At 62.5% G+C, this 100,852-nt stretch carries 103 protein-coding genes and 1 pseudogene (1 of these 104 running past the window's edge); 52 read left to right on the top strand and 52 right to left on the bottom strand.

The window, feature by feature from the left end; all coding sequences use genetic code 11:
- Positions 1–154: 154 nt before the first annotated feature.
- From B7Y43_RS04875 to B7Y43_RS04845, 7 genes and pseudogenes are all read right to left on the bottom strand, one after another.
- Entirely contained in the window at positions 155–1,666 is a 1,512-nt protein-coding gene (locus B7Y43_RS04875) for a DUF1570 domain-containing protein (protein ID WP_374130493.1), read from the bottom strand.
- A gap of 163 nt (positions 1,667–1,829) precedes the next feature.
- Positions 1,830–2,267 carry a DUF3429 domain-containing protein gene (locus B7Y43_RS04870; protein WP_374130492.1) on the bottom strand — a complete coding sequence of 146 codons (438 nt, stop codon included), beginning with the start codon at positions 2,265–2,267 and terminating at the stop codon, positions 1,830–1,832.
- 4 nt (positions 2,268–2,271) lie between these two features.
- On the bottom strand, positions 2,272–2,952 hold the full coding sequence (locus B7Y43_RS04865; RefSeq protein ID WP_374130491.1) for a class I SAM-dependent methyltransferase: 681 nt from the start codon (positions 2,950–2,952) through the stop codon (positions 2,272–2,274).
- A gap of 8 nt (positions 2,953–2,960) precedes the next feature.
- A pseudogene (locus B7Y43_RS04860) lies at positions 2,961–4,077 on the bottom strand (DUF3419 family protein).
- Between the two features lie 265 nt (positions 4,078–4,342).
- On the bottom strand, positions 4,343–4,897 hold the full coding sequence (locus B7Y43_RS04855; protein WP_374130490.1) for a fasciclin domain-containing protein: 555 nt from the start codon (positions 4,895–4,897) through the stop codon (positions 4,343–4,345).
- A gap of 147 nt (positions 4,898–5,044) precedes the next feature.
- On the bottom strand, positions 5,045–5,770 hold the full coding sequence (locus B7Y43_RS04850) for an anti-sigma factor domain-containing protein (protein WP_374130489.1): 726 nt from the start codon (positions 5,768–5,770) through the stop codon (positions 5,045–5,047).
- The gene (locus B7Y43_RS04845; protein ID WP_374130488.1) at positions 5,760–6,332 is read right to left on the bottom strand and encodes a sigma-70 family RNA polymerase sigma factor; all 573 of its coding nucleotides are present in this window, start codon (positions 6,330–6,332) and stop codon (positions 5,760–5,762) included. The genes B7Y43_RS04850 and B7Y43_RS04845 overlap by 11 nt, the downstream gene beginning before the upstream one ends.
- A gap of 177 nt (positions 6,333–6,509) precedes the next feature.
- On the opposite strand from B7Y43_RS04845, the gene rpiB reads away from it, so the two are divergent.
- Genes rpiB through B7Y43_RS04820 form a run of 5 tightly spaced genes read left to right on the top strand, consistent with a single transcriptional unit; the run spans position 6,510 to position 9,647 of the window.
- A complete protein-coding gene (gene rpiB, locus B7Y43_RS04840) occupies positions 6,510–6,962 on the top strand; it encodes an RpiB/LacA/LacB family sugar-phosphate isomerase (RefSeq protein ID WP_374130487.1) in 453 nt (150 codons plus the stop codon).
- Positions 6,959–8,290 (top strand): serine hydroxymethyltransferase, encoded by a 1,332-nt coding sequence (glyA, locus tag B7Y43_RS04835; RefSeq protein WP_374130486.1) that lies wholly within the window; start codon positions 6,959–6,961, stop codon positions 8,288–8,290. The genes rpiB and glyA overlap by 4 nt, the downstream gene beginning before the upstream one ends.
- A 2-nt stretch (positions 8,291–8,292) precedes the next feature.
- Complete coding sequence (locus tag B7Y43_RS04830; RefSeq protein ID WP_374130485.1) at positions 8,293–8,445, top strand: hypothetical protein; 153 nt, start codon at positions 8,293–8,295, stop codon at positions 8,443–8,445.
- The gene (gene nrdR, locus B7Y43_RS04825) at positions 8,446–8,907 is read left to right on the top strand and encodes a transcriptional regulator NrdR (RefSeq protein WP_374130484.1); all 462 of its coding nucleotides are present in this window, start codon (positions 8,446–8,448) and stop codon (positions 8,905–8,907) included.
- Complete coding sequence (locus tag B7Y43_RS04820) at positions 8,904–9,647, top strand: RNA methyltransferase (protein ID WP_374130483.1); 744 nt, start codon at positions 8,904–8,906, stop codon at positions 9,645–9,647. Before nrdR ends, B7Y43_RS04820 begins: the two co-directional genes overlap by 4 nt.
- 17 nt (positions 9,648–9,664) lie before the next feature.
- Here the strand turns inward: B7Y43_RS04820 and B7Y43_RS04815 are convergent, their stop codons facing one another.
- Entirely contained in the window at positions 9,665–9,970 is a 306-nt protein-coding gene (locus tag B7Y43_RS04815) for a chorismate mutase (protein WP_374130482.1), read from the bottom strand.
- 237 nt (positions 9,971–10,207) lie between these two features.
- Between B7Y43_RS04815 and rpsD the strand changes: the two genes are divergently transcribed.
- Positions 10,208–10,822, top strand: a complete 615-nt coding sequence (rpsD, locus tag B7Y43_RS04810) for a 30S ribosomal protein S4 (protein ID WP_374130481.1) — start codon at positions 10,208–10,210, stop codon at positions 10,820–10,822.
- A 188-nt stretch (positions 10,823–11,010) separates the two neighbouring features.
- Here the strand turns inward: rpsD and B7Y43_RS04805 are convergent, their stop codons facing one another.
- The gene (locus tag B7Y43_RS04805) at positions 11,011–13,008 is read right to left on the bottom strand and encodes a S9 family peptidase (RefSeq protein WP_374130480.1); all 1,998 of its coding nucleotides are present in this window, start codon (positions 13,006–13,008) and stop codon (positions 11,011–11,013) included.
- A 136-nt stretch (positions 13,009–13,144) separates the two neighbouring features.
- On the opposite strand from B7Y43_RS04805, the gene B7Y43_RS04800 reads away from it, so the two are divergent.
- The 3 genes from B7Y43_RS04800 to aguB all read left to right on the top strand — a co-directional run bounded on the left by B7Y43_RS04800 (position 13,145) and on the right by aguB (position 16,770).
- Positions 13,145–14,788, top strand: a complete 1,644-nt coding sequence (locus B7Y43_RS04800) for a M28 family metallopeptidase (RefSeq protein WP_374130479.1) — start codon at positions 13,145–13,147, stop codon at positions 14,786–14,788.
- Between the two features lie 12 nt (positions 14,789–14,800).
- Positions 14,801–15,769: an agmatine deiminase family protein gene (locus B7Y43_RS04795; protein WP_374130478.1), complete on the top strand. Its 969-nt coding sequence runs from the start codon at positions 14,801–14,803 to the stop codon at positions 15,767–15,769.
- Positions 15,770–15,909: 140 nt separating this feature from the next.
- Entirely contained in the window at positions 15,910–16,770 is an 861-nt protein-coding gene (gene aguB, locus B7Y43_RS04790; protein WP_374130477.1) for an N-carbamoylputrescine amidase, read from the top strand.
- 42 nt (positions 16,771–16,812) lie between these two features.
- On the opposite strand, the gene B7Y43_RS04785 is transcribed toward aguB, so the two are convergent.
- From B7Y43_RS04785 to lgt, 5 genes are all read right to left on the bottom strand, one after another.
- Entirely contained in the window at positions 16,813–18,138 is a 1,326-nt protein-coding gene (locus B7Y43_RS04785; RefSeq protein ID WP_374130476.1) for a cystathionine gamma-synthase family protein, read from the bottom strand.
- A gap of 81 nt (positions 18,139–18,219) precedes the next feature.
- Complete coding sequence (gene pgeF / locus B7Y43_RS04780) at positions 18,220–18,996, bottom strand: polyphenol oxidase family protein (RefSeq protein WP_374130475.1); 777 nt, start codon at positions 18,994–18,996, stop codon at positions 18,220–18,222.
- Positions 18,993–19,520 carry a GNAT family N-acetyltransferase gene (locus B7Y43_RS04775; RefSeq protein ID WP_374130474.1) on the bottom strand — a complete coding sequence of 176 codons (528 nt, stop codon included), beginning with the start codon at positions 19,518–19,520 and terminating at the stop codon, positions 18,993–18,995. Before B7Y43_RS04775 ends, pgeF begins: the two co-directional genes overlap by 4 nt.
- A complete protein-coding gene (locus B7Y43_RS04770) occupies positions 19,517–20,548 on the bottom strand; it encodes a class I SAM-dependent methyltransferase (RefSeq protein ID WP_374130473.1) in 1,032 nt (343 codons plus the stop codon). Before B7Y43_RS04770 ends, B7Y43_RS04775 begins: the two co-directional genes overlap by 4 nt.
- Position 20,549: 1 nt before the next feature.
- On the bottom strand, positions 20,550–21,410 hold the full coding sequence (gene lgt, locus B7Y43_RS04765; RefSeq protein WP_374130472.1) for a prolipoprotein diacylglyceryl transferase: 861 nt from the start codon (positions 21,408–21,410) through the stop codon (positions 20,550–20,552).
- A gap of 65 nt (positions 21,411–21,475) precedes the next feature.
- On the opposite strand from lgt, the gene B7Y43_RS04760 reads away from it, so the two are divergent.
- From B7Y43_RS04760 to phbB, 4 genes are read left to right on the top strand one after another with little or no spacing between them, the layout of a single operon-like run.
- Positions 21,476–23,188, top strand: a complete 1,713-nt coding sequence (locus tag B7Y43_RS04760) for a class I adenylate-forming enzyme family protein (RefSeq protein ID WP_374130471.1) — start codon at positions 21,476–21,478, stop codon at positions 23,186–23,188.
- A gap of 37 nt (positions 23,189–23,225) precedes the next feature.
- Positions 23,226–25,463: a molybdopterin cofactor-binding domain-containing protein gene (locus tag B7Y43_RS04755; protein ID WP_374130470.1), complete on the top strand. Its 2,238-nt coding sequence runs from the start codon at positions 23,226–23,228 to the stop codon at positions 25,461–25,463.
- A complete protein-coding gene (hemH, locus tag B7Y43_RS04750; RefSeq protein WP_374130469.1) occupies positions 25,460–26,461 on the top strand; it encodes a ferrochelatase in 1,002 nt (333 codons plus the stop codon). The genes B7Y43_RS04755 and hemH overlap by 4 nt, the downstream gene beginning before the upstream one ends.
- Positions 26,462–26,498: 37 nt before the next feature.
- A complete protein-coding gene (phbB, locus tag B7Y43_RS04745; RefSeq protein ID WP_374130468.1) occupies positions 26,499–27,221 on the top strand; it encodes an acetoacetyl-CoA reductase in 723 nt (240 codons plus the stop codon).
- Between the two features lie 311 nt (positions 27,222–27,532).
- Here the strand turns inward: phbB and B7Y43_RS04740 are convergent, their stop codons facing one another.
- Positions 27,533–27,979, bottom strand: a complete 447-nt coding sequence (locus tag B7Y43_RS04740) for a glycine zipper 2TM domain-containing protein (protein ID WP_374130467.1) — start codon at positions 27,977–27,979, stop codon at positions 27,533–27,535.
- Positions 27,980–28,139: 160 nt separating this feature from the next.
- Between B7Y43_RS04740 and B7Y43_RS04735 the strand changes: the two genes are divergently transcribed.
- Entirely contained in the window at positions 28,140–29,183 is a 1,044-nt protein-coding gene (locus B7Y43_RS04735; protein ID WP_374130466.1) for an esterase-like activity of phytase family protein, read from the top strand.
- On the opposite strand, the gene rpmB is transcribed toward B7Y43_RS04735, so the two are convergent.
- Positions 29,184–29,483 (bottom strand): bL28 family ribosomal protein, encoded by a 300-nt coding sequence (gene rpmB, locus B7Y43_RS04730; protein WP_374130501.1) that lies wholly within the window; start codon positions 29,481–29,483, stop codon positions 29,184–29,186.
- 154 nt (positions 29,484–29,637) lie between these two features.
- Between rpmB and B7Y43_RS04725 the strand changes: the two genes are divergently transcribed.
- The 6 genes from B7Y43_RS04725 (at position 29,638) to B7Y43_RS04700 (ending at position 34,340) form a co-directional block, all read left to right on the top strand.
- Positions 29,638–29,916, top strand: coding sequence for a hypothetical protein (locus B7Y43_RS04725; protein ID WP_374130465.1), 279 nt, complete (start codon positions 29,638–29,640; stop codon positions 29,914–29,916).
- 85 nt (positions 29,917–30,001) lie between these two features.
- On the top strand, positions 30,002–30,451 hold the full coding sequence (locus B7Y43_RS04720) for a nucleoside deaminase (RefSeq protein WP_374130464.1): 450 nt from the start codon (positions 30,002–30,004) through the stop codon (positions 30,449–30,451).
- Positions 30,452–30,522: 71 nt separating this feature from the next.
- On the top strand, positions 30,523–31,836 hold the full coding sequence (locus B7Y43_RS04715; protein WP_374130463.1) for a hemolysin family protein: 1,314 nt from the start codon (positions 30,523–30,525) through the stop codon (positions 31,834–31,836).
- Between the two features lie 589 nt (positions 31,837–32,425).
- Positions 32,426–33,001, top strand: a complete 576-nt coding sequence (locus B7Y43_RS04710) for a hypothetical protein (RefSeq protein ID WP_374130462.1) — start codon at positions 32,426–32,428, stop codon at positions 32,999–33,001.
- Complete coding sequence (locus B7Y43_RS04705) at positions 32,998–33,423, top strand: hypothetical protein (protein WP_374130461.1); 426 nt, start codon at positions 32,998–33,000, stop codon at positions 33,421–33,423. Before B7Y43_RS04710 ends, B7Y43_RS04705 begins: the two co-directional genes overlap by 4 nt.
- Entirely contained in the window at positions 33,420–34,340 is a 921-nt protein-coding gene (locus B7Y43_RS04700; protein WP_374130460.1) for a sterol desaturase family protein, read from the top strand. Before B7Y43_RS04705 ends, B7Y43_RS04700 begins: the two co-directional genes overlap by 4 nt.
- Before the next feature lie 456 nt (positions 34,341–34,796).
- Here B7Y43_RS04700 and B7Y43_RS04695 read toward each other — a convergent pair whose 3' ends face one another.
- Positions 34,797–35,363 carry a hypothetical protein gene (locus B7Y43_RS04695; RefSeq protein ID WP_374130459.1) on the bottom strand — a complete coding sequence of 189 codons (567 nt, stop codon included), beginning with the start codon at positions 35,361–35,363 and terminating at the stop codon, positions 34,797–34,799.
- 78 nt (positions 35,364–35,441) lie between these two features.
- Positions 35,442–36,707 carry a phosphoribosylamine--glycine ligase gene (gene purD, locus B7Y43_RS04690; protein WP_374130500.1) on the bottom strand — a complete coding sequence of 422 codons (1,266 nt, stop codon included), beginning with the start codon at positions 36,705–36,707 and terminating at the stop codon, positions 35,442–35,444.
- Between purD and xseA the strand changes: the two genes are divergently transcribed.
- Genes xseA through B7Y43_RS04675 form a run of 3 tightly spaced genes read left to right on the top strand, consistent with a single transcriptional unit; the run spans position 36,706 to position 39,318 of the window.
- Positions 36,706–38,094, top strand: a complete 1,389-nt coding sequence (xseA, locus tag B7Y43_RS04685) for an exodeoxyribonuclease VII large subunit (protein WP_374130458.1) — start codon at positions 36,706–36,708, stop codon at positions 38,092–38,094. The two genes, purD and xseA, sit on opposite strands and share 2 nt — an antisense overlap.
- A 55-nt stretch (positions 38,095–38,149) precedes the next feature.
- The gene (locus B7Y43_RS04680) at positions 38,150–38,350 is read left to right on the top strand and encodes a DUF2093 domain-containing protein (RefSeq protein ID WP_374130457.1); all 201 of its coding nucleotides are present in this window, start codon (positions 38,150–38,152) and stop codon (positions 38,348–38,350) included.
- Positions 38,347–39,318 carry a M23 family metallopeptidase gene (locus tag B7Y43_RS04675; RefSeq protein ID WP_374130456.1) on the top strand — a complete coding sequence of 324 codons (972 nt, stop codon included), beginning with the start codon at positions 38,347–38,349 and terminating at the stop codon, positions 39,316–39,318. Before B7Y43_RS04680 ends, B7Y43_RS04675 begins: the two co-directional genes overlap by 4 nt.
- A gap of 32 nt (positions 39,319–39,350) precedes the next feature.
- On the opposite strand, the gene B7Y43_RS04670 is transcribed toward B7Y43_RS04675, so the two are convergent.
- Positions 39,351–39,890, bottom strand: coding sequence for a hypothetical protein (locus tag B7Y43_RS04670; protein ID WP_374130455.1), 540 nt, complete (start codon positions 39,888–39,890; stop codon positions 39,351–39,353).
- Between the two features lie 260 nt (positions 39,891–40,150).
- On the opposite strand from B7Y43_RS04670, the gene B7Y43_RS04665 reads away from it, so the two are divergent.
- The gene (locus tag B7Y43_RS04665; protein ID WP_374130454.1) at positions 40,151–43,087 is read left to right on the top strand and encodes a TonB-dependent receptor domain-containing protein; all 2,937 of its coding nucleotides are present in this window, start codon (positions 40,151–40,153) and stop codon (positions 43,085–43,087) included.
- Between the two features lie 255 nt (positions 43,088–43,342).
- Here B7Y43_RS04665 and B7Y43_RS04660 read toward each other — a convergent pair whose 3' ends face one another.
- The 4 genes from B7Y43_RS04660 to clpB form a co-directional block, all read right to left on the bottom strand.
- Entirely contained in the window at positions 43,343–44,230 is an 888-nt protein-coding gene (locus tag B7Y43_RS04660; RefSeq protein WP_374130453.1) for a methyltransferase domain-containing protein, read from the bottom strand.
- The gene (locus tag B7Y43_RS04655; RefSeq protein ID WP_374130452.1) at positions 44,227–45,996 is read right to left on the bottom strand and encodes a putative 2OG-Fe(II) oxygenase; all 1,770 of its coding nucleotides are present in this window, start codon (positions 45,994–45,996) and stop codon (positions 44,227–44,229) included. Before B7Y43_RS04655 ends, B7Y43_RS04660 begins: the two co-directional genes overlap by 4 nt.
- Positions 45,997–46,117: 121 nt before the next feature.
- Entirely contained in the window at positions 46,118–46,876 is a 759-nt protein-coding gene (locus tag B7Y43_RS04650) for a 2OG-Fe(II) oxygenase family protein (protein ID WP_374130451.1), read from the bottom strand.
- 76 nt (positions 46,877–46,952) lie between these two features.
- The gene (gene clpB / locus B7Y43_RS04645) at positions 46,953–49,532 is read right to left on the bottom strand and encodes an ATP-dependent Clp protease ATP-binding subunit (protein WP_374130450.1); all 2,580 of its coding nucleotides are present in this window, start codon (positions 49,530–49,532) and stop codon (positions 46,953–46,955) included.
- 187 nt (positions 49,533–49,719) lie between these two features.
- On the opposite strand from clpB, the gene B7Y43_RS04640 reads away from it, so the two are divergent.
- The 3 genes from B7Y43_RS04640 (at position 49,720) to B7Y43_RS04630 (ending at position 55,124) form a co-directional block, all read left to right on the top strand.
- Positions 49,720–51,876 carry a penicillin acylase family protein gene (locus B7Y43_RS04640; protein ID WP_374130449.1) on the top strand — a complete coding sequence of 719 codons (2,157 nt, stop codon included), beginning with the start codon at positions 49,720–49,722 and terminating at the stop codon, positions 51,874–51,876.
- 90 nt (positions 51,877–51,966) lie between these two features.
- Positions 51,967–54,798, top strand: a complete 2,832-nt coding sequence (locus tag B7Y43_RS04635) for a pitrilysin family protein (RefSeq protein ID WP_374130448.1) — start codon at positions 51,967–51,969, stop codon at positions 54,796–54,798.
- Positions 54,799–54,824: 26 nt separating this feature from the next.
- Positions 54,825–55,124 (top strand): hypothetical protein, encoded by a 300-nt coding sequence (locus tag B7Y43_RS04630; protein ID WP_374130447.1) that lies wholly within the window; start codon positions 54,825–54,827, stop codon positions 55,122–55,124.
- Positions 55,125–55,198: 74 nt separating this feature from the next.
- Here the strand turns inward: B7Y43_RS04630 and B7Y43_RS04625 are convergent, their stop codons facing one another.
- The 6 genes from B7Y43_RS04625 to B7Y43_RS04600 form a co-directional block, all read right to left on the bottom strand.
- Entirely contained in the window at positions 55,199–56,266 is a 1,068-nt protein-coding gene (locus tag B7Y43_RS04625; protein ID WP_374130446.1) for a 5-(carboxyamino)imidazole ribonucleotide synthase, read from the bottom strand.
- The gene (gene purE / locus B7Y43_RS04620) at positions 56,263–56,742 is read right to left on the bottom strand and encodes an AIR carboxylase family protein (RefSeq protein WP_374130445.1); all 480 of its coding nucleotides are present in this window, start codon (positions 56,740–56,742) and stop codon (positions 56,263–56,265) included. Before purE ends, B7Y43_RS04625 begins: the two co-directional genes overlap by 4 nt.
- 55 nt (positions 56,743–56,797) lie before the next feature.
- The gene (locus tag B7Y43_RS04615; protein WP_374130444.1) at positions 56,798–58,330 is read right to left on the bottom strand and encodes a S10 family peptidase; all 1,533 of its coding nucleotides are present in this window, start codon (positions 58,328–58,330) and stop codon (positions 56,798–56,800) included.
- Positions 58,331–58,399: 69 nt separating this feature from the next.
- A complete protein-coding gene (gene gpmA / locus B7Y43_RS04610; RefSeq protein ID WP_374130443.1) occupies positions 58,400–59,086 on the bottom strand; it encodes a 2,3-diphosphoglycerate-dependent phosphoglycerate mutase in 687 nt (228 codons plus the stop codon).
- Between the two features lie 34 nt (positions 59,087–59,120).
- Positions 59,121–60,242 (bottom strand): M14-type cytosolic carboxypeptidase, encoded by a 1,122-nt coding sequence (locus B7Y43_RS04605; RefSeq protein ID WP_374130442.1) that lies wholly within the window; start codon positions 60,240–60,242, stop codon positions 59,121–59,123.
- Positions 60,239–60,880, bottom strand: coding sequence for a DUF4136 domain-containing protein (locus B7Y43_RS04600; protein ID WP_374130441.1), 642 nt, complete (start codon positions 60,878–60,880; stop codon positions 60,239–60,241). The genes B7Y43_RS04605 and B7Y43_RS04600 overlap by 4 nt, the downstream gene beginning before the upstream one ends.
- A gap of 161 nt (positions 60,881–61,041) precedes the next feature.
- Between B7Y43_RS04600 and ykgO the strand changes: the two genes are divergently transcribed.
- The 4 genes from ykgO (at position 61,042) to B7Y43_RS04580 (ending at position 62,650) form a co-directional block, all read left to right on the top strand.
- Positions 61,042–61,167 carry a type B 50S ribosomal protein L36 gene (ykgO, locus tag B7Y43_RS04595; RefSeq protein WP_004210176.1) on the top strand — a complete coding sequence of 42 codons (126 nt, stop codon included), beginning with the start codon at positions 61,042–61,044 and terminating at the stop codon, positions 61,165–61,167.
- Positions 61,168–61,276: 109 nt separating this feature from the next.
- Entirely contained in the window at positions 61,277–61,909 is a 633-nt protein-coding gene (locus tag B7Y43_RS04590; protein WP_374130499.1) for an HAD-IA family hydrolase, read from the top strand.
- A 25-nt stretch (positions 61,910–61,934) separates the two neighbouring features.
- Positions 61,935–62,252 carry a type II toxin-antitoxin system Phd/YefM family antitoxin gene (locus tag B7Y43_RS04585; RefSeq protein ID WP_374130440.1) on the top strand — a complete coding sequence of 106 codons (318 nt, stop codon included), beginning with the start codon at positions 61,935–61,937 and terminating at the stop codon, positions 62,250–62,252.
- Positions 62,252–62,650, top strand: a complete 399-nt coding sequence (locus B7Y43_RS04580) for a type II toxin-antitoxin system VapC family toxin (protein ID WP_374130439.1) — start codon at positions 62,252–62,254, stop codon at positions 62,648–62,650. Before B7Y43_RS04585 ends, B7Y43_RS04580 begins: the two co-directional genes overlap by 1 nt.
- A gap of 90 nt (positions 62,651–62,740) precedes the next feature.
- Here the strand turns inward: B7Y43_RS04580 and B7Y43_RS04575 are convergent, their stop codons facing one another.
- The 5 genes from B7Y43_RS04575 to pyk all read right to left on the bottom strand — a co-directional run bounded on the left by B7Y43_RS04575 (position 62,741) and on the right by pyk (position 68,449).
- Entirely contained in the window at positions 62,741–63,991 is a 1,251-nt protein-coding gene (locus B7Y43_RS04575; protein ID WP_374130438.1) for a HupE/UreJ family protein, read from the bottom strand.
- Positions 63,991–65,355 carry a tetratricopeptide repeat protein gene (locus B7Y43_RS04570; protein WP_374130437.1) on the bottom strand — a complete coding sequence of 455 codons (1,365 nt, stop codon included), beginning with the start codon at positions 65,353–65,355 and terminating at the stop codon, positions 63,991–63,993. The genes B7Y43_RS04575 and B7Y43_RS04570 overlap by 1 nt, the downstream gene beginning before the upstream one ends.
- Before the next feature lie 76 nt (positions 65,356–65,431).
- A complete protein-coding gene (locus tag B7Y43_RS04565) occupies positions 65,432–66,145 on the bottom strand; it encodes a DUF4331 family protein (RefSeq protein WP_374130436.1) in 714 nt (237 codons plus the stop codon).
- Complete coding sequence (locus B7Y43_RS04560) at positions 66,145–66,819, bottom strand: DUF4331 family protein (protein WP_374130435.1); 675 nt, start codon at positions 66,817–66,819, stop codon at positions 66,145–66,147. The genes B7Y43_RS04565 and B7Y43_RS04560 overlap by 1 nt, the downstream gene beginning before the upstream one ends.
- Before the next feature lie 172 nt (positions 66,820–66,991).
- Complete coding sequence (gene pyk, locus B7Y43_RS04555; RefSeq protein WP_374130434.1) at positions 66,992–68,449, bottom strand: pyruvate kinase; 1,458 nt, start codon at positions 68,447–68,449, stop codon at positions 66,992–66,994.
- Between the two features lie 72 nt (positions 68,450–68,521).
- On the opposite strand from pyk, the gene B7Y43_RS04550 reads away from it, so the two are divergent.
- The 9 genes from B7Y43_RS04550 to ruvB all read left to right on the top strand — a co-directional run bounded on the left by B7Y43_RS04550 (position 68,522) and on the right by ruvB (position 74,306).
- Positions 68,522–68,830, top strand: coding sequence for a DUF1244 domain-containing protein (locus tag B7Y43_RS04550; protein ID WP_374130433.1), 309 nt, complete (start codon positions 68,522–68,524; stop codon positions 68,828–68,830).
- 59 nt (positions 68,831–68,889) lie between these two features.
- A complete protein-coding gene (locus tag B7Y43_RS04545) occupies positions 68,890–70,236 on the top strand; it encodes an amidohydrolase family protein (RefSeq protein ID WP_374130432.1) in 1,347 nt (448 codons plus the stop codon).
- Positions 70,237–70,330: 94 nt separating this feature from the next.
- Positions 70,331–70,570 (top strand): DUF2312 domain-containing protein, encoded by a 240-nt coding sequence (locus tag B7Y43_RS04540; protein ID WP_374130431.1) that lies wholly within the window; start codon positions 70,331–70,333, stop codon positions 70,568–70,570.
- Between the two features lie 39 nt (positions 70,571–70,609).
- Complete coding sequence (locus B7Y43_RS04535; protein ID WP_374130430.1) at positions 70,610–71,353, top strand: YebC/PmpR family DNA-binding transcriptional regulator; 744 nt, start codon at positions 70,610–70,612, stop codon at positions 71,351–71,353.
- Between the two features lie 328 nt (positions 71,354–71,681).
- The gene (gene ruvC, locus B7Y43_RS04530; RefSeq protein WP_374130429.1) at positions 71,682–72,167 is read left to right on the top strand and encodes a crossover junction endodeoxyribonuclease RuvC; all 486 of its coding nucleotides are present in this window, start codon (positions 71,682–71,684) and stop codon (positions 72,165–72,167) included.
- A gap of 9 nt (positions 72,168–72,176) precedes the next feature.
- The gene (gene ruvA / locus B7Y43_RS04525; RefSeq protein ID WP_374130428.1) at positions 72,177–72,770 is read left to right on the top strand and encodes a Holliday junction ATP-dependent DNA helicase RuvA; all 594 of its coding nucleotides are present in this window, start codon (positions 72,177–72,179) and stop codon (positions 72,768–72,770) included.
- Between the two features lie 11 nt (positions 72,771–72,781).
- Positions 72,782–73,006 (top strand): DUF5397 family protein, encoded by a 225-nt coding sequence (locus B7Y43_RS04520; protein WP_374130427.1) that lies wholly within the window; start codon positions 72,782–72,784, stop codon positions 73,004–73,006.
- Positions 73,006–73,284 carry a virulence factor gene (locus B7Y43_RS04515; RefSeq protein ID WP_374130426.1) on the top strand — a complete coding sequence of 93 codons (279 nt, stop codon included), beginning with the start codon at positions 73,006–73,008 and terminating at the stop codon, positions 73,282–73,284. The genes B7Y43_RS04520 and B7Y43_RS04515 overlap by 1 nt, the downstream gene beginning before the upstream one ends.
- The gene (ruvB, locus tag B7Y43_RS04510) at positions 73,281–74,306 is read left to right on the top strand and encodes a Holliday junction branch migration DNA helicase RuvB (protein WP_374130425.1); all 1,026 of its coding nucleotides are present in this window, start codon (positions 73,281–73,283) and stop codon (positions 74,304–74,306) included. Before B7Y43_RS04515 ends, ruvB begins: the two co-directional genes overlap by 4 nt.
- Here the strand turns inward: ruvB and B7Y43_RS04505 are convergent.
- Genes B7Y43_RS04505 through B7Y43_RS04485 form a run of 5 tightly spaced genes read right to left on the bottom strand, consistent with a single transcriptional unit; the run spans position 74,297 to position 77,451 of the window.
- On the bottom strand, positions 74,297–75,745 hold the full coding sequence (locus B7Y43_RS04505) for a hypothetical protein (RefSeq protein WP_374130424.1): 1,449 nt from the start codon (positions 75,743–75,745) through the stop codon (positions 74,297–74,299). The two genes, ruvB and B7Y43_RS04505, sit on opposite strands and share 10 nt — an antisense overlap.
- The gene (locus B7Y43_RS04500) at positions 75,742–76,491 is read right to left on the bottom strand and encodes an ABC transporter ATP-binding protein (RefSeq protein ID WP_374130423.1); all 750 of its coding nucleotides are present in this window, start codon (positions 76,489–76,491) and stop codon (positions 75,742–75,744) included. Before B7Y43_RS04500 ends, B7Y43_RS04505 begins: the two co-directional genes overlap by 4 nt.
- 48 nt (positions 76,492–76,539) lie before the next feature.
- Positions 76,540–76,761 carry a hypothetical protein gene (locus B7Y43_RS04495; RefSeq protein WP_374130422.1) on the bottom strand — a complete coding sequence of 74 codons (222 nt, stop codon included), beginning with the start codon at positions 76,759–76,761 and terminating at the stop codon, positions 76,540–76,542.
- A gap of 17 nt (positions 76,762–76,778) precedes the next feature.
- Complete coding sequence (locus tag B7Y43_RS04490; RefSeq protein ID WP_374130421.1) at positions 76,779–76,991, bottom strand: helix-turn-helix transcriptional regulator; 213 nt, start codon at positions 76,989–76,991, stop codon at positions 76,779–76,781.
- Positions 76,984–77,451 (bottom strand): hypothetical protein, encoded by a 468-nt coding sequence (locus B7Y43_RS04485; protein WP_374130420.1) that lies wholly within the window; start codon positions 77,449–77,451, stop codon positions 76,984–76,986. The genes B7Y43_RS04490 and B7Y43_RS04485 overlap by 8 nt, the downstream gene beginning before the upstream one ends.
- A 100-nt stretch (positions 77,452–77,551) precedes the next feature.
- Between B7Y43_RS04485 and B7Y43_RS04480 the strand changes: the two genes are divergently transcribed.
- The 10 genes from B7Y43_RS04480 to B7Y43_RS04435 all read left to right on the top strand — a co-directional run bounded on the left by B7Y43_RS04480 (position 77,552) and on the right by B7Y43_RS04435 (position 84,648).
- A complete protein-coding gene (locus B7Y43_RS04480; RefSeq protein ID WP_374130419.1) occupies positions 77,552–78,037 on the top strand; it encodes a YbgC/FadM family acyl-CoA thioesterase in 486 nt (161 codons plus the stop codon).
- A gap of 18 nt (positions 78,038–78,055) precedes the next feature.
- Entirely contained in the window at positions 78,056–78,763 is a 708-nt protein-coding gene (gene tolQ / locus B7Y43_RS04475; RefSeq protein ID WP_374130418.1) for a protein TolQ, read from the top strand.
- Positions 78,763–79,200: an ExbD/TolR family protein gene (tolR, locus tag B7Y43_RS04470; RefSeq protein WP_374130417.1), complete on the top strand. Its 438-nt coding sequence runs from the start codon at positions 78,763–78,765 to the stop codon at positions 79,198–79,200. The genes tolQ and tolR overlap by 1 nt, the downstream gene beginning before the upstream one ends.
- A 42-nt stretch (positions 79,201–79,242) precedes the next feature.
- On the top strand, positions 79,243–80,127 hold the full coding sequence (locus tag B7Y43_RS04465; RefSeq protein ID WP_374130416.1) for a cell envelope biogenesis protein TolA: 885 nt from the start codon (positions 79,243–79,245) through the stop codon (positions 80,125–80,127).
- A gap of 16 nt (positions 80,128–80,143) precedes the next feature.
- The gene (gene tolB, locus B7Y43_RS04460; RefSeq protein ID WP_374130498.1) at positions 80,144–81,532 is read left to right on the top strand and encodes a Tol-Pal system beta propeller repeat protein TolB; all 1,389 of its coding nucleotides are present in this window, start codon (positions 80,144–80,146) and stop codon (positions 81,530–81,532) included.
- An 84-nt stretch (positions 81,533–81,616) separates the two neighbouring features.
- Positions 81,617–82,123 carry an OmpA family protein gene (gene pal, locus B7Y43_RS04455; protein ID WP_374130415.1) on the top strand — a complete coding sequence of 169 codons (507 nt, stop codon included), beginning with the start codon at positions 81,617–81,619 and terminating at the stop codon, positions 82,121–82,123.
- A gap of 131 nt (positions 82,124–82,254) precedes the next feature.
- Entirely contained in the window at positions 82,255–83,154 is a 900-nt protein-coding gene (locus B7Y43_RS04450) for an SPFH domain-containing protein (protein ID WP_374130497.1), read from the top strand.
- A gap of 11 nt (positions 83,155–83,165) precedes the next feature.
- On the top strand, positions 83,166–83,378 hold the full coding sequence (locus B7Y43_RS04445) for a toxin-antitoxin system HicB family antitoxin (RefSeq protein WP_374130414.1): 213 nt from the start codon (positions 83,166–83,168) through the stop codon (positions 83,376–83,378).
- On the top strand, positions 83,371–83,661 hold the full coding sequence (locus tag B7Y43_RS04440; protein ID WP_374130413.1) for a hypothetical protein: 291 nt from the start codon (positions 83,371–83,373) through the stop codon (positions 83,659–83,661). Before B7Y43_RS04445 ends, B7Y43_RS04440 begins: the two co-directional genes overlap by 8 nt.
- An 18-nt stretch (positions 83,662–83,679) precedes the next feature.
- Positions 83,680–84,648 (top strand): alpha/beta hydrolase, encoded by a 969-nt coding sequence (locus B7Y43_RS04435; RefSeq protein WP_374130412.1) that lies wholly within the window; start codon positions 83,680–83,682, stop codon positions 84,646–84,648.
- 144 nt (positions 84,649–84,792) lie between these two features.
- Here the strand turns inward: B7Y43_RS04435 and B7Y43_RS04430 are convergent, their stop codons facing one another.
- The 3 genes from B7Y43_RS04430 to B7Y43_RS04420 are packed head-to-tail and all read right to left on the bottom strand — an operon-like array spanning position 84,793 to position 87,782.
- On the bottom strand, positions 84,793–85,641 hold the full coding sequence (locus tag B7Y43_RS04430; protein ID WP_374130411.1) for a S1/P1 nuclease: 849 nt from the start codon (positions 85,639–85,641) through the stop codon (positions 84,793–84,795).
- Between the two features lie 38 nt (positions 85,642–85,679).
- Positions 85,680–86,609, bottom strand: coding sequence for an isoaspartyl peptidase/L-asparaginase family protein (locus B7Y43_RS04425; RefSeq protein ID WP_374130410.1), 930 nt, complete (start codon positions 86,607–86,609; stop codon positions 85,680–85,682).
- A gap of 15 nt (positions 86,610–86,624) precedes the next feature.
- Positions 86,625–87,782, bottom strand: coding sequence for an acyltransferase family protein (locus B7Y43_RS04420; protein WP_374130409.1), 1,158 nt, complete (start codon positions 87,780–87,782; stop codon positions 86,625–86,627).
- Between the two features lie 117 nt (positions 87,783–87,899).
- Here B7Y43_RS04420 and ispG point away from each other — a divergent pair, with 117 nt between their 5' ends.
- Together ispG and B7Y43_RS04410 are read left to right on the top strand one after the other, a co-directional pair.
- A complete protein-coding gene (gene ispG / locus B7Y43_RS04415) occupies positions 87,900–89,027 on the top strand; it encodes a flavodoxin/ferredoxin-dependent (E)-4-hydroxy-3-methylbut-2-enyl-diphosphate synthase (RefSeq protein WP_374130408.1) in 1,128 nt (375 codons plus the stop codon).
- Between the two features lie 21 nt (positions 89,028–89,048).
- A complete protein-coding gene (locus B7Y43_RS04410; RefSeq protein WP_374130407.1) occupies positions 89,049–89,969 on the top strand; it encodes a hypothetical protein in 921 nt (306 codons plus the stop codon).
- Positions 89,970–90,084: 115 nt separating this feature from the next.
- On the opposite strand, the gene B7Y43_RS04405 is transcribed toward B7Y43_RS04410, so the two are convergent.
- The 10 genes from B7Y43_RS04405 to B7Y43_RS04360 form a co-directional block, all read right to left on the bottom strand.
- Entirely contained in the window at positions 90,085–91,920 is a 1,836-nt protein-coding gene (locus tag B7Y43_RS04405) for an amidohydrolase family protein (RefSeq protein WP_374130406.1), read from the bottom strand.
- A 298-nt stretch (positions 91,921–92,218) separates the two neighbouring features.
- Entirely contained in the window at positions 92,219–92,824 is a 606-nt protein-coding gene (locus tag B7Y43_RS04400; protein ID WP_374130405.1) for a response regulator transcription factor, read from the bottom strand.
- Entirely contained in the window at positions 92,821–93,879 is a 1,059-nt protein-coding gene (locus B7Y43_RS04395) for a sensor histidine kinase (RefSeq protein ID WP_374130404.1), read from the bottom strand. The genes B7Y43_RS04400 and B7Y43_RS04395 overlap by 4 nt, the downstream gene beginning before the upstream one ends.
- Positions 93,880–93,911: 32 nt before the next feature.
- Positions 93,912–94,664, bottom strand: a complete 753-nt coding sequence (locus tag B7Y43_RS04390; protein ID WP_374130403.1) for an ABC transporter permease — start codon at positions 94,662–94,664, stop codon at positions 93,912–93,914.
- Positions 94,661–95,566, bottom strand: coding sequence for an ABC transporter ATP-binding protein (locus tag B7Y43_RS04385; protein WP_374130402.1), 906 nt, complete (start codon positions 95,564–95,566; stop codon positions 94,661–94,663). The genes B7Y43_RS04390 and B7Y43_RS04385 overlap by 4 nt, the downstream gene beginning before the upstream one ends.
- Before the next feature lie 375 nt (positions 95,567–95,941).
- Positions 95,942–96,439 (bottom strand): PIN domain-containing protein, encoded by a 498-nt coding sequence (locus tag B7Y43_RS04380; RefSeq protein ID WP_374130401.1) that lies wholly within the window; start codon positions 96,437–96,439, stop codon positions 95,942–95,944.
- A gap of 3 nt (positions 96,440–96,442) precedes the next feature.
- Positions 96,443–98,950 (bottom strand): N-6 DNA methylase, encoded by a 2,508-nt coding sequence (locus B7Y43_RS04375; protein WP_374130400.1) that lies wholly within the window; start codon positions 98,948–98,950, stop codon positions 96,443–96,445.
- The gene (locus B7Y43_RS04370) at positions 98,947–99,468 is read right to left on the bottom strand and encodes a hypothetical protein (RefSeq protein ID WP_374130399.1); all 522 of its coding nucleotides are present in this window, start codon (positions 99,466–99,468) and stop codon (positions 98,947–98,949) included. The genes B7Y43_RS04375 and B7Y43_RS04370 overlap by 4 nt, the downstream gene beginning before the upstream one ends.
- Before the next feature lie 428 nt (positions 99,469–99,896).
- A complete protein-coding gene (locus B7Y43_RS04365) occupies positions 99,897–100,154 on the bottom strand; it encodes a hypothetical protein (protein ID WP_374130398.1) in 258 nt (85 codons plus the stop codon).
- 214 nt (positions 100,155–100,368) lie between these two features.
- On the bottom strand, positions 100,369–100,852 hold the 3' portion of the coding sequence (locus B7Y43_RS04360; protein ID WP_374130496.1) for a uracil-DNA glycosylase. Its footprint extends 176 nt past the window's final position; the window shows 484 of its 660 coding nt (coding positions 177–660); its start codon lies beyond the right edge, outside the window — the gene reads right to left on this strand; its stop codon occupies positions 100,369–100,371.

The following is a 100,852-nucleotide window of genomic DNA, read 5'->3' as shown; positions in this document are numbered from 1 at the left end:
GGCGCATCGGCAAACTGCTCGACCGCTTCCCTCCCGACGAATGTGCCAACTACATCAGGGGTGCCGGATATGCCTCAATCTAAATCAGAACGACTCTAGGCGACAATGCCGAGCAGGCGGGGGGCGAACAGGGCGACTTGGCAGCGCTGTAACGCTATTGCTTGGCTGGCGGGGTGTCTGCCTTTGGGGGCTTGGCGGCGGCAAGGACCGCTTCGACCGTAGCCCCTGAATCGAGCAGCTTCAGCATGGCTGATGCGCGGTTTTCCCGCCCGCCATGCGGATTCGAGGCGACCGGCGCCAGCGCCTGCCGGGCACCAATGCGATCGCCCTGCATGAGCAACTGAACCCCCACATTGAATCGCAGCCCGGTATCCTGCGGCACCAGGTCCATCGCCCGGACCAGCCCGTCGATAGCGCTGGCATTGGGCCTCTCGCCCGCGCGGGCATAGGATTCGTGATAGAGCACGAACGGCAGCGCGAAATTCGGATCGATGGCGTTGGCTTTCAAAAACCAGCGCCGCGCTTCGCGCCACACCGCTGGATCAGTCGATTTCGCCACCGCCGCCCGCCGCAACGCCACCCGCCCCTTGTAGATCAGGGCCATCATGTTCTTGGGGTCAGCCGCCAGCGCGCGATCGGCAGCAGCCAACGCGGCATCGTCATTACTGGCATCATATTCGATTTCGGCGAGCGCGCGCTGCACCCAGCTGTTGGTCGGATAGGCATTGGCAACGGGGCGCGCCTTGGCGGCGAGTAACGCTGCGGTCTTGGCATCGACCCCCACTGCCGACTGGATACGGAACGGCATCATCGCCGCCTGCCCAGCATCAAGCGGGCGAATCGTAACTTCTCCGATCGGCAATTTACCCGGCGGGATGGCCGCACCCATCAGGTAGCTGCGGCTGCGATAGGCGTTCAGTTCGCGGTCGAGCTTATCCAGATCGCCAAAAACCTTGCGGGCCGCGTCCAGGCTGGGGGTGCCACTGTTGACGAGCTTGATATAGTCACCGAGCTGACCGGGCCGGGTTTTGCCGAGCATCAGATAATGGGTCAGCAACCAGCCTCGCGCATATTTCTGCGCAACCTGTTCTTCGTCGAAAACCTGGGTGTCACTCGTCAACAATGTTTCGGCGGCGATCGGATTGCTGACCTGCAGCGAATAGGTGCGCGCATTATTGGGGAGGCCGATGGCGACCGTTCCGTCGGCCTTGATTGCCGTCGTCGAAAAAAACTCAGCCAGCCCTTCTGTCACCCAACTCGGATAATAATTGGTGCTGTTGCTCAGCGTTACATGATGCGCATATTCATGGAACAGGACGAGCCTGTTGTTGAACTCCTTGACTTCGGACGATGTGTTGCGCGGCGTAACGATGATCGATCCGGACGCTGACGGCCGGTAAAATCCAGCCACATTCTCTGATCGCGCGAGTGTCTCCACCACATCTTCGTTACTGACGACGAAGATGGTGACGCGATTGGCGCTATCGATCTCGTCTTGCGGGTTGGGGAACAAGAAACGCATGGCGCTGTCGAAACGCTCAAGGTCGCTGGCGAATGCAGTCAGCGCTTTTGGAGACATGTCAGCATAAATCACAAAGCGCTTGTGGCTCGCCTCAAGCCATTCCGCCTGCGCGCTTGCCGCTGGCAACGCAATCGCCGCGATCATTACCGCCCACCTACGCAAAACCCTGGTCATTATTGCCCCCGAATCAACAAACAAACGACGCTAAGGCAATTTGATTGTTGATGAAATGACTTATCTTGGCCGAAAGCACCTGCGCGCAGCGATCCATTGACGGCGATGGTTGTGATGGCCGGGGTCGATCGGCCTAGGCCAGACCGATCGCCAGCGTGATGCCGCCAAGGCCGATCGACAGCGGGATGCGCAAGCCAAGCCACCAGCCAGGCGCAATGCCGGTGCGCTGGAGCTGCCAATCGACCGCCAATGATCCGATCAGCGCTACGCCCAGCACGATCATGGACGGTCCCGGCCAGGGCTGCCCGGTCGCCCAGGGCCAGGCACTGCCCAGCGCGATCAGCGAGGGCAGCACAGCCGCATACCAGAGCCAGGCGGGCGGTTCGCTTGCTGCCGCTGCCAGACCCCACCACAGCCCGCCCAGAAAGCTGAGAATCAGCGCCGCATAGGCATAGGCCATCGACAGTGCGGTGAAGCGCCAATCGCTATTGTTTTCGAGCAAAACATAGCCAGCGATCAGTTGCGGTAACAGGCCTGCAATGCCGAGCAGGCGGGGCACGGTGGGCGGCACCGAGTCAGGCCGCCGAGGTCGATATCGGGGTCGATAATTGCCCAGCCCAGGCATAGCCACGATAGAGCGGCGTAAACTGATCGACCAGGCCCTGGGCGCCGCCGATCTGCTGCAACACCATCGGCAGCGCCTGGCGCGGCTCGACGTCGAAGCGCGCCAGCCAGGCGAACAGCAACCGCTTAAAGGCGCCGGGCAGTGCTTCTTGTTGGCCGAAATCGACGACATCCAGCCGCCCACCGGGGGCCAATTTGCTCGCCCCTTCCCGCAACGCGCCCTGCCAGTCGGGGATCATGGACAAGGTGTAGCTCTGGAAAATTCGGTCAAAGCGGCTGACGCCGAATAGCGCTTCAGCGTCAAACGCCGTGGCATCGCCCTGCGCGAGCGTGATCCGACCAGCAAGTCCTGCCGCCTGCACCTTGGCGCGCGCGGTTTCCAGCATCGCCTCTGAAATATCGATCCCGAAATAGCGTGCCTCGGGCCAGGCGCGGGCGGCGGCGATCAGATTGCGCCCGGTGCCGCAGCCAATTTCGAGCACCGTGCCGCCGCGCGGCGGGGCAAGCTCGCGGATCAGCCGATCGCGGCCGAGCAGATAATATTTGCGCGTGAGATCATAGAAGTGGCGCTGCGTCCGGTAGATCGCATCCATATGGCCGGCATGATTGCCGACGCCATTGCCCTTCCCCATGGCGGCGTTCAGGCCTTTTCCCCAAGCACATAAAGGTGCACGCCGCCATAGATGGAGGAGCGATCGCGCGCTGTATAATCAAGCGATTCCTTGGCCCAATAGGTCCAGCGCGACAGGATGGGCTCCGGCACGCGGCCCGGCAGGATCGTCTCAATGCCGGCGGTGCGGAACAGCACGCGCGCTGCGGGCTTGGCGGTGCGCGTGATTTCGGCCCAGAGGTTGGTCAGGATCTCGTCGGTCATCCAATCCTGCGCATCGAGCAGTACATAGCGATCGAGCGAGGCATCGGGCATTTCGCGCAAATATTCGACGAAATTGGCGTGGCGCACCTCGACCCGGTCGACCCGGCCGACGATATCGGCATAATTCGCTTCCTGCAGATAAGGCGGCAGCGACGCCGACGGGCTATCGCCATAGCCGCGGCCAAAGGCCTGCATCGCGAAATAATTGTCCTTCAGATCGAAATCGCAGGCCAGCTTTTCCAGACGCTCCCGCAGCACCACCGCCATTTTGTTGTCACCCGCCAGCGCTTCATATTGCGAGGGCGGGATGCCGAGGCCGAACAGCGAGGCAGGCTGATCGGTCAGCCATTTGATGAACCCCTTGTCGAACACCGGCGCAATGTCGCGATCGAAAATCTCGCGCTGTTCCTGCATCGAATTGGCGGCCAGCATCACCTTGGGATCGACACCGTTGAGCTTGGCAATGAAATGCGCCGCGCCGATGAAATTGCCCAGCAGCCCGCGCTTGTACACGCCCTTGGCAAAGCCGCCGATCCGCCGCCGGCCGATCATGTCGCGCCCTTCCCAATAGCGCCGGGTAGGCTCGTCGAGATGCGGGCGGACATAGCGTTTGTACGCGGCAATGTTTTCCTTGGAATTGGCGCGCGCGAAGAAACGGTGGAAGGCAGCGTAATTGGGCAGTTCGCGCGCGGCGATCAGCTTCAGCTTGTTGAGCGCGATATGCGCGGTGTTGAGATCGACGGCGGTGATCGCGCGTGGGTTGGCGGTCAGATAGCTCAGCACGTTGCAGCCGCCCGAGGCGGCGTTCGAGCAGGCCTTGCTTGCTGAGATGGTCGTGGCGGTGGACCGCACTGCGCACAGCTCGGTTTCGCGGGGCTTTCATCGTCGGTCTCCTGGGGCGGGTCGCGTCATGCCGATACCGCCGCAGCACCGTAAAAGCAAAGATGTTTGAATGAAGCGCCAGGCACGCGCCGGGTGGCCCGACCCAAAAATGGGGCCTGCCGCCGAGGGGCGACGGCAGGCCCTCAGCACGCTGTTCGGGAGCGGACAGCGTGTATCGCCCATCTCTTCGGGGGAAGGGCTCTTAAATAAACGCCGCTGCTGCGGCTTTGGATGCAGCAGCGGCGAATTTATTCTGATGCCGAAACTTATGGCAGCAAGACGCCGTCGATGACGTGGATCACGCCGTTCGACTGGTTCACATCAGCAATCGTGATGTGCGCGCTATGGCCCTTGGCATCGGTCACCATCCAGCCATGATCGCCCTTGCTGAAGGTCAGCGTGCCACCCTGAACGGTGGTATAGGTGGCCTTGCCCGCATGCGCAGCGGCGCTGGCGGCAATCGCTGCGGCGCTGATCTTGCCGGGGACGACATGATAGGTCAGCACGGCGGTGAGCGTTGCCTTGTTCTCTGGCTTCAGCAGCGTGTCGACGGTGCCGGCAGGCAGCTTGGCAAAGGCATCATTGGTTGGCGCGAACACCGTGAACGGGCCAGCGCTCATCAGCGTGTCAACCAGGCCAGCGGCCTTGACGGCGGCGACCAGCGTGGTGTGATCCTTGGAATTAACAGCGTTTTCGACGATGTTCTTGGTGGGGTACATGGCTGCACCGCCAACCATCGGGTTGGTTTCGCTGGCGATAACGGCGCCGCCGGCAAGCGCGATGGCAGCGGCAACAAGCGAAAGACGAATAGCTGACTTCATGATCGAATTCTCCTGCGAGCACCCTCTATGAGGTGCGGCAGCAACAACGAATCGGTGCCGGATTCGGATGCATGAATTTCTGATTCAGCAATCAAAAGTAACCAATGAACACGCCGAGCCAGGGCATCCCCACCCGAGTGCGGGCGATCAAATCAGGGTCAGATCGCCCTTGGCCACCACCGCCCCGGTTGGTTTGCCGCTCGGCGACCCACCGATTGGTTCGATCGTTACAGCGAGCGTTGCACCGGCGGTAAAGCGGGCGCGATCGGCGGCGGCGATTGCAACCCCCGTCGCCTGGCGATCATGCAGCACGCCGAGCGAGCGGGGCACCCCATCTGCTGCAATCACCCATAGTTCGGGGCTATGGCCTGCATCGACCAACGCAGCCGCGGCTACACGCAGTTGGCCAGTCGCCGGATCATAGATTGCCGGCACGGCTTTGCCATTGGCAACGGGCACAATCTGGGCGACCAGCACCATGCCAGCGATCTGCGCGATTTGCGTCGGCGGCGCGCCTGGCGCCGCGTTTGGCGGGCGCATCACCACCACCGCCAGCATGACCGCTGCTGCAAGACCGCTCGTCAATGCCAGCCCGCGCCACAGCCGCACCGGCGCTGAATCATTGGCGGCGGGCGCCAAGGCGCGTTCGATCCGGGAGAGCCCATTGGCGGGCGGCGCCATTTCAGGCGACCAATCGAACAGTATCGCGAAATGGGCGCGCCAGCGATCGACTTCGGCAGCAAAATCCGGATCAGCCAGCACCCGGCGCAACGCCTCTGCACGGGCGTCGCCCTCCAGCAAGCCAAGTGCCAGTTCGGCGGCGGTCACTGATGCATCGGGCGGGCCGGCATCGGGCGTGCGATCATCCGTCATCGCTGACACACTCCTTCAGCCGCTGCAGCCCGCGGCGCACCCAGCTTTTCATCGTGCCGAGCGGCACGCCCTGGCGATCGGCCAGCTCAGCATAGGTCGCGCCTTCGAAAAAGGCGGTGCGGATCGCGACGCGCTGACGATCTTCGAGCGCATCGAGGCAAAGATGCAGCCGCCGCCCTTCATCATTGACGATCATTGCTTCACTGGCCAGCGGGCGATCATCGGCGATGTCGGGGGCGTCGTCGATCGGGGTGGCGGGGCGGGTGCGTTGCGCACGTCGCCAATCGATCGCGCGGTTGCGTGCAATCGTTGCAAGCCAGCTAATCGGGCTTGCCCGGCCGGGTTCATACCCCCCGGCGCGTTTCCAAATCGTCAGATACACTTCTTGCAACACATCTTCAGCCGCCTGCCTTTCGCCACAGATACGTAGGCAGATGCCAAAAAGTTTTGCAGCCGTGAGGTTATAGAGTTCGGCCATAGCCGATCGGTCTTCTCCACCGGTGCGGACCAGCACGTCGGTGAGATGGGCCCGGGCGGCAGCAGGATCGGCAGGAGCAGACATGTTACCCTCCCGACTAGCCGTCCCGGCCGCTGCCGACAACGCCCGATTAGGGCATCGTTGCGGGACAGGTGTCTGTCCGCGGCTGGTCGCAGCCGCCGATCGGGTGTGGCCTTCTGCCGGGGCATTGATTAAAGCCCGGTCCGTATCTTGTCCCTTTCATGGAGCTTCGCGCCGGTTATGCGCATTGCCATCGCGTCCGATCATGCTGCCTACGCCTTGAAACAGGCGCTGATCCCCTGGCTTGCGGGGCAGGGGCATGATGTCAGCGATCTGGGCACGCATGGCCCCGAAAGCGTTGATTATCCTGATTTCGGCGCGGCACTGGCTGCAGCGATTGCTGATGGCAGCGCAGAACGCGGCATTGCGCTGTGCGGATCGGGGATCGGTATTTCAATCGCGGCCAATCGCAACCCGGCCTGTCGCTGTGCCCTGGTATCGGAACCCTTGTCAGCTGAACTGGCGCGCCGCCATAATGATGCCAATGCGATTGCGATCGGTGCCCGGCTGACCGGCGAAGACATGGCCCGCGCCTGCATCACTGCTTTTTTGACCACCGCATTTGAAGGGGGTCGCCATCAACATCGCGTCGACAAGCTTGGCGCAGCCCCCCTGGAAGGAATCCCAGCATGAGCACCAATCCCCAGAGCTATGGCTCGCGCACCCTGAGCGATGTCCAGCCCGATGGCTTTTTTACGCGCGGCCTGGCTGAAGCTGATCCGGCGATCTTTGCCGGCATTACGCAAGAGCTGACCCGCGAACAGACCCAGATCGAGCTGATCGCCAGCGAAAATATCGTGTCAAAAGCGGTGTTGCAGGCGCAAGGATCAGTCTTCACCAACAAATATGCCGAGGGCTATCCCGGCAAGCGTTATTATCAGGGCTGCCACCCGTCCGACCTAGTCGAGCAGCTGGCGATTGACCGCGCCAAGCAATTATTCGGTTGCGGCTATGCCAATGTGCAGCCGCATTCGGGCGCGCAGGCCAATGGCGCGGTGATGCTCGCGCTGGTCAAGCCTGGTGAGACGATCCTGGGGATGAGCCTGGATGCCGGTGGCCATCTGACGCACGGTGCCAAGGCCGCGATGTCAGGCAAATGGTTCAACGCGGTGCAATATGGCGTCGATCCGGTCACGCATCTTATCGATTTCGATCAGGTCCGCGCCCTGGCGCTGGAGCACCAGCCAAAGCTGATCATCGCCGGTGGATCGGCCTATCCGCGCCAGATCGATTTCGCCAAATTCCGCGCCATCGCTGATGAAGTGGGTGCCTATTTTCTGGTCGATATGGCGCATTTCTCTGGCCTGGTGGCCGCTGGACTGCACCCTTCGCCCTTTCCGCATGCCCATATCGCCACGACCACGACGCACAAAACGCTGCGCGGTCCGCGCGGCGGCATGATCTTGGCCAATGACGAAGCGCTCGGCAAAAAGCTCAATTCGGCGGTATTCCCCGGGCTTCAGGGCGGCCCGTTGATGCACGTTATCGCTGCCAAGGCAGTGGCGTTTGGCGAAGCGCTGCAGCCCGATTACAAAAGCTACATCGCCGCCGTCATCGAAAACGCCAAAGTGCTGGCCGCTACGCTGAAGGAGCGCGGCGCTGAAATCGTATCGGGTGGCACCGATACGCATCTGGCGCTGATCGATCTGACGCCGCTGGGCGTGACCGGCAAGGACGCGGACGAAGCGCTGGAACGCGCCGGCATCACTTGCAACAAGAACGGCATCCCCAATGATCCGCTGCCGCCGACCAAGACCAGCGGCATCCGCGTTGGTTCGCCTGCGGGCACGACACGCGGTTTTGGCCCGGCCGAATTCCGCGAGATTGGCCATATGATCGCCGATGTGCTCGACGGGCTTCGGCAACAGGGCGAGGGCGGCGATCCGGCCGCCGAAGCACAGGTGCGCGCGCGCGTGCTGGCGCTATGTGCCCGCTTCCCGATCTATCCCGAAGGAGTCTGAGCGTGACCGAGGACGAAAAGGCGTTGAGCAAGAAAATGGCGGTGTCGGCGCTGATCGGCGCGGTTATCGCTATTCCGGTGCCGTTTGTCGGCCCGATTGTCGGCGCGATTGCCGGGGCAGGCTTTACCTATTTTCGCGCAAAGAAGCGGGGCTGAATGCGCTGCCCTTTTTGCGGCCATGAAGACAGCCAGGTAAAGGATAGCCGATCGACCGAAGATGGTGCTGCCATTCGCCGGCGTCGCCAGTGCGAAGGCTGCGCGGCGCGCTTTACGACGTTCGAACGCATCCAGCTGCGCGATCTCTATGTGCTAAAAAGCGAGGACCGCCGCGAACCGTTCGAGCGTGAAAAGCTGATGCGATCAGTGTCGATTGCCTGCCGCAAGCGCCCGATCGACGCGGTGCGCATCGAAAAGCTGGTGACGAGCATCCAGCGCCAGCTCGAAACTTTGGGCGACAGCGACATCCCCTCCCAGCGGATCGGCGAACTGGTGATGGACGGGCTCAAAGAGCTCGATTCAGTCGCCTATATCCGCTTCGCCAGCGTCTATAAGGATTTCCGCGAGGCCCGCGATTTTGAAGAATTTGCAGGCAATGTGGCCGAGGTGGGCAAGGGGTGAGCTCTGTAGCAGTCCTCGCCCCACCCCCTGTTATCGTCCTGGTCCGCCCGCAGCTTGGCGAGAATATCGGCAAGGCGGCGCGGGCGATGCTCAATTTCGGGTTGACCGAGCTGCGGCTCGTCGCGCCGCGTGATGGCTGGCCCAATCCGTCGGCCGGGCCAGCGGCATCGGGTGCTGATATCGTGCTCGAACAGGCGACCGTGTTCGATAGCGTTGCCGCTGCTGTTGCCGATTGCGCGCAGGTCTATGCCACCACGGTGCGCAAGCGCGGTGTGACCAAGCCGGTCGTCACGCCTGAACAGGCGGCGCACGACATTCATGCCGCGCCCACCCGCGCGGCCATCCTGTTCGGGCCGGAACGCGCCGGGCTGGAGACGGACGATGTCGCGCTAGCCCGTACAATCATCACCGTCCCGATCAACCCCGCCTTCGGCTCGCTCAATCTTGCCCAAGCAGTGATTCTGGTCGCTTATGAATGGAGCAAAGGGGTGGCGCTGGCCAGCCCGCCCAGCGTCGATATGCCCGTGCCCGCGACGCAGGAAGAGCTGGAAGGGATGCTGCAGCAACTCGACACGATGCTGGAGGATGCCGGTTATTTTTTCCCGCCTGATCGGACGGTGACGACCAAGCGCACCCTGCGCACGCTGCTCACCAAGCCCGGCTGGTCAACGCAGGAAGTGCGGACGGTGCGCGGTATCCTGTCGACGCTTGATCGGCCGCGGCCAAGCCGGGGCGGTTGAACAGCGGATAACGGCGCTCAGCGTTTGTCGAACAAGTCCAGTTCATAGGCGATCGATGCTTCGACCAGATCGTCCCACAAAGCCGCAATCGCGGCTTCGGGCAGGCCGAGCTTCGCGGCCTCGGCGCGGGCATTGGCGATCACCAGCGCCTTGCGCGCTTCATCGCGGACCTTGTCGCGGGTCGGCTTGATCCGCGCGGCGGCGGCCATATAGGCAAAGCGCCGCGCCAACAGCGCGATCAGATCGCGATCGACCTGGTCGACGCCAGCGCGGACCTCGGCCATGGTCATGCAGTCGGGGCCGGCAAGGATGGTGTTGCTCATGCGCGGGGCTTTTGGCGAACCAGTGCCCGCCTGTCCAGCGTGACGCGCCCAGCTTGACGCGTCTAACTTGACTCAGGCTCCCAGCGCCGCTAACCGCCCGCCTTCGCAAATGGCCCCGCACCCCGGTGAAGCGGTGGCCCTGTTTCGGTCCTCAACAGATCAGCACAGAGCGATGACCGGGATATCGCGCGCCTGTTCGGGCACGCGGTCGTTGTTGGCAATTGCAAAGGAATAGATATGTCGAAGCGCCAAAGCGCCAAGTACAAGCTCGATCGCCGGATGGGCGAGAATATCTGGGGTCGTCCCAAGAGCCCGGTTAACAAGCGTGAATATGGCCCCGGCCAGCACGGCCAGCGTCGCAAGGGCAAAGTTTCCGACTTCGGCCTGCAGCTGCGCGCCAAGCAGAAGCTGAAGGGCTATTATGGCGACGTGACCGAAAAGCAGTTCCGCGCTTGCTATCACGAAGCCAGCCGCATGAAGGGCGATACCAGCCAGAACCTGATCGGCTTGCTCGAACAGCGCCTGGACATGATCGTTTATCGCGCCAAGTTTGCGCCGACGGTGTTTGCCGCGCGCCAGCTCGTTTCGCATGGCCACATCAAGGTCAATGGCGTGAAGTGCAACATCGCTTCGCGCCGGGTATTCCCGGGCGAAGAAATCACGCTGGGCAGCAAGGCGCAGGAAATGGCGCTGGTGATGGAAGCGCAGAGCCTGGCTGAGCGCGACATCCCCGAATATGTCGCCCCCGATGGCGCCGCCAAGGTTACCTTCACGCGCGTACCGACGCTGGATGAAGTGCCCTATCCGGTGAAGATGGAGCCGAATCTGGTGGTCGAATTCTACTCGCGCTGAAGCAAGGTCCAGCGTAGCTGGACCAAGCGAACACTCAGCGCGATGCGGCCGGCGTCGCACAAGCGACGACCGACGACGTGGCCCTTCGACTCCCTGCCAAGGCAGGCGCTCAGGACATGCTCTGCCACGGCGCTGCACCCGAGAAGCAAAAAGGCGGTCCCCACGGGCCGCCTTTTTTCGTGGCCGGGTTAATCCGGCAGCTTCATCGTCGCCCTTAGAAAGGCGTCGCTCCTGGCGAGCATGTCGGTCCGCGCACCCGCATCATCCAATTGGTGATCAAGGCCTTTAAACTCGACCAGTTCGATGGGCTTGCCCGCCGATTTCAGGCGCGATGCCATCAACCGGGATTCACCAATGCCGACATTCTGGTCGCCATCGCCGTGGAACATCAGCACCGGGACTTTGAAGACGGCAGCGTTCCGGGCGGGTGAGCCTTCGCTGACATGCGGCCCCCTGCCGATAAACTGGTCGCGCAGCGCATATTGCTTGAAGCCGCGGAGCTCCTCACGCCAGCTGTCCAGGTCGGTCACGGGGGCAATGGCGACGATTGCTTTGAACAAATTGGGATCCAGCACCGACGATTGCAGCGCGGCATAGCCGCCATAAGACCAGCCCACGATCGCCAGATGATCGGGCGTGGTAATGCCCTGCGTGATCAGCCAGCGTCCGGCATCGTTGACATCGCCAATCGCGATCCGCCAGGATTTAAAGCCATTTTCGACGAACCAATTGTCGCCATAGCCCGTCGATCCGCGATAATTGGGTTGCAGCACGGCATAGCCCCGCGCGGCATAAAATTGCGCGAGCCAGTCAAATCCCCATTCGTCGCGTGCGCCCGGCCCGCCATGCGGCATGACAATGGCGGGGATGTTCTTGCCGGTGCTGCCGGGCGGCAGCGTCAGATAAGCGGGGATTTGCGCGCCATCATTGGCCTGGATCGAGATGGTTTTGACGGTGGCGAGCTTGCGGTCGTCAAGGTCGGGCCGCACCGCCACCAAAGAATCGAGATGCCGGTTTTTCTTGTTAAACACCATATAGCGGCCCGGATCGACGTCGCTCCCAAGCCACATCAGCAACTTGCTTTCATCACTGTTGGCATCGACAAAGCTGACCAGCGGTAGCTCCGGTACGGCCTTTTGTAGCGCCTGTTGCAGTTTTTTGAGTTCCGGATCGAAAAACGCCGTTTGGCGTCGATCAGTGACGAAGGAAACACCGACAACCCGGTTTTTGCGCCCGATACGGATCAGTCCGCCAAGATCGACATCGGGCCGGGCAAAGACCAGTTCCTGTTTCCCCGATCCATCGAGCGCGACCTTGAAGAGCGCGCGTCGCCCATCAAGCGTGTCATAGCCATAAGCAACATTTTCGGTCGGATCGACGGCCCATGGATCAAAATTGCTCTCGCCATTGCGGCCACCATTGACCGTGCTCAGTGGCAACCATTGTTTGCTGGCGGGCGAACGATAGAGATATTTGACCTGATCCTTCACCATGCCGTCCGAATCCTCGGGGCGAAGGCCCATGATGCGAACATTGCCTAGCCCATCAGTGATATATTCCACCGCCAGCGCGTTAGCGCGTTCGATCACCGTGCGTTTCAGCGTCGTCGGATCGATCCGTTCGACCCCCAAGCCCGGGCGATTTGACCCGGTGCTAAAGGTTCCTGTGGAGGAAGTTTCGACAAATTGTCGCGTCATCAGCAACGCATTGCCTTCAGCATCGCCAAACCAGTCGATCACGCTGCCACCATTCTGCATGACCTCCAATGCATCAGGTCCTTCGCGCGCGGTGACGACCTTCATCTCTTTGCCATCGCGGTTGATCGCGATGGTTCGGGTAAAGCCGAGCGCATCGACACCTTTTCCTGCCACCGTATAGATGGAGCAGATCAGCCGGTCGTCATTGGCCCAGTCGCATCCCGTCAAGCGCTCGGGATCGCCATCTGAACTGAGGATCGATACGGGCCTTTGACTGCCATCGACCCAGCCTGTCGCGAGCACCACTGATTTGCCTTTGCCAGAGATTAACATCGCAAAATATTGGCCGTTGGGTGACAGGCTGATGCTGCGGACAAATTCGCGCGCGCCAAAAGCCTGCGCGGTCTGGACGGCGGTTGGTTGCTGCTGCGCGGCAACCGGTGCCCACCCCCATGCCGTCGCCGCGAAGACCAGCCAAACCCGTTTCATTACTCTTCCCCGGTTTTTCATATTGTTGCTCGATCAGCCTAATCATTCGCCGGGAGCTCGCAAGCGCCATCGTGGCGATTGCTTGCGCCCGCTCAAATCGGCTGCCAGAAGCGCTCGCATCCTACCGGGAGAGACGATGATGAGCCGCCTGCCTTTGCTGTTTGCCGTGCCATTGGCGCTGTCCATGCCGGCTGGTGTCTGCGCGAAGGACGCGCCGGCCATCTCGGTGGAAACACTTAAGACCATCGACAAGGAGCTGTCGTCCGACGCCTTTGAAGGCCGCGCGCCGACGACACCGGCCGAGGACAAAACGGTCGCCTATATCATCGCGCAGATGAAGGCGGCGGGGCTGCAGCCCGGCAATAAGGGCAGCTGGACGCAGGATGTACCGATGGTCGAATCAACCTTCGCCAACATCAGCCCCTTGGTGTTTGTCGGCGGCAGCGCACCAGTGAGCCTTGCGCCGAATACCGACATGGTCGTGCGCAGTTACCGCGTGCTGCCGCAGATTGCGGTCAAGGACAGCGAGGTTGTATTCGTCGGCTATGGCATCAACGCGCCCGAGCGCGGCTGGAACGATTATGCCGGGGTCGATGTGCGCGGCAAGACCGTGATCATTCTGGTCAATGATCCCGACTGGCAGACGCCGGCGCGCGAAGGACTCTTCGAAGGCCGCGCGATGACCTATTATGGTCGTTGGACCTATAAGTACGAAGAAGCGGCGCGGCAGGGTGCGGCGGCCGCGATCATCGTCCATGATACCGAACCGGCGGCTTATGGCTGGGGCGTGGTCGAATCGAGCAACACGCGGCCCTCGCTTGAGCTCGACGTGCCGGGCGATCATCTCGACCAGAGCGCGGCGATCGGCTGGATGCAACTCGATGCCGCCAAGCGCGTGTTCGCTAGTGCAGGCACGGACTTCGCAAGCCTGAGCGAGGCCGCAAAGGTCAAGGGCTTCAAGGCAGTCCCGCTTGGGCTGAAGGCATCCGTGTCGATGACTGCGACGATCAAGCGGCAGAAGTCTAAGAATGTGATCGGCGTGCTGCCGGGCAAGACCGCGCCAAAGGACTATGTCCTCTATACTGCGCATTGGGATCACCTCGGCCGCTGCACGCCAGTCAAGGGCGACACTATCTGCAATGGCGCAGTCGATAATGCGAGCGGCATCGCCGGGCTGATCGCGCTCGCTGAGGCCTATACCAAGGCTGGCCCTGCCGCGCGCTCGGTCGCGTTTCTGGCGGTGACGGCAGAGGAATCGGGGCTGCTCGGCTCGCAATATTATGCTGAGCATCCGGTCTATCCACTGGCGCAGACGGTTGGCGGGGTCAACATGGACAGCTTGAATGTCATTGGCCTCTCCAAGGATTTCGTGGTGACGGGCGCGGGCAAATCTGAACTCGAAGACCTGATCGTGCCGCTGGCGGCCGCGCAGGACCGCGTGATCAAGCCCGAACCAAGCCCCGAACGCGGCGGTTATTTCCGGTCGGATCATTTCAGCTTTGCCAAGCTGGGCGTGCCGATGCTCGATGCCGGATCAGGCCAGGATCTCGTCAAGGGCGGGACAGCGGCGGGGCGCGCTGCGGCGGAGGATTATGTCACCAATCGCTATCACAAGCCGCAAGACGAATATAATGCGGATTGGGACTGGTCGGGCGCGGTCGCTGATCTGACGCTTTATTACCGGCTCGGGCGGCAATTGGCGGACGGCAAAAGCTGGCCAAACTGGTATAAGACGGCGGAGTTTCGCAGCGTGCGCGACAAGTCGCGCGCGGGCCAATAGGAGCAGAAGCGCGTGACGAAGGTGATCCAGCCCGCCGAATGGGCGCACCACAAGGCGGTGTGGATCGGCTTTCCCAGCCATCCCGAATTATGGCTTGAGGATATCGATCCGGCGCGCGTTGAGGTGGTGGCGTTCGCGCGCGCAGTCCATGCCGATGGCGCGGGCGAAAAGGTGATCCTGGTTGCCGCCTCTATCGAGGCAAGCGACACCGCGCGGAAGATGGCCCCCTTTGCCGAGGTGATTATCGAGCCGTTCGGCGATATCTGGCTGCGCGATACCGCGCCGATTTTCGTGTCGAAATCGGCGGCGCGCGATTTTCGCTTTAACGGCTGGGGCGGCAAATATGATTTGCCCGGCGATGACGATATCGGCGCACGGCTGGCGCGCACGCGGCGGGTCGAGCTCGAGCACTGCGACTGGGTGCTGGAGGGCGGCGCGATCGATGGCGACGGCACCGGCCTGGTCGTCACCACCGAACAATGCCTGCTCAATCCCAACCGCAATCCCGGCTTTTCCAGGCCGATGGTCGCCGAGTTCCTGAAACGCGACCTGGGCTTCAGCGATGTGCTGTGGCTGGGCAACGGGTTGCTCAACGACCATACCGACGGGCATGTCGATAACCTGGCGCGGTTCGTGGCACCGGGATTGCTGGCGATCCCCGAAGGGACCGACAATGACCCTAATTGGCGCGTCTATCAGGCAGCCGCCGAAAATGCGGCGGCGTTCGGGGTGGAGGTGGTCCGGGTGCCATCGCCGGGGCGGATCCTGCACGATGAAGAGATCGTCCCCGCCAGCTACATGAATTTTTATATCGGCAATGCCAGCGTGGTCGTACCCCAATATGGATCGTCGAACGATGACGCGGCGGTAGCGGCCTTTGCCGCGCTTTTCCCCAATCACCACGTCGTCGGCCAGCGCGCCGACCATATCCTGACGGGTGGCGGCAGTTTCCACTGCATTAGCCAGCAGATTCCGGGGTAGGAATCATTTAACGGGATTCCTATTGTCCCGCGTCCGTTCGCCCTGAGCGAAGTCGAAGGGCAAGCGCTGCGCCGGGGCTTTGACTTCGCTCAGCCCGAACGGAATGAGGACATCATTACGATACCGAGCGAGGACCAGAGATGACCGAGATCACCGTCGCCGCGCTACAGCTTGCGTTTGGCCCCGATATCAATGCGAACATCGCTAATGTCGCGCGGCTGGTGCGCGAGGCGGCGGCGCGTGGCGCGCAGGTGATCCTGCCACCTGAATTGTTCGAGGGCGAATATTTCTGCCGGGTCGAGGATGAGGGCCTGTTCGCCACCGCCAAGCCTGTAGCCGAGCACCAGGCGGTGCTGGCGATGCAGGCCCTTGCGGCTGAGCTTCGCGTTGCCATCCCGACCAGCTTTTTCGAAGCTGATGGGCCGCACCACTATAATTCGCTGGCGATGATCGGCCCCGATGGCGCGGTGCAGGGCGTCTATCGCAAAAGCCATATTCCCGACGGGCCGGGCTATGAGGAAAAATTCTATTTTCGGCCCGGCAATACCGGCTTCAAGGTGTGGCCTGGGCCCAGCGGAACGGCCGATACCACGCTCGGCGTCGGCATCTGCTGGGACCAATGGTATCCCGAAACCGCGCGCGCGATGATGCTGATGGGCGCGCAGGTGCTGTTCTACCCGACCGCGATTGGCAGCGAACCGCATGACGAGGGGCTCGACACCGCCCGGCTGTGGCGCCGCGCCATGGTGGGGCATGCAGTGTCGAATGTGGTGCCGGTGGTGGCGGCCAACCGGATCGGTACCGAGCACGGCCAGACATTCTACGGCACCAGCTTCATCACCGACGAACGCGGCGACATCCTCGCCGAGCTTGGCCGCGAGGAAGAAGGCGTGATCACCGCGACGCTCGACATCGACCGGGTCAAGCGCCACCGCGCCGCTTTTGGCTTTTTCCGCGATCGTCGCCCCGACCTCTATGGGCGGCTGGTGCAGGATATCTAGCGCGGACACCGCCGCCGTCGGTGCGGCGATCTCCCTTTGCCCTCAGATCGCCGCCAGTGCCTGATCGAAATCGGCGATCAGATCATCGGCATCCTCTACCCCGATCGAGATGCGGACGAGATTGTCAGTAATCCCCAGCGCCGCCTTGCGCGCCTCTGGCACTGACAAATGGGTCATGCCAGCGGGGTGGCTGGCGAGCGTTTCGGTGCCCCCCAGGCTGACCGCGAGCTTGGCGATGCGCAGCGCATCAAGGAAAGCAAAACTCTCCTTCTCGCCACCCTTCAGGAACAGCGAAAAGGTGCTGCCCGCCCCCATGTCATGCCGCTTGTAGATATCGGCCTGGCGTTCGTCGCCTGGGGTGGTTTCAAGAAAGCCGAGATAGCCAACCCGCTCGACCTTGGGGTGATCGCGCAGAAAGGCGCACACCTTGGCGGCATTTTCGCCCGCGCGCGTCATCCGTAACTCCAGCGTCTCCAGACTGCGCAGCAGCATCCAGGCGGTATTAGGATCGGTAATCGTGCCGATCGTGTTCCGCATCAGCCGGATCACATCGATCTGCTTCTTTGATCCCAGAATCGCGCCGGCGACGAGATCGGAATGGCCGCCGACATACTTCGTCAGCGAATAGACGACGATATCCGCGCCATGCTGCAGCGGCTGGAACCAGAGCGGGCCCAGGAAGGTATTGTCGATCGCGATGGGCGGCTTGTCGGGTGAATCGCCGAACACGGCATCGCGGGCAGCGGCGACCGCCTGGACATCAACCAGGGCATTGGTCGGGTTGGCGGGGCTTTCGAGATAGATCAGCGCAACCCGGCCCATGCCGTTTGCCCTGGCCATCACCGCGTCGATTTCTGCGCGGGTGGCACCTGCCGGAAAATCGACGAAATGCACGCCGAACCGCCCGAGAATGCGGGCGATCAGCGTTTCGGTGGCGGCATAAAGCGGGCCGCTATGAATGATCGTGTCGCCCGCGCGGACCATTGACAGGAACAGGGTGGCGATGGCCGACATGCCGCTCGAAAACGTCAGCGCATCCTCGGCATCTTCCCAGACGCCGAGCCGGTCTTCGAGGATTTCCTGATTGGGGCCGTTGAAGCGCGAGTAAACAAGACCGTCCGCGCCGCCCGGCCGCTTGCCGGTCACCCCTTCGAAATGGCGCTTACCGGCGGCGGCGTTGGGGAAGACGAAGGTGGAGGTCAGGAAGATCGGCGGCTTCAGCGATCCTTCCGACAGCATCGGATCATAGCCATGCCCCATCATCAGCGTGGAGGGTTTCAGCTTGCGCCCGCCGACCTTGTCGACCTTTGGCTTGGGGTGGCGGCGCGGGACGGCGCCGGGAAGGTCTGCTTCGGGCGTGTCGGTCATGGCGAGGGCTCCTATACGGCCGCTTTGGATCGACTAGTCTCTACAGATACTATCGCGACGCGGCTAGCGCTGTCGGGATGATCAGGCGTCGATCGCTGGCAATCCGATGAGCGAAATCTGCCGACCATAATCGGGTTCGCCGCGGTGCGTTGCCCGGCGGAAGCTGAAGAAGCGATCTTCATCGGCATAGGTATCAAGCCCCAGCATTTCGACGGTCCTGATGCCGGCCGCGGCGAGGCGATGGGCGACATAGGCTTCGAGATCAAACTGGTGATGGCCGAGCTTGCCGGGGGAAAAAAAGCGCTCATTTGCGGGATCATCGGCGGCAAAGCGGGCGGCAAAACCGTCATCCACCTCATAGCTCGCGCGGGCGATGCACGGGCCGATTGCGGCAGCAATCCGATGACGGTCAGCGCCCAGCTGCTCCATCGCGGCGATGGTCGCATCCGTAACGCCGCCAATCGCCCCCTTCCAGCCAGCATGCGCGGCACCGATCACCCCGGCGGCGCTGTCGACCAACAGCACCGGCGCGCAATCGGCAGTGAGAATGCCGAGCAGCAGCCCAGGCCGATTGGTGACCATCGCATCGGCATGCGGGCGGAGATGATCGTCATGTGGTTCGGTGATGACCACCGCGTCCGCCGAATGGATCTGATACAGCGTGACGATCACGCTGCCTGGAGCAACAGCGGCGATTGCCCGGCGCTGATTTTCGATCAGCTCGGGCGTTGGCGGTTGACCCCGGCGTCCCATGTCGAGCGAGGCCATCGCGCCCGTCGATACCCCCCCGCGCCGTGCCAGAAAGCCATGCGGCACGGCCCCAAGCGCCTTAGCGCGGATCGCCTCTACAGCGCTCACAGCACCAGCTGCATGATCAGATCGCGATCGATCTGGTTGCCGGTCGGGAAGGCGTAATCGCCGATATGGACAAAGCCATAGCGATCGTAAAAGCGCTTGGCGCGATCGTTATCCTCCCAGACGGTCAGCACCAACGCCGTTGCGCCACGGCTGCGTGCGGTGTCGATTGTCCAGGCCATCAGCGCCTGGGCAATGCCGCTGCCGTGAAACGGGGTGGCGACATAAAGCTGGCTGAGCTGCAGCGCGCCGGGCAACAGGGCCGGGGCTTCCAGCCAGACCGACGATAATTTGACATAGCCCGCGATGTCTTCGCCCGCGCAAGCGAGCCGAAAATGATGTGCCGGATCGGTCATCGCGGCGATCAGCTTGCCCGCCGGACCATAGGCTTCGCCGACATAGAGCGCGATGTCTTCGGCACTGGCCGAATGTTCAAAAGTTTCCAGCCAGATCTTGCGGGCCATCGCGTCGAGCGCTGGGCCATCGTCAAGGGTCGCGTCGCGATAGGTGATTCGGGTGTCAGTCATGCAAAGCCTGCGGGTTGGGGCCAATCAGCGGCGGTGATGGCGATCGCCTTGAACAGGCTACCCATCTGATCCGGCGCCACCAGCCGGTCGCGATCGGCGCGGACCGAACCGCCCAGCACAGCCGCGCGCGCGTCGATGCCGAGCGCGATCAGCAATGCACCCTGATCGACTGGGCCAAAGCTGGCCGCGCCTTCGGCCTTGGCGGCGGCGCAGAGTGTCGCAAAATCGACATGCGCGGTCAGGTCATTCTCACCGGGGGCCTCAAACGGGTTAGCATAGGCACCCGCGCGCATGGCCTGCAACGTGTCGCCAATCGCTGGGCCCTGATAGCCATAATCGATCGTCAGCATTGCGCCGCCTTGGCGCGCGATCCGGCCCGCCAGACCGCGCATCACCGCAACGCTCGCTGGCGAGGTTTCGATCACTGATCCGGGGGCTGCGTCGCGCAGGGCCGGCGGCAGGATTGCGTCTGGCACCTGCTTGCCAGCGATTGGCAGGAACAGCGTGTCCTGGCAGGCGACCAGCCGTTCATGCCACCCGTCCCCGCCACGCACGAGCTGGCGGATCGGCAGTGCATCGAAAAATTCATTGGCGATCACCAGCAAGGCGATGTCGCCCGGCAGCGTGGTTGTGTCGTCGTGCCAGATCGCGCCGGGCACGCGCTCGGCCTGGGCGCTGCGCAAGGTCGGGCTGGTTTCGACGAAGTGCACCGCTGGCACCAGCCCGGCCTTGGCCATCGCCCGCAGCGCATCGGCGGCTAAGGTCCCGCGCCCTGGGCCCAGCTCGACATAAGCAGCCGGGGGGCGTCCGGCGCGATCCCATAGATCGGCCAGCCATAGCCCGATCAGCTCGCCGAACATCTGGCTGATCTCGGGCGCGGTGGTGAAATCCCGGCCGAGCGGATCGCGCGTGGCATAATAATGCGCGTTGGCCGCCCCCATATACTGGGCGAGCGAGATCGGCCCGGCCAGCGTGATCGCGCGGGCAAGGCGTTCAGGCAGGGGCGCATCGATCACCGCTGCATCCATCTCAGGCGACGCTTTCGCCCCCAGCGATTGGCTCGACGCGCTGCCGCCGCCGAGTCGATGTGGCGATCAGATAGGCACCGCCCAGGATCATCGGGAGGCACAGCCATTGGCCCATATGCAGCCCGGTGCTTTCCGCAAAGGCGCGCAATTGTTCATCGGGTTCGCGGAAAAATTCGACGATGAACCGCCCCGTGCCAATGCCGGCCAGCGCAATCCCGGTCAGCCGACCCGGATCGTACCGTGCCTTGGTCCGCCAGAAAAAATACCAGAGCAGGGCAAACAAAGCGACGCCTTCCAGTCCCGCCTCATAAAGTTGGCTGGGATGGCGGGCGATATCATCGCCGGTGCGTGGAAAGATGATCGCCCAGGGGACATCGCTGGGTTTGCCATACAGCTCGCCATTCACGAAATTGGCGATTCGGCCAAAAAACATGCCGAAGGGCGAGGCGCACGCCACATAATCAAGAACGCGCAGCAGGTTTAGCTGTTGTGACCGCGCGAATAGCATCATCCCAATCGTGGTGCCGATCACCCCGCCATGGAAAGACATGCCGCCTTCCCACAGCCTGAAAATCTGGAGCGGGGCGAGCAGCATCGCGGGCTGATAAAACAGCACATAGCCGATTCGTCCGCCCAGAATGATGCCCAAAGTCGCATAGAAAATCAGATCATCGACATGGCGCCGTGCCATCGGCGCACCGGGCTGTGCCACCAGCCGCAGCAGATACCACCAGCCGACGACGATGCCGGCGATATAGGCAACCGAATACCATTTCAGGCTGAACCACCCGATCCGAAAGATCGTGTCGTTCAATCCCAGATCGGTAAACCGGATGTGTTCGGCGACGGTGGACAGGATCAAGGCTTTTCCCCAGGCTGCGGAGCTTCCATAAGGGGTGCAAGCGATAAGACCAAGTGGAGAGAAATATGCAGACTGAGCTCGACCGCCGAATCGATAATGGCCTCGCCGCGCTCACCGGTTTGGGTGGGCAAATGCCGGTGATCCCAATCGAGCTACAGGGGCGCACCTATCCGACGATTGCCGTCGCACCGCCTGCCATGACCTATTATTTCGCGCATTTCTGCAACGAGCATGCCGATAAGACTTTTCTGGTTTCGGGCGATGAGCGGCTGACTTTTGCGGAAGTTTTCGCGCTGGCGCAGCAAACCGCGCGCGCGCTGGTCGATGGCTGCGGCGTCAAGCAGGGCGACAGGGTGGGCATTGCGATGCGCAATTCGCCGTCCTGGATCGCGCTCTACATGGGTATCTTGATGGCCGGCGGGGTGGCGACGCTGCTGAATGGCTGGTGGCAGACCGCTGAGCTTGCCGGGGCGGTCCATGATGTCGATTGCCGCCTTGTGTTCGCCGATGCACCCCGCGCTCAGCGGCTCGACGAGGCGACCGGGCTGGGTGCCGAAGTGATGGCGATCGATGATCGATTGCCGCTGGCAGAGGCGCTGGCGCCGTTATTTGCCCGGGGTGGCAGTGCAACGACGATGCTGCCGATGCTGCGCGGCGACGATAATGCGACGATCCTGTTCACCAGTGGATCGACCGGCCAGTCCAAGGGCGCGCTCTCCGATCACCGCGCCGTGATGCAGGCGGTGTTCAATTATCTGGTCACCGCGCTGATGATGCTGGGTATCTCCAGCGAGGATGGCAAGCCGGTCACGACCCAGCACGCAACCCTGCTCAATGTCCCGTTATTCCACGTTACGGCCGAGGTGCCGGTGTTCCTGCAAAGTTTTGCGATGGGGCGCAAACTGGTGCTGATGCCGAAATGGGATGCCGAAGAGGCGATGCGGCTGATCGAGCGCGAGACGGTTACTTATTTCGTCGGCGTCCCGCTGATGAGCTTCGAGATTTTAACCCACCCGAAGCGCGCTGACTATAATCTGTCGAGCGTCACTGATTTTGCCGCAGGCGGGGCGCCCCGCCCAGTCGAGCATGTCCGCCGCTTGAACGAGGAAATGGGCGGGGCCGCGCCGCTGCTCGGCTACGGCCTGACCGAGACCAACGGCATTGGCTGCGGCAACTTCCGCAGCAATTACCTCGCCAAGCCCAATTCGACCGGTCGCGCCTCGGCCCCGTTGGTTGATCTGGCGATCCTGGACGGTGCCGGGCGACCCGTGCCGCAGGGGGAACGCGGCGAAGTGGGGATTCGGTCAATCTGCAACTTCAAGGAATATTGGGGCCGGCCCGAAGCCACCAGCGAAGCCTTCACCGCCGACCGATATTTCCTGACCGGCGATATCGGCTATCTTGATGAGGCGGGGTATTTGTTCATCGTCGATCGCAAGAAGGACATCATCATCCGGGGCGGGGAGAATATCTCATGCCAGGAAGTCGAAGCCGCGCTTTACGAAAACCCGCATGTTGCCGAGGCAGCGGTATTTGGCCTGCCCGATGAGCGGTTCGGCGAGGTGCCGGGCGCAGTCGTGCATATCCGCGCTGGCGAGGTGATGGATGTGGAGGCGTTGTGCGAATTCCTGACCGCGCGGATCGCAGCGTTCAAGGTGCCCAAGCGCATCTGGATCGCTGAGGCACCGCTCCCGCGACTGGGGACGGAGAAGATCGACAAGGTATCGCTGCGCGCCACCTATCGATCGCTTTATGCCACCGAATCCGCTGCGGCTTGATCTGGCGTCTGCCGTCCACCCGCGATAGAGCGGGGCGATGGCCATTGGCGGGATCAGCGACAGGATTAATCGGCGGACGCTGCTGATCGGCGGCGGGGCCGGCGTTGGGCTGTTCGTTGCCTGGGCGATCTGGCCGCGCCGTTACCTGCCGAACTTGACGGTGGTGCCCGGCGAAACCGCGTTTGGCGCCTGGCTGAAGATCGGCGAGGATGGCCATGTCACCGTCGCTGTGCCGCAGGCCGAACATGGCCAGGGCGTCTACACCACGATGCCGCAAATCGTCGCCGATGAGCTTGGCGCGGATTGGCGCACGGTGGGGGTGGAGCCCGCCCCGCTCAACCCGCTTTACGCCAATGATCTGGGCGCGGGCGAGTTGTTCGAAGGCGTGTTTGCCGGTGTGCCGGAGGGGCTGAAGCGCAGCCATGCCGCGCGGACGGCGCTGGTGCTGACGGCGGGCTCAAGTTCAATCCGCAATTTCGAAGGCGATTTGCGCCAGGCCGGGGCGGCGGGCCGGGTGCTGTTGTGCAAGGCGGCGGCGCGGCGCTGGGGCGTGGCGTGGGAGGCATGCTCGACCCAGGGCGGTTTCGTCCTCCATGGCCAGCAAAAGCTGCGCTTCGGTGCCTTGGCAGCGGCGGCCGCGGACGAGCAGCTCCCCGAAACGCTGCCGCTGCGCGACGGCGCGATTGGGCGCTTGTCGGGCCAGTCGCTGCCCCGGATCGATGTGCCCTCCAAGGTTGATGGCTCGGCCAATTTTGCCGGCGATATCCGCCTGCCCGATATGGTTTTTGCCGCGATCCGGCAGGGCCCGGTGGGCGATAGCCGGCTGGTGAAAATCAATCGCAAGGCAGCGGAGCGGATTCGCGGCGTGCTGGCGGTGATCGAAGCGGAACGCTCGGTCGCGGTGGTTGCCAATAACTGGTGGGCCGCCAATCGCGCGCTCGATTCGCTGATCCCCCGCTTTGAAACGCGTGGGGCGTTGATCAACAGTGATAGCATCGATTCTGCGCTGAATGCAGCGCTTGCCGGGCCGGGCCAGCGCATGGCCGCGCAGGGTGATCTCGCTGCTGTGTTCAAGGGCGCGCAGGTTGTCATGGCCGATTACCGGGTGGGGCTTGCGGTACATGCCCCGCTGGAGACGATGACGGCAACCGCACGGCTCGACGCGGGGCGGCTCGAACTCTGGCTGCCGACCCAGGCACCGGGCCGCGCGCGCGCCGCCGCTGCCGCAGCGATCGGCCTTTCGGAAGAATCGGTGATCGTCCACCCGATGTTGATCGGCGGTTCCTTTGGCGCCAATCTTGAGCATCTGGTCGCTGAACAAGCAGCGGTGCTCGCCAAACAGATGAAGCGGCCAGTGCAGCTTGTCTGGTCGCGCTATGAAGATTTGCTGCACGATCGCTTTCGCCCGCCCGCCGCCGCGCGGCTGACGGCGCGGCTTGGACCCAATGGCTCGATCATGGGTTGGTTGACCAAGATTGCCACCCCCAACACGGGCCGCGCGCTTGCTGATCGATTGTCGGTCGGTGATCCGGCGGTTCGCGCCGCACTCGCGCTGCAGGGGGAGGGTGATCCCTATGCCGTGGCCGGTGCGCTGCCTTTTTATCGCTTCCCCAATTATGCGATTGATCACCACCCCGCCGATATCGGCGTGCCGACCGGCCATTGGCGATCGGGTGCGCATAGCTATACCGCCTTTTTCACCGAATGTTTCCTTGATGAACTGGCCCATGTCGCGGGCACCGAACCCTTGTCGTTCCGCGTATCGATCACGGCTGAACCACGTCTGGTCCGCTGTCTGTCAACGGCGGCGGCGCTTGGCGGCTGGGAAGGCGGCGTCCCGGGCAGCGCGCAAGGCATCGCCTGTCACAGTTTTCGCGGCAGCCATATTGCGGTGTTGGCTGAAGCGCATTTTGAAGATGGCCAGCGCCCCGTGGTTGATCGGCTGGTTGCCGCGGTTGATTGCGGGCGGCAGATTAATCCCGATATTGTTCGCCAACAGATTGAAGGCGGGCTGATCTTCGGCATGGCAGCGGCATTGGGGGGATCGACAGGTTTTACCGAAAATGTCGCTGATGCACGCAGGCTTGGCGATTTGTCGCTGCCGCGGCTTGCCGATTGCCCCGACATCACGATCGAGATGATCCGCAGTGAGGCGGCCCCCGGTGGCGTCGCTGAACTGGCGGTGCCGCCCGTCGCGCCCGCCATTGCCAATGCGTTACAGGCAAGTGCGGGGTTTCGTTTGCGCCGCTTGCCGTTTACCGCAAACCCAGCATGATTCTCCCCCCCGATCATCCGCCAGTTGCGCGCGCCAGAATTGGCGTGCTGCTGACCAATTTGGGCACGCCCGATGGCCCCGATACCCGGTCGGTCAAACGCTATCTCGCCGAATTTCTGTCAGACAAGCGCGTGGTGGAGATTCCGCAATTGCTGTGGCAGCCGATTCTGCGCGGGATCATCCTCAACACCCGCCCGCAAAAATCGGCAGAGGCCTATGCTCAGGTCTGGGGGCCAGACGGTTCGCCGCTCGCCAGCATCACCAAGGCGCAGTCAGCCGCGCTGCAAGGCGCATTCGGGCCGAATGTGACGGTCGATTGGGCGATGCGTTATGGCAAACCCTCCATCCCTGACCGGCTGCGCGCGATGAAAGAGGCTGGCTGCGAGCGGATATTGCTCGCGCCGCTTTACCCGCAATATTGCGGCGCGACGACCGCGACCGCCAATGACAAGGCGTTCGAAACGCTGGCGGCGATGCGCTGGCAGCCGACGCTGCGCACCTTGCCGCCTTATTATGACGATCCGCTCTATGTCGCAGCATTGCAGCAATCGATCGAAGCGGGGCTAGCTGGTCTTGATTTCGAACCCGAAGCGGTGGTGGTGAGCTTTCACGGCATGCCTGTGCGCACGCTGGAGCTTGGCGATCCCTATCACTGCCATTGCCAGAAAACCGCAAGACTGCTCAGCGAGGCGCTCGGGCGACCGGTGATCATCACTTTCCAGTCGCGTTTTGGCCGGGCAAAATGGCTCGAACCAGCCACCGACGACACGCTTGAGGCACTACCTGGCAAGGGCATCACCAAGATTGCCATTGTCGCCCCGGGCTTTTCGGCTGACTGCCTGGAAACGCTGGAGGAATTGGCGATTCGCGGGCGCGAAAGCTTTGAGGAACATGGCGGCACCCATTTTGCCTATCTGCCCTGTCTGAACGATAGTGCGCACGGGATCGGCATGCTGCGCGCCTTGATTGCACGTGAACTTGAAGGCTGGCCAGTCTAGCTTTAGAGCTAAGACGACAAAAAATCAGGAGAGAGCAATGGCACGCGTCGCGATCGTAACTGGGGGTACCCGTGGCATTGGCGAGGCGATCAGCCTGGCGCTCAAAGACCTGGGGATGACGGTCGCCGCCAATTATTGCGGCAATGATGAACGCGCCCGCGAATTCACCGATCGCACCGGCATCGCGGCTTTCAAGTGGGACGTCGCCGATTATGACGCGTGTCAGGCCGGTACGGCGGCAGTCGTCGAGGCGCTTGGCCCGGTTGACGTGCTGGTCAACAATGCCGGCATCACCCGCGATGGCACGATCATGAAGCTGACCTACCAAGCCTGGAAAGAGGTGATCGATACCAATTTGGGCGGCTGCTTCAACATGGCCAAAGCGGTGTTTCCAGGCATGCGCGACCGGAAATGGGGGCGGATCGTCAATATCGGGTCGATCAACGGCCAGGCCGGCCAATATGGCCAGGTCAATTACGCAGCCGCCAAATCGGGCATTCACGGCTTTACCAAGGCGCTGGCGCAGGAAGGTGCACGCGCGGGCGTGACGGTCAATGCGATCGCGCCGGGCTATATCGATACCGATATGGTTGCGGCCGTGCCCGCTGATGTGCTGGAAAAAATCGTCGCCAAGATTCCGGTCGGGCGGCTTGGCCAGGCGATGGAAATTGCGCGCGGCGTGGCGTTTTTGTGCTCTGACGATGGCGGCTTTGTCACTGGATCGACGCTGTCGATCAATGGCGGACAGCATATGTATTGACGGGCGCAGGCCCGCGCGCCGCAGGCTGCGGGCCGATGCGCGTAGCGCAGCGCTCGGCACGGTCGACGGGTCGGCTCCGGCAGAACCCGGTCGATGGCGGCTTTGCCGCCGTGGCAATATTTGCTAAAATCCAAACGACAACGGCAAAGCAGTTGTCTGGCAGGACGGACTGAGCCCGCCTGTCGTCCTAGTCGCGGCAACCGGCGTTGCCCGACCGCGCGGCCATCACCGCGCCTTTACCCCAACACAAAGGGCCGGCCCCTTGCGGAAACCGGCCCTCGCCCTCGATACGCTACGCGAGGAAACTGAAATTAGCGGTAGTTGCGGCAGCCATTGCGGCCGTCGCGCTCGATCGCCCGGCCCGCGAGCGCGCCGCCAATGCCGCCGATCAAGGTGCCCGCTGTGCGATCACCGCGGCCGGCGATCGAATTGCCGAGCAGCCCGCCGGCAATTGCGCCAAGCAGTGCGCCGCCGGTGCCGTCATTGCAGCGGCGATTGTCGCGAAAATTGCGGCGATACTGGCGGTCATCATAGCGGGCATTATAGCCCTGATTGTACCGGCCATCATTGTAACGCCCGTCATTATAGCGCCCATCGTTGAACCGATCGTCAGCGTAGCGATCGTCATACTGACCACCGCGATACTGGTCCTGGGTATAGCCCCCGCGATAGGACTGGGCTGATGCGGCGGTTACGGGCACAAGAGCGCTGGCGCTGATGGCGAGAGCGACGCTGGCGAGCGATAATTTCTTCAACATGATCATTCTCCTCATCGGGCGCGCCGCGAGGCGAGCAGTTCCTGTCCGATAAAGGGGTTATGGGACCAGCTGCTTGAGCCGTCCCTGAATGCATCTGTTATCGCCCGTTCAGGGAGCGATAGGCCTTACGCTATTGGGTGACTGGGCTAAGAACAAGTTCATGCAGCCGCCCCGCGCGCCCCTTTTCTGGTCAATCCTATTGCTATGGCTCGGCGTGCCAAGCTGGTCGACGGTGGCAAGACTGCCGCTGCTCGGGCCCCGGCCCGACTTCAGCGCCACGCCGGTGCGCCTCTATCCCGCAGCACCCGCCAATGCGCGACTGGGCAATCTGGTATTTGATCGCGGCTATCGCCTGACTAGCCCCGACCCCAGTTTTGGCGGGTTCTCATCCTTGATCGTTACGGGCGATCGCTTTCTATTGCTCAGTGATGGCGGCAATATCGTGCGCTTCCGGCTCGATTCGACCGGGCAGCTACATGATCGCGATTTTGCCGAATTGCCCGGTGGCCCCGGCACGGGTTGGGAGAAGAGCGATCGCGACAGCGAATCGATGACGCGCGATCCGGCGAGCGGAACGATCTGGGTGGGCTTTGAAAATGCCAATGCGATCTGGGCGTACCGTCCGGGTCTGCGCAAGGCGTTGCGCCACGCGACCCCAAAATCAATGCAGGATTGGCCCACCAATGGCGGTGCCGAAGCCATGGTTCGTCTGCACGATGGCAGTTTTCTGGTGTTGAGCGAGACCGGCCATTGGGGGACCAACATATCCAGCCGGCATGATCGCGCGGCGATTCGCTTTTCTGGTGATCCCACCCGCAACCGCCGGCAGGGGTTTCGCTTTAGCTATCGGCCGCCGCCTGGCTTCAACCCCACCGACATCGCCGAGCTACCCGACGGGCAGCTGCTGGTGCTCAATCGCCGCTTTGGCTTGCCCAGCGGCTTTACTGCGGCGCTGACCATGGTTGATCCGCGCGCGATTGCGCCGGGCAAGACGGTGCAGGGCAGGGTAATCGCGCGATTCGCGCGCGCCGTGCTCAGCGATAATTATGAGGGAATCGCGGTGGTGCGCGAAGCCGATGGCGGAATCGGGCTCTGGATCGTCTCTGACGACAATCAGTCACACCTGCAACAAAGCCTGTTGCTGCATTTTCGGCTTGATGTAGCGACATTTGGCGCACGCAACCGCGTGCGCCACCTGCCGTGATCAGGCGGCTGCCGTTGTCGGTGCCAGCTTTTTCTTGATATCGCGCTTCAGGCGACGGGCCTTGAGCGACAGCTGGTCATCGGCGGTCTTCACCAGCCAATTGTCCAACCCGCCGACATGTTCGACCGAGCGCAGACCGTTGGTCGACACCCGCAGCTTCACACCGGTGCCGAGCGCATCGGACAACAGCGTCACATTCTGCAGATTCGGCAGAAAGGTCCGCTTGGTCTTGTTGTTGGCGTGGGATACGTTGTTACCCACCTGCCGGCCCTTGCCGGTCAGTTCGCAAATACGCGACATTGCTTGAATTCCTGAATTCTGGTTGCCCGGAAAGAGGGCGCGGATAGCCAGTTCGGGCCGTGCAGTCAACCGATTCACGCTTTGGCATGAAACTAACTGCGCATTGGCGGCGTTATTACGCAAACGGTTCGATACCCCAGAGGAGACCTACTTCATGCGCGCGATTTTGATTCTTGTCGGGCTTGCTGCCCTTGCCGTGGTTGGTGCCTGGTCGATTGGGTTGATCAGCATCGATCAAAACAAGCTTGCCCAGGCGCCGCAACTCAAGCTTGAAGGGGGCCAGGCGCCCGAATTCACCGTCAATATGGCCAAGATCGAAATCGGCACGGAGAATAAGACGATCGACGTCCCCACCGTTGGCACCACGCAAAAGACGATTGCCGTGCCAACCATGTCCGTAGAAAAGCCAGCCAATAGTCAGGATGCCGAGTGATTAGGCCTGAGGTGGCCGGGCATCTCGGATCTGCGGCACAACGCCCGATCTAGCCAATCCGGGCAAGATCGGCGCATAAGCACGCATGTTTCCGCTGCCAGAAGCGATGCGGGCCGCGTTGGCGGCGGCGCGTGCAGCCGCCTTGGCGGGTGAGGTGCCGGTGGGCGCGGTGATCGTCCAAGACGGGCAGATCATCGCCACCGCCGCCAATGCGCCGCGCGCGCTGCATGATCCCACCGCCCATGCCGAAATCTTGGCGATTCGCGCGGCGGCGGTGGTGCTTGGCCGCGATCGGCTTGATGGCTGCGATCTGTGGGTGACGCTGGAGCCCTGTGCGATGTGCGCAGGCGCGATCAGCCATGCCCGGATCGACCGGCTTTATTATGCAGCGGATGATGCCAAGGGCGGCGCAATCGCACACGGCCCGCGCTTCTTCACCCAGCCGACGTGCCACCACCGGCCAGAAGTTTATGCGGGCATCGGCGAGGGCGAGGCAGCGGCGCTGCTCAAGGACTTTTTTGCGGCGCGTCGCTGAGCGCCTTTGATCTTAATTCATGCGGCATGTTGTTAAGCGCGCCGATTCGCTGCAAAGGGCGTGATAGCGCCATGGCACCGCTTCCCCCCTTTCCCTGGATAGACGTCGCAATCATTGCGGCCCTGGTCATCATCAACGGCGTCTTTGCGATGTCGGAGCTGGCGATCGTCTCGTCGCGTCGCGCGCGGCTGGAGGCGATGGCGCGCGCCAATATTCGCGGCGCGCGCGCTGCTATTGCGCTGGCCGCCGATCCCGGCAAATTTCTGTCAACGACGCAAATCGGCATCACGCTGATCGGCATCATCGCTGGCGCTTATTCCGGGGCAAGTCTTGGCGAACCCGTTGGCGCCCGGCTGGCCTTGATGGGCATGGCAAACGATTTGGCGCAGACAGTTGGTTTTGTAACCGTGATCGGCATCACCACCTTTGCCTCGCTAGTGGTCGGCGAACTGGTGCCCAAGCAGATCGCGCTGCGTGCGCCCGAGGCGATTGCGGTGGTGATGGCGGCGCCGATGCAGTGGTTGGCAGTCGCGACCGCGCCGGTGGTCTGGCTGCTCGATTCAACCAGCGCGGGGCTGTTCTGGCTGATGCGGTTGCAGCGCGAATCGGAAGATCATGTCACCGCCGAAGAGCTGCACATGATTGTCGCTGAAGCCTCCAAATCTGGCGTGATCGAGGAGCATGAGCGCTCGATCATTTCCGGCGTCGTGCGGCTGGCGGATCGTCCGGCGCGCGAAGTGATGACGCCGCGCACTGATATCGAATGGCTTGATGTTGATCTCGATGAGGCCGGCATCCGCGCCGCGCTGACCACCGCCACCCATACCCGGTTGCCGGTGGTGGAGGGCTCAGTCGATGCCGTGATCGGCGTCGTCCAGGCGCGCGATATTGTCGCGGCGGTGTTCGCTGGCGAGCCGCTGTCGCTGCGCAAGCTGATGCGGCATGCACCGGTGGTGCTTGATCAAGTCGATGCGATGGACGTGCTCAACGCGCTGCGCCGCGCTGAAGTGCCCATGGCGCTGCTGCATGACGAATATGGCCATTTTGAAGGGATTGTGACGCCAGCTGATCTGCTGTCGGCGATCGCCGGTGAATTTGCGTCGGATGCTGATCCCGATGACGAACCCAATGTCGTGGTGCGCGACGATGGCAGCCTGTTGGTCGCAGGCCAGATGGCGGCGGACGCGCTCGCCGAACGGCTTGGCATCGATCTGCCCGAGGACCGCGATTATGCGACCGTCGCCGGGCTCGCGCTGGCGGTATTCCGGCATTTGCCGGGCGAGGGCGAAAGCTTTGTCGAACAGGGCTGGAAGTTCGAAGTGGTCGATCTCGACGGGCGGCGGATCGACAAATTGCTGGTTAGTGCTGTGGTGCGCGCGGATTAGGCCGTACACTCATTAAACCGGCCAGTCGGCTGTCGCCCCACACTGCCCCATTCAAATGCTCCAATGACTGGTCTGCTAGCGGACGTTTATTGAGGCTGGGGTTCAGGTTGGGCCCGGATGCGAATGTTCACGAATGTTCGCACTGATGCGATAGTTTCGCCAGATCGTCGTCAGGGGGCAACCCTTTGGCGAGGCAGGCAGTGCTTCCCAATGGCGAAGTGAAGTCGGTCAACGGTGTGAAAGAGCGAGGGACGTGTAGCACGAGTCGTTATTGTAGGACAGGATTGGCCGGTTTCGCCCCAGTTGTCGCCATTTAAGGCGTCTTCAGCCAATCCCGAAAGCCGCCGCTCATTTTGTACTCGTCGCGTTATGAGGAATGGCGCCCCCTAGGACATTGCTGCCATTTCCTGTTTATGCGTCGAACGTTCGCTGTCAGTGGGAAGTGACATTTAGGTTTTCGTGGCGCCAAGCCTTTGAGCGAGCGAGGCTGAAGGTTTGCTCACAGGCAGCTTTAGAGGGATTGGAGAAGAGCGGTGTCGGGTCAATTCGTTTTGTGTCAGACACAATTTTTTGGATATGGCGGCAAGTTATGGATCATCTGCCCCTACACTTCGCGTTGAGCGAGGCGCTGATCGTCGTCGCGGCGATATGTGCGGTTGCGCTGACGTGGCGCGTGGATCGGTGGCTTGCAGTCGGTCTAGCAGCTATCGCTGTCGCTGCATTTGTTGCGGTGATCCGAATTGCCGCTCGAATGACCGGCGACATCGTAATCCTCCACGAATTTCTATCGCAATATGGCACGATATTTGGCCTTGGTTGCATATTTGGGGCGCTGTTGGGGTGGAGAGCATGGCTACCCCCGGTGCTCGGTGCGGTTGCTGCGGCGCTGAGCATGACTTTTCCCGAGGTCCATCCGTTGCTATTGGCTGCTTTGATTCTGGTTGGCGCAGCCTTGGTCTATCGCAACACAGCGGACCGGAAATTTCTGGCTGCGGGCAGCTTTGCCTTCTTGCTGTTCGCGGGCCTTGCCAGCATGCCGTTCCGTGCTGACTATCCGGCACTTGGCTGGCACATCTTCCACACATTGGTGGCTGTCTGGTATGTGTTGGTCGTGGCCTTTGTGCTAGGTTCGTTCTCGATGCGCAGCGAGGGGGTATCATCATGACAGCCGCATTACTTGGCCCGCTTGTATCATTGACGGCCACGGCTTTTCTGATTTGCCTGACCTATTTTCTGGGATTTCGCGGCGGGCGGCGTTTTGGGAGCGAAGATGAGTTTCTGGCGTTGAGCGCACCCTATGGCGGGGCCACGCAACATCTGATGGACGCTGGCGGGGCAGGCGGCATTGCGTTGCTTCGTGATGGCCAGCTACTCGTTGCAAAAATGGTTGGCGATAAGGTCGCAACACGGATCTTTCCGCAGTCGGCTGTTGATTCGCTTGTAAGTTCATACGCCTCACCGGGTGAGCGTTTGTCGATCAAAATGCAGTTCAAGGATTTGGGATTTTCAGCGGTGACGTTGAAAACGACATTAGTTACTCTGCCCGCTTGGCTTGATATGCTCCAAAGAACAGGAAATAAATCGTGACTCCAGAAACTCCTGCGTGGGCAACGGCCAATATTCTGGGCATCTCAATTGCTGTATTTTTCTTCGTGATCATCGCGGAGATGTTATGGGCGCGTCGCCGTAACAATGGTGCTTATGAAGTCAAGGACACGGCCACTTCGTTAGTGATGGGCGCTGTCAGCTTGTTTACCGACGCGGCCTATGCGGGCATCCATCTGGCAATTATCCTACTCGTCTATGATGCACGGCTTTTTGATATCGGCTGGACATGGTGGGCGCTGATCCTGTGCTTTTTTGCTGAGGATTTTGTTTATTATTGGGGACACCGGCTCAGTCATGAGCATCGGCTGTGGTGGGCGAGCCATGTGATTCACCACTCATCGCAGCATTTCAACGGCTCAACGGCGTTGCGGCAATCATGGACAGGATTGTTGGGAATTGGTTTTTTCATCCGTTTGCCATTATTTTTCATCGGTTTCCCGCCTGCGATGGTGTTTCTGTTTGTCGTGATCACGGCCGCCTATCAGCTGTGGGTGCATACCGAGGCAGTAAAGAAGATTGGCCCGTTCGAATGGATATTGAATACCGCGTCGCACCACCGCGTCCATCATGCCACCAATCCCAGCTATCTTGATACCAATCATGGCGGGTTCCTGATCATTTGGGACCGTATGTTTGGAACTTTTGCCGCCGAGCGCGATGACGAACCGTGTCGCTATGGCATCGTTTCCAATCTGGGTACTTTTAACCTTTTTCGTGTTGCGCTGCATGAATGGGCGGCCATTGCCAAGGATGTGGCCGGAGCCCGTTCGGCGCGCGATGTCATCGGCTTTGTCTTCGGCCCGCCCGGATGGAGCCCCGACGGGTCACGCCAGACATCGCGTTCAATCAAAGCTCAATGGGCGCGGGAAAATGAAACACTCGTCGCGGCCGAGTGAAATCTGGAAATTCCAGTGATTACGGTGACATTTGGCGCGATTGTAAAAATGGGTCAATCAAGTATATGAGCCCCAAAAATCCCCCTGAGAATGAATCACTGCTCAGTGAAGTTCGCAGCGGCGCATAGTCCTAACGCGACGATTGACCACACCAAAGCTCGGTTCTGGCTGCAATTTGCGGGTTCGGGTCGCAACTGATCAATGTCCGACAGCATGAATGAAAGGGCATCTCGACGATCCGCTTCCTTAACTGCGAATGGCCGCTGTCGGTGTGAGCAGCCTGTTCGGAGAGCGAGGCAGGAACGGCGACAACTGGGTCGACTGCTGCCGTCGCGGCGCAGCGCGATCGAAGGGCGGCTATCGGCTTTGAGCTTCCCGAAAGCTGTCGGACAGGAATCCACCCAAAGTCGGCCCTTCAGCCCTTGTGCCGGTAGCGGTCGTTGATGGGTTGACGTCCTAACCCCCCAGCTTGCCAAAGGCCGCTTCGAATCCCGCCTTGTCGCCGGTCGCCAGCAACCGCGCCTGTTCGATCCAGCGATCCCGCGCGATCCGCCCGACAAAGCTTTCCATCTGCGCATCCAGCGCGGTGATTTCGTCGGGCGAGAGGACCGCGAGCTGATCGATTGTGGTGATGCCCAGCGCCGCCAGCCGCGCCGCCGCTTTTGGCCCAAGCCCCTTTAACAGCGTGACGGGTAATGGTTCACCCGATGCGGACTCCGCCGTTGGTGTCGCGGCAACCGGATCAGAGACAGCGGCGTCGGCGCGGGTGGGCTGAGGATCTGACTCGGTCGTCGGGGCAGCAGGCGCGACGGGGGGTTCGATTGGCGCGTCCGGCGCAATCACCGTCGGGCTGTGGCCGGCGTCCACGGCATGGCGCTTCGCCTCGGCGATTTCGCCTTCCTTGACGCGGCGGCGCATCGCTCCCCACAGGATCATCGCAACGGCGAAGATGATACCCAGGGTAATCAGGACAAAGCTGACCGAGGTCATCGTTCCGGCGCCGGCTGTGGTACTGGTCAACATGGCGTCACTCTCCTCTGGCCGTGCGGCGTACCCTGGATAGGGGCCGTGGGGTCGTGGTCCAACCGCTGCGGCCAGTCATCATACCGATTCACGGGCAATTTCGCGCCACCCGATATCGCGTCGGCAAAAGCCGCTCGGAAAATCAAGGGCGTCAACACCGCGATAGGCCAGCGCCTGGGCGGTGCGGACATCGGCGGCGCGGGCCGTGACGGTCAGCACTCGGCCGCCGCTGGCGACCAGGGCGCCGTCGATGTCGCGCGTGCCCGCCTGGAAAATCACGGCGCCAGTCGCCGCTGCTGCCGCCAGATCACCGATCGCGCCGCCCGCTTCGGGCGTGCCGGGATAGCCGCGCGCGGCCATCACCACCGTCAACGCGACATCGTCCGAAAATACCGGTGCGGGGCAATCCGCCAGTGTCCCCTGCGCGGTCGCGAGCATCAGCGCGAGCAGATCGCTCTCCAGCCGCAGCATTAGCACCTGGCATTCGGGATCACCGAAACGCGCATTATATTCGATCAGCTTGAGGCCGTCCGCGGTCAGCATCAGCCCGGCATAGAGCACGCCCGAAAAGGGCATGCCGGCATCGGCCATTGCCTTCACCGTCGGCGCGATGATCATGTCGATCGCCTGCGCCTCCAGCGCCGGGGTCAGCACCCGCGCGGGGCTATAGGCGCCCATGCCGCCGGTATTGGGGCCGGTATCGCCATCGCCGACGCGCTTGTGGTCCTGCGCCGATCCGAAGGGCAGGATCGTGGTGCCATCGGTCAGCACGAACAGGCTGGCTTCTTCGCCGGTCAGAAATTCCTCGATCACTGCATCGCCGCCCGATTTGCCAAACATGCCCTCCAGCGCCGCTTCGGCTTCGTCGCGGGTGGCAGCGATCGTCACGCCTTTGCCGGCGGCAAGACCATCGGCCTTGATCACCACCGGCAGGGCGAAATCACCAAGCGCCGCCAGCGCGCCGTCGCGCGACGTTACCCGGGCATAGCGCGCCGTCGGAATGCCGGCGCGCTTGCACAAATCCTTGGTGAAGCCTTTGGAGCCTTCAAGCTGCGCCGCTTTGGCGTCGGGGCCGAACACCGCGATCTTCATTGTCCGCAGATTATCCGCCAACCCGTCAACCAGCGGCGCTTCCGGCCCGATCACGACCAGCTGGATCGAATTGCGCAGGCAGAAATCGATGATGGCGCGGTGGTCCGCGGGATCAATCGCGGCGATCACTGCATGCTGGGCTATGCCCGGATTGCCGGGTGCGGCATAGAGGGTGGACAGGCCCGGCGATTGTGCCAGTTTCCACGCCAGCGCATGCTCGCGGCCGCCCGATCCGATCAGCAGGACGTTCATGGTCAATAGCTTCTCCGATGATGACGACACTGGCGGCAGCGCCCGGCTGGTAGCCGAGACGCTCCCCGGCGACAATGCAGCCCCTTTGAGCGTCGGCGAATTGTCGCTGAAGTTGAAGCGCTTTGTTGAGGGCGAGTTCGGCCATGTCCGGCTGCGCGGCGAGATATCGGGCTATAAGCGTGCGGTGTCGGGCCATGTCTATTTGGCGCTGAAGGACGACAGCGCGGTGATCGACGCGGTGATCTGGAAAGGCGCAGCGAACGCGCTGGCCTTTACCCCGCAGGACGGGATCGAAGTGATCGCCACCGGCAAGCTCACCACCTATCCGGGCCGTTCCAAATATCAGATCGTGATCGATCGGATGGAGCTGGCCGGCGAAGGCGCGCTGATGGCGCTGTTCGAAAAGCTGAAGGCGAAACTGGCAGGCGAGGGGTTGTTCGATCCGGCGCGCAAGCAGCCCTTGCCCTTTCTGCCGCGCACAATTGGGGTGGTGACGTCGCCGACCGGGGCGGTGATCCGTGATATCCTGCACCGGCTCGCGGATCGCTTTCCCAGCCATGTCATCGTCTGGCCCGTGGCGGTACAGGGCGAGGCGGCAGCGGGGCAGATTGCCGCCGCCGTGCGCGGCTTTGATGCGATTGCGCCGGGCGGGCCGGTGCCGCGCCCCGATCTGGTGATTGTCGCGCGCGGTGGCGGCTCGATCGAGGATCTCTGGGCGTTCAACGAGGAAGTCGTTGTCCGCGCCATCGCCGATTGCCAGATTCCAATCATCTCCGCAGTTGGCCATGAAACCGATACCAGCCTGTCCGATTTCGCCGCCGATCTGCGCGCGCCGACGCCAACCGCCGCAGCCGAGATTGCGGTGCCGGTGCGCGCCGATCTGATCGCGACTGTGGCGGGCTATGGGGTGCGTGCTGAACGCTGTGCGCGGCGCTATCAGGAGCGCGGTCGCGAGCGGCTGACGGCGCTGGCGCGGCTGCTGCCCCGACGTGACGCCTTGCTCGGGCCACAACGGCAACGGGTCGACGATCTCGGCCAACGGCTCGATCGCGCGCTGGAAGCACGGGTAACGCGCGGTCGCCGTCAGCTTGATCGTGCCGGCACGGTGCTGCGGCCAGCGATGCTCGCACGGCAGCTGTCGGGCGCGCGCGATCGGCTGGCGCGGACTGGCAAGCTCCTTGATGCGCTTAATCCCAAGGGCTTGCTCAAGCGCGGCTATGTGCTGGTTGAGGCGCGGAGCGGCGGGGTGGTGACTACGGCCGAAGAAGCCCGGGCGGCTGGCGCGCTGATGCTCCACTTTGGGGATGGAGCGGTTGCGGCGCGGGTTGAGCGCACGTCCGCAAAGCCCTATGAAAAACCCGTCAGCGCCCAGCCCAGCCTGCTATAACGGATCTGGAACGCAGCTGGGCAGATGCCCGTCGGCCCGTTGAGGAATACCCGCCATGTTGATGTCGAATACTGATCGCGCCGCCCGGCTGCATTATATGGCGAACAGCTTTCGCGTGCTGGCCCCGGGCGATCACGTCGATTGCGCGGTGACGGGCGAGCGCATTCCACTCGATGCCTTGCGCTATTGGAGCGTGGCGCTGCAACAGCCCTATGCCAGCGCAGCGGTGGCGATGGCGGCGATGACGCCGGCATGAGGCGGCCGGGGGGCATTCATCGCGCCAGACGCTTTGCCGCCGGGGTTGCGATCATGATCGTCCAGGGCAGCTGCATCGCGCCCGCCGCCGAACGGCCCGAAGCGCCGTCAGCCAAGCCGATCGCCAAGCCAACCGCGCCGGCCCCGGTAAAGCCGATGGCGCCGTCTGCCATCACCGCCAATCAGCGCCTGCTCACGCAGACTGGCTTTCGACTGGCCGGGCCGATGATCCAGGGCGGCACGGTGATCGGCAGCGTTCCCGCCGGCACCACGTTGCTCAGCTTTAATGGCGCGCCCTTGCCGATGACGGCGGATGGCCGCTTCCTGATCGCTTTTGATCGGGACGCCCCGGCCAGCGCGACGCTGTCTGCCACGCTCGAAGACGGACGCCAGATCGATGAAGTGCTGACCGTGGCCAGGCGGGCATGGAATATCGAACGACTCAATTCATTGCCGCGCTTTGCCCAGCCCAGCGAAGAGTTCGACCGGCTGCGCCCTGCCGAGCTTGAACAGATCAATGCCGCCCGCCAGATCAGCGTCAATTCGACCGGCTGGCAGCAACAATTTCTCTGGCCAGTGGTCGGGCGGCTCTCCGGCATGTTCGGATCGCAGCGCATTTACAAGAATGGCGAGGCGGGCAGCTATCATTCGGGCAGCGATGTTGCGCAGCCGACCGGCACGCCAGTAATCGCGCCGGCCGATGGCGTGGTGATCCTCGCTGCTGATCATCCCTTCACGCTGGAGGGTAATTTGCTGATGATCGACCATGGCATGGGGCTCAACAGCGCCTTCCTGCACCTCTCGCGGATCGACGTGCGGGTGGGCGAAACGATCAAGCGCGGCCAGCGGATCGGTGCCGTCGGCATGACCGGGCGAGCGACCGGGCCGCATCTTCACTGGTCGCTCAAATGGCACAACAGCCGGATCGATCCGCTGCTGCTCGCCGGGCCGATGCCGGTGGTGCAATAGCGGTGGCGATGGCAACCAGCCGGGCTGCAGGGTCAGCGAACCCGGTTTACTTGGATATAGCGGCTGCCGGCGATGCTGGCGCGAAAACTGCCTAAGCTACCGCGGATAATGTTGACCTTATCACCCGGGACCGGTGGATATCTGCCGAGCGATTCGCCCATCCGCCAGATCGTGTCATCGTCCAGCGTCAGGGTGAAAAGCTGCTGACCAGCCAAACCAACCTTGATGATTTTAGCGGTGATCTCCTGAACGTCGCTCTCGCTCGATTCCCCCGGCTTGCCGAATAAATTGATGTTGGGCAGGGCAAAGCCGAAGAGCGAGCGACGCGCTTTCTTTACCTCGGCGCGATCAACCACGACGATCGACTTGTTCTCCTGGGCCGTCACCAACGCAGCAGCAGTGCGATCAAAACAGGCCAAGCGCTGGGTCGCATCGGCAATGCTGCGGCATGCGGTCAACTCCGCCACGACCCGGGATGCGCCCTCATCGGTGGTTTGATCGATCGTCGCTGCGGCAGCCATCGTTGGCATTGTGATCATAAGACTTGCTATCAGCAGAACAAAATTGCGCACGTCCCATCTCCCAAGAATGACCGCTGGTATCGCGCGACCGCCCTATGCTGACAAGGCAAAACGCAGCTAGGTGTATTGCTGCTATAATACGACAACCATGTTGCAGTTTTGTCACTTCGAAGCTCAAAAAAGTGATGTCCTGCGTTTCTCCATTGCTGCTGTGAAGGGCCCGACTTTATACCGATGCTATCTGTAGGATACCCTTGCTGGGTTTCTTCGATAAAGTTCGGGCTGCGTTTAGCCTCTAGAAGGGGAAAAAAATGAAGAGCAATTTCCGCAACAGTTTGCTGGCATCGACGTTGTTGATCGGCGCTACCGCGTTCGCATCACCGGCACTTGCCCAATCTGGTCCATCAGAGGCTGATTCGTCGGACGCCATTGTCGTCACCGGTTCGCGCATCGCGCGTCCGAGCCTTGATACGGCTGCGCCGCTCAGCGTCATTTCGGCTGAGGAATTCAAGCTCAGCGGTTCGGTCAACGTCGAGCAGGTCATCAACCTGCTGCCGTCGGTTATTCCTGGCACCACGGGCTTCTCGAACAACCCCGGCGGCGGCATCGCGACGCTCAACCTGCGTGGTCTGGGTTCGGCGCGTAACATCGTCCTCGTCAACGGTCGTCGCTGGATGTTCTACGATACCGCCCAGACGGTCGATTTGAACACGATCCCTGCGTTCCTTCTTGAAGGTGTCGACGTGGTGACCGGTGGTGCATCGGCAGTGTACGGTTCGGACGCCATTGCCGGCGTTGTGAACTTCCGTCTTCGCAACAACCTTTCCGGTTTTGAAGCTGGCGCCCAGTATTCGGTAACCGAGGCTGGCGACGGCACGCGTTTCAACGGCAACCTTGCCTTTGGTTCGGACATTGGTGACGGTCGCGGGCACATTACGGCTTATGCCGAATATTATCGCCGCGACGCGGTGTTCCAGGGCGATCGCGATTTCTCGCGGTTTGCACTCGCCGATAATGGCGCCGGTGGCTTTGCTCCAGGCGGTTCGTCGACCATTCCGGCCGGCCGCTTCTCCGCGCCTGCCACGGCAACCGTTAACGGTGTCGCGCTGAACCGTGCCGCCGGCACGGTGTTCAACGGCTTTGGTGGTATCTCGCGCGATGGGACCTCTTCACTGAGCCCCTATGTTTCCGCGACAGACATTTATAACTATGCACCGGTCAACTTCCTGCAGGTGCCGCAGGAGCGTTATCTGCTCGGTGCCTTTGCCGACTATGAAATCAACGATTATGTTACGGCATATTCGGAAGTTTCGTTCGTCAACAACCGCGTTGACAACGTCTTGGCGGCGACGCCTGTCACCGGTTCGTTCAACGTCAACATCAACGCTGTTTCGCCATTCCTGACGGCAGCAGACGTCACGGCGCTGCGGCAATTGGATGCCAATGAAACGGCGATCAACGTAGCCCGCGCCGCCAACGGCCAGACTCCTTTGTTCGCTGGTCTGGCAGCCGCTGCAAACGCCACAGGCGTTGTGCAGCTCGCCATCAACCGCCGCACGGTTGAAAGCGGCGGTCGTGCCAATCTCGACGAGCGCAACGCTTTCCGCGTTCTGTTCGGCCTGAAGGGCAATATCGGCGAAACCGGCCTGAAATATGATGCCTATTACAGCTATGCACGGACGCGGAATGCGAACGTGCAGCAGGGCAACATTTCGCGGGCGGCATTCCAGCGTGGTCTTGATGGTACCGATGCTGCGATCGATATCTTCGGCCCGAACACGCTGAGCGCAGCATCGATCCGCCAGATTTCGATCGTTGCCCAGAACAACGACATCTCGACGCTTCAGGTTGCCAACGGTACGGTCAGCGGTAACCTGTATGACCTCGGCTGGGGCGGTGGCCCAATCGGCTTCGTGGTCGGCGGCGAATATCGTCGGGTCGCATCGCAGTTCATTCCTGATACCGCGCTGTCTTCGGGTGACGTCATCGGCTTCAACGCTGGTAACGCCACGGCAGGCAGCTATGATGTGAAGGAAGGCTTTGGCGAACTTCGTATCCCAATCGCCGCCAATCAGCCCTTCTTCTACAGCCTCGAATTGTCTGTTCAGGGTCGTTATTCGGATTATTCGATCCGGTCGATCGGTGGCGTAGGCACCTATGCTTTCGGTCTGGAATGGGCACCCATTCGTGACATCAAGTTCCGCGGCCAATATTCACGCGCTGTTCGCGCACCGAACGTCGGCGAATTGTTCGGTGGCTTGCAGACCGGCTTCCCAACCGTAACCGATCCCTGCACCACTGCAGCGGCACTGGCTCCTGGCGGTTTGCGGAATACCTGTCTCGCAACTGGCGTCCCCGCTGCCAATATCGGCCAGGGTGTTCCTTCAGTTCTGCAGGCAAACACCCAGATCCAGGCACAATTTGGTGGCAACCCCAATCTGAACGCTGAAGAGTCGACCTCGTACACCTTTGGTGCGGTGTTGCGGCCTAGCTTCATCCCGCGCCTGTCGCTCACCGTCGATTACTTCAACATCGAAATCGGTAACTCGATTGCGACGGCGGGTGGCGGCGTCGCCAACATTCTGAACCTGTGCTACAATGTGTTCCAGGATCCGAACAACGGCTTTTGCCGGTTGATCAACCGTAACGTTGGTACGGGCTCGCTTGACGGTCAGATCAACCCTAACGGCTCCGCATCGGTGGTGTTTGGTGGTGCGGCAAACCTGTCGTCGCTGTCGACCTCCGGCATTGACTGGGAAGTGAACTATCTTCAGCCGCTGGACTTCGGTCTCGTCTCCAGCTCGTCGAAGCTCAGCTTCAACTTCCAGGGCACCTGGACGGACAAGAACACGTTCGTCCCAGTGGTTGGCCAGAACACGTCGATCGAATGCGCTGGCTTCTTCGGCAACACCTGCGGCACGCCGCAGTCGAAGTGGAAGTTCAACTCGCGTCTCAGCTGGCTTGACGGCCCGCTGACCACCAGCCTGCGCTGGCGGCATCTGTCGGCAGTCAACGATGATGATGTGACGACGCTTTATTCGGTGGAACGCCTTGCCGCTTATGACGTGTTCGATCTGACCATGGCGTATGAAGTGACCAAGAACCTCACTTTGACGGCAGGTGTCAGCAACATCGGCGGTCGCACGCCACAGCTGATTGGCGACAATCAGGAGCAGGCAAACACCTATCCTGGTGTGTATGACGTGCTTGGCCGTGACTTCTTCGTCGCGGCGCGCGTTCGCTTCTGATCGAAGGCAGCATCTAAAGAAGGGGCGGTTCGCGCGAGCGAGCCGCCCTTTTTTTGTGGTATCGGCTCCGCGCAAGGCGGAATGACTTCAGTGTAGCGAAGAGTCCTGGCCATCCAGTTTATGTCGATTATGGCCTGGCGCCCCCCCCCGCCCGGCGCCGCCATTGCAATCCATGCCCGGTGAGTGACCCTGAATGCGAATAGGTACCTAATAGCGGACCCCTGGGCAGTTCACCGCCTTGCCATTGCCAGGGAATCACGCATGGCGACATGATGTCGCCGCTGCGTCAACCGATCGGGAAACCGATCCGCTAATCAGCCAGGCAACGGGTTCATCCCCGTCGATCATGATGAGCCGCGCCGCGCAATCAGCCCCCAACAGGGTCAAATCGCCAACCATTCGCTCAACATCCTGGACGTCGAGCGCGGCCTGCACCATCGCCTGAAGTCGAGCGACCTCACGGCGTGCCTTCGTCGTTATCCAATCAACCATGGCGATAGGCTGCCGACTGCGCAGGGCCTGGCTAAGGGCAAGCGGCAATTCTTCGACGATCGACTGCTGCCGATAGGCCTGACAGGCAGCGTCAATTGTCGCCACTGTCGTCTCGTCCTCCGGCGCGCCGTGCGCGACACGGTGGGCGAGCGCAAACAGCCCCGCCTCGAACAGCGCCATCATGGCCGCGCAGCGATCGCGATTATGGCGCACGGCCCTGCTGTCAGCATGGTGGCAGATGAAGCGAAGCTGGGCGCCAGCTGCGGCGACCCGAACAGCCTCAGCAATCGATCCGACCGGGCAATATTCTATCCCAAATTGACTTGTCACCGCATCAAAGCAGCCATCGCCAAAGGGCAAAGCATCGGCTGCAATGCCGCCGAGCACGCCCAGCGCCCTGGCCTTGTCCCCCACCGCGGCCGAATCGACGCCCGTCACCGTCAGATCGGGGCGACCTTGGTTTATCGCCACACCGACTGCACCGCCGCCCGCTGCCACATCCAAGATGCTGGCGCCGTTCGGCAAGACATTGGCCAGGTCGCGCCAGATCGCCAAAAGGCTATCCTTCAGCGCGACTGGCGCTCGCGTAAGGCAGCAGCCATCGACGCTTTCCGCCCAATAATCGCTCCAGGCTTCGACGGACTCGATCACATCACCACATCGAAAGCGACCGTGAGCCGCTCACCTTCATCAAAGGGGCGCGTGCCATGAAACATATAGCTCGGAAACAGCGCCAAGCGGCCTGGCATTGGCTCGATCGTCGCCAATGGGGCAAGGTCAAGGCCGAGCTCAGCTGGCGGTGCCCCGATCTCAAGCCAACCCGGCCGATCGCCCTTGTCGAGCTTGGGCAAAGCGACATAGCAGGCCGAACTCAACACGCCCTCCGGGTGAACATGGTGGACATGGAATCCGCCGCCGCTGAGCCGCACCGACCAGCTGCCAGCAAAGCCAAATGGCTGCCCGCGAAATCGCAGCAGGGGGTGGGTTGGGTCTGCGGGCGGCAGCGCCTCCAGATGCGCGCCGACTGCCGCCGCAAGCCGCTCTCTCAACTGCACAAGGATCGGGTCAGGTCGCGTCAGCAACCGTCCGCGCGTTTGCGTGCCCCCGCGCAACGATTGACCGATCGGATGGGCGCGCGTGCGATGCAGATCGCGCAGCGTTGCCGCCAGCCTGTCGAGCTCGGTGTGAGAAAAACCGATATCGGATGTGCCGTAAAGCCCGGGCTGATCGCACAGCCAGCGATGCCGCGGATCGTCCGCCAGCCGCCAGGCGAGCGACAGATGCGCCCAGGCCGATACCATGCCGATATCGGCGCGGACCAAGGGCTCGATCAGCCTGGCGGCTAATCCCGGATCACGCCGCCTTAGGGCATGGCGACCGCGCGCGAAATCGACATCCTGCCCTGCCCCTGCCCGCGCAAATGCCGCGTCGGCTCGGTCCAAATCGCCTGACTCGCTCGCAAACACGGCCTCCAGCATGGCAAGTTCGGCATCATCGCCCAGATAAGGCCTTGCCTGATCGAGCGCACGCAGCGCATCCGCTTGCCGCCCGCCCAATGCCAGGCTGCGCCAATAGGCAAATTGCAGCCCACGATCGGCGGGCGTCAGCGCAACGGCCTTGGCAAAGCCTTCAGCGAAGTCTCCGTCAGTCCCCGATTCAGCACGCATCCGGGCAAGGCTATTCTGCCCGTCAATCCACCCGGGGTTGCGCGCCACTTGATCCGCCAGCAGCGCGATGCCGCCGCCTTGCCCCGCTGCCTCAAGTGCCTCGGCGAGTCCCAGCACCAGGGCGGGGTCTTGTGCCGAGTGATCAAGCGCTCGGCGATAAGCAGGCACGGCAGCGTCGTCGCCGCGTTCCAGTGCAACCCGTGCGGCCCCGTGCAGTGCGATCGGTCGATCGGGCGCTAGGGCAAGCGCACGATCATAATCAGCAGCTGCGGCGGCAAGATCACCGCCGTCGCGGTTGACCGTGCCGCGCGCTTCCCACAGCCGCGGATCACCGGGAACGGCCGCGATAAGCTGATCAAGATCAGCGCGTGCACCCGCCCAATCCCCCTGTCGCTGGCGCAGCAACGCGCGATTATAGCGCGGGTCGACCGCCTTCGGGTTGCCCACCAGTGCGCGATCGAAATGCCGGAATGCTCCCGCCACATCGCCTTGCTGATTCAGCAAATTGGCATAATTATTATTGATTTGCGGATCATTGGCTGCAAGTTTCAGCGCACGACGAAACGCATCGGCCGCAGCATTTGCCCGGCCGAGATTGGTTTCGCAAAGCGCCAGCAAATGAAGGACCTGGGGATGATCCCCCATGATCCGCAGCACGGTTACCAGATCGGTGCGTGCGGCTTCAAACCGGCCCGATTGAAATTCTGTTTCGGCGCGGCGAAACAGGGCATTGACGTCGAGCTGAACCATGCATCAACGATGCCGCGTCACTCCCGGCTTGTCTAGGCACGCGCAGGCGCCGGGTGCGCATCAGGCATATGGTTGTGCCGCATCGGTCCTGTTGGGTGTCCTTGTTTGGCGGCGCAAAATCTTAGCTGTCGCGGAACCAGCCCGTGATCGAACAACGACCGACCGGGGCGAAGGGCGGCACATAGCTGACATGGTGATCCTGCGGCACGCGAAACAGGCTGAGCGCGTTGAAGCGCGGACGATAGCCCGCCACAATATCGCCGTCTGCGTCCAGGAAATTAAGATAGCCGCCCCAATCGGGTTTCCAGTCATCAGGGGCAAGGCTCAGGACATACGCCACCCGCCACCCTTCGCCGACATGGCTGTCATTATGCCGCGACAGGAAATGGGTCGGGGCGTAGAAAGTTGCCTGGGCATCGGCCTTCACCAGATCCGGGATGCTGGTAACCTGGCGAACAAGGTCCAGAAACGGCGCGTCGTTGATGTGTTCAAACACAATGTCATGCGGAGAATCGGGCATCCAGCCCCCAAGATAGGCGTCGAGCATCGGGTAACGCGCATAGGCAAAGGCATAATCGCCGCGCTGCGCCGCCGTTTGTACCGATGTGCCAATGCGCTGGCGTTCAGCAGGCGCCAAAGCCGCGAATTCCTTTGCCGTCAACGCCTTTGGGCCATCTGCACCGGCGCTCCAGGCCATGCCCCACGGGGTTTGGTTGGCCAGAATTGAACGCAGTTCGCGCGCTGAATCGAGCTTGAGCACATCCCTGATCTGGATCCGCCCATCCCGGGTAAAGCGATCGCGCAGCGCTGCACGGTCAAGCGCCGGGTTGAGCGCCAACAGATGCAGCGCCTGATCGGCGGACGAGGGAGTCTGTGACATAGGGCAGCGACTTTCCGGCACGGAGCCAAGCTGGCCTAACGCTGGCGATGGCCTGCTACAACCCTCACGCCGATCATTACCTCACCGTCAGCACCAGGGCACCATCGCCCTCATCGGCATGAATTGACGCCCCATCCTTGACCGCACCTGACAGGATCAAATCAGCAAGCGGGTCCTGCAAGTAACGCTGCACCGCGCGTTTCAGCGGCCGCGCACCATAAACCGGATCATAGCCAACCCGCCCCAGCCAAGCCCGCGCGCCGCTGGTCAACTCGATCGTCACCTTGCGCTCGGCGAGTAATTTGCGGACACGCTCGACCTGAATGTCGACGATCGGCGCCATCTCGCTTTGCCCCAGCCGGTGGAACAGCACGATCTCGTCCAATCGGTTGAGGAACTCGGGGCGAAAATGCGCGCGGACCATTTCCATCACCTGCGGCTCGACTGTTGACACATCCTGGCCATCCTCCAGCGCGGTCAGATATTGGCTGCCGAGGTTGGAGGTCAGCACGATGATGGTGTTGGTGAAATCCACCGTGCGGCCCTGCCCGTCGGTCAGCCGCCCATCATCAAGCACCTGCAACAACACGTTGAACACATCGCTATGCGCCTTCTCGACCTCGTCGAACAGGATGACCTGATAAGGACGGCGGCGAACGGCCTCGGTCAGTACGCCCCCTTCCTCATACCCGACATACCCCGGCGGCGCCCCGATCAGCCGCGCGACGGCGTGCTTCTCCATAAATTCGCTCATGTCGATGCGGACCATGGCGCTGGGGTCGTCGAACAGGAATTCGGCGAGCGCCTTGGTCAGTTCGGTCTTGCCGACGCCGGTTGGCCCCAGAAACAGGAAGCTGCCCAGCGGGCGATTGGGGTCCTGTAACCCAGCGCGCGCGCGCCGCACGGCGGTGGACACGGCGCGGATCGCCTCCTTCTGGCCGATCACGCGCTTGCCGATCGTCTCTTCCATCTGGAGCAATTTGTCACGCTCGCCCTCCATCATCCGCTCGACCGGAATGCCAGTCCAGCGGGCGACGACACCGGCGATATCCTCTGCCGTCACTTCCTCGCGCAGCATCGCGCCTTCGCTCGCGCCTGCCGCTGCGGCGAGCTGCTTCTGCAGCGCGGGGATCGTGCCGTAATTGAGCTCGGCCATCTTGCCGAGATCGCCCGCGCGCTGCGCCTGCTCGACTTCGAGCCGCGCCGCATCAAGCTGCTCCTTGATCCGCGCTTCGCCGGCAATCTTGTCCTTCTCCCCTTGCCAACGCTGGGTCAGTTCAGCCGATTGCTGTTCCAGATTGGCGAGTTCGCCGTCCAGCGTCGTCAGCCGGTCCTTTGATGCGGCGTCGGTTTCACGCTTCAAGGCCTCGCGCTCGATCTTCAGCTGGATGATCCGCCGGTCGAGCGTTTCGATCTCCTCGGGCTTGGACTCAACCTCCATCCGGATGCGGCTAGCGGCTTCGTCCATTAGGTCGATTGCCTTGTCGGGCAGAAAGCGATCGGTGATATAGCGGTTCGACAGCGTCGCCGCGGCAACGATCGCGCCATCGGTGATGCGCACCCCGTGGTGCAGCTCATATTTCTCCTTCAGCCCGCGCAGGATGCTGACCGTGTCGGGCACGGTCGGCTCGCCGACGAACACCGGCTGGAAGCGGCGCTGGAGGGCGGCGTCCTTTTCGACATGCTTGCGATACTCATCGAGCGTCGTCGCGCCGACGCAGTGCAGCTCGCCCCGCGCAAGGGCGGGCTTCAGCAGGTTCGACGCATCCATCGCGCCTTCGGATTTGCCTGCGCCAATCAGCTGGTGCATCTCGTCGATGAACAGCACGATATGGCCTTCGCCGGCCTTCACTTCGTCGAGCACGCCTTTCAGCCGCTCCTCGAACTCGCCGCGATACTTTGCGCCGGCGATCAGCGAGCCGAGATCGAGCGACATCAGCGTACGGTCCTTCAGCGTATCAGGCACATCGCCATTGGCGATGCGGATCGCCAAGCCCTCGGCAATCGCGGTCTTGCCGACGCCGGGTTCGCCGATCAGCACGGGGTTGTTCTTGGTGCGGCGGGCGAGAATCTGGATGGTGCGGCGGATTTCCTCGTCACGGCCGATTACGGGATCGAGTTTACCGTCGCGCGCCGCCTGGGTCAGGTCGCGCGCGAATTTCTTGAGGGCATCATAGCGATCCTCAGCACCCGCCGTGTCGGCGGTGCGACCTTTGCGGAGGTCATTGATCGCCGTGTTGATCCGCTCTGGCGTTGCGCCGGATTCCTTGATCGCTTTGCCCGCCACGGTGTTGAGCGACAACGCAAGCGCAACCAGCAGCCGCTCAACCGTAACATAGGAATCACCGGCCTTTTGCGCGACCTGCTCGGCAGAATCGAGGATGCGGACGGCGTCATTGTCAATGCCGGGGGCTTGCTGCGCGCCGCTGCCCGACACCGCTGGTACCTTGGCGAGGGCGAGGTCGGTTTCGCTCAGCGCGCGCGCGGGATCACCGCCCGCCGCCCTGATCAGCCCAGAGGCAAGGCCCTGCTCATCTTCGAGCAGCGCCTTCAGGATATGTTCGGGCCCGATCCGCTGATGGCTCATGCGGATCGCCACGGTCTGCGCCGACTGGAGGAAACCCTTGGCACGATCGGTGAATTTTTCGAGGTTCATGGCCTGTCCCTGTCTGTTGAGAGCGATGTAATGTTGCCAATTTGCAACACAAGGGCAGTCGCGCGGAGCAGGGCCCAGAAAATGCCGATCCGTTTCAAAATCGATCGTCTTTTCCCAAAGGGACGTGGCGCTCCCGCCAGCCCGCAGCTAGAGGCGGAGGCGATAAGATGAAAATAGGGGCGGGCGGATGCGGTTTTTGGTGAAGGGCCTTGGCGTGCTGGTCGCGCTGCTGGTTGTCGTGGCAATCGCCCTTGCGGTCTGGGAACCGCTCACCGCCACCGCCGCTGCGCCACCGCCTGCGCATCGATATGATACCCGTATTGTCCGCGACACTTACGGCGTCCCGCATGTCTTTGGCACAACCGATGCCGATGTCGGGTACGGCATTGCCTATGCACATGCCGAGGATGATTTCGAGACGCTGCAAGAAGTGGTGGCGATGACGCGTGGCCGCGCTGGCGCGCTGACGGGGCAGCCGGGTGCGGGCGTCGATTTCGCGCTGCATCTGGTCCGCGCGCGCGAAACCGTGACACGCGATTATATGAAGCAGCCCGCCGATGTGCGGGCATTGCTCGATGCCTATGCCGCGGGCCTCAACCATTATGCTGACCAGCACCCGGGCGAGGTGCGGCTGCGCAACCTGTTCCCGGTCGACGGGCAGGATATTGCGGCAGGCTTCGTGCTGCGCTCGCCCTTTTTCTTCGGTCTCGACGCTGTGCTCGGCGCGCTGGTGGGAGAAAAGCCGCTGCCGGTCGAAAATGCCGGGCCGCATCCAGACTCGCCTAACATCGCGCCGATCCCGGCCGGGGCGGTCGATCCTAATGAGGGCAATCTCAACGGCTCCAATGCCTTTGTCGTCGCACCCAAGCGATCGGCGGACGGTTTTACCCGGCTCGTCTCCAATGCGCACCAGCCCTATCGCGGCGGGGTCGCCTGGTATGAACTGGTCGTGCATTCGAAACAGGGCTGGGACTTTGCCGGCGCTACCTTCCCGGGCGCGCCATATCCGCTGCTTGGTCACAACAAGACGCTCGGCTGGACCAATACCGTCAACCGGCCCGATTTGATCGATATCTATAAGCTCGTCCTCAACAAGGAGGGCACGCAATACCGCTTCGATGGCAAATGGCTGCCGCTGGAAACGCAGCGGGTATGGCTGCATGTCAAACTGTGGGGACCGTTTGTGCTGCCGGTGCCGCGCACTGCCTATCGATCAGTCCATGGCCCAGTGATCATCAACAAGGATGGCGCGTTTGCGATCCATTATGCCGCGCCCGAACAGCTCGGTATGGTCGAGGAATATTACCGGCTCAACAAGGCGCGCGATTTTGCCGAATGGCAGGCGGCGCTTAGCAAACAGGCCGTGCCAGCAACCAATTTCCTTTATGGCGATGCAGCGGGCAACATCGCCTATTTCTATAATGCTGCCTTTTTGAACCGGAAGCCGGGCTTTGATTATGCCCATGTGTTGCCGGGCGATACCTCGGCTAATCTCGCCTCTGGCACGGTTCCCTGGACGATGATTCCGCGCAACATCAATCCGGTGTCAGGCTTTTTGGCCAATGCCAACAACACCCCCTTCCAGGCGGCGGGCATTGGCTCTGACCTCAATCCGGCGGACTTTCCCAAATTGCTGGGCATTGAGACCGACACCACCAATCGCGGTACGCGGTCGATTGAGCTGCTGGGGGCAGATCCGTCGATCTCTGACGCAGATCTTCACCGCATCAAATTTGATAGCGCGGTCAGCAAGTTCAGCTGGGCAGCGCGTTGGTTCGACGACATCAACAAGGTTGATCCCAAGGGCGACACGTTGATCGCCAATGCCAAGGCCGTGATGGCGAAATGGGATTGGAACTATGACGGCAAGGGCCCGGCCGATGCGTTGGCCGTCATGTTGCTGCGCAGTGGCAATCGCATCCATTATCCCCGCAAACCCTGGCCCGATGCGCGAGAGGAATTGCAAAAGGCAGCCAGCTATCTGATGCAGCATTTCGGCAAGCTTGATCCGCCGCTCGGCACGGTGCTGCGGTTGCGCCAAGGAACAGTGGACCTGCCGCTCGATGGCGGGCCCGACGCCCTGCGCGCCACCTCCAACTGGGACGAAGCGCCCGATGGCCGGCTGGTCGTGAAGCATGGCGACAGCTTCATCATGTTCATCGCTTGGGACAAGGCGGGCATGGTCAGCTCGACATCGATCCAGCCCTATGGCGCGGCGACGACGCGGCCCGAATCGAAGCATTATACTGATCAGATGCAGCTGTTTGTGGATCACAAGCTGAAGCCGGTCTGGTTCGATCCGGCCACGCTGGAAAAGCATAAGGAACGCGATTATCGGCCCTAGGCTGTTCTGCGCCCCGCCGGAGGTCGGTTGTACCGCGCGGCGGGGCTGCTATAGTTACGCAATTACAATTTCTTGGTGAGGAAAACCTGCATGCATCTTCGATCGATCGCGCTTTCGGGCGTTGCTTTCTGCGCGCTTTTGACCCCGCTCGCCGCCACGGCACAGACACCCGCCGCCGCTGTCAAACCCGCCCCAGTCGCCGATCTGATCAAGAAGGTCGATATCGCCTATAACGAGTTTACGCTGCCCAATGGCTTGCGCGTGATCGTTCACACCGATCGCAAGGCCCCGGTCGTCGCGGTCAGCGTCTGGTATAATATCGGCTCGAAATTTGAGCCCAAGGGCCGAACCGGTTTTGCCCATTTGTTCGAACATCTGATGTTCAACGGCAGCGAAAATGCGCCGGGCGATTTCTTCGACCCGCTCAAGCAGGTCGGTGCCACCGATCTCAACGGCACCACAAATTATGATCGCACCAATTATTTCGAAACCGTGCCGACCCCGGCGCTGGAAAAGGCGCTGTTCCTTGAAAGTGACCGGATGGGCTATCTGCTCGGCGCGGTGACGCAGGAAGTGCTCGATGAGCAGCGCGGCGTCGTGCAGAATGAAAAGCGCCAGGGCGATAACCGTCCTTACGGGCTGATCCAGTATAAGCTGCTCGACGGGCTGTTTTCGAGCGATCACCCCTATGGCCATAGCGTGATCGGATCATTGGCTGATCTCGACGCGGCCAGTCTCGATGATGTGAAGGGCTGGTTCCGCAATCATTATGGCCCGAACAACGCCGTGCTGGTGCTGGCGGGCGATGTCGATCTGGCAACCGCGAAGCGGCTGGTGACGCAATATTTCGGCAAAATCGCTGCCGGGCCGACCACGTCGCTGCCCAATGTGCCGATCCCGACGCTGGCTGCACCAAAGACCGATGTTATCCATGATCGTGTTGCGGCAACGCTGGTGCTGCGCGCATGGGCGGTGCCGGGGCTGAATGACAAGGATGCCGCCGCGCTCAACGCCGCTGCGTCTGCGCTTGGTGGTCTGTCGAGCTCGCGGTTGGATAACGTCCTGGTCCGTCAGGAGAAGCTGGCTGTTCAGGTCAGCGCCGGGGTGCAATCGCTGGCCCAGATTGGCATTTTCCAGGTCACGATGGTGGTCCGTCCTGGCGTTGATGCCGCCGTCGCCAGCAAGCGGCTTGATGATTTGATCGCTGAGTTCATCAAGACCGGGCCAAATGCTGATGAGCTGCAGCGCGTCGTCACCACCAGCGTGTCCGGCCGGATCGCCGGGCTTGAATCGGTTGGCGGCTTTGGCGGCAAGGCCGTCGCGCTTGCGCAGGGCGAACTTTATTCAAATGACCCGGGCTTTTTCAAGAAGCAGCTCGCCGCGCTTGCGGCGCAAACCCCGACGACTGTGCAGGCGGCAGCGCAGAAATGGCTGACGCGGCCGGTCTATAGTCTGTCTGTGGTTGCAGGGCCGCGTGAGGCATCGGGCGACGTCGCTGCCGCCCCCAAACCTTTGGTCTCGCCGCCTGCGCTCAAGCCCGCTAACTCGCGCGCCGAAACCGATCCGGCCGTCGGCCCGGTTGCCAATCTGGTCTTCCCCAAGGTGGAGCGCGCCAAGCTCTCCAACGGGATTGAGGTTGTTTATGCGCAGCGTACCGCCGTGCCGGTGACGCGTGCACTGATCAGCTTCGATGCGGGGGCCGTCGCCAACCCCGCCGATAAGCTCGGCTTGCAGCAGCTCACGCTGTCGATGCTCGAAGAGGGCACAACCACGCGCGATTCGATCGCCCTCGCCGAAGCCGAAGAGCGGCTAGGTGCCAATGTCTCGACCGGGAATAGCGCAGACCGGACATTTTTGAGCATATCGGCCCCAAGTGCCAATGCGACCGGTGCCTTTGACTTGTTCGCAGATATTGTCCGCAACCCGGCCTTCAAGCCAGAGGAGGTCGCCCGCCTTCGGACGACTCAGCTGGCCGGTATCCAGCAGGAGCTGACCAATCCGGCCGGGCTGGCTGGGCGGGTGTTGCCGAAATTGCTGTTCGGCCCATCGCCTTATGCCAAGACGGCGGGCCAAAATGGCGATCCGGTGGCGGTCGCCAAGCTAACGCGGGACGATCTCATCGCCTTCCAGCAAGCATGGTTGCGGCCAGAAAAGGCCAAGATCTTCGTCGTTTCCGATCTTGGCCTCGCGGCATTGGTGCCGCAACTCGAACGCGCCTTTGGCAATTGGCAGGGGGTTGGTGCCGCCGGTGTCAAGGACCTGAGCATCGCTCCGGTCCAGACCGCGCCCAAGATTGTGCTGATTGATCGCCCTGATTCACCGCAATCGTTGATCACTGCCGGGCAACTCACCCCGCTCAAGGGCAGCGACAATCTGCTCGACGAGCAGACCGCCAACGACGTGCTGGGTGGTGATTTCCTCTCGCGGATCAACCTCGATCTGCGCGAAACCAAGCATTGGTCTTACGGCGCGGGCGGCGGCTTTGGCCAGAATGAGCAGCTCGTCACCTATCGGATCAATGCGCCGGTACAGGCCGACAAAACCGGTGAGTCGATCAAGGCGCTCCAGATTGATCTCAAGGAATTTTTGAGCACCAAGGGCATCACCGATGCCGAGTTTACCCGCACCATCAACGGGGCGACTCGCGAACTGGCTGGCAACTTCGAAACCGCTGGCGCAGTGCTGTCAGCGATGCTCGATAATGATCAGTATAAGCGCCCCGATGATTATTACGCGACGATCACGCAAAAATATCGCGCGATGACCAGCGCCCAGCTTGACGCTGCGGCACGGGCAGCAATCAACCCCGATAAGTTCGTCTGGGTGGTGGTGGGCGACGCCAAGGTGGTGCGTCCGCAACTTGACTCGCTCGGCCTGTCGGTGGAGGTGGTGCCCGCCGCGTCCGTTACGGACGTGAAGTGATAACCGAAGCTACAGGAGAAGCGATCATGGCCGCAGTCGATGGCACCTGGAATACCGTTGTAAAGTCTCCGCTCGGCGATAACGCCGCTGTCGTTGTCATCAAGAGCGATGGCAACACCTGGACTGGTACCAGCTCGGGCCAGATGGGCTCGGTTGAGATCACCGATGGCACCGTCGATGGCAACACCGTCAAATGGACGATGGCGATGACCGTGCCGATGCCGATGACGCTGACCTGCGAAGCCACGATCGATGGCGACACGATCACCGGCACGGTCGGTGCTGGCGCATTCGGCAGCTTCCCGATGACGGGCAGCCGCGCCTGATCCTTCGGGATTCGTAACAACGCCCGACATGGCCCGCCTTTCCTTTGGGAAGGGCGGGCCATTGTCGTATGTGCTCAGCGCACCAACCGGGTGACATGCCCCATCTTGCGACCGGGGCGCACGCTCTTGCCGTATAGGTGCAGGTGGGCGTCGCGCTCCGCGAGATAGCCGGCCCAGCCATCAGCATCCTTGCCGATCAGGTTGAGCATCTCGACCCGGGTCGCGGTCAGCCCGGTATCGCCGAGCGGCAGGCCACAGATGGCGCGGATATGGTTTTCGAACTGGCTGGTGACAGCGCCCTCGATGGTCCAATGGCCGCTATTGTGGACGCGCGGTGCCATCTCATTGAACACTGGGCCGTCCGCGCCGACGAAATATTCGCAGGTCAGCACCCCGACATGGCCTAGAGTTTCGGCGATCCGCCCAGTCAGCGTCGCCGCCTCGCCCCATTGCTGGGCGATCTCAGCCGGTGCGGGCAGGGTGGAGCGGGCGAGGATGCCGTCCTTGTGCTCGTTCCATGGCGGCGGATAGCTCACCATCGCGCCATCGTTCCCCCGCGCCAGCACGATCGAGAATTCGTGGCTGAAGGGCACGAATGCCTCCAGAATCGCCGGTCGCGCGCCAATCGCTGCCCAAGCGGCGTCGACATCGTCCGGGCTCTGGAGGCGCACTTGTCCTTTGCCGTCATAGCCCAGCCTGAGCGTCTTGAGGATCGCTGGGGTACCGATCGCGGCGATGGCCGCCTGCAGCTCCTCCAGCGTCGTTACCTTGGCCCAAGCGGCGGTCCTGCCGCCTAACGCATTGACGAAGCTCTTCTCGTCCGCCCGGTCCTGCGCAATGGCAAGCGAGGTAGGGCCGGGATGAACCGGTACCTTGCCGCTCAGGTAATCGACGGGCTCGATATCGATATTCTCAAATTCATAAGTGACGACATCAGCAGCGCTCGCAAATTCGTCGAGCACGATGCGGCTGTGATAATCGGCGCGGGTGAAGCTCGCGGCGGTTTGCGCGGCGACGGCCTCCTCGTCGGGCGCGAGCACGCGGGTGTTATAACCCAGTTGCGCCGCCGCAATCGCAAGCATCCGGCCCAGCTGTCCGCCGCCCAGAATGCCGATGGTCGAACCGGGGGGGAGGGGCTTCACGCCGGATCGGTCGCGACGCTAGCGGTTTGCGCCGCGCGCCAGGCTTGCAATTGCTGCGACAGCACTGGATCGGCGAGCGCCAGGATCGCGATCGCCAGCAACCCGGCATTTTTGGCCCCCGCCTTGCCGATCGCCAGCGTGCCCACCGGGATGCCGGCGGGCATCTGTACGATCGAGAGCAGGCTATCCATGCCGTCCAGCGCCTTGGACTGTACCGGCACGCCAAGCACCGGCAGATGCGTCATCGACGCCGCCATGCCGGGCAAATGCGCCGCGCCGCCCGCCCCTGCGATGATCACCTTCAAGCCCCGGTCGGCAGCCGTGGTGGCATAATCGACCAGTCGCTGTGGCGTGCGGTGCGCGGACACCACCTTGCTCTCATAGGCCACGCCCATCGCGTCCAGGATTTCCGCTGCCTGGCGCATTGTCTCCCAATCGGAAGTGCTGCCCATGATGATGCCGATTTGCGGTTCCATCACAAGCAACTAGCGGGCAGCGCGCTCAAGGGCAATCGCTGCCCGCGCGCGCTGGTCAACGCGCGGCATCATACCACGCGCCCAGATCCTGATGCATCTGCGTCAGCGCCTGGGGGTTCAGGTAGATCATGTGCCCGGCCTCATAGTATTTGAAGCTGATGTTGCGGCGGCGGCTTTCGTCGAGCTGCATGTGGTTGGCATCAAACTCCGCCCCGTAAAACGGCGTCGCCATGTCATAATAGCCGTTCATGAACAGTACTTTGACGTAAGGGTTGGTGCGCATCATATGGGCGAGATCGACGGCGGTGTTGGGGGCCAGTTGCGGGCCGTTGCTGCCCGGCGCACGGTGCCGCCAATCCCATTCAAAGCCGCTTTCGCGCGCCGACAGCTTATAGGGCATGTCGGTTTTATACCCCAAAGTGCGGGTCGCATACTCCATGAAGTTGGCGATATAGGCACCGGTGATCGCGGTCGACGCCGGGTCATCGATCGGGCTGTCTGCATTGGCGTCGGCCACGGTGAGCAGATAGCGCGAATCAAGCCGCCCGGTTGAGACGCGGCGATCCCGCAGCAGTTCGGTTTGGAAATGGCCCAGATCAATGCGCAGGTTGGCGCGCAGAATGAATGCCTCTGACAGCCCGGTATACGCCGCCATTTGCTTGGCCACCGCCTGGGCTTCCCCGGGCGAAATCGTGTCGCCCTTGGCAAGCGCGGCGGCATAGGCACCGCTCACGAAACCGCGCACCTCAACCAGAAAGCTGGCCAAATCGGCGGGGCGATTGGCGAGGCGCTGGTGATACCAGGCGGTTGCCGCATAGCCGGGGAACAACACCATATAATTCTGGTCATACCCCGGCTGGCGCACGCCATAGTTCATGATCGTGGAAAACAGCACAATCCCACTCAGGCTTACCCCGCGATCCTCGAGCAGTGCGGCAACCGCGCCCGACCGCAGCGTGCCATAGCTTTCGCCGAACAGGAATTTGGGCGACGTCCAGCGGCTGTTCTTATCGAGATAGCGGGTGATGGCGCGGGCAAAGGCGTCCGCATCCTGATCAACGCCCCAAAAATCCTTGCCGGTCTTGTCGCCCAGCGGCCGCGACCAGCCCGCGCCGATCGCATCGATGAACACCATGTCGGTCTTGTCGATCAGCGATTCGGGGTTGGGGCCAAAGCTGTACGGTGCCGGGTGGACATAATCAGGCGTGGTGGTGTTGACGCGCACGGGCGCAAAACTGCCCATGTGGAGCCAGATCGTGGGCGAACCGGGGCCGCCATTATAAAAAAAGGTCACGGGCCGGTTGCCGCCGCCATCCTTGGTATAGGCGGTGTAGAACAGGCTGGCGGTGGGCTTGGCGTCATTGTCGCGGATCGTCAGCGTGCCGGCTGTCGCTGTATAAGCGATCCGTTCGCCCTTCACCGTTACCGTGCCGCGCGACACGGCGGCGGTTTCGTCGACCGGGGGCTTGGCCCAGTTCGCCTCCACCTCGGCGACCATGGCATCCTTATGCGATTTGGCCGGTGCCTTGTCCTGCGCGACGACAGGCGCAGCAACGGCAAGCATCAGGATGGCGGGCAATAGGCGCATGTGGTGATTTCCCCTGGTTCAGCGCCGAAATGTGGCGCGACCGGAACGATTGCGCAAGGCGGATCGCCTTTAGCGCTCGCTCAGATAATAGCGCTCTACCTCATTGAGACTGGCGTCGAGCTCATACACGATCGGCTGGCCCGTCGGGATCTCGAGGTGCGTGATCTCGTCATCGGGAATGCCCGAAAGGTGCTTGACCAGCGCGCGCAGCGAATTGCCATGGGCCGAGATCAGCACGCGCTGGCCGCTCTTCAGCGCGGGTGCAATGGCGCTTTCCCAATAGGGCAGCACGCGCGCGATCGTGTCCTTCAGGCTTTCGGTCGCGGGCACGGTGATGCCGGCATAGCGACGGTCGTGCGACAGATCATAAGCGGAGCAAGCCTCCATCGGTGGCGGCGGGATATCGAAGCTGCGGCGCCAGATCTTGACCTGATCCTCGCCAAATTCCGCCGCGGTCTCGGTCTTGTTGAGTCCGGTCAGCCCGCCATAATGGCGCTCGTTCAGCTGCCAATTCTTCTCCACCGGCAGCCATAGCCGTCCCATTTCCTCGAGCGCCAGGTTCAGCGTCTTGATCGCGCGGGTCTGTAGCGAGGTAAAGCACTGGTCGAAATCCAGGCCCTTGTCGGCCATCAGCCGTCCCGCCGCGCGCGCTTCCTCGACGCCCTTGGTCGTCACATCGACATCCCACCAGCCCGTGAACCGGTTTTCGAGGTTCCAGGCGGACTGGCCGTGGCGGATCAGGACGAGGGTGGGCATGCGCGGCTCCGAAACTGGGGTCAGGGCCTTGCGCCTAAATCCCGTCGATCTGTGCGGCAAGCACTTCAAGGCAGCTATGCGCCAGTTTTCGGCATCGATCAGGCGACCAACCCTGCACAGGATCGGGATTGCTGTCATGGTCCTTGAACGGCATTTCCAGCGTCATCGCCACCGCGCCAAAGCGGTTGGCGAGCTGGTTGGTCGACATGGTGAGGTTGGCCTTGCCCGGCGCCGATTTGTGATAGCCAAGCTTGGTCTGGAAATCGGGCGTATGCGCCGCCAGCGCGTTCTGAAAGGCGTAGAATTTGTCGCCCTGCGCATCGGTCCAGTTGGGGATGCCTTCAAACCCGGCGATGAAATTGGCCGGGATGGCTTCATCGCCATGTACATCCATCGCAAACACCACGCCGGTTTCGTCCATCGCATTGCGGATGGCGAGCACTTCGGGGCTTTTCTCTGGTGTTGGCGTCGCCCATTCGCGGTTCAGGTTCACGCCCACCGCATTGGTGCGCAAATGCCCGCGCGATGATCCATCGGGATTGGCGTTGGGCACGATGCGGAAACTGGCCTTGGCGAGCAGCGCGGCGGTGATTGGATCGGCGGTGTCAGTCAGCCGCTCCAGCGCCCCCTCCATCCAATGTTCTGCCATCGTCTCGCCGGGATGCTGACGACCATAGAGCCAGATCGGTTTTGGGCCGGTGCCTAGCGTCAGGCAGTCAATTGGCTGACCGTCAATCGATTGGCCAAGCGCACGATAGCTCACCCCCGGCATCGCTGCATAGCGCGCGATCAGGGCATTGTGCCGCTCGATCGGATAGGGCGCGAAATAGGCGAACCACAGCAGGTCGCTGTCGCTTTGATGCGCGATTGTCAGGACGCCATTGGCATAATCGGTGGCGTCAGCCAGCGTCCAGGTCTCGCGGTCGCTGCTCACCCGCGCGCGATATCCCGGCCAGCCCAGCGGATAGGCAGAGCCTGCTGCGTTCATGATCCGCAAGCTTAGGGGGCGGCCCGCCGCGCCCGCCACCCTGAAGTAAAACCATTGGTAGAATTCCGAATCGCGATCCTTGACGATTTCCAGATCGGCGCTCGCCTCGTACTGGCGCAGGACATGAATATTGCCGCCGTCAAAGGCAGCCGTGATGGTGATGGTCATTTCACCGTGATAGTGCGCCCTGATTGCCCGGGGAACCCTAGGAACAGCGCGCGCGTCAATTTGTTGATCATCACATTGGGCTGGGCGTCCTTCGCTCTGGCGTTCACTTCCATCAACGCGCGCCCTTCCCAGATCGCCCCGCCATCGACCCGGCGGCGGATCTGAACGAACAATTCGGTCATGTAAAAGGTCCGCGTTGCCCGCTTGCCAACGCCAAAGCCAACGCCGATGCCGCCGCCCACGCTGCCGCCAAAGCCGCCCCCGCCCAGGCCGATCTGCATTGGCTTGTTGGGCGCGGTTTCGTCGCGACTTTCGCGCTTGACCGTGACGGTCGCGAGGAGAGGGGCGGCTGCATCGGTGCTGGCGCCGTTGGCGTCCATGACCGGGCGCGCAAAGCCAAGCCGCTCCAGCTCGGCGGCGACGGCTGTCGCAAATTGCTGCTGCTCCAGGCTTTGCGGATCATTGCCAACGCCACTCTGGATGGCAATCGGGGCCGGGGCAATCGGCGTGCCCAGGTGAAATCGTGTTACTCTAACCGGTGTACCCGCTGCCGCCGGCGCGATCGGCATGGCCAGCGCGATGGCCAGGAAGCCGACGCTTAAGGCGGTGGGCAGGGTCGCAAATGTCATCAGTCGCATATCAGGCTCCAGCATCCCCGGTTGATTGTTGGTCAACGCCCCAGCGTGGATATGGGGTGCAATTGGGGCAGTAACGAGACCAGATCGCTTGACTTGGTGCCACCCGGCCTATAGGCGCAGCCGCTTTCCAGCATCCAAGCATTACGAGAAGCGAATCGATCATGAAGATCCGCAATAGCCTGAAGTCGCTCAAGGGCCGCCACCGCGACAACCGCGTCATTCGGCGCCGTGGCCGCACCTATGTGATCAACAAGACCAACCGCCGGTTCAAGGCCCGCCAGGGCTGAGGCAGCGGGTTAGCAACGCTAATCCGCGATTGGCCGAAGCCCGGCCGACGGCGCTTAAGCGCCAGTCGACGACACGGAATTTATCCCTGTGTCAGGCTTAGTGGCTATGATGACCCAGCCGACCGCCGTCATTTTCGATGTCGGCAACGTCCTGTTTAATTGGAACCTGAGGTTCCTGTATGAGCGCCTGATCGAGGACGATCGGGCGCTCGACGCGTTTTTGCGTGATGTGATGACGATGCAATGGCACCTGCAGCATGATGCCGGCCGGCCTTTCGCAGAAACCTCCGCTGAGCTGATCGCGCAGCACCCTGAACAAGCAGCGCTCATCGCCGCCCTCGGCCCCCGCTTCAACGAAACGATTCGCGGAGAAGTCCCCGGCATGGCTGCGCTGGTTGCCGAGTTGCACGGAGCTGACGTGCCGCTCTTCGCGATCACCAATTTCTCCGGCGAATTCTGGCGCCCCTTCCGCGCTGCCCATGCCGCTTTTTTCGATCGGTTCCGTGATGTGGTGGTGTCAGGCGACGAAGGCCTGATGAAGCCTGACCCGGCAATCTATGAACTGGCGTTGGCGCGGTTCGGACTGGCGGCAGGGGAGGCGTTTTTCGTGGACGACAACATCGTCAATGTCGAAGCGGCAGCGGCGATGGGGATCGCGGCGCATCATTTCTCTAATGCCAATCTCCTGCGGGAAGTACTTGCGGCGCAAGGACTGCTTGGGGATTGTGAGGTGTCGATGTAAGCTGGTGGCGGAGGAGCGTATAGAGATGGAAATCTCGGTTCGAGACTTTCAAGTGCAGGTACTCGAGGCACTGGCCGCAGCCGAACGGGGTGAGCGCGTCGCCATCACACGCGATGGTCAAGTGATAGCAGAGCTCAACTCGGCAAAGGGCAGTGCATCCGCTCGCAACTCTAGCGACCTTGGCGAAGCGCGTGAACGACTTGATATCGCCCGCACCGCTGCCGGGCTGGACAAGATCGTGCTGCATTCACCGCTTGATGAAATATGGCGGCAACAGTTCGACGATCCCGCGTTTAGTCGCGCCGCGTTGGGATTGCCGGAAGATTGGACGCCTCCAGCGTAATGAGGCTTTTGATCGACACGCATTTTGTTGTCTGGGTGGCGCTCGAGCCTGACCGCCTGTCCGAGGCCGAACTCCAGCTGTGCTTCTCGCCTGAGAACGATATATTCGTTTCAGCGGTATCGATATGGGAGATAAGGCTAAAATTCTATAAATTTCGCCATAGGACGGATGCGAGCTTCCTCTCCCCAGCAGGGGCGATCAACCTATGCGTCGGTGCGGGTCTTCAGATCGTGCCTTTATCCGCAGAAACATGTGCTTGGGTGATTGAGCCTGCACCGGCTCATAAGGACCCATTCGATGAAATACTTCTGGCGCAAGCCGCAGCAATGGGCGCACGTCTGCTGACTCGCGACAATCAATTGCTCGCGCATCCACTTGCCATTTCAGCTTATTCCTAGCTCTCGTTTAACTCATCACCAATGAGTTGCACCACGCGCAACAAATTGACCGGTCCCGGCGTGTAGAGGAGGATGCCGGTCGCCCCGAGTTTATCTGGCTGTGTCTGCCACCCGCCCGCCGTTCAACAGAAAAGCGACGGCGGCACCGATCGTCAGCGCAGCGATGCCATAGCCTGCATGGCCAAGCAGCATGTCGATGCCCTGTGCGAATGGATTGGCGTAACCAACCAAGCGTTCAACAAGCCAGGCAATCGCCGCCAGACCGGCAACCAAAGCGCTGATCGATCGGCACGCCGGGTAAAAGCGGGTTCGGGAGAGCATCAGCAGCGATGGCATGGCCGCGAGCACAACGATCAACTGTACCGCTTCAATGCCCAGATTGAACCCAAGGATCGACAGCGCCTTTTCCTGAATATCCAGACCGAATCGGGCGACGACGGTTGCAAAGGCCAGCCCGTGAACCAGGCCGAATCCCGCCGCCACAATCGGCTCATGCCCTGGGAATAGCGGTCGCCATGCATGGATCGCCGAAATCAGAATCGATAGCGCAATGCCGATTTCGACGGGTTGTGGGGGTAAATGCCAATCGAAAAACGCGGCGCCGATCAGCGTCAGGCTGTGCCCGGCGGTAAAGGCGCTGACGATCTTGGTGATCTGCCAAAGCGCCATGCGGATTGTCCGTGCGCCCCGCCAGACGCCGCCTGCCGCCAGCAGCGGTGCGGGCAGCAACAGGGCGAACAGGAATAGCAGATGATCATGGCCTTCCGCGATGTGGCGCATCCCCAGCGCAAAGGCCGCCTGAAAACCCTTCAAGCTGCTGGCTGTGCCGCGATCGATCACGAGCCGGTGCCGCGCGCCTTGCAGCGCCCCGAGCACCTGGCGCTCCTTGTCGAGTCTACCCCCAGCAAAATCGCTGCGTACGACAAACAACACGAAATGATTGGGCACGGTGTCGATGACCACCCGCCAGTCGATCGCCAGACGCCGCACCGTCACGCCCTGCGGCGGGATCAACCGGACGACCGCGTGCAGATCCGGCGGGCCGGCGATCTGCACGAATTCAATCCGATCAATCACCAGCCGCCACGGGCGACCCTGCGGCGTCGTCACCGCCATATGGCCGATCAGATAGGCCTTCGCCTTGGCCAGAGAATCAGGAGAATTGCGAACCGGGTTACCAGTGGCGAAGGCATATTCGCCTTGCGGGACGATGATGTCGGCAACGGCCTGTTGCTGGCCAAAATCTAGATTCACCTCTGAATTGGGCGTCAGATGCGCCTTCGCGTGGCTCGCGAGGATGAATAGCGCCGTCGCCATCATGATCAGCCGCAGCCACGACATCAATGGTGGCCAAACCAGATGAGCGGGGCCGCCGGATCGAAGGCGCGCGGATTGATGGTCAGCGCGGCATCGCGCGCGGTAGCGCTGCGGTCGCCATCGCCCAGCATCGCATAAGCTTGCGACAGCGCGACATATTGCTGCGCTGTTCGCCACTCGGTGCGATTGAGTGCTTCGATCAGATCGCGGGCTTCGGCGGGGCGATTATTGGCCAGCAGCGCCCACCCAAGCATGGTGATCGAATCGCCATAGGGCCGCGCCACCATGTTTTGCCGCGCAAGCGTCAGGGCTGTGGCGGGATCGCCCAGCACCAGTTCGTGTTCCAAGGCATGGCCATAGGCCGCCTCGGGCAATGATTTCAGCCGCTTTGCCCAAATTGCCTGTGATCGCGCCGCCCATTGCCGCGTAGCCGCACTATTTCCTTGAGCGCGGTATAATGCGGCCAGGGCGTCGATAACATCGGGTTGCGGCGATCGTGCGATGATCCGGCGATAGCCCTGCGCGGCCTGCGCCAGATGCCCCCGCAGCGCCCACATTTGCACCAGATGCGCCTCGGTCAACCAGTAGCCGGGAAACATCCGGTCCGCCTTACGGAACCAGGTTTCTGCCGCCGGCCAGTTGCCGCGCTCCAGGTCCACGACGCCGCTTTGCAGATAGACATTGGCCATGAATTGCGGGGTCCGCCGGTCGTTGATTGCTGCCGCCTGGGCAAAGCTCGCCATGGCATCATCAAATCGCCCCGTCTTCTTTTGCCATTGGGCGATTCTGAACAGCGTACCGGGGCCATTGCTGATTTGCGCCGACGCCCGGTACAAGCCGATTGCCTTGGCATAGTCGCCCCTGAAAAAAGCAACATCGCCGCGCAGCGCCTTGGCTTCGGCAAGATCACCAGGATCAGCAGGTACGGCGGCATGTTCGACGATGGCCAGATCGGCACTGATCGGGGCCAGTCGATGCACGGTCAGGTTGTACACTGCATCGGTCAGCATCGGGCCGCTGCCGGCAATTGCCGCCGCCTTGCCTTTTGCCAGCGCCACCCCGGCGGTTGCGAGATCATCAAACGACGGCGCAAGCCGCGCCCGGCCCATCAGGGCGCGGGCATAGACCTCCTGATTGAGCCAATCCTGGCCGCGATAGGCAACGCGTTCTTCGCCAAGAGCAACGGCATTATTGGCCAGCAGCAAGGCGGCGGGAAAGTCCTTTGGCCCATAGCTTAGGTGCAGCCCATCGAGATTGATGGGCGGCGCACGAACGATCGTCATGCTGCTCCAGAACCAGGTCGCGCTTGCGACGATCAGCCCCGCTGTCATGACGGACAAAGGCAAGGCCCAGCCGCGAAATCCAGGCGCGCTCTTTGCTACCGGCATCTTGCCCCCTGCGATCGCCCAGATTCGCTCGCGCAGGGATCGACCGTCCCGCGATTATGTCCTTAATCGCCCATCGTCAGATGGGTGTTGCGCACGGCGTCAGTCCCAGTCGAACAAAATCATCAGCGAGCGATTCGGTCAGGCGGCCCAGCTGCAGCGCCAATTCAGGGAAGTAGAGCAGCGCTGAATCATTTGAAGGATCGCCGTCATTGTAGGTATTCTTGGCCGCTGATCCGACCAGGGCCGTTGCGACTGCCGGCATTCCCATCCGATCAACCCGCACAAAGGCGCTTTCGGGATCCGTCCGGAAATTGAAATTGACGCCTGCCGTACCGCTGACCGGCGGTGATCCCTGCGCTGCTGCCAGATAGGGGAAGCTGGATCGGAAAGGCACATCATTGGCTGCTGGATTGACGGGCAAGGAGGCCAGCGTGCCAGGCCCGTTGACCGAAAGCCTAAGGAAAATGACGTTCAGTGTCTGATCAATCACTGGATCGGTGAGCAGGCGACCATTGGGAAAGCCCGACGGCGTCGACAAATCCAGCGTTAGCGTGTCGGGGATGATCAGATCGCCAACAGTGCGGGTAGATCCCGGCAATGTCTGCGACAGGCAAGGCATGACATTGAACGTGGCGGGTGATTGCGTCGTGGTCGTGGTTGTACTTGCGGTGGCCGTCGGTGCCGACACGACGTTGATCGGCGAACTGCCCCCACCTTTGCTGCATGCCGCAAGCGTCGTGACAAGCGTTAAGGTGACGGCGGCGTTCAACAGGCTAATTTTTTTGGCCATTATAGCTGCCCTCCGAACCGGGCCGTCGTTCCCCAGATCCCGATCGGATTGGTGCCATTGGCAATCCGATCCCTGGGGATTTCGATGACAATTGCCGTCAGATTCTGGTTGGCGAAGAAGTTGCGCGTTGGCGAAAAGCTCAGCGTTCCAGTGCTCCGCGACGATCTGAACCCCTGCAGGTCGAAGAAAAACGGATCGTCGAACAAGCCAGCGCGAAGGGTAACGCCGTCACGCGTAAGGTTGGTTTCAACCGGCCCGGTGATCGTTCCCCCTGTGACACCCGGTAAACCAGTCACTTGAACGCCAAATTGATTGCTGCCTCTGGCACTGTCCTGGCCAAAGCGAATCTTGATCGGGATGGTCGGGACGAACTTGTTCGGCCCATTGGCGATGTTGATCGTGTAGAGAACATCGCGATCATAGAAGGCTGGCACGGATGTCGCTTGCGGCCCGGCAAAGGTCATCGCGACGATGACTGACGTGGGCGTGTGCCATGTATAAACATCGGCGATATCGGCGGGGGTGTCAGGGGTAGCGTCCATGGCCGGATCGGTTCGCGGTGGCGGGTCGAGATGATCCGCTGCAGGCGCGAACTGCTGGGCCATCAGCAATGCCAAGGGGATGGCGAGCAACGTCGCACCGCCTGACCACAATATTTCCCGTTTTCGTTTCATCGCGAAATCTTCCGATTGGGATCGAGTCGAAAACAGCCCGAAAGGGCATATTGTATCAAAACGTGTCGGTTCCAATCTCCACGAGGAGGGTGTGATTGGCAAGTTGATTCTTGCCCAATTGGGGTGGCGCAGCATCGTAAACCGGGTTCGCAGAATCGCGGCAGAGCGGAGCCTATCCTCCATAGCCCTTCAACTCATCGCCAATGATCCGCACCACGTGCAGCACATTGGTCGATCCCGGCGTCCGGAACGGCACGCCAGCGATAATGATCACCCGGTCGCCCGCCTTCGCCAGATGATGGCGTAGCGCCATGCGCTTGGCCTTGGCGACCATGGCTTCGAAGGATTCAACGTCCTTGGTGAACACCGCATGCGCGCCCCACAACAGGCCCAGCCGCCGCGCAGTCTCCTGCCGGGGGGTCAGCACCAGCAGCGGCACCGATGGTCGCTCACGCGCCACGCGCCGTGCGGTTGAGCCCGATGTCGTGAAGCAGATGATCGCCGCCGCTGATACGGTATGCGCGATATTCTTCGCTGCCTCGGCCAGCGCGTCTGCCGTGGTAGGATCGGGCAGGGTGACGGTGAAATGGACGCGGTCGCCGTGCATCGGATCGCGCTCGACCGCTTCGGCGATCGAGTTCATCATCGCGACAGATTCGACCGGCCAGGCGCCCGCAGCGCTTTCCGCCGACAGCATGATCGCATCTGCGCCGTCATACACCGCTGTCGCCACGTCAGACACTTCGGCGCGGGTCGGCGAGGGCGAGGTGATCATCGATTCAAGCATCTGCGTCGCCACGATCACTGGCCGCCCCAGCCGCCGCGATACCTCGACGATGCGTTTCTGCAGCGGCGGCACCGATTCGGGCGGGAGTTCGACGCCCAGATCGCCACGGGCGACCATCACGCCGTCGCACTGCTCGACGATTTCCTCGAGCCGGTCGATCGCCGATGGCTTCTCGATCTTGGCGAGCAACGCCGCGCGCCCCTGGATCAGCAGCCGGGCCTCGGCAAGATCCTCGGGCCGCTGGACAAAACTCAGCGCGATCCAGTCGACTTTCTGGTCAAGCGCAAAGGCCAGGTCGCTGCGGTCCTTATCGGTCAGCGCCGCCATCGGCACGACAACATCGGGCACGTTCAGCCCCTTGTTGTTCGACAGCATGCCGCCAACCTCGATCCGGGTTTCGATCCAGTCGTCGCCATGATCGGTGACGCGCAGCACCAACTTGCCATCGTCAAGCAGCAGGCGCGCGCCCGTCTCGATCGCCACGAAAATCTCGCGATGGGGCAGCTCGACCCGAGTCGCGTCGCCCGGTGTCTTGTCGCGGTCGAGCCGGAAGGCCTTGCCGGTGATCAGTTCAACCTTGCCATCGGCAAATCTGCCAACCCGCAGTTTTGGCCCCTGCAGATCGGCGAGGATGGTCGACGAACGGCCAGTGCGCTTTTCTAGGGCGCGTATCGCTTCGATCAGTGCGATCTTGGATGCCTGGTCGCCGTGGCTCATGTTGATTCGGAAAGCGTCGGCCCCGGCGCGGAACAGCTTCTCGATCATCTCGGGGGTATTGCTGGCGGGCCCCAACGTCGCGAGGATCCGCACCTTGCGCATGCGGGGACTGGTTGCCTTGCTCATTGCGCATTCCTTCCGGCGTTGCCGAGACGGCTCTAGTCGCTATCTGCAAAGGATCAACCGAGGAGAATGGAAATGGCTGCAATTGAGACTCTTGACGACGCCATTGCCGCGGCAGCGTTCCGGCGGCTGGTGATGCACCTTCGCCACCGCACCGATGCGCAGAACGTCGATTTGATGGGGCTGGCGGGGTTCTGTCGCAATTGCCTGGGCGATTGGGTGGCGGACGCCAGCGCTGAGCTGAGTGACGGTGCGATCGACAAGGCGGCTGGGCGCGAGTTCGTCTACGGCATGCCCTATGCGCAGTGGAAGGCTGCGCATCAGGGCGAAGCGACCCCCGAACAGCTGGCGCGGATGGCGGAGAGCGTAGCGAAAAATGGTTGAGCGTTGACGCGCGGGCGATCGGGTCTAGGTTCCCCGCAACAATGAAACGCAGGGGATGGATGATGATCAGGACGACGATGACGGCAATGGCGCTGGCGATCGCAAGCACCACGGTCGCGCAGGCGCAAAGCGCGCCGCCTGTTGTGAAAACGATCTATATTCAGGCCGGCACGCTGCTCGACCGACCAGGCCAAGCGCCGCGTGGCAACACGACGATCATCGTGCGCGGCGGCAAGATCGCCGAGCTTCGTGACGGTTTTGTCGCGCCTGAAGCTGGGGCAACGCTAATCGATCTGAAAGACAAATATGTCCTGCCCGGGCTGATCGACCTGCATGTCCACCTGACCGGAATCGCCGGGGATCCGCTGCGTGCGCGGCTCGGCGAATTGACGCGCGACCGGGCCGATGATCTCATCGAAGCACAGAAAAATGCGCGTGCCGATCTTGAAGCCGGGTTCACCACAGTGCGTGATCTGGGCGGCGACGCGCGAAGCATTCGGGCACTGCGCGATGCCATTGACGCGGGTACCGTCGAAGGGCCGACGATCGTCAACGCCGGGCAAATGGTGTCGGTCACCGGCGGCCATGGCGATGGCACCAACGGGCTGGCCGAAGAATTTGCTGATGTCGTTCATAGCCACCAGATCAATACGTGCGACGGCCCGGATGATTGCCGCCGCGCGGTCCGGTCGCAGATCGGGCTCGGCGCGCAAGTCATCAAATTCGCGGCCACCGGTGGGGTGCTCTCCAATGTTGCGGGCGGGCTGGGGCGGCAGATGACGCCCGAGGAGATGAAGGCGATCATCGACACCGCGCATAGTTTCGGCCGCAAGGTCGCCGCGCACAGCCATGCCGCCGAAGGAACCAAGGCGGCGCTGGCCGCCGGGGTCGATTCGATCGAACATGGCACCTTTATCGACGACGAGGCGGTCGCGCTGTTCAAGGCGAAGGGCGCCTATCTGGTGCCGACGATGCTCGCCCCCGTCGCAGCGCTGGCCCAGGCGCGTGGTGGGCAATTGCCGCCAGCGACGATCCCCAAGGCAGAGGCCGCAGCGGCGGCGATGCTCGCCAGCCACACACGGGCGATCGCGGCGGGGGTGAAGGTCGCGTTCGGCACCGACACTGGCGTGTCAAAGCATGGCGACAATGCCCAGGAATTCGCGCTGATGGTGAAGGCAGGGATGACGCCGATGGCAGCGATTCGCGCCGCCACAGTCAGCGCTGCCGATCTGCTTGGTCGGTTGGACCAGCTCGGTACAATCGAGCCCGGCAAGATGGCAGACATCATCGCGGTCATCGGCGATCCGGTCGCCGACGTGACGCGGCTGGAAAAGGTCGATTTCGTCATGCACGGCGGCGTCACGGTTAAGGCGGGTGGTCAGCGCCAGGCCTTCCCACCCAACTGAGCTGAACAACACCGCCTGATAACGATGGTTGAGCGCGCCCGCCCAATGGCCTAGACGACCGCGCTCACCCCAATTGACGAAGAGTTCGACACCCATGAGCGATAACATCTCCGCCGAGCAGCTGCGCCTTCTCATCGAACGGATCGAGCGGCTGGAGGAAGAGAAGAAGGCGATGGCCGACGATATCAAGGACGTCTACGCCGAGGCCAAGGCCACCGGCTTCGACACCAAGACGATGCGGACGATCGTGCGGCTGCGGAAGATGGAAAAGCATCACCGCGACGAGGCGGAGATGCTGCTGGAAACCTACAAGGCGGCGCTCGGCCTGGCGTAATGCCGCCCGCTTGCGCCCCACCACTGACAGAGACCGATTATGGCAGGCCATTCCAAGTTCAAGAACATCATGCACCGCAAGGGTGCGCAGGATAAGAAGCGCTCGTCGCTGTTTTCCAAGCTCAGCCGCGAAATCACCGTCGCGGCAAAGATGGGCCTCCCCGATCCGGACATGAACCCCCGGCTGCGCGCCGCCGTCAACGCGGCCAAGGCGGCGTCGCTCCCGAAGGACAATATCCAGCGTTCGATCGACAAGGCGACGCGCGGCGATGCTGAGACCTATGAGGAAATCCGCTATGAGGGTTTTGGCCCTGGCGGCGTGTCGCTGATCATTGAGGCATTGACCGACAATCGCAACCGGACCGCGACCAATGTCCGCACCGCGGTTTCCAAAAACGGCGGCAATCTGGGCGCGTCCGGCTCGGTCAGTCACGCCTTCGACCGGATGGGGTTGATCAGCTATCCCGCCAGCGTCGGCGATGGCGACAAGGTGTTCGAAGCAGCGCTCGAAGCGGGTGCCGAAGATGTCTCTTCGAGCGAGGACGGCCATGAAATCTGGACCGCGCAGGGTGACCTTCACGAGGTGGTGAGGGCGCTGACCCCGGTGCTTGGCGAGCCCGAAGGCGCCAAGCTTGCCTGGCGCCCGCAAACGATGGTCGAGGTGGGCGAGGATGATGCCGGTTTGTTGTTTAAGCTGATCGACACGCTCGATGATGACGATGATGTGCAGACCGTTTGGGGCAATTACGAAGTGTCCGACGCGGTGATGGAGAAGCTTGGTTGAGCCTTCGATCGCGCGAGCAGGCGAAAGATTTGTTCGCGCGGAGACGCGGAGACGCGGAGAAGGGTTTGAGGGGTTTCGCGCAGAGGCGCAGAGGACGCCGAGAAGGTCGCTCGGTGGGGAGACCAGTTGCGACAGCGACCATAAATCTGAATGAGGGTCTCGCAGGCGCGAGACGGTGCCCGCACGCGAAACGCCTCCGCGTCCTCTGCGCCTCTGCGCGAACCAAAACCTTCTACACCTTAGCGCCTTCCCGCCTTTGCGCGAACAACCCTTCTTCCTTCTTCTCCGCGTCTCCGCGCCTCCGCGTGAACCAACCTTCTTCAAAACGATGATCATCCTCGGCCTCGACCCCGGCCTCGGCACCACCGGCTGGGGCTTGATCCGCGCCGAGGGCAACCGCCTTTCGCACCTCGCCAATGGCCGGTTGAAGACCGACAGCACCGCCGCCCTCCCCCGCCGCCTCGCTCATCTCGACGCGATGCTGACCGCGCTGGTCGCTGATCACGCGCCGGACAGCGCGGCGGTCGAGGAGGTGTTCGTCAACGCCAACCCGCAATCGACGCTCAAGCTCGGCCAAGCGCGCGGTGTCGTTATCTGCGCGGTCGCGCGCGGCGGGATCGACGTCGGCGAATATGCGGCGCGCTTGGTAAAAAAGGCGGTAGTCGGCACCGGCGCGGCGGAGAAGGCGCAAGTCCATGCGATGGTCGCCCGCTTGCTGCCGGGGGTGAAGATCGACGGGGCGGACGCCGCCGATGCGCTGGCGGTGGCAATCTGCCACGCGCACCATCTGGCGTCGGCGCGGCGTATCCCCTAGCACAAGGGGATGATTGCGCATCTGAAAGGCCGCCTCGACGCGACGGGTATTGACCATGCCGTGGTCGATGTCGGCGGCGTTGGCTATCTGGTCGGTGCGTCGGCGCGGACGCTCGCCGCAATCGGCCCGATCGGCGAGGCGGTGATGCTCCACACCGAGATGCTGGTAGGGGAGGATTTTCTCCGGCTGGTTGGCTTTGCCAGTGCCGACGAACGTGATTGGTTCCGGTTGCTCACCGGCGTGCAGGGCGTCGGCGCGCGCGTTGCGCTGGCGATCCTCTCCGCGCTCGAGCCCGGCGATCTCTCCCGCGCCATCGCGAGCCAAGACAAGGCGATGGTCGCGCGCGCCAATGGCGTTGGCCCGAAACTCGCTGAGCGCATCGTGCGCGAGTTGAAGGACAAGGTTGGCGGAATCGCGATTGGCGGGGCGAGCATGTCCGCTGCGCCGACCGGATCGGGTGCCGACGCGGCATCCGCGTTGCTCAACCTTGGCTTCCGCCCCGCCGAGGCCGCCAGCGCCGTGGCGGCAGCGGAGGAAGAGCTCGGGGTGGGCGCTACGCTCGATGCGCTCGTTCGGCTGGCGCTTAGAAAGGCGGCGAAGTAGGATGGCGCGTAATGATTGGCGATCGGGGCGGTGACTGGAGAGGTGCGATGACCAAAATGGACATTCTCGTCGGTACCGTGCGCCGGATTGGGCGCAACGGCCCACCCTATGAAGTGATGTGCAGCGTCGCGCCCGCCAGCAATGGCAAACATCAGATGCGAATTCACATGATCGAATCCGACGAAGACCTTGATTACCCGGTTGAGGATATTCTGCGCGATCCGCTGGACGATTGATGTTCGCGATCGGTTTTGATCTACTTTGGAATCAAACGAAGCTGACCCATCCAAAAGGTCTGTCGCAAGCCTATGCAGAGATCGGGGCGGTGCTGAACCGCTATGGCTTTCAGCGCGTGCAGGGCAGTGTCAACATCTCGACCAACGACAGCCTGGTCAACGTAACCTTGGCGATGAACGCGTTGAGAGCATTGCCATGGTTCCCGTCGTGCGTCCGAGATATCCGCGCGTTCAAGGTCGAGCATTGGAGCGATTTCACGGATTTCATGAAGTCGTGACTGATAACCCTCTTCTATCGCCTACCCGCAAGCCCGAGGACGTCGATGCCGCGCTGCGTCCGAAATCGCTCGACGAATTTGTCGGGCAAAAGGCGGCGCGCGAGAATTTGCGGGTGTTTATCAACGCGGCGAAGGCGCGCGGGGATGCGCTTGATCATGTGCTGTTCTTCGGTCCGCCGGGGCTGGGCAAGACGACGCTCGCGCAGATTATCGCGCGCGAACTCGGCGTGGGCTTTCGCGCGACATCGGGCCCGGTCATTGCCAAGTCGGGCGATCTCGCCGCGCTGCTGACCAATTTGGAAGACGGCGATGTCCTGTTCATCGACGAAATCCACCGGCTCGCACCTGCAGTCGAGGAGATTCTCTATCCCGCGATGGAAGACCGGGCGCTTGATCTGATGATCGGCGAAGGGCCGTCGGCGCGTAGTGTGCGGATCGATCTGCCCAAATTCACGCTGGTTGGCGCGACGACGCGGCAGGGATTGTTGACGACGCCGCTCAGAGACCGCTTCGGCATCCCGGTGCGGCTGCATTTCTACACCGTTGATGAGCTTGAAAAGGTTGTCGCGCGGGCGGCCGGGCTGCTCGATCTTGCGTTGTCGAGCGACGGTGCGACCGAAGTGGCGCGGCGCGCGCGCGGCACCCCGCGTATTGCTGGGCGGTTGCTCCGCCGGGTGCGCGATTTCGCGCATGCCGCTGGCCATGCAATCGTCGACGCCAGGGCAGCCGATGCAGCGCTCAACCGGCTTGAAGTCGATTCGCTCGGGCTTGATGCGATGGACCGGCGCTATTTGATGATGATCGCCGATATTTATCGCGGTGGCCCGGTCGGGGTGGAAACGCTGGCGGCGGGCCTCAGCGAACCGCGCGATACGATTGAGGAAGTGATCGAGCCCTATCTGATCCAGCTCGGCCTTGTCGCGCGGACAGCGCGCGGGCGCTGCCTCAACGCTCTGGGCTGGAAACATCTCGGCCTCAATCCGCCGCCGGGCGCGCAGGACGGTCTGTTCGATCAGGCCTGACCGAGAAAGTAGACGCTCACCCCGGCAATGCCGCCGCAGATGATCGTCACAACGATGCCCAGGATGCCAGCAATAACCCCACTGCCGCGCCGCCGATTGAAGGATTTACGCGGCATCGGTTTGCCGAAGCTAAGCTCGATCACACCGGCCAGCACGCCGGCGATCACCGTCATCACCAGCGTAACAATCCCGCCAATCGGCGATTGCAGCGTGACGGCGATGGGCAAGACGATGCCGATCGGGGCAGCCATGAAGAGCGCTGCAATCAGCTTGGCGCGATTGACCTCGGCCTTGTCGATCGGGGCGACGGTCAGAAGATCGGGGGAGTCTTCTGCCGAAATGGTCAGCCAGGCAAAGCTGCCCACCAGCTGACCGACCACAAGCACACTGGCAAAGGCGAGCGACGCGGCAAACGGCACGTTGCTGCCCCCGCGCCCGCCCAGGCCCAGGAACATCAACGGCGCGAGATAGACGAGCCGCAGGACGATCTGGAACGCAAGCGCCGGGTCGCGCAGCAGCAGCCGGAATTCCTTGGCGAAGATGGTGGCGAACAGCCCCGATTTGAAATGCCGCCGGATGCCGCGCCGCGATGCCTTGGTGCGGGCCAGCCGCATCCCGGCGGCCTGATAGCTTGCCAGGAAGCGCGACTGGAATATTCGGCTCGCCACGGTGAACAGGATCAGCGTCGCGCCGAGCAGCAGAATAATGGCGATCGGCTCGCCAAAGGCCGCCCGGCCCGGCACCGATCCCAGCGGACTTTCTCCAATCCGGCTGTCGCGCAGTCGTTCGAATATCTCGATGCGCCCGCGCCCAGGGCGATCACGCGACAGCAATTGCGAAACGATGAAGAAACCACCGCCGAGCAAGGCGGCGGTGATTTGTCCCACCGTGCGCGCGGCGCGCGGTCCGGCGATCCCGGCGATCAACAGCGTGATGCCGAGCCCGATACACGCCGCGGTCAACGCGAGCGCAACGAGCAGTGGGATCACTCCCCAGAATTGCGGATGACCGATCGCCGCCAACGGCACGACAATCGGCAGTGTCAGCACCGCATAAGTCAGCACGATAGTGGCCGCGATGCCGATCAGCTTGGCCTGGAGCACGGTGCGCTCGCCCGCCGGGGACGATAGCAGCAGATCGAGATCGCCAGCATCATAGAGCGTGCGATAGCTGGCCAACACCGCCTGGGTGGCCATCAGCGACAGGGCCAGCAAACTAACGGCGAGCAGACCATCGAAGATGATCGGGCTTGGTGTCATGGCAACATCGCGCAGTCCAAGCGCAATGCTGATCCCGATCGCGACATAGCCGAACAACAACAACAGGCCCAACCAGGTTGAGAGTGCCCGCCGCCTGACGCCGCGCAGATTGAGCCGCAATTCATGCAGCACCAGCCAGCCAAAGGACCCGGCGGGCAAGCCGCGCATCAGCCAGGTCATTCGGCGGAGGTCCCCGGTGCTTGGGTCAAGCGGATAAAGGCGTCTTCCAGCGTTGACTCATCCGATCCGACCTTTTCGCGCAATTCGGCCATCGTGCCTTCGACGAGCATCTTGCCGTGCGCGATGATGCCGATCCGGTCGGCGAGCCGTTCGGCGACTTCCAGAATATGGGTGGTGACGATCACTGTCGCGCCGCCATCCACCTGTGCGCGCAAGGCATCCTTCACGCTGCGCGCCATTTGCGCGTCGAGCCCCGTCAATGGTTCATCAAGGATCAGCAGGCGTGGTTTGTGAATCAGCGCCCCGGCCAGCGCGACCTTTTGCTTCATGCCGCGCGAAAATCCCTCGCACCGCGTGTCGCGGACATCCCATAGATCGAGCCACTGGAGCAATTCTTCGGCCGCTGGCGCCGCCTCGGCTGGCTTGATCCGCCACAGGCCAGCGACAAAGGCGAGATATTCGGCCGGGCTCAATTTATCATAGAGCATTGGTTCATCGGGCAACCAGGCGGTCATCGCCTTGGCCGCACCCGGCTGGCGCTGGGTATTCACGCCGTAAATTTCGATCAGCCCGGCATCGGGCTTGGCCAGCCCAGTCACCATCCGCAGCGTGGTCGTCTTGCCCGCACCATTGGGGCCGAGCAGGGCATAAAGCTGCCCCGCCGGCACATCGAGATCCAGGCCGGTGATCACCGGCTTGTCAAAGGCCTTGGCAAGGCCGCGGATGCGCAGGGCGGGGGGTGTCATGCCGCTTATCCTATCGCCCGCGGGTGTCGCGTCCAGCGCGAACAGCGATCAGCGCGCCTGGGTTGGCGGTGGCTTGCTGCCCGGCGTCGATGACCGACCGAATTTCGGGATGCCGAACACGGCGGCGAGCCCGAGCGAGAGCAGCATGCCGATCACGATCCCCAAAAAGAAGGCGGCTGATAGGTTGATGCTGCCCGAGATCACAAGAATGCCAAGGGCAGAAAAGATGACCGCCAGGAGGGCGAGGGCAATGATCTTGCGGGTCGGCATGCCGTTGGCTCCGTTGTTCATAACGCGTCGTCCAGAAAGAAAATGGCTTCGACCGGTGTCCCAAGCGCGCGCGCGAGCTTCAGCGCGAGCAAAGTGGAGGGCACGAAGATCCCGTTTTCCACTGTGTTGATTGTCTTGCGGCTGACGCCGACCTGCTCCGCAAGGTCGGCCTGGGTGAGTCCGGCCTCGCTGCGCATGGTCTTTAGCCGGTTGCCCAGCTGATCAACCACGCCAATGTGCCGCGCCTTCAAGCCAGGCGAAGTGGCACAATGCTGCCCCCTCACTGCCAAAAATGGCAATGGTCGCAAAGGTGCGCAGGTCGGTGCTGGCAACGCCGCCGAGACCAATGAAGGTCAGCAGATAGCCGATGGCCGTGATTGCCAGCATTGTCCAAAAGCCGGCCGCCAGGCTGCGTTGCCGGTGATCGCGCGTGACCTCGTCGTTGAGCAGCGCGCGGAGCTGGCTGGGTCTAGCCAGGCCGCCGCCAGTGGCAACCAGTACCGCGCCCACGCCCGCCAGGAACAGAAAAAGGGTATAGACCGGGAGGCCAAAGGCGTCCTGCGCGTGCAGGTTTGTGCCCCAGGCGATTGTCATGGCGACGAGCCCGAACATCAGCAGCCCGATCATCCCGAGCAGGAGGATGCGCATGCGCCCCATCTCGTCTGCCTGATCAATGTCGATTGCCATCATTGTCGCGCTCTCTTTGTAACCTTGAAGTTACATGTAACCGAAAGGTTACATTCGCGTCAATGGGTTTCATGCCTTGCCGTGCTGGGCTAGAGGGCGCGGCATGACTGAAGGCGCACAGCATCGACCGGTCGAGGGGTATTTCGCCGGGCGCGAACACCGGCTGGCCTTGCGGGTTTACTTTGAGGACACTGATCTTTCAGGAGTCGTCTATCACGCCAATTATCTGCGCTGGATGGAGCGTGGCCGGTCAGACATGCTGCGGCTGGCCGGCATTGATCAGCGCGCCGCGCATGAGGCGGGCGAGGGAGCTTATGCCGTCAGCGATGTTTCGATTCGGTACAAAGCACCGGCCCGGCTCGATGATTCGCTGGTTGTCGCGAGTCGATTAATCGCGATTCGGCCTGCTTCGTGTCGTATTCATCAACGAGTCATCAAAGACGGGCTGATACTGGCCGAGGCAGAGGTGACGGCCGTTTTTGTTTCGCCCGGTGGCCGGGCGCGGCGCCAGCCGGCTGGCTGGGTCGCGGCATTTGAACGCTTAGTGTGGCAAGACGTTGAGCCTGATGAGCATGGCGGACAAGATTAAGAAGGGCATGAGCGGATAATGAATTTCGTCCTGAACACTGATCCATCGACCCTGTCGCCGGTCGCCCTGTTTTTACAGGCCGATATCGTCGTGAAAATCGTGATGGTCGGGCTGTTGCTGGCCAGCATCTGGACCTGGGGCGTGATCATCGCGCTGGCGATCAAGCTTGGCCGCGCCAGAAAACGCGGCGAGCGGTTTGAGCGCGATTTCCTGAATGCGAGTGATATCGATGCATTTCATCGCAGCGAAGGGGAGAGCGATGTGCCCGTCGCGCGCGTTTTTTCAGCAGGCGTTGCCGAATGGCGGCGATCGACCACTGGCAATACCATCGACCGGGAAGGCACGCGCGAGCGGCTCGCCACCGCCATGGGATCGTCGGTGGCGGCTGAAGTCGACAAGCTGGCCGACCGGCTCAACATTCTGGCAACCGTCGGCTCGGTTGCGCCCTTTGTCGGGCTGTTCGGCACGGTGTGGGGAATCATGCGCAGCTTTAGCGGGATTGCTGCGGCGCAGAGCACCTCGCTTGCCGTCGTCGCGCCGGGCATTGCCGAAGCGCTGTTTGCCACGGCAATCGGTCTGTTTGCGGCAATTCCGGCGGTGATCGGCTATAATCGCTACAGCCATGCCGTGAACCGGATCGAGGCGCGGCTCAATCGCTTTGCCGATGGTTTCCACGCCACGCTCAGCCGCCAGCTCGAAGGCCCGGCGATGAAGGCCAAGGGCTGATGGCGATCAACCTGCCCTCGCAACGGTCGCGCGGTCGTCGTGCGCCGATGGCGGAAATCAACGTTACGCCGATGGTCGATGTGATGCTGGTGCTGTTGATCATTTTCATGGTCACAGCGCCGCTGCTCACGGCGGGGGTGCCGGTCAATCTGCCCGACAGCAATGCCAAGGCGCTCGATCAGGACCAAAAGCCAGTGCAGATCGCGCTTGACGAGCAGGGTCGGCTGTTCGTCAATGATGACGAAGTGACCGAGGCGATCCTGCCCGACGTGCTGGGCCAGATCGCCGCCAAATCGCCCAGCGGGAAGCCGCCAGAGATTTATCTGCGCGCCGATCGTGGCCTTGCTTATGGCAAGGTGATGCGGGTGATGGGCGAACTCAACCGCGCCGGGCTGAACCGTGTCGCGCTGGTGACCGTGGGCAAGGAGAAGCCGTGACGCCGTGCGCGCTTCTTCCTGGCATCGGGTGAGCGACCGGCGATGGACCGTTCCGATGCTGCTGGGCTTACCATTGCCGTTCTGCTGCATGTCGCGGCATTTGCGCTGCTGTCGGCGAGTTTGCTCAGTCCGCCCAAGCCGATGAAATCGCTTGAGGCGCCAATCGATGTGTCGCTGGTCGACGAAATCGGGCTGGTCGCTACCGCGCCGCAATCGACGGTGCCGCCTGCAGAATCGCGGGCGCCTGATGCCGGGCCGCCCGAGGATGCGCCGCCGCCCGAGCCCAAACCGGCTGCACCCTTGCCGGTACCACCCGCGCCGCAATCCAAGCCTGCACCGCCAACCAAGCCCAACGAGCTGGCCAAGCCCAATCCCAAAAAGCCGACGCCAGAGGCGCCGCAACAGGCCGCCAAATCCCCGCCCAAGCGTGAAGCTGTCCCGGCAACGCCCGCCAAGCCAACGCGGACGGCCTCTACCGGCAGCGATCCATCATCGTCCAAACCGCGGCCGCGCGGTTCGCGATTGGGCGATGATTTTTTGAAAGGGCTGACTGACAAGCCAAGCCCAAGCAAATCGATAACCCCGCGCGCGGCGGTGATCGATGCCAAGGCGCTTGCCAGCATTCAGGATGCGATTTCGCGCCAGATTCAGCCCTGTGCTGATCGCCAGGTCAATCCTGGCCCGGGAGCCAATGAGATCATCACGGTCTTGAATTTGCGCCTCAATCCCGATGGCACGCTTGCCGCGACGCCGACGATGGTGCGTCAAACTGGGACAGATGGAGAGGCGGGGCGCTATGCAAGGCGGGTTATCGATTTGGGAATCGCCGCTTTCAAGGGGTGTTCGCCGTTACGGCTGCCGCCCGAATTTTACAAAACACCCAATGGTGGGTGGAACAATATCAACTACACATGGCAATTACGCTGAGGATGAGTCTGGCATGATGTTCCGCGTTTCGACTTTTCAGCCCCTGGCGGCCCTGCTCCTGTGCATGGCTGTGCCGGTGGCAGCGCAAACCGCCCCGGCATCGCCGCCTGCTAGTGCCGCAGGGCCGACGCAAGCCGATCCGCCGCCGCTTGACGTGTCAGTGACGGGCGGCATTTCCGCGCCGCTGCCAATCGCTATTCCGGTGATGCCGACCACGGCGGTGGTCTCAACCCCCGCTGGCGCCACCGATGTGCTGGGTCGCCAGCTTGCCGCCGTGGTGACGGCCGATCTCAAAAATTCCGGGCTGTTCAGCCCGCTTGGCCCCAATGCGCTAAAGCCCATCGACTTTCCGGAAGTGACCGCACCGCAATTTGAGTATTGGGGGGGCACCGGGGCACAGGCGTTGGTGCAGGGCTTTGTCCGCGCCAATGGCGACGGGACGCTGACGGTTGGCTGCTATCTTTATGACGTCTTTTCCAAGATCGAACTGACCCGGCAGGGCTTTGTCGTCCAGCCCGCCGATTGGCGGCGCGCGGCGCATAAATGCGCGGATATGGTCTATACGCGGCTGACCGGCGAAGGGCCCTATTTCGACAGCCGCGTCATCTATGTCTCTGAAACCGGGCCGAAGGATCGCCGGATCAAGCGGCTGGCGATCATGGATCAGGATGCGGCCAATCACCGCTTTCTCACCAATGGCCAGTCGATCGTGTTGACGCCGCGCTTTGCGCCCAATCAGCAATCGATCGTGTATATGAGCTATGTCGGTGATCGCCCGGCCATTTACATTTACGATATCGGCAGTGGTCGGCAGCGCCAGCTGGTGCCACCGGGCAATCTGACCTTTGCACCGCGCTTCTCGCCCGATGGCCGCTATGTGCTGTTCTCAATGGCGGTTGGCGGCAATATCGACATTTACCGGGTCGCTACGGGCGGCGGACAGCCGCAGCGGCTGACCAATGCACCGGGGATCGACACTGGCGGCAGCTATTCGCCCGATGGTTCGCAAATCGTGTTCGAAAGCGATCGGTCAGGCGGGCAGCAACTGTACTTGATGAATGCCGATGGATCGGATCAGCGCCGGATCAGTTTTGGCGGCGGGCGATATGCCACCCCGGTATGGAGCCCGCGCGGTGACCTGATCGCCTTTACCAAGCTGGCGGGCAATTTCCGGATCGGCATCATGAGTCCAAGCGGCGGCGGCGAGAAATTGCTGACCGATGACTGGCAGGACGAAGGGCCAAGCTGGGCCCCCAATGGCCGGGTGTTGATGTTCTTCCGTTCAGGGCAGGGCCGCAATGGGACGGCAGATCTCTGGTCGGTCGATCTTACCGGCGTCAATGAGCGTAAACTTGCAACACCTCTCGACGGATCGGACCCCGGCTGGGGCCCGCTGCGCCCTTAATGTTTGACTCCGCGTTAACCATTGCTTCAAACCCAGGCTCACGGACCGAGCCTAATCGAACGACCAAGGTCGAAGGAGGATGAAATGGCCAGACTGACGACGACGATCATCATCGCTGCCGCACTTGTAACGACAGCCGGGTGCACCACCAAGCGCAAGGAAGCATTGCCCCCGGGCCCCGTCGGGACGACAGCACCAGGCTATCAGCCGGTTGGCGATGGCATCATCCCCGGTTCGGCCGCAGACTTCCTGCGCTCGATCACCAGCGACACGATCCGCTTCGCCCTTGATCAATATGACATTGATTCCGAAGCGCGCGCGACGCTCGACAGCCAGGCTGCTTGGCTTGCGAAATATCCCAACGTGCCGGTGACGATCGAGGGGCATTGCGACGAGCGCGGCACCCGCGAATATAATCTTGCGCTGGGTGATCGCCGCTCCAACGCCGCCAAGAACTATCTCGCCGCACGCGGCATCTCGCCCACGCGGATCACCACGATCAGCTATGGCAAGGAACGTCCGATCGCGCTCGGTTCTGATGAGGGCAGCTGGGCGCAGAACCGCCGCGCTGTGACGATTGTCATCAGCTAAGCGTTTCATTTGATGCGCTCTTGAAGGGCGGCGGTGTTGGGGCACCGCCGCCCTTTTTGCGTGCGGATGATTTCGCTTGCCACCCCCATTGAGGCGATATAAATATGATATCGTATTAATGGGAGGCAATGATGGTTGAGTCGTTTGGCGGCACCGACGCGATGGCACGGAGTAAGGACTATCCGGCGTCGGCATCGAGCGGGTATCTGATGCTGTTGGTGCTGCTGGTCACCATCGTGGTGATTGGTGCCGGGGGGGCGATGCTGCCGGTTAACAAGGTCGCGGCGATTGGCACGCTGATTGGCGGGCTGACCCTGTTCCTGTTCGTGGCTGCCGGCTTCTATATGCTGCAACCTAACCAGGCCGCCGCGATCACCTTGTTCGGTGCCTATAAAGGCAGCGACCGGGTGAATGGCCTGCGCTGGACCTGGCCCTGGATGGGCAAGAAAAACGTTTCGTTGCGTGCGAACAACCTGATTTCGGAGAAGATCAAGGTCAACGATCTGCGCGGCAACCCGATCGAGATGGCAGCACAGGTCGTATGGCGCGTTACCGATACCGCACAGGCATTGTTCGATGTCGATGACTATAAGGCCTTTGTGCTCGCGCAGATCGAGGCGGCGGTGCGCACGATCGGTTCGCGCTATCCTTATGATGATTTCGAGCATCAGGAGATCACCCTGCGGGGCAATCACGACCAGGTCGGTGCCGAACTGCGCAGCGAGTTGATGGAGCGGCTGTCGGTGGCGGGCATCACGGTCGATGAATGCGGCTTCACCCACCTGGCCTATGCGCAGGAAATTGCCGGCGCCATGCTGCGTCGTCAGCAGGCCGAAGCCGTGGTCGCGGCGCGCAAGACGCTGGTCGAAGGCGCGGTCGGCATGGTCGAAATGGCGCTCGACATGCTGTCGGAAAAGAACGTCGTCGAACTTGATGACGAGCGTCGCGCGGCGATGGTCTCCAACCTGATGGTGGTGTTGTGCGGTGAGCGCGAAACGCAGCCGATCGTTAACGCCGGCTCGCTCTACTGATTGGTTGAACGGTGACGGCGCCGCCCAAAAAAGCCTTTCCGCTCCGTCTCGATCCCGCACTTTATGCGGCGATCGAGCGGAGCGCAGCGGGCGATTTGCGCAGCGTCAACGCCCAGGTCGAATATTTGCTGCGCGAGGCACTCACGCGGCGCGGGGTCAAGGTTTCGGTCAGCCAGACGCCCAAACGGGGGCGCCCGGCCAAACAGGAGGACGATAATGGATGATCCGTGGTTCACGACCTATCGAGGGCGGGGCAAGCTCCAGATCATGCCGCGCAATGCGGCTGGATGGATCGCCACCGCAGTGATGGTGCTGCTGACGACGGGCGTCATGCTGGGCACGGTGCCGCTGGTCGCGACGCAGCCGGTGTTGATCATCCTGCCGCTGCTGGCGACGATGACGATCCTGTTCGTCTTCATCCGCTTCGCCATGGCGCGATCTGAAACGATCAATATCGATGAAATTGCCGAAGAAATCCGCGCCCGTCGCGCCCGCGGCGGCAAATAAGCGGGGAAGGGATTGGTGATGAAAAATTCTCGGTTCTCGATTGTCGGTGCGTTTGTGCTCGCAGCAATGCCCGTGGCGGCGATGGCACAACAGCCATCGCCTACCGACCTGACCGCGCCCGGTCCGGCAGGGGCGCTCCACGGCAGCTTGATCGATGCCGGCAAGGGCAGACCTGTGGTGCTGATCGTCCCCGGTTCGGGCCCCACCGACCGCGACGGCAACAACCGGTATGGCGTGAAAGCAGCACCCTATCGCCTGCTCGCCGAGGCGCTGGCGGCGCGCGCGATCTCGACCGTCAGGATCGACAAGCGCGGGATGTTCGGCAGCAAGGCCGCCATCGCCGACGCCAATAAGGTGACGATTGCCGACTATGCCGCTGACGTGACCGCCTGGGTCAAGGCCACGCGCGCTGCGACAGGTGCGCGCTGCGTCTGGCTGCTCGGGCATAGCGAAGGCGGGTTGGTGGTGCTGGCGACGCCCGACGCGCCCGACATTTGCGGGCGGATATTGGTGTCCGCTGCCGGACGGTCCTTCGGGGTGTTGATCAAGGACCAGATCCACGCCAACCCCGCCAATGCGATCATCTTCGACCAGGCCGATGCTGCGCTCGCCAAGCTGGCGGCGGGCGAGCATGTCGATCCGGCGGGGATGCATCCGGGGCTGCTGGGCCTGTTTGCGCCCGCCGTGCAGGATTACCTTATCGACCTCATGCGCTATCGTCCCGCTGAACTGGCGTCGAAAAGCAAAGGACCCCTGCTGATCGTCCAGGGTGAAAACGACATCCAGATCGGCGTCGAGGATGCCAGGATGCTGGCGGCGGGGCGCAAGGATGCCAAGCTGGTGCTGCTCCCCGGCGTCAATCATGTCCTGAAACAGGTCGGCGATATTGACCGCGCGGCCAACGCGGCGAGCTATGCCAATCCCGATTTGCCGATCGATGCCGGTGTTGTTGCGGCAATCGCCGGGTTTGTGCTGGCGACGCGCTAGAGGGTGATGACGTGAGGTCGCTTCAACGATATACCCGTTTGGGCTGAGCGAAGTCGAAGCCCACGCGCTTCGCATGCCCTTCGACTTCGCTCAGGGCGAACGGGGTTTGGGTTGGTCCAATCCAACGTCATCACGCGCTAAGGCTTAGCGCAGCGCTTCATCAAGCAACCGCGCCAGCCGCAGTCCAGCGCGCTCGACTTGCAATCGGGCGATCGGGACCAGTCGCGTGATGGTCGCGGTGTCGAGTTTGGCGCGGGTTGGCGTGGGGGTGGTACAGGGCTGATCGCCGACCGCGCTGGGATAGGCGACATCGCGGCTGACGGCCCAGGCTTCACGGCTCCAGTCCTCGGTCGTTCCCGCCTGGGTCGCGGTCGTATCCGCAGCCGAATAGGGCCGGACCAGCGGGGGGCCATCGGTGATTGCGCGCTCAGCGAGCGCCCCGTCCCAAATGCTGTGCAGGTTGAGCCGGTCGGGGGCATAGATGCCATAGGCAGCCTTCACTTGGTTGCCGCCCAGATCGCGATGATCGCCTGCGTGCAGCGGCATGTGCAGGTCGCCCGTGAAATGGACCAGGAACGCCAGCGCCTGCACCCGCTCGGCGGTCGGCACGGTCTTGTCCTTCAGCAGCTTCACCGCGCGGTCGATTTGGGCCGACACGCAATTGCCGTCGCGGCAGGCGTTTTTCAGGTCAAAGGGCTGGCAGATATCGACATTCTGGTAATGCCACGACGCGGTGTAGGAAAAGCGCGGCCCCATCCCGCGTACGCAATCGGGCCAGACGCTGATTTGCTCGATCGTGCGCGCCTTGCACCCCGGTGTTGCGAGCGCCGATGACTGGGCCAGCAACGCCAGCACCTTGGCCCGGACCTGGGGCGAGACATTGGCCATCGCGATCCGGGCGATGGTTTCATGTCCGAACTGGCCATAGGCCTGGGCAGGGCTGTGGAGGCTGAGTGCGATCGCGGCAGCGAGGATGAGCAAGAGGTTCTTCATGGAGCCAGCCCCTAACCGGACAAGATGACGATTGTAAGCTACCCCTCGTCGCCGAAGATCGCGACGGTCCGCGCGCCGCTAGAATCCGCCCGGCCACGGAACATGCCGGGGGTCGTGAAGTCCCAGATCGCGCTAGCATCCGGCGCGACAACGATCACGCCGCCCGCGCCGCCAAGTGCCGCCACATCGGCCATCACCGTCCGCGCCGCTGTCGCGACATCCTCGCCCAGCAACCGCATCCGTGCAGCGATCTCATGGCCCGCCCCGGCCCGGATGAAGAACTCGCCCGAGCCCGTCGCGGAGACTGCACAGCCGCGATCATCGGCATAGGTGCCCGCCCCAATCAACGGTGAATCGCCGATCCGGCCCCAGCGCTTGCCCGTGACGCCTCCGGTCGAGGTGGCGGCAGCGACATGGCCCTCGGCATCGCGGGCGACCGCGCCGACCGTGCCATATTTCATTGCCACGTCGAACCAGCCGTCCGGATCGGCAATCATCTCCGCCAGCTGCGACTCCCGCTCCGGTGTTACGAACCAGTCGCGCCCCGCCTGGTCGAGACCGTGTTCGAGCGAAAACTGGTCGGCTCCCGCTCCGCTCAGCATCACGTGCGGGCTGCCGGTCATCACGCGCCGCGCCAAACTGACCGGGTTGCGGGTGGCGCTGACCCCTGCCACCGATCCCGCGCGACGATCGCGCCCGTCCATAATCGCCGCATCAAGCGACACCGCCCCATCATAGCTCAGCACCGCGCCGCGCCCTGCATTGAAATGCGGATCATCCTCCAGAACTCTCACTGCCGCCTCAACCGCGTCCAGCGCGCCGCCACCCCCCGCCAGCACGCTGCCCCCTGCATCAAGCGCGCGGCCCAGCGCTTCGCGCGCACCAGCCGATTGCGCTGGCGTCAACGTGGCGCGGGTCAGCATCCCGGCACCCCCATGGATCATCAGCGTCCATTGGCTATCGGACATCGGCGTGCTCCTGCTTCAAATGGTAACGCGGGGTCGGAAGGCGCGGATACGCAGGCCGATCAGCGGACGCATCCAGCCAATTTCCCGTCCGGCGCGGTAAAATACCCAGCACCCGGTAATCGTCGCCACCAGAATAATCCCGAACTCGGCAAGCGGCGGCAGGCCGAACTGCAGCAGCGCGCCCGCCACGAACACGATGATTGACTGATGGACGAGATAGAAGGGGAAAACCGCTTCAGTCAGCATCTTGCGTTGTGGATGGTCATGGTTCCAGTACCGGTCCGCAATGCCGATCAAGGCAATGATCGCCCCCCAACTCTGCACGGCGCGAGCGATGCCGAAACAAAACCATGTGGTGCGGCTGGGGATAGGCGGTCCAAGATAGGTGATCTCGATGCTCGCCACGACGGCATAGCCGCAGAGCGCCAGCACGCCCGCCCAACGCCACCAACGTCGGATGGCGCGCCAGATGGGCTCGCTTTCGCGCAACAGAAAGCCGAACAGGAACATGCCGAAATAGACACGGTTGACCGCCCAGTCGTCGAAAAACCCATGGGTTTCGAGTGCACCGGGAAATATCCAGGCCCAGTTGCCGATCAGCAGTGCCATCGGCAAGACCAGGATCATCGGCCCCGACAGCAGCCAGCCTAGGCCGCGCTCGATAGCCGACCTTGCACGGGCCGGGAGGACCGCCAGCAAAAATGCGAGCGCCCCGGTATAGATCCAAAGATAACCGACGAACCAGAGATGCGCCCAGGTCGGCAGTACAATGCCGCTTATCTTGCCGAAGCGAAAATAATCGTCGACCCAAAAGCGCAGAAAATCGCGGCCATAACCATGCTGGGTGGTCAGTTCGATCCAGGGCTGCACGGGGACGATCACGATCACCCCGAACAGCAGCGGGGGAATCAACCGCTTGGTCCTGCTCCAGATGAAGCGGCCAGGGCGCTTGTCGCCGGCAAAGATCGCCCGGCTGGCATAGCCCGACACCAGGAACAACAGCGGCAACCGCCAGGCATTCACCGCCTGCAATGGCACCGCGATCCACTCGATCGGGTGCGCTGTCTTGGCGTGATAGCCCCAATGCACGAACACCAGGCCGATATGATAGAAGATTAACAGCCCGAATGCGCCGACCCGCAACCAATCCATGCCAAAATGTCGGCCCAACATGCTCTCCTGCCGACTGTGCCAGATTATTGGCGCCGGATCGTCCTTGCTCCGCGCTATCGTATCGACGGGCGGCGAAGGCAACGCTATATCGCGCTTGAACCGTTGAGGAACCTTGCCATGTCGCTTCGCCCCTGGCGCGATATCACCCGCCGCAAAAGCCGTCAGATCATGGTCGGCAACGTCCCTGTTGGCGGCGATGCACCCGTGACGGTGCAGACGATGACGAACACGCCAACCGAAGATGCCAAGGCGACGATCGACCAGATTCGCCGCTGCGAGGATGCGGGCGTCGATATCATCCGGGTGTCCTGCCCCGATGTTGAAAGCACAGCCGCGCTCAAGCAGATCGTCCGCGCCAGCCGTGTGCCGATCGTGGCGGATATTCATTTCCACTATAAGCGGGCCTTGGAAGCAGCCGATGCTGGTGCCGCCTGCCTGCGGATCAACCCCGGCAATATCGGTTCGGCCGCGCGCGTGAAGGAGGTCGTTAACGCGGCCAAGGCCAATGGCTGCGCGATCCGCATCGGTGTGAACGGCGGGAGCCTTGAGAAGGACTTGCTCGAAAAATATGGCGAGCCCTGCCCGGATGCGCTGGTTGAATCAGCGCTCGATCATATCAAGCTGCTGCAGGACCATGACTTCCACGAGTTCAAGGTTGCGGTGAAAGCGTCGGACTTCTTCCTCGCGGTCGCGGCCTATCAGCAGCTCGCCGAGGCGGTCGATTGTCCGCTGCATCTGGGGATCACCGAAGCGGGCGGTTTCGTCGGCGGCACTGTAAAGTCGTCGATCGGGCTGGGTACGTTGCTCTGGTACGGCATTGGCGACACGATCCGCGTCTCGCTTTCGGCGGAGCCCGAGGATGAGGTCCGCGTTGGCTTCGAAATCCTGAAAGCGCTCGGCATCCGTAATCGCGGTGTCCGCGTCGTCAGCTGCCCGAGCTGCGCACGCCAGGGTTTCGATGTGATCCGCACCGTGCAAGCGCTCGAGGAACGATTGCAGCATATTCGCACGCCGATGTCGCTCAGCGTGCTCGGTTGCGTCGTCAACGGCCCCGGCGAAGCGCGCGAAACCGATATCGGGCTGACCGGTGGCGGCAATGGCAAGCACATGGTCTATCTGTCGGGCGTCACCGATCACACGGTGCAGAGCGAGGACATGATCGAGCATATCGTCAAGCTCGTTGAGGCCAAGGCTGAGGAAATCGAAGCATCGGACCAGGCCAAGCTCGTCGAGGCAGCGGAATAAGCTGATCGCGGGGGACTGACGATGGGCCGTCCTGACGCACTTGACCGGGTGGCGCAGGTGTTGGTCCTCATCGCCGCTCTTGCCGCACTGGCCAATGGGCTGTTCATGCTGATATGGCCGCTTGACTGGTATCAGTCAGTGCCAAATGTCCCGCTGACCGGGCCTTTTAACCCGCATTTTGTCCGTGATATCGGAGCAGCCTATCTGGCGACAGCGATGATGCTCGGCTGGGCGGTTGGCGATTTGCGCGGACGCTGGCTGGGGGTGGTGACGGGCGGGCTGTGGCTTGCCCTGCATGGCGGCATTCACATCTATGAAGTCAGCGTCGGGATTTGCGGTACTGGCGTTTTCCTGGCCGATGCGCCGGGCGTGCTTGGCCCCCCGGTGCTTGTCATGACCGCGCTTGGGGTGCTGTTCGGGCGCCAACGAATCGTGCCACAGGGCCTGCCGCGCGCGATCGTCGTGCCCGCGATCAAGCGGTTGGGCGATGGCGCGTATATCGATGAGATCGCCGCCGCACCGGGCCATGCCCTTGATCGCTATCTCGGTTTTGTGTCGGCAACCGCGCATCGCCACGCCGCCCCGATCGCCCTGTTTCATGCTACCAGGATCGGCGCGATAATGGCGGAGGACTGCGGGGGATGCACGATGGTCTGCGCAACGGCCGCGCTCGACGACGGACTCGACCGGGCAATTGTTAACCTGATGCTGGGCGGGGGGGAAGGCCTGCCCGCTGATGCCGCAATGGCGTTCAATTTTGGTCGGGCGATTGCCATCCAATCAGCCGATGCAGCGCCATTGGGCGAAGCGATCGAAGCGGGGCATGGACGAATCGTGCGGTTAGAGCTGGCGATGGCAGCGGCGCTGGTGCGGGGTTATCCGGGATTGAAGCGTGGCCTTGGACTCTTACAGCACTGCGCTGTGACCCGGTTGCAGGTTTGAATCGGAATCGGCCCTTACGCTCGATAACTTGGGTGGCTCAAGAACGGGTAGCAGGTGAAATTGCCACCGAAGTTCTGGCATCAGCGGTCCGAAAACAGCGCGCAGGACCCGATCCTCACTGGTCGACCAAGCGCACATCGGCGATTTCAAGGCGGAAAGGGCCGTCTTGCTGGATTGCGCCGATCAGCAGCATTTGGGTGTTGCTGGAATCAAAATTGGCCAGTTGCGCAAAGCGAAGCGTGATTTCAGCCCATTCCTTGCCGACGGTGATCGGGCTGATACTTGGCCGCTGTCCGCCACTGGGCGAAAATCCCATCACGGCAAAGGCCTTGCCTTCGCCGCGCGCCCAGAACCGCAATGCCTTTGCGCTGCCCAGATTGGCAGGTCGGAATTGCTGATCAGCCGGGTAAAAGGCGATGCCCGCCCAGGGCGCAAGATAGCCGGGCTTGATCTCGCCCGTCAGCACCAACGCGGTTTGGCCATTCGGTGCCTGGTCCCCGATGCTGAGCGCCAGCGTTGAATTGCCGCCGACGATTGAATCGGTGGACACGTCCCAGCCTGCGCCGAAGGGCGATTTGGCGACCGCCTTGCCCTGCACGGTGCTGAATTGCGCGATGCGGCGATCAGCCGGTAGCGCGACCGGGGGCAGGGCGACCGCGACGGCTTGTTTGGCCAGCGCCGCGCGGCGCGCTGCGCGGAGCGGGCTGACGGGCGCGCCATCTTTCCAAATCTCGACAATGTTATGGACATCGGCGATCGCGCGGGTCGGATCACCCTCGACCAGCATCATGTCCGCCTTAAACCCGGTGGCGATTCGCCCGCGATCAGTCAGCCGAAATGCCTTGGCTGGCGCCGCCGTCGCCGCTGACAGCGCCTGCACCGGGGACAGACCGCCCTTGACCAGCAAGTCCATTTCGCGGTGCAGGCTCAGCCCATACCAGGTGCCCGGATTGCCGGCATCGGTGCCGGCAAGGATCGGCACACCTGCCTTGACGAGGGCGGCAAGATTGGCAGCCTCGATCCCATCGAGCTTGGTCGACCGATCGGCACCGAAGCTTTGGCGCACCGTATCGATCGCTGGCTTGGGCAATAACCCCGAAAGGGCGGGGTGATCGAGCAATGTTGCAGTGCCCGATCTGCCGCTGAACACTTCCAGCACAGCATAGGTTGGGACGATGAAGGCACCCTTGTTTTTGGCGAGCTTGGCAAAGGCCGCCCCGCCATCCTGATCGGCAAAGAGATGCACCAGTCCATCTGCGCCCGCATTGATCGACTCGGTCGCCGTCGCCAGCGTTTGCGCATGCACCACCGCCAGCTTGCTGCGCTGATGCGCTGCCGCAACCAGGGCGCGGATCGTCGGCGCATCAAGCGTCGGCACCGCCCGGCCGATGATCGTGCCCGGTTCGTTGACGATCTTGATATAGTCGGATCCCTCGGCAAGCCGGGCCGCGACCCATGCGTCCGCTTCTTCAGGCTTGGTCAGCGTGGGAACGGGCAGGCCATATTCGGTGCCATGGCCCTTGGGCACGGTGGCAAGGAAACCCGCGGTGAAGATATCCGACATGGCCCTATTGTCGCCACGCGCCATCCGGGTGCGAACCGCGCGGGTTGATTCAGGGGGGCTGAACATGTCGAGCTGGGTGGTGACGCCAAACAACAGCGCATCGTCCTGGCCGGCATAGGCATGGACATGGCTGTCGATCAGGCCAGGCAGCAGCGTCTTGCCGCGGCCATCGACGATGCGCATCGATGGCAATATTTTACCGCGATAATTGACGTCGATAATTTTGCTGCCTTCGATCAGCACTGATCGATCGATCTGCTTCTGGACCCCGTCAAAAACCGTCACATTCTTGATCAGCGTTTGCGCAGGCGGGGCTGGTGTCGATTGGCCAAAAGCGGGGGCGGCAATGATGCATGACAGCAGGATGGCGGTGCGTTTCAGTCCCATCGTGGCGAACTCCCGGTTGCGTGTTTGGCCTTGGATTGCCGCAACGCTACGGGCCGGGATCGCGGTGGCGAAGTGACATCTGTCACCTGTGGCGCGTGACACTCAACACTGATCAAGTAAGACCTTATGCCAAGTCTCGCTGACGGGAACCTATCGAGCCCCTCCCCTTCAGGGGAGGGGTTGGGGTGGGGGCTCTCCAACTAACGCCGCGCCTGCGGATAGCCCCCACCCCCGGCCCCTCCCCTGAAGGGGAGGGGTGAAGAGTCGCGGTCTCCGAGATGTGGTATTAGGCGGCGCGTCAGAGCCAGCCATTGGCGCGCGCGATCCGGCCCGCCTCGATCCGGTTGGCGGCACCCAGCTTGCCGGCCGCGTCCGACAGATAGTTGCGCACCGTGCCGGGCGACAAATCGAGCCGGCGAGCGATTTCCTTGTTGGGGAGACCCTCTTCCGCCAGCCGCAGCGCATCGCGCTCGCGCGGGGTGAGCGGGTCGGCGCCCGCTTGCCAGGCAGTCTCCGCCAGTTCAGCCGGGATGAAGGTGCCGCCCGCTGCGACGACCCGGATGGCGGCGGCGAGTTGTTCGGCCGGCGTGTCTTTGAGCAGATAGCCACGCACGCCAGCGGCGCGGGCGCGCGCGAGATAGCCGGGCCGCGCAAAAGTGGTGACGATCACGGTGCGCGTCGTCAGCCGCTGCTCGGCGATTGCCAGCGCAACGTCGAGGCCACTAAGCTGCGGCATCTCGATATCGGTCAGCAGAATGTCGGGGGTGAGCGTCCGCACCAGATCGAGCGCGGCGGCGCCCTCCGCTGCGCGCCCAATGATCGACAGGTCAGGCTCCATGTCGAGCAGCGCCGCAAGCGCGCCCAGCACCATCGCCTGATCTTCAGCCAGGACGATGCGGATCATGCCGGGACGGTCGCGATCAGGCGCATCCCGCTGGTGCCGGGTTGGATCGTCAGTGATCCGCCCGCCGCCTGCAACCGCTGGCGCATGCCCATCAGGCCGCGGCCTTCGGTGAAGCTTCGGCCATGCCCATCGTCTGACACGGCGAGCCTGGCCTCCTGGCCCGTCATCGACAGATCAATCCGGCAGGATTGCGCCTGGGCGTGCCGGATGACGTTGGTGACGGCCTCGCGCAGCGTCATCGCCAGCACCGCGCCAGCATCAGACGGGATGGCGGCAAAATCACCGGTGATCTGGGCTGAAACAGCCGCAGCCTCAAGTGCGGCGGAGGAGGCGGCGGCTTCGTGCGCCAGGCTGCCGCCGATTTGCCCGGCCAGCGCGGCCCGCACCTCGCCCAAGCCTTCGCGGGCAAGCGTCGCGATCGTCTGGCATTCGATTGCCGCAGCGGCGGGATCGCCGGGCACGAGTCGCCGGGCGAGATCGGCCTTCAGCGCGACCAGCGTCAACGTGCGCCCGACGACGTCGTGCAAATCACGCGTGATCCGCTCGCGCTCGGCGGTGCCGGCAAGGCGGCGGACCTCCTCCTGCGTTGCCAGCAGCGCCTGGGTGCGCGCGTAAAAGGCCTCGCGCGATATCGTCGCGCCGCCGGTCATCACCACCAGCAAAATGCCGGGCAGCACCCACAGCATCGGCTGGCGCCACGCGAACCCCACCGCCGCCGTCGCCAGCGCGAGGAGTGCGATCACGGCGATCGCGTGGCGGGCAGGGCGCAAGCGACCCGCTTCAGACCCCGCATAGACCGAAAACACCGTCCAGCTGCCGCCGAGCGGGGCGAGCAGCGCGCCGATCGCGAACATCGCCGTCACGGGCCCCAGCAGCCGCACCCCGTTCAACCGGTGGCTGATGAAATAGGTCGGCAGGAACACCGCGACGCCGATGATCGCCGCGATCAGCTGGAACGACGTCGGCGCGCGGAACAGCCAGGGCATCGCGTAGAAAGGGAGGTACACCAGCCACGGCCACGGTCCGTCCCACCAGCGCTCTACTTTGGTTTGCATGGCGCTGTCGTCGCGCGATGAAGGGGGCGCCGTCAAGCGGGACTGCGCCGCCAGCCGGTCCATGCCCAGCCCGCCGCCGCCACCGTCATCGCCGCCAAAATGAGCGCGTGGTCGACGACTGTCCCGATCGTGTCCGCCCCAACGATCGCCCGGGCAATCTGCCCGAGATGGAAGGAGGGCATGAACGCGCCGATCGTCTGCATCCACCCCGGCAGAATCGCCGACGGGATCCACAAGCCACCCAACACGGCCGACCCCAGGAACAAGGCATTGGCCATCGCCACCGCGCCCTTGCCGCCCATCCGCATGCCAATGCCAAAGCCGATCAGCGCGAAGGGCACCGTCGATGCCAGGTGAACGACGACCAGCGCCACCCACTGCGCCGCAGAGAGTTGCGCGCCGCCAATGATGCCCAGCGCATAGATCATCGCAATGGCGGCCGCCGTCGCTGCAATCGCGGCGGTCAGCTTGGCGGCGACATAGGCCCCGGCGGGCATGGGCGAGACGCGCTTGAGTTCGATCAGGCCCTGTTCGCGCTCCATCGCCACGCCCGCGCCAAAGCCGAACAAGGCCGGGCCAATCGCCGCGAAGACGCCGTATCCGGCAAGGCTCGCCGCCACCGCCTCCGGTGTTGGCGATTTGGCGATGGCCAGCGTGAACAGCCCGTAAAAGGCGGCAGGCGTGACGACCGACGGCAAGATGAACTGCGGCAACCGCCAGGATCGTTTGAGTTCAGCGACACATTCGCGCCGCCAAACGCCAGCGGGGATAAGCGCGGCGGTCATGCGGCGATCCTTTCGTCTGATGTCAGCAAAGCAGCGATGGCATCTTCCAGCGCCGCATCGGCAACGCGCAGATCGGCGAGTCCGGCATCGGCATCACATAGCGCGCGCACCGTGGCGACGGCGTCAGTCGTCACCACCCGCAGCTCAGCCCCGTCAGCCGCGACATCGCGCACCCCCGGCAACATCCTGACCCGAATAGGCGGCAGCGATGTCCGGCAGCGCACCACCGATCCGCCAGCGCGGGCGCGGAGCGCGGCCGGCGTGCCATCAGCGACGATCCGCCCGGCCTCCATCACCATCACCCGATCCGCCAGCGCATCAGCCTCGGCCAGATCATGGCTGGTCAGCAGCACCGCCGCGCCATCAGCCGCCGCATCGCGCACCGTTGCCCACAACCCGCGCGCGGCGGCGCGATCCATCCCCGCGGTTGGCTCATCAAGCACCAGCAGGTCAGGCCGCCCGCAAATCGCCATCGCATAATGCACCCGCCGCGCCTGCCCGCCCGACAGCGCGCCACAGCGCCGCGCCGCCAGATCAGCAATATCAGCAATCGCCAGCGTCTCAGCCACGGCACGCGGATCGCGATAATAGCCCGATTGGAGCCGGACCATCTCAGCCACCGTCATCACATCGGGCAAGCCCGCCGCCTGCAGCATCACCCCCATCCGCGCGCGTGCGGCGGGCCGTGTGGGGTTGAGCCCGAACAACCGCGCCTTGCCCGCATCGGGCCGCAAGCGCCCGGTCAACAGGCTGATGCTGGTCGTCTTGCCCGCACCGTTCGCCCCGAGCAGCGCGGTGACTTCGCCTGCGCGGATCGCAAGGTCGAGCCCGTCAAGAACGCGCACCCGCCCCAGCCTTTTCGATACAGCGCTAAGCGTCGCCACTGCTGATAAATCCTGCACCACCTGGCCATCTCCTTCGATCCGGGGTGTGCGGCATTGGCGTGATGCTGGGTATTGCCGGATGTCAGGCGATGGGGGTGACGTTTGTCATGGCTAGGGAGGGGTGAGGACTGTTGTTGGGCGGGAATGGGGCGGGGCGGAAGAATGGGGCGGCGGAGTGGGCGGTAGACGCATGAATGTGCGATTCTGCTTTCGCGCCAATTGCAGACCTCTGATTGAGCGGCAGCTAAGCGCTCCAATTTCGGTCGTCCGATTTCGCCTTTTCCAAACCCGAAAGCGGCCTTTCGTTCAAGCAAGCTGCGATTGAACTTCGGCGGTTGGGGAGAAGCGACAGCTTGCGAACGCGCGTCGTTCATGTGCGTAGGTCAATCGGCCTCACACAAGCAGGACACGAATCCCAGGTACTGCGGACGCGATGATTTGGGTGAAGTCCTTGTCGCAGGTGACCACTATGTAATTCCGCTCAAAGGCTTGCGCTGCGATCCAGAGATCGTTCTCGTCGATCTGCAACAGCTGGCCACTGACACGATCGGCCCAGCTCTCGACCCAGCGCGGAATCCGACGCCGAATGTCAATTCGCGCCAGCGCGATGCTCGACTTGACCGTCGCGAAGGCGTCGGCGGTATGGCGCGTGACTTCGGCAAGAGGATGCATCTCGGATTGGGCGAGGCAAGCCTCGATGTGAGTGAGCGTCTGCCCTGCGGCGCGCGCGAGTGCCAACCCGAACCGCAACTCGCCGACTGTCACGACTGATACCAGCTGCGCGGCCTCGGCCGGGAGCGCAGCGATGGCCAGGCGGACCGCATCATAGTTGGGCCGCCGCGCATCATAGAGCACGGACACCAGGTTCGTATCGAGCAGATAGGTGTCCATCCGCTACTGGACGTAGAGCCTGAGCCGCTCGACTTCGTGCTCTGGAGCAGGCGTGAAGGTCTCGAGCGCCCAGGCACCGATATTCTCGCGCAGCAATGGCCCGATATATTCGTGCAGCGGCACATAGGCCGTGAAATCCTCGGGAAACCAACCCTTGAAGGGATTTGAGACGCGCCGCTCAGCTTCATGTCCGCGGAACGCTTCAAGCAGTCGGCGCTCGAGGCGCGGCGGTAGGTCATAGGCCTTGAGCAGTTGCGCATCGATATCGATGAGCAAGGTCTCAAGGCGGCTATCGATCTCGGGAGTCCGCAGTGCATAGGTCGCTGCGGCGGCGAGCTCTTCTTGGTAGCGCCGCACCGCGGCGACTACTTCGGCGAGCGCGCCGCGCTTCGGCAGCGGCAGCTGCTTCATGATAAGGTTGGTCAGATGCTGGTTCGAGGCCCGCTCGAGCACGAAGGCGCTCGCCAGCGGGCTGTTGATCAGCGCTTCGATCACTTCCATCGGAAGCTCGGCCGTGGTCGCCCAGATGCCGAAAAAGGCTTGCGACGGCACCAGCCCGCTCAGATCGAGCCCGCCGTCCAGTCGCCAGGGGCCGCGCGATCGCCGCGCGACATTGACCAGCACCTTGGGCCTGTCCCAGGGGCGGGTTAGTGGGCCGCGCCTGTAGGCTGACTCCTCGCGTATATCGACATAGCCGGTCGCGGTGACGCGGTATTGCAGCAGCGAAGCCGCGGGCTTGAAAACCCCCCTTGCATATCCCTCGCGGGGTACTGCGCTCCAGCCTGCGGACTGACTGATCCATTGAAGGCCGCGATGGACCTGGGCTTGGCTACCGAGTACAGGGTAGTCCGCTAGAAACTCCCAGACCTCATCAAGCGCGCCGATCCAAAGCTCGCCCGAGCAGACCCGCTTGGCACGGCGACGCTCGGTGCTGATTTTTCCGGTCATCAGGAAATCCGGCCGACTCCGGTCGCTGACCTCGGCGGAGCGCAACTGGTTCGGAAGGCCTTTAGCATCATCATCGCGCCAGTCAGTCGCGATGATGACGGCCGACTCAAGACCCGCGCGCTGGAAGATGCGATCCGGAAGCGAGGTCAGCTCGATGCGACCGTAATTGTCGGCCAGCAGCTGCCGTAGCTCAACATATTGTTTCTGATGGAGGAAACCCTGCGGCAGTACGAAGCCTAGGGCATCGGGCCTGGCCTCGATCAAGGTGCGCAGGACCGCCATGGGCTTCGAGAGGGACTTCGCCGCCATTTCCGGGTAACGCTGGCGCTCGTCGCCGTCGAAATCTTCCCAGGGCGGGTTACACAGGATGATGCGCTTGCCGCCCGCGTCCGCGGCGAGCACGCTCTTCTCGAACAGGTCTTTCGACGGGATCTTCCACCCGTTGGCGTTGGGATAGTCGGCCAGGATCAGCGACAACGTCGCGACTTCGCAAGCGAAGCTGTCGAGCTCCGCGCCGCTGATCCGCTCGACTAGGAAGGCGTGTCGCTCTTCGCCGGAAAGCGTGTCGGGCAACCTGTCGCTCAGGTGGCGTAGGGCCGCGACAAGGAAAATGCCCGCGCCGGCGAACGGCTCGTAGATCGTGATGTCCTCGAGATCGAACTGGCTTAGGTCTAGCTGGCTGACCACATATTCGGCGATCCGGCGTGGCGTGGCGTGAGTTCCGAAGCGCTTACGCGTGTCTACGGTTACCAGCGTGTTCTCGTAGACAAAGGCGAGACTGTCCGACGAAATGTTGCGGAAGTTGATGGCGTCGCGAAGCGTCGTCCATGCCACCTCGACGGTCGCGGTCGGCAGGGCCTCGACCGCAGGGCGCGCCATCTGATCAAGGTGATAATAGGTCTCGATCCCGGCCAGAATCTCCGCCACTGACGCGGTTGACCAGGACGCGGCGTCGGGATGCTGGCGATCAATCAGGATCTTGGCCGCGAGAAGCCTGAACGTCGTGCGGAAAACCGCTTCTTCGCGTCGCGGATCGTCGATACCGGTTAGTAGCTTGGCGATGACCTCGCCGAGCAGCCGGTCGAGCTTCGCTTCGATCTCGTGCTCGATCATCGGCATCAGTCCGAGATCGACGAAGTCGAGCTGATAGGCGGTGTGAGTCTGGCCGAGCGACTTGGCGCGGTGGACCGCGTGCGGGCTCCAATTGTCGGCGTTGCGTACGAACAAGGCCTCGAGCTGATCTAGCGGGACCCGTTCGGTGAGGCGCGGCTTGCCTTCGGCGCCTACGCGCCAGACGCCGACATCGTCATGGCCGATCGAGAACAGGATCGGCGCGCCGAGCGCCCGACGGCGCTGCACGGCCTCCGCATCGTGCGCGCTGGTGATTACGCCGAAGGCGGCCGAGCGGTAGGATTCGGGAACTTGCGTGAACGCGGCAAGCGCGACGCATTGCTCTTCGCCAGCCTCCGATAGCACATCGGCGAAGCTATAGTCGTGGATCAGCGATTCCGGCCGGTAGCCGATTGCGCGCAGTCCCGCTTCAATCCTGGCAAGCGCGGTCACGCCGCGTCACCTTCGGCAGTGCGCAGAATGGTTCCACCTTCGGCCTCAGCCGGCGCTTCAGTTCGGCGCAATCCCACCGCCGGAAACAGCGGCAGCTGCGCGATTGGCTCCGAGACGCCGAAGCCCTGCGACATAGCCTCAAGATGGGCGTTGAGACGGAGCAGGATGGCATCCTGGTCGGCCGGCAACGGATCGCTGCCACCGAGCAGCGCACAGCTCCCCAGCCCGAAGATGGCGAGCCGGTGATTCCACAGGCCGGGAAAGGACCGGCCATTCAACAGCTCGCGTGCGCGATGCAGCAGGTCGCGATGGACCTGGAGTTCGACATGGAATTGACTGCGCAGAACGACGGCAAGCCGGAGCAAAAGCACCGTCTGCCAGCCGAACTGAGACTGCTGACCTTGGCGCGATGCCGGGACGTCAGGGTGAATAAGCCCGCGCCGCACGGTCCATTCACGTAGCTGATCAGCCGAAAGCCCGGTCAGTTCCAGAACGTCTCGCGATCCGATGAGGCGCAACAGTCAATTCCTCCAGTTCGGGTATAATGCCCGAACTTGGATCGGGTATCATACCCATTCTCGTCGGTAAAGCGCTCCGCTCACAGTTGCCACACCCGTCTGCGATATCGGACACCGCCTATGCCAAGCAAGCGACGACCGCTTTCATAACTCTTGCGTTTCAAAACCGAAATTCCGCTCCCGGCGCAATATTGGCCAGTAGCGCTCCCCACGGCAATTTCTCCTTCCCAGTCAATTTTTGCCGTCCAGCTTACGCATGGGCAGCGGCGCACTTTTTGGGTTCACCGCTCAGCTTATCCCAGCGGTACCCGGACCAGGAGAGGGCGACCCGCCCAGCCAATGCGCGCAAAAAGCCTTGCACCTGTGGCATGCCCGCCAATTGCTCGGTCATCCCCATCGGATCGATATTGGGCAACCGACACGCGGCGCTAGGGCCGCTTGAAACCCAGCCGCTCATTCACCGGCATCGGCTTGTTGCACCCGTCAATCACGCGCACCACGGCGAGTAACGGCCGGGCACCGGGTTGCTGGTTGAGCGGGCGGATGCCGGCGGCTTTGTCTTTGGCGGCGGCCATGATGGCGTGGTCTTCGCAGGCGAGCTTGCCTGGGGTGGCGGGGGGCGCTTGGGGGGCGGCGGCGGCCATGGCGGCAGGCATCACCAGCGCAAAGATAAGATAGGCGCGCATTCCGGTCTCCTGCTGAATTTTGCGAATACTAACAGGAATAGCGAGAGATACCAGTCGCTTCCTTGCCTGGCGCGGCGACGGGCGATGGCGCGGGATGAACGTCGTGCGGGGTATGAGCGGGGCAGTCCTGTGTTGATCGGGCTCGATTATCTGCCGGGGGTCGCGCCGCAGGGGACTGCCTCAAACGCGACATCAATATCCGCCTGACGCGCTCCTAAATTTCGTCGCGCACCGCCAGCGCGCGGGCAAATACCGCGTCGAACATCTCGGGCGTCAAGCGGCCGGTATTCTGGTTGTAGCGCGAACAATGATAGCTATCGATCAGCACCGCGCCGCTTGGCAGGCGGTGCTCCGCCAGATGTCCGAAGCGCGCCTTGGGCAGCCGCCCGCCCAGTATCTTGACCGCTGATTGATGCGCGATCTGGCCCAGCGCGATGAATACCCGCGCTTTGGGCAGGGCGCGGACCTGGCGGTCGAGAAAGGGGCGGCAGGCGTGGATTTCAGCCGGGGTCGGCTTGTTGGCGGGGGGCAGGCATTTGACGGCGTTGATGATGATCGCGCCGCGCAGACGGAGCCCGTCATCGGGCGCGCCGGCATAGTCACCCGCGCTCAGCCCGAATTTGGCGAGTGTTGCGAACAGCAAGTCGCCAGCGGCATCGCCGGTAAAGGGGCGGCCCGTGCGATTGGCACCGTGCTTG

Source organism: Sphingomonas sp. 28-62-20, from assembly GCF_002281505.1.
This window is presented reverse-complemented; position numbering and strand designations above follow the sequence as displayed.

Bases quoted from the DNA above. Each gene is read 5' to 3' on its own strand.
- B7Y43_RS04875 (WP_374130493.1), bottom strand. From the start codon at position 1,666: ATGATCGCGGCGATTGCGTTGCCAGCGGCAAGCGCGCAGGCGGAATGG.
- B7Y43_RS04865 (WP_374130491.1), bottom strand. From the start codon at position 2,952: ATGGGGAAGGGCAATGGCGTCGGCAATCATGCCGGCCATATGGATGCG.
- B7Y43_RS04855 (WP_374130490.1), bottom strand. From the start codon at position 4,897: ATGAAGTCAGCTATTCGTCTTTCGCTTGTTGCCGCTGCCATCGCGCTT.
- B7Y43_RS04850 (WP_374130489.1), bottom strand. From the start codon at position 5,770: ATGACGGATGATCGCACGCCCGATGCCGGCCCGCCCGATGCATCAGTG.
- B7Y43_RS04845 (WP_374130488.1), bottom strand. From the start codon at position 6,332: ATGTCTGCTCCTGCCGATCCTGCTGCCGCCCGGGCCCATCTCACCGAC.
- rpiB (WP_374130487.1), top strand. From the start codon at position 6,510: ATGCGCATTGCCATCGCGTCCGATCATGCTGCCTACGCCTTGAAACAG.
- glyA (WP_374130486.1), top strand. From the start codon at position 6,959: ATGAGCACCAATCCCCAGAGCTATGGCTCGCGCACCCTGAGCGATGTC.
- nrdR (WP_374130484.1), top strand. From the start codon at position 8,446: ATGCGCTGCCCTTTTTGCGGCCATGAAGACAGCCAGGTAAAGGATAGC.
- B7Y43_RS04815 (WP_374130482.1), bottom strand. From the start codon at position 9,970: ATGAGCAACACCATCCTTGCCGGCCCCGACTGCATGACCATGGCCGAG.
- rpsD (WP_374130481.1), top strand. From the start codon at position 10,208: ATGTCGAAGCGCCAAAGCGCCAAGTACAAGCTCGATCGCCGGATGGGC.
- B7Y43_RS04805 (WP_374130480.1), bottom strand. From the start codon at position 13,008: ATGAAACGGGTTTGGCTGGTCTTCGCGGCGACGGCATGGGGGTGGGCA.
- B7Y43_RS04800 (WP_374130479.1), top strand. From the start codon at position 13,145: ATGATGAGCCGCCTGCCTTTGCTGTTTGCCGTGCCATTGGCGCTGTCC.
- aguB (WP_374130477.1), top strand. From the start codon at position 15,910: ATGACCGAGATCACCGTCGCCGCGCTACAGCTTGCGTTTGGCCCCGAT.
- B7Y43_RS04785 (WP_374130476.1), bottom strand. From the start codon at position 18,138: ATGACCGACACGCCCGAAGCAGACCTTCCCGGCGCCGTCCCGCGCCGC.
- B7Y43_RS04775 (WP_374130474.1), bottom strand. From the start codon at position 19,520: ATGACTGACACCCGAATCACCTATCGCGACGCGACCCTTGACGATGGC.
- B7Y43_RS04770 (WP_374130473.1), bottom strand. From the start codon at position 20,548: ATGGATGCAGCGGTGATCGATGCGCCCCTGCCTGAACGCCTTGCCCGC.
- B7Y43_RS04760 (WP_374130471.1), top strand. From the start codon at position 21,476: ATGCAGACTGAGCTCGACCGCCGAATCGATAATGGCCTCGCCGCGCTC.
- B7Y43_RS04755 (WP_374130470.1), top strand. From the start codon at position 23,226: ATGGCCATTGGCGGGATCAGCGACAGGATTAATCGGCGGACGCTGCTG.
- hemH (WP_374130469.1), top strand. From the start codon at position 25,460: ATGATTCTCCCCCCCGATCATCCGCCAGTTGCGCGCGCCAGAATTGGC.
- phbB (WP_374130468.1), top strand. From the start codon at position 26,499: ATGGCACGCGTCGCGATCGTAACTGGGGGTACCCGTGGCATTGGCGAG.
- B7Y43_RS04740 (WP_374130467.1), bottom strand. From the start codon at position 27,979: ATGTTGAAGAAATTATCGCTCGCCAGCGTCGCTCTCGCCATCAGCGCC.
- B7Y43_RS04735 (WP_374130466.1), top strand. From the start codon at position 28,140: ATGCAGCCGCCCCGCGCGCCCCTTTTCTGGTCAATCCTATTGCTATGG.
- rpmB (WP_374130501.1), bottom strand. From the start codon at position 29,483: ATGTCGCGTATTTGCGAACTGACCGGCAAGGGCCGGCAGGTGGGTAAC.
- B7Y43_RS04725 (WP_374130465.1), top strand. From the start codon at position 29,638: ATGCGCGCGATTTTGATTCTTGTCGGGCTTGCTGCCCTTGCCGTGGTT.
- B7Y43_RS04720 (WP_374130464.1), top strand. From the start codon at position 30,002: ATGTTTCCGCTGCCAGAAGCGATGCGGGCCGCGTTGGCGGCGGCGCGT.
- B7Y43_RS04715 (WP_374130463.1), top strand. From the start codon at position 30,523: ATGGCACCGCTTCCCCCCTTTCCCTGGATAGACGTCGCAATCATTGCG.
- B7Y43_RS04710 (WP_374130462.1), top strand. From the start codon at position 32,426: ATGGATCATCTGCCCCTACACTTCGCGTTGAGCGAGGCGCTGATCGTC.
- B7Y43_RS04705 (WP_374130461.1), top strand. From the start codon at position 32,998: ATGACAGCCGCATTACTTGGCCCGCTTGTATCATTGACGGCCACGGCT.
- B7Y43_RS04695 (WP_374130459.1), bottom strand. From the start codon at position 35,363: ATGTTGACCAGTACCACAGCCGGCGCCGGAACGATGACCTCGGTCAGC.
- xseA (WP_374130458.1), top strand. From the start codon at position 36,706: ATGGTCAATAGCTTCTCCGATGATGACGACACTGGCGGCAGCGCCCGG.
- purD (WP_374130500.1), bottom strand. From the start codon at position 36,707: ATGAACGTCCTGCTGATCGGATCGGGCGGCCGCGAGCATGCGCTGGCG.
- B7Y43_RS04680 (WP_374130457.1), top strand. From the start codon at position 38,150: ATGTTGATGTCGAATACTGATCGCGCCGCCCGGCTGCATTATATGGCG.
- B7Y43_RS04675 (WP_374130456.1), top strand. From the start codon at position 38,347: ATGAGGCGGCCGGGGGGCATTCATCGCGCCAGACGCTTTGCCGCCGGG.
- B7Y43_RS04665 (WP_374130454.1), top strand. From the start codon at position 40,151: ATGAAGAGCAATTTCCGCAACAGTTTGCTGGCATCGACGTTGTTGATC.
- B7Y43_RS04655 (WP_374130452.1), bottom strand. From the start codon at position 45,996: ATGGTTCAGCTCGACGTCAATGCCCTGTTTCGCCGCGCCGAAACAGAA.
- B7Y43_RS04650 (WP_374130451.1), bottom strand. From the start codon at position 46,876: ATGTCACAGACTCCCTCGTCCGCCGATCAGGCGCTGCATCTGTTGGCG.
- clpB (WP_374130450.1), bottom strand. From the start codon at position 49,532: ATGAACCTCGAAAAATTCACCGATCGTGCCAAGGGTTTCCTCCAGTCG.
- B7Y43_RS04640 (WP_374130449.1), top strand. From the start codon at position 49,720: ATGCGGTTTTTGGTGAAGGGCCTTGGCGTGCTGGTCGCGCTGCTGGTT.
- B7Y43_RS04635 (WP_374130448.1), top strand. From the start codon at position 51,967: ATGCATCTTCGATCGATCGCGCTTTCGGGCGTTGCTTTCTGCGCGCTT.
- B7Y43_RS04630 (WP_374130447.1), top strand. From the start codon at position 54,825: ATGGCCGCAGTCGATGGCACCTGGAATACCGTTGTAAAGTCTCCGCTC.
- purE (WP_374130445.1), bottom strand. From the start codon at position 56,742: ATGGAACCGCAAATCGGCATCATCATGGGCAGCACTTCCGATTGGGAG.
- B7Y43_RS04615 (WP_374130444.1), bottom strand. From the start codon at position 58,330: ATGCGCCTATTGCCCGCCATCCTGATGCTTGCCGTTGCTGCGCCTGTC.
- gpmA (WP_374130443.1), bottom strand. From the start codon at position 59,086: ATGCCCACCCTCGTCCTGATCCGCCACGGCCAGTCCGCCTGGAACCTC.
- B7Y43_RS04605 (WP_374130442.1), bottom strand. From the start codon at position 60,242: ATGACCATCACCATCACGGCTGCCTTTGACGGCGGCAATATTCATGTC.
- B7Y43_RS04600 (WP_374130441.1), bottom strand. From the start codon at position 60,880: ATGCGACTGATGACATTTGCGACCCTGCCCACCGCCTTAAGCGTCGGC.
- ykgO (WP_004210176.1), top strand. From the start codon at position 61,042: ATGAAGATCCGCAATAGCCTGAAGTCGCTCAAGGGCCGCCACCGCGAC.
- B7Y43_RS04590 (WP_374130499.1), top strand. From the start codon at position 61,277: ATGACCCAGCCGACCGCCGTCATTTTCGATGTCGGCAACGTCCTGTTT.
- B7Y43_RS04585 (WP_374130440.1), top strand. From the start codon at position 61,935: ATGGAAATCTCGGTTCGAGACTTTCAAGTGCAGGTACTCGAGGCACTG.
- B7Y43_RS04580 (WP_374130439.1), top strand. From the start codon at position 62,252: ATGAGGCTTTTGATCGACACGCATTTTGTTGTCTGGGTGGCGCTCGAG.
- B7Y43_RS04575 (WP_374130438.1), bottom strand. From the start codon at position 63,991: ATGTCGTGGCTGCGGCTGATCATGATGGCGACGGCGCTATTCATCCTC.
- B7Y43_RS04570 (WP_374130437.1), bottom strand. From the start codon at position 65,355: ATGCCGGTAGCAAAGAGCGCGCCTGGATTTCGCGGCTGGGCCTTGCCT.
- B7Y43_RS04565 (WP_374130436.1), bottom strand. From the start codon at position 66,145: ATGGCCAAAAAAATTAGCCTGTTGAACGCCGCCGTCACCTTAACGCTT.
- B7Y43_RS04560 (WP_374130435.1), bottom strand. From the start codon at position 66,819: ATGAAACGAAAACGGGAAATATTGTGGTCAGGCGGTGCGACGTTGCTC.
- pyk (WP_374130434.1), bottom strand. From the start codon at position 68,449: ATGAGCAAGGCAACCAGTCCCCGCATGCGCAAGGTGCGGATCCTCGCG.
- B7Y43_RS04550 (WP_374130433.1), top strand. From the start codon at position 68,522: ATGGCTGCAATTGAGACTCTTGACGACGCCATTGCCGCGGCAGCGTTC.
- B7Y43_RS04545 (WP_374130432.1), top strand. From the start codon at position 68,890: ATGATGATCAGGACGACGATGACGGCAATGGCGCTGGCGATCGCAAGC.
- B7Y43_RS04540 (WP_374130431.1), top strand. From the start codon at position 70,331: ATGAGCGATAACATCTCCGCCGAGCAGCTGCGCCTTCTCATCGAACGG.
- B7Y43_RS04535 (WP_374130430.1), top strand. From the start codon at position 70,610: ATGGCAGGCCATTCCAAGTTCAAGAACATCATGCACCGCAAGGGTGCG.
- ruvC (WP_374130429.1), top strand. From the start codon at position 71,682: ATGATCATCCTCGGCCTCGACCCCGGCCTCGGCACCACCGGCTGGGGC.
- ruvA (WP_374130428.1), top strand. From the start codon at position 72,177: ATGATTGCGCATCTGAAAGGCCGCCTCGACGCGACGGGTATTGACCAT.
- B7Y43_RS04520 (WP_374130427.1), top strand. From the start codon at position 72,782: ATGATTGGCGATCGGGGCGGTGACTGGAGAGGTGCGATGACCAAAATG.
- B7Y43_RS04515 (WP_374130426.1), top strand. From the start codon at position 73,006: ATGTTCGCGATCGGTTTTGATCTACTTTGGAATCAAACGAAGCTGACC.
- B7Y43_RS04505 (WP_374130424.1), bottom strand. From the start codon at position 75,745: ATGACCTGGCTGATGCGCGGCTTGCCCGCCGGGTCCTTTGGCTGGCTG.
- B7Y43_RS04500 (WP_374130423.1), bottom strand. From the start codon at position 76,491: ATGACACCCCCCGCCCTGCGCATCCGCGGCCTTGCCAAGGCCTTTGAC.
- B7Y43_RS04495 (WP_374130422.1), bottom strand. From the start codon at position 76,761: ATGCCGACCCGCAAGATCATTGCCCTCGCCCTCCTGGCGGTCATCTTT.
- B7Y43_RS04485 (WP_374130420.1), bottom strand. From the start codon at position 77,451: ATGATGGCAATCGACATTGATCAGGCAGACGAGATGGGGCGCATGCGC.
- B7Y43_RS04480 (WP_374130419.1), top strand. From the start codon at position 77,552: ATGACTGAAGGCGCACAGCATCGACCGGTCGAGGGGTATTTCGCCGGG.
- tolQ (WP_374130418.1), top strand. From the start codon at position 78,056: ATGAATTTCGTCCTGAACACTGATCCATCGACCCTGTCGCCGGTCGCC.
- tolR (WP_374130417.1), top strand. From the start codon at position 78,763: ATGGCGATCAACCTGCCCTCGCAACGGTCGCGCGGTCGTCGTGCGCCG.
- B7Y43_RS04465 (WP_374130416.1), top strand. From the start codon at position 79,243: ATGGACCGTTCCGATGCTGCTGGGCTTACCATTGCCGTTCTGCTGCAT.
- tolB (WP_374130498.1), top strand. From the start codon at position 80,144: ATGTTCCGCGTTTCGACTTTTCAGCCCCTGGCGGCCCTGCTCCTGTGC.
- pal (WP_374130415.1), top strand. From the start codon at position 81,617: ATGGCCAGACTGACGACGACGATCATCATCGCTGCCGCACTTGTAACG.
- B7Y43_RS04450 (WP_374130497.1), top strand. From the start codon at position 82,255: ATGGTTGAGTCGTTTGGCGGCACCGACGCGATGGCACGGAGTAAGGAC.
- B7Y43_RS04440 (WP_374130413.1), top strand. From the start codon at position 83,371: ATGGATGATCCGTGGTTCACGACCTATCGAGGGCGGGGCAAGCTCCAG.
- B7Y43_RS04435 (WP_374130412.1), top strand. From the start codon at position 83,680: ATGAAAAATTCTCGGTTCTCGATTGTCGGTGCGTTTGTGCTCGCAGCA.
- B7Y43_RS04430 (WP_374130411.1), bottom strand. From the start codon at position 85,641: ATGAAGAACCTCTTGCTCATCCTCGCTGCCGCGATCGCACTCAGCCTC.
- B7Y43_RS04425 (WP_374130410.1), bottom strand. From the start codon at position 86,609: ATGTCCGATAGCCAATGGACGCTGATGATCCATGGGGGTGCCGGGATG.
- B7Y43_RS04420 (WP_374130409.1), bottom strand. From the start codon at position 87,782: ATGTTGGGCCGACATTTTGGCATGGATTGGTTGCGGGTCGGCGCATTC.
- ispG (WP_374130408.1), top strand. From the start codon at position 87,900: ATGTCGCTTCGCCCCTGGCGCGATATCACCCGCCGCAAAAGCCGTCAG.
- B7Y43_RS04410 (WP_374130407.1), top strand. From the start codon at position 89,049: ATGGGCCGTCCTGACGCACTTGACCGGGTGGCGCAGGTGTTGGTCCTC.
- B7Y43_RS04405 (WP_374130406.1), bottom strand. From the start codon at position 91,920: ATGGGACTGAAACGCACCGCCATCCTGCTGTCATGCATCATTGCCGCC.
- B7Y43_RS04400 (WP_374130405.1), bottom strand. From the start codon at position 92,824: ATGATCCGCATCGTCCTGGCTGAAGATCAGGCGATGGTGCTGGGCGCG.
- B7Y43_RS04395 (WP_374130404.1), bottom strand. From the start codon at position 93,879: ATGCAAACCAAAGTAGAGCGCTGGTGGGACGGACCGTGGCCGTGGCTG.
- B7Y43_RS04390 (WP_374130403.1), bottom strand. From the start codon at position 94,664: ATGACCGCCGCGCTTATCCCCGCTGGCGTTTGGCGGCGCGAATGTGTC.
- B7Y43_RS04380 (WP_374130401.1), bottom strand. From the start codon at position 96,439: ATGGACACCTATCTGCTCGATACGAACCTGGTGTCCGTGCTCTATGAT.
- B7Y43_RS04365 (WP_374130398.1), bottom strand. From the start codon at position 100,154: ATGCGCGCCTATCTTATCTTTGCGCTGGTGATGCCTGCCGCCATGGCC.